At 49.7% G+C, this 115,343-nt stretch carries 117 protein-coding genes, 1 pseudogene and 1 riboswitch (1 of these 119 running past the window's edge); of the genes and pseudogenes, 64 read left to right on the top strand and 54 right to left on the bottom strand.

The window, feature by feature from the left end; all coding sequences use genetic code 11:
- Positions 1-29: 29 nt before the first annotated feature.
- Positions 30-1,298, top strand: a complete 1,269-nt coding sequence (locus FJM67_RS05325; protein ID WP_235889994.1) for a TRAP transporter large permease — start codon at positions 30-32, stop codon at positions 1,296-1,298.
- Positions 1,299-1,452: 154 nt separating this feature from the next.
- Positions 1,453-1,908 (top strand): MarR family winged helix-turn-helix transcriptional regulator, encoded by a 456-nt coding sequence (locus tag FJM67_RS05330; RefSeq protein WP_140587648.1) that lies wholly within the window; start codon positions 1,453-1,455, stop codon positions 1,906-1,908.
- An 89-nt stretch (positions 1,909-1,997) separates the two neighbouring features.
- Here the strand turns inward: FJM67_RS05330 and nusB are convergent, their stop codons facing one another.
- From nusB to nrdR, 6 genes are read right to left on the bottom strand one after another with little or no spacing between them, the layout of a single operon-like run.
- Positions 1,998-2,474, bottom strand: coding sequence for a transcription antitermination factor NusB (nusB, locus tag FJM67_RS05335; protein WP_140587649.1), 477 nt, complete (start codon positions 2,472-2,474; stop codon positions 1,998-2,000).
- A gap of 3 nt (positions 2,475-2,477) precedes the next feature.
- Positions 2,478-2,957, bottom strand: coding sequence for a 6,7-dimethyl-8-ribityllumazine synthase (ribH, locus tag FJM67_RS05340; RefSeq protein WP_140587650.1), 480 nt, complete (start codon positions 2,955-2,957; stop codon positions 2,478-2,480).
- A 15-nt stretch (positions 2,958-2,972) separates the two neighbouring features.
- Positions 2,973-4,112 carry a bifunctional 3,4-dihydroxy-2-butanone-4-phosphate synthase/GTP cyclohydrolase II gene (ribBA, locus tag FJM67_RS05345; protein ID WP_140587651.1) on the bottom strand — a complete coding sequence of 380 codons (1,140 nt, stop codon included), beginning with the start codon at positions 4,110-4,112 and terminating at the stop codon, positions 2,973-2,975.
- Positions 4,113-4,139: 27 nt separating this feature from the next.
- On the bottom strand, positions 4,140-4,808 hold the full coding sequence (locus FJM67_RS05350; protein WP_140587652.1) for a riboflavin synthase: 669 nt from the start codon (positions 4,806-4,808) through the stop codon (positions 4,140-4,142).
- Positions 4,809-4,810: 2 nt separating this feature from the next.
- A complete protein-coding gene (gene ribD / locus FJM67_RS05355; RefSeq protein WP_268888260.1) occupies positions 4,811-5,947 on the bottom strand; it encodes a bifunctional diaminohydroxyphosphoribosylaminopyrimidine deaminase/5-amino-6-(5-phosphoribosylamino)uracil reductase RibD in 1,137 nt (378 codons plus the stop codon).
- Positions 5,948-6,424 (bottom strand): transcriptional regulator NrdR, encoded by a 477-nt coding sequence (nrdR, locus tag FJM67_RS05360; protein WP_140587653.1) that lies wholly within the window; start codon positions 6,422-6,424, stop codon positions 5,948-5,950.
- A gap of 163 nt (positions 6,425-6,587) precedes the next feature.
- Between nrdR and FJM67_RS05365 the strand changes: the two genes are divergently transcribed.
- The 4 genes from FJM67_RS05365 to FJM67_RS05380 all read left to right on the top strand — a co-directional run bounded on the left by FJM67_RS05365 (position 6,588) and on the right by FJM67_RS05380 (position 11,944).
- On the top strand, positions 6,588-7,493 hold the full coding sequence (locus tag FJM67_RS05365) for a DMT family transporter (RefSeq protein WP_140587654.1): 906 nt from the start codon (positions 6,588-6,590) through the stop codon (positions 7,491-7,493).
- A gap of 95 nt (positions 7,494-7,588) precedes the next feature.
- Positions 7,589-9,250: an energy-dependent translational throttle protein EttA gene (gene ettA / locus FJM67_RS05370; RefSeq protein ID WP_140587655.1), complete on the top strand. Its 1,662-nt coding sequence runs from the start codon at positions 7,589-7,591 to the stop codon at positions 9,248-9,250.
- 110 nt (positions 9,251-9,360) lie between these two features.
- Positions 9,361-10,587, top strand: coding sequence for a DUF2868 domain-containing protein (locus FJM67_RS05375; RefSeq protein WP_140587656.1), 1,227 nt, complete (start codon positions 9,361-9,363; stop codon positions 10,585-10,587).
- A 1-nt stretch (position 10,588) separates the two neighbouring features.
- Entirely contained in the window at positions 10,589-11,944 is a 1,356-nt protein-coding gene (locus tag FJM67_RS05380; RefSeq protein ID WP_140587657.1) for a DUF3482 domain-containing protein, read from the top strand.
- On the opposite strand, the gene rlmF is transcribed toward FJM67_RS05380, so the two are convergent.
- Together rlmF and FJM67_RS05390 are read right to left on the bottom strand one after the other, a co-directional pair.
- Entirely contained in the window at positions 11,941-12,945 is a 1,005-nt protein-coding gene (rlmF, locus tag FJM67_RS05385) for a 23S rRNA (adenine(1618)-N(6))-methyltransferase RlmF (protein WP_407943569.1), read from the bottom strand. The two genes, FJM67_RS05380 and rlmF, sit on opposite strands and share 4 nt — an antisense overlap.
- A gap of 45 nt (positions 12,946-12,990) precedes the next feature.
- The gene (locus FJM67_RS05390) at positions 12,991-13,947 is read right to left on the bottom strand and encodes a LysR family transcriptional regulator (protein ID WP_235889989.1); all 957 of its coding nucleotides are present in this window, start codon (positions 13,945-13,947) and stop codon (positions 12,991-12,993) included.
- A gap of 21 nt (positions 13,948-13,968) precedes the next feature.
- Between FJM67_RS05390 and FJM67_RS05395 the strand changes: the two genes are divergently transcribed.
- Both FJM67_RS05395 and FJM67_RS05400 read left to right on the top strand, forming a co-directional pair.
- Positions 13,969-15,018: a DMT family transporter gene (locus FJM67_RS05395; protein ID WP_235889990.1), complete on the top strand. Its 1,050-nt coding sequence runs from the start codon at positions 13,969-13,971 to the stop codon at positions 15,016-15,018.
- A gap of 69 nt (positions 15,019-15,087) precedes the next feature.
- The gene (locus FJM67_RS05400; RefSeq protein WP_140587658.1) at positions 15,088-15,504 is read left to right on the top strand and encodes a CBS domain-containing protein; all 417 of its coding nucleotides are present in this window, start codon (positions 15,088-15,090) and stop codon (positions 15,502-15,504) included.
- Here FJM67_RS05400 and FJM67_RS05405 read toward each other — a convergent pair.
- From FJM67_RS05405 to FJM67_RS05445, 9 genes are read right to left on the bottom strand one after another with little or no spacing between them, the layout of a single operon-like run.
- Positions 15,501-15,845 (bottom strand): DUF6164 family protein, encoded by a 345-nt coding sequence (locus FJM67_RS05405; RefSeq protein WP_140587659.1) that lies wholly within the window; start codon positions 15,843-15,845, stop codon positions 15,501-15,503. The two genes, FJM67_RS05400 and FJM67_RS05405, sit on opposite strands and share 4 nt — an antisense overlap.
- A gap of 51 nt (positions 15,846-15,896) precedes the next feature.
- Entirely contained in the window at positions 15,897-16,424 is a 528-nt protein-coding gene (locus FJM67_RS05410; protein WP_140587660.1) for a DUF3833 domain-containing protein, read from the bottom strand.
- 12 nt (positions 16,425-16,436) lie between these two features.
- Complete coding sequence (locus FJM67_RS05415; protein ID WP_140587661.1) at positions 16,437-17,120, bottom strand: hypothetical protein; 684 nt, start codon at positions 17,118-17,120, stop codon at positions 16,437-16,439.
- 29 nt (positions 17,121-17,149) lie between these two features.
- On the bottom strand, positions 17,150-17,674 hold the full coding sequence (locus FJM67_RS05420; protein ID WP_140587662.1) for a DUF2878 domain-containing protein: 525 nt from the start codon (positions 17,672-17,674) through the stop codon (positions 17,150-17,152).
- A gap of 4 nt (positions 17,675-17,678) precedes the next feature.
- A complete protein-coding gene (locus FJM67_RS05425; protein WP_140587663.1) occupies positions 17,679-18,941 on the bottom strand; it encodes an SAM-dependent methyltransferase in 1,263 nt (420 codons plus the stop codon).
- A gap of 19 nt (positions 18,942-18,960) precedes the next feature.
- Positions 18,961-19,743, bottom strand: coding sequence for a DUF1365 domain-containing protein (locus FJM67_RS05430; RefSeq protein ID WP_140587664.1), 783 nt, complete (start codon positions 19,741-19,743; stop codon positions 18,961-18,963).
- Complete coding sequence (locus FJM67_RS05435) at positions 19,737-20,990, bottom strand: NAD(P)/FAD-dependent oxidoreductase (RefSeq protein WP_140587665.1); 1,254 nt, start codon at positions 20,988-20,990, stop codon at positions 19,737-19,739. Before FJM67_RS05435 ends, FJM67_RS05430 begins: the two co-directional genes overlap by 7 nt.
- Before the next feature lie 33 nt (positions 20,991-21,023).
- The gene (locus FJM67_RS05440) at positions 21,024-21,785 is read right to left on the bottom strand and encodes an SDR family NAD(P)-dependent oxidoreductase (protein ID WP_140587666.1); all 762 of its coding nucleotides are present in this window, start codon (positions 21,783-21,785) and stop codon (positions 21,024-21,026) included.
- The gene (locus FJM67_RS05445) at positions 21,785-22,231 is read right to left on the bottom strand and encodes a nuclear transport factor 2 family protein (RefSeq protein WP_140587667.1); all 447 of its coding nucleotides are present in this window, start codon (positions 22,229-22,231) and stop codon (positions 21,785-21,787) included. The genes FJM67_RS05440 and FJM67_RS05445 overlap by 1 nt, the downstream gene beginning before the upstream one ends.
- Positions 22,232-22,394: 163 nt before the next feature.
- On the opposite strand from FJM67_RS05445, the gene FJM67_RS05450 reads away from it, so the two are divergent.
- The 6 genes from FJM67_RS05450 (at position 22,395) to FJM67_RS05475 (ending at position 25,712) form a co-directional block, all read left to right on the top strand.
- A complete protein-coding gene (locus FJM67_RS05450; protein WP_140587668.1) occupies positions 22,395-22,970 on the top strand; it encodes a sigma-70 family RNA polymerase sigma factor in 576 nt (191 codons plus the stop codon).
- A gap of 5 nt (positions 22,971-22,975) precedes the next feature.
- Positions 22,976-23,680, top strand: coding sequence for a ChrR family anti-sigma-E factor (locus FJM67_RS05455; protein WP_140587669.1), 705 nt, complete (start codon positions 22,976-22,978; stop codon positions 23,678-23,680).
- 77 nt (positions 23,681-23,757) lie between these two features.
- Complete coding sequence (locus FJM67_RS05460) at positions 23,758-23,940, top strand: hypothetical protein (protein ID WP_140587670.1); 183 nt, start codon at positions 23,758-23,760, stop codon at positions 23,938-23,940.
- A gap of 100 nt (positions 23,941-24,040) precedes the next feature.
- Positions 24,041-24,226, top strand: coding sequence for a hypothetical protein (locus FJM67_RS05465; RefSeq protein ID WP_140587671.1), 186 nt, complete (start codon positions 24,041-24,043; stop codon positions 24,224-24,226).
- A 53-nt stretch (positions 24,227-24,279) separates the two neighbouring features.
- On the top strand, positions 24,280-25,314 hold the full coding sequence (locus FJM67_RS05470) for a LacI family DNA-binding transcriptional regulator (protein WP_140587672.1): 1,035 nt from the start codon (positions 24,280-24,282) through the stop codon (positions 25,312-25,314).
- A gap of 92 nt (positions 25,315-25,406) precedes the next feature.
- The gene (locus FJM67_RS05475) at positions 25,407-25,712 is read left to right on the top strand and encodes a thiamine pyrophosphate-dependent enzyme (protein ID WP_140587673.1); all 306 of its coding nucleotides are present in this window, start codon (positions 25,407-25,409) and stop codon (positions 25,710-25,712) included.
- Between the two features lie 177 nt (positions 25,713-25,889).
- Here FJM67_RS05475 and FJM67_RS05480 read toward each other — a convergent pair whose 3' ends face one another.
- Together FJM67_RS05480 and FJM67_RS05485 are read right to left on the bottom strand one after the other, a co-directional pair.
- A complete protein-coding gene (locus tag FJM67_RS05480) occupies positions 25,890-26,168 on the bottom strand; it encodes a type II toxin-antitoxin system RelE/ParE family toxin (protein ID WP_140587674.1) in 279 nt (92 codons plus the stop codon).
- The gene (locus tag FJM67_RS05485) at positions 26,165-26,389 is read right to left on the bottom strand and encodes a ParD-like family protein (RefSeq protein ID WP_140587675.1); all 225 of its coding nucleotides are present in this window, start codon (positions 26,387-26,389) and stop codon (positions 26,165-26,167) included. Before FJM67_RS05485 ends, FJM67_RS05480 begins: the two co-directional genes overlap by 4 nt.
- 205 nt (positions 26,390-26,594) lie before the next feature.
- On the opposite strand from FJM67_RS05485, the gene FJM67_RS05490 reads away from it, so the two are divergent.
- The 4 genes from FJM67_RS05490 to betA all read left to right on the top strand — a co-directional run bounded on the left by FJM67_RS05490 (position 26,595) and on the right by betA (position 32,168).
- Positions 26,595-28,307 (top strand): lysophospholipid acyltransferase family protein, encoded by a 1,713-nt coding sequence (locus FJM67_RS05490; RefSeq protein ID WP_140587855.1) that lies wholly within the window; start codon positions 26,595-26,597, stop codon positions 28,305-28,307.
- A 178-nt stretch (positions 28,308-28,485) separates the two neighbouring features.
- Complete coding sequence (locus FJM67_RS05495; RefSeq protein ID WP_140587676.1) at positions 28,486-28,791, top strand: isoamylase early set domain-containing protein; 306 nt, start codon at positions 28,486-28,488, stop codon at positions 28,789-28,791.
- Between the two features lie 244 nt (positions 28,792-29,035).
- The gene (betB, locus tag FJM67_RS05500) at positions 29,036-30,493 is read left to right on the top strand and encodes a betaine-aldehyde dehydrogenase (RefSeq protein ID WP_140587677.1); all 1,458 of its coding nucleotides are present in this window, start codon (positions 29,036-29,038) and stop codon (positions 30,491-30,493) included.
- Between the two features lie 10 nt (positions 30,494-30,503).
- Entirely contained in the window at positions 30,504-32,168 is a 1,665-nt protein-coding gene (gene betA / locus FJM67_RS05505) for a choline dehydrogenase (RefSeq protein ID WP_140587678.1), read from the top strand.
- Positions 32,169-32,258: 90 nt separating this feature from the next.
- Here betA and FJM67_RS05510 read toward each other — a convergent pair whose 3' ends face one another.
- Positions 32,259-34,124: a putative bifunctional diguanylate cyclase/phosphodiesterase gene (locus FJM67_RS05510; protein WP_140587679.1), complete on the bottom strand. Its 1,866-nt coding sequence runs from the start codon at positions 34,122-34,124 to the stop codon at positions 32,259-32,261.
- A gap of 442 nt (positions 34,125-34,566) precedes the next feature.
- Here FJM67_RS05510 and FJM67_RS05515 point away from each other — a divergent pair, with 442 nt between their 5' ends.
- Complete coding sequence (locus tag FJM67_RS05515; protein ID WP_140587680.1) at positions 34,567-35,145, top strand: DNA-J related domain-containing protein; 579 nt, start codon at positions 34,567-34,569, stop codon at positions 35,143-35,145.
- A gap of 81 nt (positions 35,146-35,226) precedes the next feature.
- Complete coding sequence (gene mltA / locus FJM67_RS05520; protein ID WP_140587681.1) at positions 35,227-36,336, top strand: murein transglycosylase A; 1,110 nt, start codon at positions 35,227-35,229, stop codon at positions 36,334-36,336.
- A gap of 17 nt (positions 36,337-36,353) precedes the next feature.
- On the opposite strand, the gene FJM67_RS05525 is transcribed toward mltA, so the two are convergent.
- Entirely contained in the window at positions 36,354-37,847 is a 1,494-nt protein-coding gene (locus tag FJM67_RS05525; protein WP_140587682.1) for a flavodoxin domain-containing protein, read from the bottom strand.
- 111 nt (positions 37,848-37,958) lie between these two features.
- On the opposite strand from FJM67_RS05525, the gene FJM67_RS05530 reads away from it, so the two are divergent.
- The 11 genes from FJM67_RS05530 to FJM67_RS05580 all read left to right on the top strand — a co-directional run bounded on the left by FJM67_RS05530 (position 37,959) and on the right by FJM67_RS05580 (position 47,079).
- Positions 37,959-38,558, top strand: coding sequence for a PepSY-associated TM helix domain-containing protein (locus FJM67_RS05530; protein ID WP_140587683.1), 600 nt, complete (start codon positions 37,959-37,961; stop codon positions 38,556-38,558).
- An 11-nt stretch (positions 38,559-38,569) separates the two neighbouring features.
- Entirely contained in the window at positions 38,570-39,046 is a 477-nt protein-coding gene (locus FJM67_RS05535) for a DUF2271 domain-containing protein (protein WP_181161436.1), read from the top strand.
- A 22-nt stretch (positions 39,047-39,068) separates the two neighbouring features.
- The gene (locus FJM67_RS05540; protein WP_140587685.1) at positions 39,069-39,878 is read left to right on the top strand and encodes a DUF4198 domain-containing protein; all 810 of its coding nucleotides are present in this window, start codon (positions 39,069-39,071) and stop codon (positions 39,876-39,878) included.
- Complete coding sequence (locus FJM67_RS05545) at positions 39,875-40,183, top strand: transthyretin-like family protein (protein ID WP_140587686.1); 309 nt, start codon at positions 39,875-39,877, stop codon at positions 40,181-40,183. Before FJM67_RS05540 ends, FJM67_RS05545 begins: the two co-directional genes overlap by 4 nt.
- Positions 40,125-40,607 carry a hypothetical protein gene (locus tag FJM67_RS05550; protein ID WP_140587687.1) on the top strand — a complete coding sequence of 161 codons (483 nt, stop codon included), beginning with the start codon at positions 40,125-40,127 and terminating at the stop codon, positions 40,605-40,607. The genes FJM67_RS05545 and FJM67_RS05550 overlap by 59 nt, the downstream gene beginning before the upstream one ends.
- 8 nt (positions 40,608-40,615) lie before the next feature.
- A complete protein-coding gene (locus FJM67_RS05555; protein ID WP_140587688.1) occupies positions 40,616-41,467 on the top strand; it encodes a metal ABC transporter solute-binding protein, Zn/Mn family in 852 nt (283 codons plus the stop codon).
- Positions 41,464-42,165 carry a metal ABC transporter ATP-binding protein gene (locus tag FJM67_RS05560; protein WP_140587689.1) on the top strand — a complete coding sequence of 234 codons (702 nt, stop codon included), beginning with the start codon at positions 41,464-41,466 and terminating at the stop codon, positions 42,163-42,165. Before FJM67_RS05555 ends, FJM67_RS05560 begins: the two co-directional genes overlap by 4 nt.
- Entirely contained in the window at positions 42,155-43,051 is an 897-nt protein-coding gene (locus FJM67_RS05565; protein WP_140587690.1) for a metal ABC transporter permease, read from the top strand. Before FJM67_RS05560 ends, FJM67_RS05565 begins: the two co-directional genes overlap by 11 nt.
- Positions 43,042-43,788, top strand: coding sequence for a hypothetical protein (locus FJM67_RS05570; protein ID WP_140587691.1), 747 nt, complete (start codon positions 43,042-43,044; stop codon positions 43,786-43,788). The genes FJM67_RS05565 and FJM67_RS05570 overlap by 10 nt, the downstream gene beginning before the upstream one ends.
- A 227-nt stretch (positions 43,789-44,015) precedes the next feature.
- Positions 44,016-46,220 carry a TonB-dependent receptor gene (locus tag FJM67_RS05575; RefSeq protein WP_140587692.1) on the top strand — a complete coding sequence of 735 codons (2,205 nt, stop codon included), beginning with the start codon at positions 44,016-44,018 and terminating at the stop codon, positions 46,218-46,220.
- Between the two features lie 175 nt (positions 46,221-46,395).
- Positions 46,396-47,079: a Fe2+-dependent dioxygenase gene (locus tag FJM67_RS05580; RefSeq protein WP_140587693.1), complete on the top strand. Its 684-nt coding sequence runs from the start codon at positions 46,396-46,398 to the stop codon at positions 47,077-47,079.
- Positions 47,080-47,101: 22 nt separating this feature from the next.
- Here FJM67_RS05580 and FJM67_RS05585 read toward each other — a convergent pair whose 3' ends face one another.
- The 4 genes from FJM67_RS05585 to FJM67_RS05600 are packed head-to-tail and all read right to left on the bottom strand — an operon-like array spanning position 47,102 to position 49,386.
- Entirely contained in the window at positions 47,102-47,857 is a 756-nt protein-coding gene (locus FJM67_RS05585; RefSeq protein ID WP_140587694.1) for an energy transducer TonB, read from the bottom strand.
- A 2-nt stretch (positions 47,858-47,859) separates the two neighbouring features.
- Positions 47,860-48,288, bottom strand: coding sequence for an ExbD/TolR family protein (locus FJM67_RS05590; protein ID WP_140587695.1), 429 nt, complete (start codon positions 48,286-48,288; stop codon positions 47,860-47,862).
- Positions 48,285-48,719, bottom strand: a complete 435-nt coding sequence (locus tag FJM67_RS05595; RefSeq protein ID WP_140587696.1) for an ExbD/TolR family protein — start codon at positions 48,717-48,719, stop codon at positions 48,285-48,287. Before FJM67_RS05595 ends, FJM67_RS05590 begins: the two co-directional genes overlap by 4 nt.
- A complete protein-coding gene (locus FJM67_RS05600) occupies positions 48,709-49,386 on the bottom strand; it encodes a MotA/TolQ/ExbB proton channel family protein (protein ID WP_140587697.1) in 678 nt (225 codons plus the stop codon). Before FJM67_RS05600 ends, FJM67_RS05595 begins: the two co-directional genes overlap by 11 nt.
- Positions 49,387-49,534: 148 nt before the next feature.
- On the opposite strand from FJM67_RS05600, the gene FJM67_RS05605 reads away from it, so the two are divergent.
- From FJM67_RS05605 to FJM67_RS05625, 5 genes are all read left to right on the top strand, one after another.
- The gene (locus FJM67_RS05605) at positions 49,535-50,848 is read left to right on the top strand and encodes a DASH family cryptochrome (RefSeq protein WP_140587699.1); all 1,314 of its coding nucleotides are present in this window, start codon (positions 49,535-49,537) and stop codon (positions 50,846-50,848) included.
- On the top strand, positions 50,830-52,371 hold the full coding sequence (locus FJM67_RS05610; RefSeq protein ID WP_235889991.1) for an FAD-binding domain-containing protein: 1,542 nt from the start codon (positions 50,830-50,832) through the stop codon (positions 52,369-52,371). Before FJM67_RS05605 ends, FJM67_RS05610 begins: the two co-directional genes overlap by 19 nt.
- Positions 52,368-53,933 carry a cryptochrome/photolyase family protein gene (locus tag FJM67_RS05615; RefSeq protein WP_140587701.1) on the top strand — a complete coding sequence of 522 codons (1,566 nt, stop codon included), beginning with the start codon at positions 52,368-52,370 and terminating at the stop codon, positions 53,931-53,933. The genes FJM67_RS05610 and FJM67_RS05615 overlap by 4 nt, the downstream gene beginning before the upstream one ends.
- Positions 53,934-54,016: 83 nt before the next feature.
- Entirely contained in the window at positions 54,017-54,295 is a 279-nt protein-coding gene (locus FJM67_RS05620; protein ID WP_140587703.1) for a helix-turn-helix domain-containing protein, read from the top strand.
- 54 nt (positions 54,296-54,349) lie between these two features.
- A complete protein-coding gene (locus FJM67_RS05625) occupies positions 54,350-54,898 on the top strand; it encodes an NlpC/P60 family protein (protein WP_140587704.1) in 549 nt (182 codons plus the stop codon).
- Positions 54,899-54,912: 14 nt separating this feature from the next.
- On the opposite strand, the gene FJM67_RS05630 is transcribed toward FJM67_RS05625, so the two are convergent.
- Genes FJM67_RS05630 through FJM67_RS05640 form a run of 3 tightly spaced genes read right to left on the bottom strand, consistent with a single transcriptional unit; the run spans position 54,913 to position 55,596 of the window.
- Positions 54,913-55,104: a hypothetical protein gene (locus tag FJM67_RS05630; protein ID WP_140587706.1), complete on the bottom strand. Its 192-nt coding sequence runs from the start codon at positions 55,102-55,104 to the stop codon at positions 54,913-54,915.
- Positions 55,094-55,360 carry a Txe/YoeB family addiction module toxin gene (locus FJM67_RS05635; RefSeq protein WP_140587708.1) on the bottom strand — a complete coding sequence of 89 codons (267 nt, stop codon included), beginning with the start codon at positions 55,358-55,360 and terminating at the stop codon, positions 55,094-55,096. The genes FJM67_RS05630 and FJM67_RS05635 overlap by 11 nt, the downstream gene beginning before the upstream one ends.
- Positions 55,357-55,596, bottom strand: coding sequence for a type II toxin-antitoxin system Phd/YefM family antitoxin (locus FJM67_RS05640; protein WP_456237909.1), 240 nt, complete (start codon positions 55,594-55,596; stop codon positions 55,357-55,359). Before FJM67_RS05640 ends, FJM67_RS05635 begins: the two co-directional genes overlap by 4 nt.
- A 175-nt stretch (positions 55,597-55,771) precedes the next feature.
- On the opposite strand from FJM67_RS05640, the gene FJM67_RS05645 reads away from it, so the two are divergent.
- The 8 genes from FJM67_RS05645 (at position 55,772) to thiE (ending at position 61,360) form a co-directional block, all read left to right on the top strand.
- Positions 55,772-56,056 (top strand): type II toxin-antitoxin system RelB/DinJ family antitoxin, encoded by a 285-nt coding sequence (locus FJM67_RS05645; protein WP_140587712.1) that lies wholly within the window; start codon positions 55,772-55,774, stop codon positions 56,054-56,056.
- Positions 56,057-56,099: 43 nt separating this feature from the next.
- A complete protein-coding gene (locus FJM67_RS05650; protein ID WP_235889992.1) occupies positions 56,100-56,312 on the top strand; it encodes a type II toxin-antitoxin system YafQ family toxin in 213 nt (70 codons plus the stop codon).
- A 112-nt stretch (positions 56,313-56,424) separates the two neighbouring features.
- A riboswitch (TPP riboswitch) is annotated at positions 56,425-56,523 on the top strand.
- 81 nt (positions 56,524-56,604) lie between these two features.
- A complete protein-coding gene (thiD, locus tag FJM67_RS05655) occupies positions 56,605-57,414 on the top strand; it encodes a bifunctional hydroxymethylpyrimidine kinase/phosphomethylpyrimidine kinase (RefSeq protein WP_140587715.1) in 810 nt (269 codons plus the stop codon).
- A 3-nt stretch (positions 57,415-57,417) separates the two neighbouring features.
- Positions 57,418-58,164: an ABC transporter ATP-binding protein gene (locus FJM67_RS05660; RefSeq protein WP_140587857.1), complete on the top strand. Its 747-nt coding sequence runs from the start codon at positions 57,418-57,420 to the stop codon at positions 58,162-58,164.
- Entirely contained in the window at positions 58,157-58,942 is a 786-nt protein-coding gene (locus tag FJM67_RS05665) for an ABC transporter permease (protein WP_140587717.1), read from the top strand. Before FJM67_RS05660 ends, FJM67_RS05665 begins: the two co-directional genes overlap by 8 nt.
- A gap of 13 nt (positions 58,943-58,955) precedes the next feature.
- Positions 58,956-59,918, top strand: a complete 963-nt coding sequence (locus FJM67_RS05670; RefSeq protein ID WP_140587719.1) for an ABC transporter substrate-binding protein — start codon at positions 58,956-58,958, stop codon at positions 59,916-59,918.
- Complete coding sequence (thiM, locus tag FJM67_RS05675; RefSeq protein WP_140587721.1) at positions 59,915-60,706, top strand: hydroxyethylthiazole kinase; 792 nt, start codon at positions 59,915-59,917, stop codon at positions 60,704-60,706. The genes FJM67_RS05670 and thiM overlap by 4 nt, the downstream gene beginning before the upstream one ends.
- A gap of 15 nt (positions 60,707-60,721) precedes the next feature.
- A complete protein-coding gene (thiE, locus tag FJM67_RS05680; protein ID WP_140587723.1) occupies positions 60,722-61,360 on the top strand; it encodes a thiamine phosphate synthase in 639 nt (212 codons plus the stop codon).
- Positions 61,361-61,388: 28 nt separating this feature from the next.
- On the opposite strand, the gene FJM67_RS05685 is transcribed toward thiE, so the two are convergent.
- The 3 genes from FJM67_RS05685 to FJM67_RS05695 all read right to left on the bottom strand — a co-directional run bounded on the left by FJM67_RS05685 (position 61,389) and on the right by FJM67_RS05695 (position 64,574).
- A complete protein-coding gene (locus FJM67_RS05685) occupies positions 61,389-62,711 on the bottom strand; it encodes an MATE family efflux transporter (RefSeq protein ID WP_219845903.1) in 1,323 nt (440 codons plus the stop codon).
- 67 nt (positions 62,712-62,778) lie between these two features.
- Positions 62,779-62,934, bottom strand: a complete 156-nt coding sequence (locus FJM67_RS17860) for a DUF2256 domain-containing protein (RefSeq protein ID WP_140587727.1) — start codon at positions 62,932-62,934, stop codon at positions 62,779-62,781.
- 68 nt (positions 62,935-63,002) lie between these two features.
- Positions 63,003-64,574, bottom strand: a complete 1,572-nt coding sequence (locus FJM67_RS05695; RefSeq protein WP_140587729.1) for a cation:proton antiporter family protein — start codon at positions 64,572-64,574, stop codon at positions 63,003-63,005.
- Positions 64,575-64,725: 151 nt separating this feature from the next.
- Here FJM67_RS05695 and FJM67_RS05700 point away from each other — a divergent pair, with 151 nt between their 5' ends.
- The gene (locus tag FJM67_RS05700) at positions 64,726-66,501 is read left to right on the top strand and encodes a Na/Pi cotransporter family protein (RefSeq protein WP_219845905.1); all 1,776 of its coding nucleotides are present in this window, start codon (positions 64,726-64,728) and stop codon (positions 66,499-66,501) included.
- Between the two features lie 147 nt (positions 66,502-66,648).
- Entirely contained in the window at positions 66,649-66,861 is a 213-nt protein-coding gene (locus FJM67_RS05705) for a TA system antitoxin ParD family protein (protein WP_268888261.1), read from the top strand.
- Here the strand turns inward: FJM67_RS05705 and FJM67_RS05710 are convergent.
- The 3 genes from FJM67_RS05710 to FJM67_RS05720 all read right to left on the bottom strand — a co-directional run bounded on the left by FJM67_RS05710 (position 66,836) and on the right by FJM67_RS05720 (position 68,679).
- Complete coding sequence (locus tag FJM67_RS05710) at positions 66,836-67,549, bottom strand: Fic family protein (protein ID WP_181161437.1); 714 nt, start codon at positions 67,547-67,549, stop codon at positions 66,836-66,838. The genes FJM67_RS05705 and FJM67_RS05710 overlap by 26 nt on opposite strands.
- Positions 67,550-67,761: 212 nt before the next feature.
- Complete coding sequence (locus tag FJM67_RS05715) at positions 67,762-67,962, bottom strand: type II toxin-antitoxin system Phd/YefM family antitoxin (protein WP_140587732.1); 201 nt, start codon at positions 67,960-67,962, stop codon at positions 67,762-67,764.
- 312 nt (positions 67,963-68,274) lie between these two features.
- Positions 68,275-68,679 (bottom strand): hypothetical protein, encoded by a 405-nt coding sequence (locus FJM67_RS05720; protein ID WP_140587734.1) that lies wholly within the window; start codon positions 68,677-68,679, stop codon positions 68,275-68,277.
- A 502-nt stretch (positions 68,680-69,181) separates the two neighbouring features.
- Between FJM67_RS05720 and FJM67_RS17890 the strand changes: the two genes are divergently transcribed.
- The gene (locus tag FJM67_RS17890) at positions 69,182-69,436 is read left to right on the top strand and encodes a hypothetical protein (RefSeq protein WP_328591925.1); all 255 of its coding nucleotides are present in this window, start codon (positions 69,182-69,184) and stop codon (positions 69,434-69,436) included.
- Positions 69,437-69,546: 110 nt separating this feature from the next.
- On the opposite strand, the gene FJM67_RS05730 is transcribed toward FJM67_RS17890, so the two are convergent.
- The 5 genes and pseudogenes from FJM67_RS05730 to nhaC form a co-directional block, all read right to left on the bottom strand.
- Positions 69,547-70,200, bottom strand: coding sequence for a heavy metal-binding domain-containing protein (locus FJM67_RS05730; RefSeq protein ID WP_140587735.1), 654 nt, complete (start codon positions 70,198-70,200; stop codon positions 69,547-69,549).
- A 264-nt stretch (positions 70,201-70,464) separates the two neighbouring features.
- Positions 70,465-70,626 (bottom strand): annotated as a pseudogene (locus FJM67_RS17945) (IS3 family transposase); the annotation flags it as partial.
- 226 nt (positions 70,627-70,852) lie between these two features.
- Entirely contained in the window at positions 70,853-71,254 is a 402-nt protein-coding gene (locus FJM67_RS05735) for a hypothetical protein (RefSeq protein ID WP_140587737.1), read from the bottom strand.
- A 468-nt stretch (positions 71,255-71,722) separates the two neighbouring features.
- Positions 71,723-72,655 carry a porin gene (locus FJM67_RS05740; RefSeq protein ID WP_140587739.1) on the bottom strand — a complete coding sequence of 311 codons (933 nt, stop codon included), beginning with the start codon at positions 72,653-72,655 and terminating at the stop codon, positions 71,723-71,725.
- A gap of 521 nt (positions 72,656-73,176) precedes the next feature.
- Positions 73,177-74,664, bottom strand: coding sequence for a Na+/H+ antiporter NhaC (gene nhaC, locus FJM67_RS05745; protein WP_140587741.1), 1,488 nt, complete (start codon positions 74,662-74,664; stop codon positions 73,177-73,179).
- A 556-nt stretch (positions 74,665-75,220) separates the two neighbouring features.
- On the opposite strand from nhaC, the gene FJM67_RS05750 reads away from it, so the two are divergent.
- Genes FJM67_RS05750 through FJM67_RS05760 form a run of 3 tightly spaced genes read left to right on the top strand, consistent with a single transcriptional unit; the run spans position 75,221 to position 79,085 of the window.
- On the top strand, positions 75,221-75,946 hold the full coding sequence (locus tag FJM67_RS05750; protein ID WP_140587742.1) for a response regulator: 726 nt from the start codon (positions 75,221-75,223) through the stop codon (positions 75,944-75,946).
- Positions 75,946-76,743 (top strand): substrate-binding periplasmic protein, encoded by a 798-nt coding sequence (locus FJM67_RS05755; protein ID WP_140587744.1) that lies wholly within the window; start codon positions 75,946-75,948, stop codon positions 76,741-76,743. The genes FJM67_RS05750 and FJM67_RS05755 overlap by 1 nt, the downstream gene beginning before the upstream one ends.
- On the top strand, positions 76,740-79,085 hold the full coding sequence (locus tag FJM67_RS05760; protein ID WP_140587746.1) for an ATP-binding protein: 2,346 nt from the start codon (positions 76,740-76,742) through the stop codon (positions 79,083-79,085). The genes FJM67_RS05755 and FJM67_RS05760 overlap by 4 nt, the downstream gene beginning before the upstream one ends.
- On the opposite strand, the gene FJM67_RS05765 is transcribed toward FJM67_RS05760, so the two are convergent.
- Together FJM67_RS05765 and FJM67_RS05770 are read right to left on the bottom strand one after the other, a co-directional pair.
- The gene (locus FJM67_RS05765) at positions 79,082-80,374 is read right to left on the bottom strand and encodes a GGDEF domain-containing protein (protein ID WP_140587748.1); all 1,293 of its coding nucleotides are present in this window, start codon (positions 80,372-80,374) and stop codon (positions 79,082-79,084) included. The genes FJM67_RS05760 and FJM67_RS05765 overlap by 4 nt on opposite strands.
- A gap of 121 nt (positions 80,375-80,495) precedes the next feature.
- Complete coding sequence (locus tag FJM67_RS05770) at positions 80,496-81,386, bottom strand: LysR family transcriptional regulator (RefSeq protein ID WP_140587750.1); 891 nt, start codon at positions 81,384-81,386, stop codon at positions 80,496-80,498.
- A gap of 108 nt (positions 81,387-81,494) precedes the next feature.
- Between FJM67_RS05770 and FJM67_RS05775 the strand changes: the two genes are divergently transcribed.
- The 6 genes from FJM67_RS05775 (at position 81,495) to FJM67_RS05800 (ending at position 89,054) form a co-directional block, all read left to right on the top strand.
- On the top strand, positions 81,495-83,039 hold the full coding sequence (locus FJM67_RS05775) for an NADH-quinone oxidoreductase subunit L (RefSeq protein WP_140587752.1): 1,545 nt from the start codon (positions 81,495-81,497) through the stop codon (positions 83,037-83,039).
- Positions 83,036-85,465, top strand: a complete 2,430-nt coding sequence (locus FJM67_RS05780; RefSeq protein WP_140587754.1) for a YbcC family protein — start codon at positions 83,036-83,038, stop codon at positions 85,463-85,465. Before FJM67_RS05775 ends, FJM67_RS05780 begins: the two co-directional genes overlap by 4 nt.
- A gap of 98 nt (positions 85,466-85,563) precedes the next feature.
- Entirely contained in the window at positions 85,564-85,953 is a 390-nt protein-coding gene (locus tag FJM67_RS05785) for an MmcQ/YjbR family DNA-binding protein (RefSeq protein ID WP_140587756.1), read from the top strand.
- A gap of 189 nt (positions 85,954-86,142) precedes the next feature.
- The gene (locus FJM67_RS05790) at positions 86,143-88,116 is read left to right on the top strand and encodes a methyl-accepting chemotaxis protein (protein ID WP_140587758.1); all 1,974 of its coding nucleotides are present in this window, start codon (positions 86,143-86,145) and stop codon (positions 88,114-88,116) included.
- 108 nt (positions 88,117-88,224) lie between these two features.
- A complete protein-coding gene (locus FJM67_RS05795; RefSeq protein ID WP_140587761.1) occupies positions 88,225-88,488 on the top strand; it encodes a hypothetical protein in 264 nt (87 codons plus the stop codon).
- Positions 88,485-89,054: a DNA-binding protein gene (locus FJM67_RS05800; RefSeq protein WP_140587763.1), complete on the top strand. Its 570-nt coding sequence runs from the start codon at positions 88,485-88,487 to the stop codon at positions 89,052-89,054. Before FJM67_RS05795 ends, FJM67_RS05800 begins: the two co-directional genes overlap by 4 nt.
- Positions 89,055-89,196: 142 nt before the next feature.
- Here the strand turns inward: FJM67_RS05800 and FJM67_RS05805 are convergent, their stop codons facing one another.
- From FJM67_RS05805 to FJM67_RS05840, 8 genes are all read right to left on the bottom strand, one after another.
- Positions 89,197-90,618, bottom strand: coding sequence for an FAD-dependent oxidoreductase (locus FJM67_RS05805; RefSeq protein ID WP_140587765.1), 1,422 nt, complete (start codon positions 90,616-90,618; stop codon positions 89,197-89,199).
- Positions 90,619-90,709: 91 nt separating this feature from the next.
- On the bottom strand, positions 90,710-95,161 hold the full coding sequence (gltB, locus tag FJM67_RS05810; RefSeq protein ID WP_140587767.1) for a glutamate synthase large subunit: 4,452 nt from the start codon (positions 95,159-95,161) through the stop codon (positions 90,710-90,712).
- A gap of 419 nt (positions 95,162-95,580) precedes the next feature.
- Positions 95,581-97,122 (bottom strand): SPOR domain-containing protein, encoded by a 1,542-nt coding sequence (locus FJM67_RS05815; protein ID WP_140587769.1) that lies wholly within the window; start codon positions 97,120-97,122, stop codon positions 95,581-95,583.
- 29 nt (positions 97,123-97,151) lie between these two features.
- Positions 97,152-98,249, bottom strand: a complete 1,098-nt coding sequence (gene aroB, locus FJM67_RS05820; protein WP_140587771.1) for a 3-dehydroquinate synthase — start codon at positions 98,247-98,249, stop codon at positions 97,152-97,154.
- Positions 98,250-98,252: 3 nt separating this feature from the next.
- A complete protein-coding gene (aroK, locus tag FJM67_RS17730) occupies positions 98,253-98,795 on the bottom strand; it encodes a shikimate kinase AroK (RefSeq protein WP_140587772.1) in 543 nt (180 codons plus the stop codon).
- A gap of 42 nt (positions 98,796-98,837) precedes the next feature.
- On the bottom strand, positions 98,838-100,004 hold the full coding sequence (locus FJM67_RS05830; protein WP_140587774.1) for a type II and III secretion system protein: 1,167 nt from the start codon (positions 100,002-100,004) through the stop codon (positions 98,838-98,840).
- Entirely contained in the window at positions 100,005-100,661 is a 657-nt protein-coding gene (locus FJM67_RS05835; protein WP_140587775.1) for a hypothetical protein, read from the bottom strand.
- Positions 100,630-101,472, bottom strand: coding sequence for a hypothetical protein (locus FJM67_RS05840; RefSeq protein WP_140587777.1), 843 nt, complete (start codon positions 101,470-101,472; stop codon positions 100,630-100,632). Before FJM67_RS05840 ends, FJM67_RS05835 begins: the two co-directional genes overlap by 32 nt.
- A gap of 182 nt (positions 101,473-101,654) precedes the next feature.
- Here FJM67_RS05840 and FJM67_RS05845 point away from each other — a divergent pair, with 182 nt between their 5' ends.
- Together FJM67_RS05845 and FJM67_RS05850 are read left to right on the top strand one after the other, a co-directional pair.
- On the top strand, positions 101,655-104,102 hold the full coding sequence (locus FJM67_RS05845) for a penicillin-binding protein 1A (protein WP_140587779.1): 2,448 nt from the start codon (positions 101,655-101,657) through the stop codon (positions 104,100-104,102).
- Positions 104,103-104,213: 111 nt separating this feature from the next.
- Entirely contained in the window at positions 104,214-105,113 is a 900-nt protein-coding gene (locus FJM67_RS05850; protein ID WP_140587781.1) for a prenyltransferase, read from the top strand.
- Positions 105,114-105,186: 73 nt separating this feature from the next.
- On the opposite strand, the gene FJM67_RS05855 is transcribed toward FJM67_RS05850, so the two are convergent.
- The 3 genes from FJM67_RS05855 to rpmE all read right to left on the bottom strand — a co-directional run bounded on the left by FJM67_RS05855 (position 105,187) and on the right by rpmE (position 107,601).
- Positions 105,187-106,455 carry a malic enzyme-like NAD(P)-binding protein gene (locus FJM67_RS05855; RefSeq protein ID WP_140587783.1) on the bottom strand — a complete coding sequence of 423 codons (1,269 nt, stop codon included), beginning with the start codon at positions 106,453-106,455 and terminating at the stop codon, positions 105,187-105,189.
- Positions 106,456-106,606: 151 nt separating this feature from the next.
- The gene (locus FJM67_RS05860) at positions 106,607-107,377 is read right to left on the bottom strand and encodes a thermonuclease family protein (RefSeq protein ID WP_140587785.1); all 771 of its coding nucleotides are present in this window, start codon (positions 107,375-107,377) and stop codon (positions 106,607-106,609) included.
- 8 nt (positions 107,378-107,385) lie between these two features.
- Positions 107,386-107,601: a 50S ribosomal protein L31 gene (rpmE, locus tag FJM67_RS05865; RefSeq protein WP_140587787.1), complete on the bottom strand. Its 216-nt coding sequence runs from the start codon at positions 107,599-107,601 to the stop codon at positions 107,386-107,388.
- Between the two features lie 274 nt (positions 107,602-107,875).
- Here rpmE and FJM67_RS05870 point away from each other — a divergent pair, with 274 nt between their 5' ends.
- From FJM67_RS05870 to FJM67_RS05895, 6 genes are all read left to right on the top strand, one after another.
- Positions 107,876-110,134, top strand: coding sequence for a primosomal protein N' (locus FJM67_RS05870; protein WP_140587789.1), 2,259 nt, complete (start codon positions 107,876-107,878; stop codon positions 110,132-110,134).
- A 66-nt stretch (positions 110,135-110,200) separates the two neighbouring features.
- The gene (locus FJM67_RS05875; protein ID WP_140587791.1) at positions 110,201-110,824 is read left to right on the top strand and encodes an SPOR domain-containing protein; all 624 of its coding nucleotides are present in this window, start codon (positions 110,201-110,203) and stop codon (positions 110,822-110,824) included.
- 111 nt (positions 110,825-110,935) lie between these two features.
- Positions 110,936-111,487, top strand: coding sequence for an ATP-dependent protease subunit HslV (gene hslV / locus FJM67_RS05880; RefSeq protein ID WP_140587793.1), 552 nt, complete (start codon positions 110,936-110,938; stop codon positions 111,485-111,487).
- A 21-nt stretch (positions 111,488-111,508) separates the two neighbouring features.
- Positions 111,509-112,831, top strand: coding sequence for an HslU--HslV peptidase ATPase subunit (gene hslU / locus FJM67_RS05885; RefSeq protein ID WP_140587795.1), 1,323 nt, complete (start codon positions 111,509-111,511; stop codon positions 112,829-112,831).
- Positions 112,832-112,847: 16 nt separating this feature from the next.
- Entirely contained in the window at positions 112,848-113,225 is a 378-nt protein-coding gene (locus FJM67_RS05890; protein WP_140587797.1) for a gamma-butyrobetaine hydroxylase-like domain-containing protein, read from the top strand.
- 9 nt (positions 113,226-113,234) lie between these two features.
- Positions 113,235-113,849, top strand: coding sequence for a ubiquinone biosynthesis accessory factor UbiJ (locus tag FJM67_RS05895; protein ID WP_140587799.1), 615 nt, complete (start codon positions 113,235-113,237; stop codon positions 113,847-113,849).
- A gap of 6 nt (positions 113,850-113,855) precedes the next feature.
- Here FJM67_RS05895 and FJM67_RS05900 read toward each other — a convergent pair whose 3' ends face one another.
- Both FJM67_RS05900 and FJM67_RS05905 read right to left on the bottom strand, forming a co-directional pair.
- Positions 113,856-114,827, bottom strand: a complete 972-nt coding sequence (locus FJM67_RS05900; protein ID WP_140587801.1) for an asparaginase — start codon at positions 114,825-114,827, stop codon at positions 113,856-113,858.
- A gap of 36 nt (positions 114,828-114,863) precedes the next feature.
- Positions 114,864-115,343: the final stretch of a putative bifunctional diguanylate cyclase/phosphodiesterase gene (locus tag FJM67_RS05905; RefSeq protein ID WP_140587803.1), read on the bottom strand. It continues 2,088 nt past the right edge of the window; the window shows 480 of its 2,568 coding nt (coding positions 2,089-2,568); its start codon lies off the right edge, out of view; it ends in the stop codon at positions 114,864-114,866.

Raw genomic sequence — 115,343 nt, forward strand, 5'->3', positions numbered from 1 at the left:
GGCCGACTCATGCCGAAATCAGTGGCCAGATGATACCGAAATGGGTGGCTGACTCATACCGAAATCGCTGGCTCGATCATCCCGAAATACGCAGCTGCGGCATGCCTGCTCTATTAGAGTATTTAGGTACGTCTCCGGTCGCTAAATTCTCTAGCTACGATTTGTCAGTGGTCCCCTTGTTTTTGCTAATGGGTGAGCTGGCCACCCGCTCAGGGATTACGACCCAGTTATTTCGTACTTGTAACACTTGGGTAGGGCGTCAAAAAGGCGGTATCGCCATGGCTGCTGTCGCGGGCTGCGCCGCGTTTGATGCCATTTGTGGTTCATCCCTAGCAACCGCGTCGACCATGGGTAAAGTGGCTTTACCCGAGATGCGTCGTTTGAATTATGCCGGCAGCTTGGCGGCTGGTTCATTAGCGGCGGGTGGCACCTTAGGTATTTTGATTCCACCTTCGATGGTGCTGATTATCTTTGCAGTATTGACCGAGCAGAACATTTCGAAAATGTTTATTGCCGCCTTTATTCCCGGATTCTTAGCGGCGGCTGGCTACATGTTGACCATCGCTATTTATGTGCGCCTATACCCAGAAGCGGGCCCACGGGGTGAAAAAACTACCTGGGCGCAAAAAATTCGCTCCACTAAGGATGTTTGGCACATCACGACCATCTTCTTGATCGTACTTGGTGGCATTTATATGGGGATTTTCACCCCTACCGAAGCGGCGTCTGTTGGTGTGGTACTCACCGCTATTTTGGCTGTCACTCATGGCAAAATGCGTATGGAAGGATTCATTTCCAGTTTAGTGAAGACTGCAGTGTCTTCGGCGATGATCTTCTTCATCGTACTGGGTGCCGACGTGTTCAGCGTATTTATCGCTCTGTCTAAACTGCCAGATGTTGGGGTGGAGCTGCTCACCAATTCAGGCTTGTCACCCTATACCATTTTGGTGGTGATGCTGATCACCTACCTGATCATGGGCTGTTTCCTAGATAGTTTAGCGATGATTTTGTTAACGATTCCGATCTACTTTCCCATCATTATGGCGATGGATTTCGGTATTCCGGCGGCGGATTTGGGGATTTGGTTTGGCATTATCGCCTTGGTGGTGGTCGAAGTCGGTCTAATTACACCGCCGGTGGGTATGAACATCTTTATCATTAAGTCATTCGACCAGTCTTTACCATTGAAAGAATGCTTTAAAGGAGTCGTTCCCTTCCTGCTTTCAGACTTTGTGCGCGTTGCGTTATTGGTGCTCTTCCCAAGCATCACCTTGGGCTTAGTGCACGCTATCGGTTAATTGCTCAGGCTCCAGCTAGCAATTAAATTTGGGGGGGTAAACTTACCCCCTATTTTTTAACAATTTCATCTAATAACAGTTTTGCAGTTCATCGAAACTCAGGCTTGTATTACAATTACACGCTTTCATAAAAGCCGCGAAGTTAGGATATCTCATGCAAGATGACAATAAGAGTAATGATCAGAGCATTGATTTTGGCGTGCTCAATGAATTCTTAGGTTATCGCCTACGCCGGGCGCAAATGAATTTCTTCTCTAAATTTGCTGAAGTGTGCTCTGATCTGGGCATTTCTCCAGGTCTATTTGCTGTATTAGCGATCGTAGAGCGTAACCCAGGACTCACTCAAACAGCAGTAGCCCAAGTGCTTGGCAATGACCGTTCCGCCATGGTGGCCGCAGTCGATAAACTAGAGCATAAAAATCTACTCGAACGCCGCCCGGCTAAAAATGACCGTCGCTCCTATGCGTTGTTTATGACCGAGCATGGTACAGAGTTTTTCGCTACGTTAGTTGAGCGTGTAACCAGTTACGAGAATGAAATGGCCAAACGCCTAAAAGACGAAGATGAGCGTTTGTGGTTATTGGATGTATTGGAACGACTTGCCAAATAATCTCTAATAAATCTCAGCGATCAATAAAAAAACCAGAGCCTGTTCAAGACTCTGGTTTTTTTATATTTGGCAGATCAAGCGCTTTTGGTTTAGCTATTGCGACGGGCAGCAATCTCTTCACGACGCACACGCTGAGCCAATTTATCCAAAATACCATTTACATATTTATGGCTTTCGGTAGCGCCAAAGGATTTGGCTAGCTCAACGCCTTCGTTGATGGCAACACGGTACGGCACATCAAGACGCTCAACTAACTCGTAAGCACCGATACGCAGTGTCGCAAGCTCAATTGCATCTAACTCTGCTAATGGGCGGTCAAGAAAGGGCTGAAAGTGACCATCAAGCTCCTTCGCTTTACGAGTCACTCCTTGCAACAACTCACGGAAGTAGAGTTTATCGCAAGAAGCCAAGTCTTGTTCGATAGCAAACTGCGCTTCGATTTCATTGACTGGGCCATGATTTAATTGCCACTGGTAGATTGCCTGTAAGGCAAAGCTACGGGAAGCGCTGCGTAATTGGGAGCGCGAAGGTTTTTTCGGCTTGTTCGCTTTATCTTGCTCACTCATCGATTATTGGCCTTCCAACTCACGCAATACGGCAACGGTTTCCAATGCCGAAAGCGCTGCTTCACCACCTTTGTTACCCGCTTTGGTACCAGCACGCTCAATGGCTTGCTCAATCGTATCGACGGTCAACACGCCAAAAGACACAGGAATACCATATTGTAGCGCCAACTGACCAAGGCCTTTGACACATTCACCGGCTACATATTCAAAGTGTGGTGTACCACCGCGAATTACAGCACCGAGAGCGATGATCGCATCGTATTTGCCCTGGTCAGCAACTTTTTTCACTACCACTGGGATCTCAAATGCACCTGGTGCATAAATCACAGTAATGTCTTCTTTTTTGATACCGTGACGGTACAGGGTATCGATCGCACCCTCTTTTAAACTTTCAACAATGTAGCTGTTGAAGCGGCCAACAACGAGGGCGAACTTCGCTCCAGGTGCGGCAAAGTGACCTTCGTAAGTGGTAATCTCGCTCATATCTGCCTCTAACTCTTACAATTCATCGGCACGCACAGGCGCACCTTTGTAGGGAATAAATTCTACGGTTTCTAAATCAAAACCCGTAACCGAAAACTTGCGTGGTGAACTAAGTAGGCGCATTTGGCGCACACCAAGATCACGTAAAATCTGGGAGCCAGTCCCTACCGTTAGGTAAGTACCAGAGCCGCTCTTATCTGCACCTTTTCCTGCCGGTGGATTCAAGCTAACAGAAAAACTTTCTGCCAAATCTGTTGGTTTATCCGCTGAATCAACCAATACCACCACACCACTACCTTGCTTGGCAATGTAGTCTAACGCGCCAAGCATCGACCATTTGGGTTCCCCACCAGCGACCGTAATACCTGCCACATCACGGGCTGGGTCGCGTACGTGTACCCGTACATAAGTCGGCTCTTCAGAGTTAAGCTCGCCCTTCACAAAGGCAAGATGACTAAGGCCTTGTACAGTATCCCGATAGGTAATCAAGTTGAAGTCACCCACTTCGGTGGTCACCGTTTGCTCGCTCTCGCGCTGCACAGTCGTTTCGTTTAGGGTGCGGTAATGGATCAGATCCGCGATTGTACCAATTTTTATGCCGTGTTTCTCGGCAAACTTTTCCAAATCTGGGCGACGGGCCATAGTTCCATCGTCATTGATGATTTCCACAATAACAGAAGCCGCCTCATAGCCTGCCATACGAGCTAAATCACAACCCGCTTCGGTATGACCAGCACGGCTTAACACACCACCAGGACGAGCCATTAATGGGAACACATGTCCTGGTTGCACAATATCTTTCGGCTGAGCATTGGCAGCGACGGCACGCTTAATGGTTAAAGCGCGATCAGCTGCCGAAATACCGGTGGTCACGCCTTCGGCGGCTTCGATAGATAGGGTAAAGTTAGTGCTGTACACCGTACCATTGTTATTTACCATCAGCGGCAAATTCAATTGTTCGCAACGCTGTTGGGTTAGGGTTAAACAGATCAAACCACGGGCGTGAACCGCCATAAAATTCACGATTTCAGGGGTAATGCATTCGGCGGCGACAATCAGGTCGCCTTCATTTTCTCGATCTTCGTCATCCATCAGAATGACCATTTTGCCTTGACGCATATCCGCCAAGATTTCTTCGATGGTATTTAATGCCATTGTCTTACCTATGGGTATTTGTTCTTGTTAACGGCGACGGTCGCCAAAACCTTGTTCAGCTAACCAAGCCTGAGTCAGGGACGATTTGCTCTCGGTCGACGTTGCTACAGGTTGCAGCAGTCGTTCTAAATAACGGGCAATCTGATCCACTTCCACATTCACCTGCTGCCCCACCTGGTAGTGACGCATAATAGTTTGGGCAGCGGTATGGGGGACGATACTGAGTTCAAACTCATCGTCGTCTACCCCAGTAACCGTAAGACTTGTGCCGTCTACCGTGATGGAGCCTTTCAATGCAATATAGCGCATTAATGGGGCAGATACTTTGATCTTATAGCGGATCGAGCGCGCATCGGGCCAAATTGCGGTGATTTCACCCACTGCATCCACATGACCACTGACCAAATGCCCCCCTAAACGAGACTGTGGCGTCAGGGCTTTTTCTAAGTTCACTGCCTGCCCCACTTGCCAATGGCTCAAGGTCGTATGAGCCAAAGTTTCCGCTGACACATCTGCCCAGTAGGCATTGCCTTCCAGCCGGGTCACAGTTAGGCAAACGCCATTGGTAGCGATACTGTCACCTAGATTCACATCGCTCATATCCAATTTTCCGGTACGGACTTTTAGGCTTATGTCGCCGCCTTTACGTTGACTTTGCGCCACCTCACCGACAGCTTCAATAATTCCGGTAAACATAATTAAGCGTCGTCTTCCTCATCATCGTAGTTTGGCACGTAAACCAGCTTCAGATCCGCACCGATTTTGCGTACATCCACTAGGTCAAGGTTGACCGCCTCTGCCATGTTCTCGATCGGCAAGCGTAGTAGCGGGCGGGCTTCTGAACCCAGTAGCTTCGGTGCCATATAGACCACTAGCTCATCCACTAAACCTGCCAGTAAAAAGGCACCTGCAAGTTCCGCTCCGGTTTCTACCAATACCTCGTTAATGCCCTCATCCGCTAACTGTCCCATGGCTTCAACCAAATCTAAACGGCCATCTTCTCCCAGCGGGAGAGGACGTAACGCCACTCCTTTCTGAGTCAGTAGGGCAACATGTTCAGGCTCAGCTTCTTCCTCATCGAAGAACACACAAACTTGGTTGGTTGGGTACAGAATTTTGGCTTCAGGTGGCACCGACAGGGCGGTATCCATAATGACCCGTAGCGGCTGACGAACTTGATCCGGCTTGCACAGCTGATCTTGGGCATCGATACGAACTGTCATGCTCGGGTCATCCATAATGACCGAGCCAATACCGGTGACAATGGCACTGGATTGAGCTCGCAGGCGCTGTACATCTAACCGGGCTTCAGGGCCGGTAATCCATTGGCTCTCTCCTGATTCCATTGCAGTGCGGCCATCTAGGCTCATGGCAAGCTTCACGCGGACAAAGGGCAAGCCCTCTTCCATGCGTTTGATAAATCCAGGATTAAGAGCACGACATTCTGTTTCAAGAACCGGACCAATCACTTCGATGCCTGCATCACGCAGCTTCGCCAGACCACGACCAGCCACTTCTGGGTTGGGGTCTTGCATACCAAACACTACACAGGCAACACCTGCTTTGATTAAGGCATCGGCGCAAGGAGGTGTTTTGCCTTGATGACTACAGGGTTCAAGGGTGACGTAAGCCGTGGACCCTGTCACGTCAGCAGCGGCATTAGCCAAGGCATTGACTTCGGCATGACCTTCCCCGGCGACCTTGTGGAAGCCTGAGCCAATGACTTGACCGTCTTTCACCAGTACACAACCCACCCGCGGATTTGGGTGAGTGGTACGCAAGCCTTGTTTCGCTAAACGAATCGCCTGCGCCATAAATTCAGAGTGATTAGCCACTTAGTTCTCCTGAGGCGGGGTGTTATTGCTGTTTTCTAGACGGTCGATCTCGTCACGAAACTCGCTGATATCTTTGAAGCTGCGGTATACCGACGCAAAACGCACATAGGCCACTTGATCTAAACCTTTGAGTGCTTCCATCACCGCCTCACCAATGACCCGAGAGGGCAATTCCCGTTCCCCAGTAGCTTGCAAGCGTTCTTTGACGTGGGTAATGGCGGTTTCAATGGCTTCAGTGCTAACTGGGCGTTTTTCCAGCGCTTTGAGAATCCCAGAGCGCAGTTTGTCTTCGTCAAAGGCTTCACGGCTACCGTCATTTTTGATCAATTTCGGCATTTGCAGCTCGGCAACTTCAAAGGTAGTAAAACGTTCCTGACAGTGACTACAAGCACGCCGACGACGCACCTGCGCCCCTTCGGAAACCAGACGAGAATCGAGAACTTTGGTATCTTGCGTACCACAAAAAGGACAGCGCATGTTGGTTCCAATAATTGGCAAATTTGCGTACGATAGCAGCCCAACTTGAGGGACTGAAATTGTCCTTGAATGATACCAACCCCTGCCCCTTATGGCTACTAAAGCCCAACAGTAACGCGCTTGGGAATGGCTTTTTCGCCCGCTGCCATGGAGCTTTTCAACGATGCCGTTTGCCGAATTATCTGGTCTAGTCGCTGCGTTGTGCTGGACTATTTCAAGCTTGCTCGCACCCAAGCTGATCGCTCACCTTGGCACACTGCGTTTTAATACCTTACGTATTAGTTTTGCCGCCTTGGCACTATGGTTAATTAGCTACACGGGGAATATTGAGTGGCAGACCTTGACGCCATTCTTACCACTACTGCTGCTGTCTGGGGTCATCGGTATTTTTATTGGGGACAATTGTTTGTTCAGTGCCGTGAACCGTATTGGCCCCCGCCGCGCTGGGGTGTTATTTGCCATGAATGCTCCCTTTTCGATCTTGCTGGCATGGCTGTTTCTGGGGGAAAGCCTTTCTGGCTGGGAACTGCTGTTTTGTGGCGTGGTGCTGATCGGCGTTATCATCGCTATTTTATTTGGGCGCAAAGGTCAAACCCACGAATGGGAAAATACCAAGGGCTCTCTCAGTGTTGCTATCGCCATTGCGCTAACCGCTGCCCTCTGCCAAGCCAGCGGAGCTTTACTCGCCAAACCTGCACTTTTAGCTGGCGTTGATCCGATCTTAGCGTCAGCCATACGAGTAAGCGCAGGAGCACTAGCATTGGTAACCGCTTACCGTTTTTTTAGCGCTTCACAATCTACGGGACAAACCATACGACCGCTCGAAATGCCATTACACTTATGGCTGCGTTTAATGGTCGTCGCCACTGTAGGGATGGTGATCGGCATGAGTGTATTGGTGTGGGGGGTCGGCAACGCCGATGTTGGCTTAGTCACTACCTTGTCTGCCACGGTGCCCGTATTAATCTTGCCGGGACTCTGGCTCACTACAAAACAACGCCCCGCCCTTGGTGCTTGGTTAGGGGCCATTTTGGTGGTTTGCGGCGCTGCGGGGATTATTCTGCATTAGCACTTGTTGTGCTATGCTAAGGCCATATTTTTCGCTTTAGATTAAGTCCTTGATGGCTTGATCGATTCACTCAACTCAGGAACAGACAGAACCTTATGGCACAGTTTGTATACAGTATGAATCGCGTGGGCAAGATCGTTCCGCCAAAACGCGAAATTCTTAAAGACATTTCCCTTTCTTTCTTCCCCGGTGCCAAGATCGGTGTCTTGGGTCTAAACGGCTCAGGTAAATCCAGCCTATTGCGCATCATGGCTGGCGTGGATAAAGAATATAACGGTGAAGCCCGCCCTATGCCGGGTATCAAGATCGGCTACTTGCCCCAAGAGCCAGAGCTAGATAACAGCAAAGACGTGCGCGGTATCGTCGAAGAAGCGGTTGCTGACGTAAAACAAGCCCTTGTGCGCTTGGATGAGGTTTATGCGGCATATGCTGACCCAGATGCGGATTTCGATGCCCTTGCCAAAGAACAAGGTGAGCTAGAAAACCTGATCACTGCTAAAGACGGCCATAATCTCGATCGTGCTTTGGAAGTAGCCGCCGATGCACTACGTCTGCCACCTTGGGATGCCAGTGTCGAACACCTATCTGGTGGTGAGCGTCGCCGTGTTGCCCTATGTCGTTTGTTGCTAGAAAAACCAGATATGATTCTGCTGGACGAACCAACCAACCACTTGGATGCCGAATCCGTCGCTTGGTTGGAACGCTTCCTGAAAGATTACCCCGGTACCGTGGTAGCCATTACTCACGACCGTTACTTCTTGGATAACGCCGCAGGCTGGATTCTTGAACTAGACCGTGGTCACGGCATTCCATACGAAGGTAACTACTCTTCTTGGTTGGAGCAAAAAAATGCCCGCCTAGAGATGGAAGCCAAGCAACAAGCAGCTCACAACAAAGCTATTAAGTCTGAGTTGGAATGGGTACGTCAGAATGCCAAGGGCCGCCAATCTAAGTCTAAAGCTCGTCTAGCACGCTTTGAAGAAATGAACTCCCGTGAGTTCCAAGAGCGTAACGAAACCAACGAGTTGTACATTCCACCTGGCCCACGTTTGGGTAACAAAGTCATCGAGATCGAAAATGTTTCCAAAGGTTTCGATGGCCGCATGTTGGTAGAAGACTTCAACATGGTCGTGCCACCAGGTGCGATCGTGGGTGTTATCGGTGGGAACGGTGCCGGTAAATCAACCCTGTTCAAAATGATTGCCGGCATCGAGCAACCAGATACCGGTACGGTAACAATCGGTGAAACGGTACAACTGGCTTACGTTGATCAGATGCGTGAGCTGGACGGCGAGAAGACCGTATTCGAAGAAATCTCCGATGGTCAGGACATGATCACGGTAAACAACTGGAAAGTACCTTCCCGTGCCTATATTGGCCGTTTCAACTTCAAAGGCTCTGACCAACAGAAGCTAGTAAAACACTTGTCCGGTGGTGAGCGTAACCGTCTTCACCTAGCCAAGTTGTTGAAAGAAGGCGGCAACGTTTTGCTATTGGACGAACCGACCAACGACCTAGACGTGGAAACCTTGCGCGCCCTAGAGGAAGCGCTACTCGCTTTCCCTGGCTCAGCGATTGTGATTTCCCACGACCGTTGGTTCCTTGACCGAGTTGCTACTCACATCCTAGCCTACGAGGGTGATTCGAAAGTCGTATTCTTTGAAGGTAACTACCAAGAATACGAAGTGGATTACAAAGCTCGTACCGGTAAAGATGCGACGCCAACCCGTATTAAGTACAAGAGAATCGACGCTTAATTCGGTTTTGATCGATAACAAACGCCCAGCATTTGCTGGGCGTTTTTGTTTACATCGACAGGGAAAGTCCTGCTATGATGTGTGCGCAATAATCACAAGAGCAAGTTTGCATGCAAGCGGAACAGGAACATCTCAGAGATTATGTCAGCCGTCAGGGGTTAGCGGCTGAGCCCAACCTTTATCAAGAATATCTAGTCCTATGGCAGCGCTTTCGCTATGTGGCTTGGGGGCTGATGGCCGTCGCCATCTTTCTCGGTATCAGTGCGAACTTGGCAGTATTTCGTGCTGGTGACAACCAAGGCAATATTTTTATCTTGCTGTTCCTACTTCTCGCGCCCAACTTCTTCAGTTTGTTGCTATGGCTCTACTCCTTAGCCAAACACCCCAGTCCCATTTATGAGCTCTGCCAATGGGGAGCGAAACTGGCAACGAAAATTCCTTTTATCGAAGTATCGAAAAGCCCTTCTACCCAACAGTGTTTGGTTGGCTACATTTTTCAGAATCCCTACGGACAATGGCTAGCCGCATCCGTCACCCACGGTTTTTGGTTCATTTATCTACTGGTTGGCAGCGTCACTTTTGCGCTCTATCTCAGCTTCAATCAGGTCTCTTTTTATTGGGAAACCACGCTGCTGAATGAGTCACACTTTTTAGCACTAACCCATGCATTAAGCATTATTCCGGGCTGGTTTGGCTTAGCCGAGCCATCTGCTCAGGCGCTTACTCACAGCCAGTTAGGTAGCGAACAAAGCCAAGAAATACGCCTACTGTGGGCCGTCTGGTTGTTGGTTTGCGTGGTGCTGTATGGCGTGCTGCCTCGAGTCTTCTTATGGCTCTTATGTACTGGGTTATATGTCACCACCAAACGGCGCTACCTGCGCTCAAAGACACTTGCGAGCTACCACCAGCAGTGGCATCACCAAGTTCTCGATCCGGATACGGCGCCACCAGCTAATCCAAATCATCCGCCCCAAGGAGCAGAACTCTTACCTCTAACCAGCATTCCCAGCCATGGCGGTTTATTCAGCTTCGAATGGCAAGATGATGTACCAACAGAATTACGCCACTTAGCCTACAGCGCGGTTAACAATCGCGACGAACAACAGACCTGCCTCGATTTTTTAGCTCAAACCAAAGAGCCAGTCATGATGTTGTTGCCTTGTACCACCGCTCCTGATCGCGGAAGCCGCCGGTTTCTGCAACAGGTATCACAACATGACGATATGGTATTTGTGCTAGCCAATCGTCCCTATCAGCTCGCTTGGCAACAGCTACTATGCCAATTGAGTGTTGCACCAGCGCGCTTGTACCGGTTCAGCGAGACTCAGGAGAACTAAGATGCCTATTCGTTTACTGATAGTTGGTCATGCCAACACCGGCAAAACCTCGCTGATTCGAACTTTGTTACGTAGCGCAGACTTTGGTGAAGTGGCCGACTATGCTGGCACTACACGCCATGTTGAAGAGGTTTCCTTGACTATCAATGGTCAAGAATACCTCACTCTCGTGGACACGCCGGGGTTAGAAGATTCCATCGGCCTATGGGATGCCTATCAAGGCAGCAAATGTACAGATTCTGGGCTAACCAAGCTCACGCAATTATTCGACGCCCCGGTATTTGCCGACGAATATAGCCAAGAGCACAAAGTGATTCGCCAGCTATCCCAATGCGATTTGATTTTGTATGTGATAGATGCCCGTCAAGCCCCCTTGGGCAAATACCAAGACGAGCTGAGCTTGTTAGCGCTGGCGAATAAACCCATTGTGCCGATACTGAACTTTAGTCATGGCAGCGACAACAAACTCAATGAGTGGAAGAGTCTACTGGCAACTAGGCACCATCACACAATCATCAAATACGATACGGTGGCGTTTTATTTTGAAGATGAAAAGCGCCTGTATCAGGCACTACAAAGCTTGCTACCCGATGCTTACGAGGAAATACAACGTCTCAGCGAAGAACGTCAACGGCAAGCCGAACAGCGCCAAGAGCTAGGCCTGCAGCAGCTACTAAGACTCTTGATCGACTGCGCCACCTATCGCTTAGTCAGCAACGATTATCCTATTTCCCGAGGTAAACGAGAGTTTTTCCAGCAACATATTCGGGAACGGGAACAAGGTTACCTTAACGCTATTCTGACGCTTTACGATTTCCACCAAGCAGACTTACAGAGCAGCGAGCTAGCGGTTCAAAAAGAACAATGGCAACATGACTTATTTGCCCCGGATACCCTAAAAAAATGGGGCGTCAACAGCGCTACCTATGCCACTACAGGAGCTGCTATTGGAGCAGGCATTGATATCTTATCGGCAGGATTATCGTTGGGCACGGCGACCACCATTGGAGCCTTAGTTGGTGCCGGCTGGCAGACAGGAAAAACTTACAAAGATGCCCTGATGACGCGCCTTACTGGACGCTGTTTGATTCGCATTGACCACCCGACTCTGTTGCTATTGTGTATGCGAGGAGTCGCCGTATTGCGCCATTTCCATCATCGAGGACATGCTAGTCAGACTCCTTACCAACTGCCGCAAGGCTTAGAGCAAGAAACCTTAACGCCACCGTTACAGCAAGAATTGGATCGCCAGCTAAGCAAGATTGGGCAGCATCTAAATTGGTATCAGCAACCGATTGACTATCAACACCCGACAATACGTAAACTAAGGCAAGTACTGGAACAGTTGCTGGCTTAACTCTTCCAGCGCAGCTGACACCAAGCCTGCTGTTCAGCGTTATCAAAAAACGACCAGGCAATAAAGCGGCTGATTTTCTGCCCCTGTGCCATTTCGATGATACGCACCTGTTTCGCACCGACCTGCTGCAAACGCTGTTGCAGCGGCGCTAAATTGTCCTTGCGGGCGACTAGGGACGTGAACCAAAGGCAACGCTGTCCTACTGGCACGCTTTCATCAATCATACGCAACAAAAAGCCCACTTCTCCGCCGTCACACCAAAGTTCTTTTGACTGTCCGCCAAAGTTCAGCGTCACTTCCGCTGTGTCATCCCCTTTCAAGCCTCGCCATTTACGACGATTCTCACTAGCCATGGTGGCTTCGCTGGCGTGAAACGGTGGATTACACAAAGTCAGGTCGAAATAATCGTCGTTTTCCCAAACGCCTTGAAAAATATGGGATTCGTCGGTCTGTTGGCGTAACTGAATGCGTTTTTTCAGACTCGCATTGGCTTGCAAAATGGCGCTTGCTGCACCAATCGCAATAGGGTTTACGTCAGAGCCAACCAAATGCCAACCGTACTCCTTGGTTGCCACAATGGGGTACACACAGTTAGCCCCGGTTCCCACATCCAGCACACGCACTTGTTTACCCCGAGGAATATGACCACCATTGCTATCCGCCAATAAATCAGCCAGATAGTGGATGTAATCCGCTCGCCCTGGAATTGGTGGACACAGATAGCCTTCCGGAATGTCCCAGAAAGTCACACCATAAAAGTGGTTCAATAGGGCCTTATTGAGCGCTTTAACCGCATTAGGGTCAGCAAAATCTATGGTTTGGTTACCGTATTGGTTGGTTTTTACGAAGGGCGCCAACTCTGGGCAGGAATCAGCCAATAGCGGGAAATTATAACGGGCACGATGTGGATTACGCGGGTGTAAACGTAGCTTTTCTTTACCCTTGGCGGTTCGCCCCTTGTGGTTCTTCATCGCTGCTGTGTGACCCGTTTTTTTGACCATGTGCTTTGTGTTATCGCAAAAAGAAACCAGTATACCCGATTTTTTTCACACAGGCTCCGGGTGCGGGATCAGATCCCGCACCACTTGAGCACACAGTTGTCGCAACCAGTCGCCACCCGCATCCGCTGTTAAGGCCTTCGGCCACGCCAAATAATAGTGGGTATCCGCAAAATGAAACGGCAATGGGCGAATCGCTAAGCCAAATTGTTGGGCAAAGCGTTGCGATAACAAACCACTGGTACTCAGTAAGAGTTGTGTACGCCCGACGGTTTCTAAGGCGGCTAAAAAATGTGGCGTCTTAAACGCAAAGCGGCGCTCCCGTGCCCGTTCGCCGAGGGCGTCGTTACTAAATATGCGTGCCCCGCCCCCCATGTTTACCAACACATGGCTGTAGCTTAAGTAATCATCTAAGGTAATTTGCTCTTGCTGTGCCAGTGGGTGATCTTTTGCCATCACACAACAAAATTTCTCCCGACCCAGTAGCATGCGTTCAAAGTGCGGTGGCACCTGAATATATTCAGAACAGAGCACCGCATCGATATTGGCTTCGCTTTGCTGTAACAAGCTAATTTCCCCTACCGTCGCGGTTTCCAATGAGGCTTGGGGGGCTTGCCGATAGAAACGGGATGCGATTTCCGGCACATAGGCTTGGGCTTGATAATGGGTTGTTTGTAGCCGAAAGGTACGATCACTGGTGGCCGGGTGAAATGGCCGAATCGTGTGTAGGCTCGCCATTTGTTCAAGCATGGCCCGCACCGGAGCTTCTAGGGCGATCGCCTTGGCAGTGGGCACCATACCTTTACTGGTACGAATAAATAATGGATCGGCAAAGGCATCACGCAAACGATTCAGTAAACGACTCATGGCAGATTGGGTAATAAACAAACGATCTGCGGCGCGCCCCACATTACACTCTTCCAACAAATACAGCAGCCCTGTGAGGCTTTTTAAGTCCAAATGTTGAATCCCTGTTGGCAGCATAGCATTTCTCGCTTTAGTCATAATGCTTAGGTCTATTATGCATTGGATACTCATTTTGCAAAAGGTCATGATGCCAACGATGGCAAGCAGGGGGTATTTATGGCGACAGCAGCAAGTTTCTTTTGTCTAGGTTTATTTTTTAGCAGCATAACCGTGCTGTTTTGGGGCATGTTACCCATCGCTCTAAAACTATCGGGCGGTTTTTCTGACCCTATTACACTCACTTGGTTACGCTTCACTGTGGCAGGAGCCATCTTGCTGTTATGGCAATGGCAGCGGGGAAAGCTGGGGGAATTTCGTTCCTTGAGTCGCAATCATTGGCTGCGTTTATTTGCTGCGGGCAGCTTTTTGATCGTCAACTATACCTTGTTTGCTTGGAGCCTAGACTTTATGCATCCAGGGAGCGCCCAGTTAAGTTTCCAAACGTCACCTTTATTGCTCGCTTTAGGAAGCCTCATTTTTCTAAAAGAACAAGTCCGTTGGCAGCAGTGGCTGTGCTTTGCAGTACTGGCTGCCGGGATGATCATTTTCTTTCATCCCGTACTGAGGGGCGATCTGCCCGGCGATAGCAGCACCATTGCCCTTGGCTTTGGGATTGTTCAGGTTTCTGCGGCAAGCTGGTGTGTGTATGCCCTTTTGCAAAAATCGCTATATCACCGTTTGTCCTCTGCCAATATTCTATTAGCTATTTACCTGTTTGCACTGGTGGTCATGCTGCCATTTACCCATCCAGCCGAGCTCGTCCTTATGTCTACCACAGATATGCTGATCGCGGGTTTTTGCTGTCTTAATACGGTGATTGCTTACGGTGCATTCGCCCAAGCGATGCGCTACTGGCAGACCGTCCAGGTGAGTGCGGCAGTGGCGCTTACCCCCATCGCTGCCTTTATTCTGACGGAAGTAAGTGTCAGCCTAAGTTGGTGGCCCGAGGTTATTACTTCTTCCCATGCAGATAGTTTGAGTCTGTTCGGCATGGGCTTAGTGGTGAGTGCCGCTATTACGGTACAGCTCCTGAGTGTCCAGTTCGCCAAACAAGCAAACCGCCGAGCGGCAGCGATACAATTGACGGCGGAAACCAAAACGCTGACATAAAGTTGGGACAAGTGGCGAAAAATTGCATAGACTCATGGAAAACACCCAGACGTAATAAGGGGGATTTATATGAGCATAGATGCGCTCACTGTTCGTGATGTCATGTCTTGGGACAAATTTTATGTACATCCAGAGACGTCCATTCACGATTGTGCTCACGCCTTAGCCGAGCACAAATTACCGGGGCTGCCTGTAGCTGACCAACATGGTCGTCTAGTGGGTTTTGTGTCCGAACAAGATTTGCTGCCAGCCTTGCTACAAGCGGTGTATTACGGCCAACGTGCCGGTCGCGTTGATAGTGTCATGCAAAAGAAAACGGCGGCAATCAGCCCAGAGCTGCAAGTCATGCAAGTGGCAAAGATGATGCTAGAGCAAAAGCCTAAGGTTTACCCGGTGGTGGAAGATGATCGCTTAGTAGGCATCATTACCCGCAGCCACATTACCAAGGCGTTGCTGCGTACCCACGAGCACACTTCTCCGGCTTAAAGCCAAAATGGGAACAGGGATAGTCCCAACACCATAGCGATGGCGAGTAAAGTAAAAAGAAACTCTACCGGATTTTCACGGGCATGGGCTAAGGTTCCACGAAGCCAATCTAAACCCGTGATTGGACGAGCCGCCGCAGCTCGCTGTGCTTGATCGGCGGCGATTAGCTCCCGCGCTTTTGCCGCTTGCTCTTTGTCCTTTACCCAAATACCCGCCATAGAGATCTGCCAACGGCCCGCGCTAGTTTCGTAGAACTCGATTTCATGCTCTGCTAACAAGCCACGAATATCATCCGCCTCTTCATCGGGGACGTTTTTTAAACGAAATACTAACTGGGCCACGGGTTACTCCTCTACAGGCGGGCAAGCCTACCAGAGAAATTAAGCGGTTGCCTAGTCAGCCGTTTGTTGAATTACCAAAGTTAGGTAACCCACTTCAAAACCAAACTTGGTAAGAATGGATTCGTTAATCACGGTAGTAGGATTTACGAGATACATTTTATCGTCTACGGCAACTTCCAAGGTATCGCCGTCATAGGGGATTTGCAGCACATAATTCATAAACAACGCATTACCACTGGTGCGTAACTGCCCCGTACCGGTGACATCTCCTGCGGTAGCGGAATACGCATTTGCGCCTTGAGGTGTGAGCGTCCAGGTACGACGTTGGCGCTCGCCGTCATCAAACACAAACCACTCATCTAAGGTACCAGCACCTTGCTCCCAACTACCCACTAGGTCGGCATTGAAGTAGCGAATCACATTGCCACCACGGTCTTTTAGAATGCCATGGGCGGTGAGCTTGCCATTAAAGAACTCAGTCACATCGAACTTTGGTTCATTATTAGCGTATTGATCAATGGAGGGGCTGGAACAAGCCACCAACATCCACGACAGAAAGGCGATCACAAGCAAGCGCATAAGGGGCTCCGATTAATTCTCTTCGTATTGATAAAAAATATCGACGCTTTGGTAAGCGCCATCTTGGTTGGCAATATTGCCCCGGCCGGTAAAACGTAGCAGTCGTGGCGTGTCGTCATAAGCAATGATGATGGGGTCGACGATCATGCGTAGCCACCAAGCTTCGGGCGTAATGGCAAAACAGCGGGCTTGGGCCGGTGTCCGCGCCAAGCAATCTACCGCGCCAACGGAAAAGGGCACCACCGATGCACGGCTTGGTACTAGGTAATCAATCTCTAGAGGTTTACCCTCAGATAGCTGCTGCCAATTGGCTTTCACGTACTGATCAAAGCCGGCGTCAACGATGAGGTTATTGGTGATCGGGAAAGTGGCGTTATCCACTTTGGTATCGCTGCTAGCCTGATAACTTAGCGTCAAAGTAGATCCGTCCACCTTGGTGCGGATCACTTCGCCGCGAAGCTGGTTGATTTGCTCAAAGGCAGGTGCATGGCTGGAATCGCGATAATCCAGCAGTTTGGTTGCGAACAAAGCGCCTTTGGGGTCGTGGTACTCTACCGTGTGGTAAGGGGCATCGTAGGCGTGGGTTTCTGTGTAGATCAACTCCCCCGTTTTTAGATCATAGGCCAAACCAACTACCGCTGCGTTGCTAGCAACACTTAAACTCAATGCAAATACACTAAAGCTAACCTGTTTCACAACATCACCTGTCTATTTTTTGAATGCGGTTACTTTGCTTGCACCAAACTTCGATCGAGCCACTTGGTGGCGAGGTAATTGCCACCCAACAGCACCAGCATCCACACCACCCCAAGTAACAATAACGAAAACCACAATGGCTCGGCTAAATTTGCTCCAGTGAGGCGAGCGCCACCCAAATAGCTTAACGGTGGACCAACAAAAGCAGCCCCCGCTAATAACCAAGGTTGCTGACGTGCCCAGCACAAGGCATGGCTAAATAAGGTACCCACCGCCACCCAAAGACATAACAGCCAGAGGGGTGGTAGCAACCAAATGGAGGATGCCCAGTCGGGACCTAAGCGAATCACGCCCTGTCCGATCAATACACCATCAATAATGAGGCCGGCTAGCAAAAACACACCAATTAAGCGCCATTCCCGTGACGTTTCCATGAAATAACGCCAATGGAGTAATAAATAAAGCCCGGTCGACAGCAGCGCCCAGCCGTTGCCTCCCAATACGGACACCAGCCAAACAACCTGAAATGCCAAAGCGCTGTAGAGGGCTTTCATAGGATTACTCAGGCACAGTAAAGCGGTAACCCGGTTTAGCAAATACCGTTTGTACGGTACTGATGGCGCGTTCTTTAAAGCCCCCTTCGCAGTAGGCTAGGTAAAAATCCCACATGCGGCAGAACACGTCGTCAAACCCCATATCGGTGACACGGTGACGCTGTTCGTGGAAGCGCTGACGCCAGTCGGCTAAGGTCATAGCATAGTGCTCAGTGATATCCTCTAGGGCGACCATTTGCATATCGGTTTTGCGGGCTAAGCGGTCGGATATCACTTGAACGGAAGGCAAACAGCCACCGGGGAAAATATAACGTTGAATAAAATCTACGGAGTTTTTGGCGTAGTCATAACGTTGATCCGCAATGGTAATCGCTTGAATGACCATCAAGCCGCTCGGTTTCAATAAGGACGAGCACTTACTGAAATAGCTGTCGTAAAATTCGTGCCCCACTGCTTCGATCATTTCGATGGAAACCAGCTTGTCGTACTGTCCTTCCATTTCCCGGTAATCTTTTAACAACAGGGTGATTTTGTCCGATAAGCCCTCGTCCGCGACCCGCTGCTTGGCGTATTCATACTGTTCCTGGGAAATCGTCGTGGTAGTGACTTTGCAGCCGTAATTCTTGGCGGCATGAATCGCCATGCCGCCCCAGCCAGTACCGATTTCTACCAAGTGATCAGTTGGTTTCAGTTCTAGCTTCTGACAGATATGATCCAACTTATGTACTGCCGCTTCTTCCAAACTGGTTCGTTGGGTTTGATAGATCGCCGCTGAGTACATCATGGTCGGATCAAGAAACAAGCGGAAGAAATCATTACCCAAATCGTAGTGAGCAGAGATATTTTTCTTAGAGCCAGAACGGCTGTTAGCATTAAATTTATGGAATAGATAGGTCGCCATACGTGACCAAATAGGACGGGCGCTGTCTGCTTCGTTGATCACGTTTAAATTGGCTACCATCAAGCGGATAACAGCCACCAAGTCAGGTGTGCTCCACCACCCTCTCATGTAGGCTTCACCGGCACCAATACTGGCGTTGTTAAAAACGTCTCGGTAGGCACCTTGGTCGTGTATTACGATATGAGCATGATAGGGTGTCAGATCGGGGGATTGACCAAACTCATGGCGCTGATCACCATCCTCTACCACTAAATGACCTATCGTTAATCGACGTAAGAGCGTGTGAACGGCTTTTTTTGCCACCCCGTCGAACCAGGTTTTTCTGCTTTTAATCTGCTTTTGGTTGGCAATACTCGCTGAACTCATGTTCCTTTCCTTTTCAAAGTTAAGGATCGGTGCTGTGGTGTTTCGGGTGATCGTAAATTGGCACGCGCTTCAAAAAGAGTTTAAGTGCTTGCCAATAAATACCCCAAGCTACTTTGGCGGTCATCCACGGGTAGCGGGCAAGTAACGTCGTTAAACTGCCCCCGGTGATCGTTTCCCGTTTTAGAGTCAAAGTAGCGTCAAACACGCAGCTAGATGGATCCGACTGCAATCGATTAATCATATGCACGGCCAACTTTTCCCCCGGAACGGAGCTGCGCCAGTCATATAAATGGTGCATCGGGTTAAAAGGCGACACATGCATCGACTTGTTGATACTGGTACGCTGAGTAGACTGAGTTGGATCACAAGGGAAAACATAAGCAATGCGTTCTGACCAAGGAGTATTGGTCACTTCCAGTAGCATGGCTTGCAACTGTTCTTGGTCATCAAAGCAGTAATAGATCGAAATGGGGTTAATGATGTAACCGAAATAACGGGGATTGGTGAGTAAGCGTACCGGGCCGGATAGTTGCGTGCCCAGCTCACTGTTCACTCGGTTGAGCACGGCTTTTTTTAACGGTAGATTCGGGTCACCAAAATAATCAGCACGCACGAATCGGGCCGGGAAGCCACGTCGCTTAGACCAAAGCGGACTCTTAGCCAACACCTGATCCACTTCATCCAAATCCCAATACAACATGGAAACTTGATAACTGAACTCATGGGTGCGGGGCTGGTAACGGCGATGGCGCACCGTGCCAGTATAAATGGCGCTGTTAAGCGGATTGGATGTCACTACCATTCTACTCCTAAGCCACTTGCTACGCGCACCCCACTCCAACAACCATCTTCATGGAAACCGTTACGCCAATAAGCGCCACAGAACCAGGTATTCGCTACCCCATTAATCTCGTGCCAACGCTCTTGGGCTTTGATGCCTTCCAAGGTGAACGTCGGGTGGGCATATTGATAACGACCAATGATTTTTTTCGGGTCAATCAGGTCTTCTCGGTTTAGGGTAACCACGTAGGTCTTATCCGTATCGTCAAAGCGTTGCAGGATATTCATGTTGTAGCTCAAGGTCGCCGGTTTGGTGCTGTCTTTGCCCAAATGATAGTTCCAGCTCGACCAAGCTAACTTGGCTTTGGGCATTAGTTTGGTATCCGTGTGCAGAATCACATCGTTATTACGATATGGAATCGCCCCAAGGATCTCCTGTTCCTTGGCGGTAGGTTCGCTTAGCAGTGCCAATGCCTCGTCACTGTGGCAGGCAAACACAACCTGGTCAAAAGACTCGCTCGGTTGCCCATCAAAATGCAGTATCACATGGTCATCAAAACGCTCAACTGACGTGATTTTGCTATTAGTGCGTATCTTACTGTGGAAACCCGCCGTCAGAGGCGTGATGTAGGCGGCAGATCCTCCCTTAATAACCCGCCACTGGGGGCGATCATTGACACTGAGTAAACCGTGATTTTTGAAAAAACGCACAAAGAAGATCAACGGAAAATCCAGCATTTCATCCAAGGTTGACGACCAAATGGCGCTGCCCATTGGGATCAAATAGTGGCTGGCAAACATGCGACCATAACCTTTTTGCTTCAGATACTGGCCTAACGTGGTGGCTTCGTCCAAACGACCGCTCTCTAAATCTGCAATCGCTTCTTTGTTGAAGGACAGGATATCCTTCAACATCTTTAGATAAGGAATATTAAACAGGTTCTTACGCTGGGCGAACAGTGAGTTAAGGTTGTTGCCACCGTACTCCAAGCCGGTTTGCTCACAGCTGACGCTGAAGCTCATCTCGGTTGGTAAGGAGTCGATTTTTAGCTCATTCATTAGACGAATGAAATTCGGGTAAGTCCAATCGTTGTAAACGATAAAGCCGGTGTCGATAAAGCGGCGCTTTGCCCCTTCTTGGACTTCCTTGGTGGCGGTGTGTCCGCCGAGGCGCTCAGCCGATTCAAATACACAAATTTCATGTTTACGCTGCAATAAATATGCGGCGGTTAGTCCTGATATGCCGGTTCCGATAATGGCGATCTTCACTGCTTCCTACTCCTTTATGGGGTTGGGTTAACTCTAGTCGTTAATTGGCTTAGTCGCATTAAGGCGCAACCATAATTTTGGCAAACACCTGGCCAAGGTCAGTACCATGGACAAACGTTTAGGAAAGGCGTACTCAAAGGGCCGTTTTTCCAGTGCGCGATAAATACGTTCAGAGGCTTGCTCCGCAGACATAATAAAAGGCATAGAAAAATCGTTTTTCTGGGTCAATGGTGTATCAACAAAACCCGGCAGTACACAGGTGACATCAATACCATATTGGGCAACATCCATGCGCAAAGCAGAGAGAAAATAGCGCACCGCGGCCTTACTCGCCCCATAGCCCTCTGCGCGGGGGAACGGTGCCTGCACCGCTTGTGATCCGATCCCCACTAAATGCCCTCTAGGGGATATTTTTAGTAAAGGCAAACAGACTTCGACGCAATTGACCATACCCAAGTAATTCACTGCGTTGATACGCTCGTGCAATGACCAGTCAGGCTTTTCAATATCTAGATATTCACAATTACCCGCGTTCAGAATCACTCTGTCTAAGTAAGGAGTAAGATCACTGATGGCTTGCTGACAACGACTCAACTGACCTTTGTCGGTCACATCAAGGGGGATGAAATGCAAATGTGGTACGCTGTCTAACAGGGTCTCTAACTCTCCGGCTGAGCGCGCACTAGCTATAACGTGCCAGCCATCCGCAAGGTGGCGTTTGACCAGCGACAAGCCGATGCCGGAACTTGCCCCAGTAATCCATACCCATTGTTGTGGTTGAGTCTCTTGCGTCATTATTGCACCGCCAATCTATTTTTCAGTCCGCGTACGATACGACCAAGGAATGGGATGTGTTCATAAAGCATCTGCCCCATATCGTACACATCCTCGTGGTAAGTAATACGATCGTTAAACTGCACCTGAGACATGCCCCGCACCACATGGGTTTTATTGCCTAGTTTGGGGTGACGGAAGTACATATTCCACTTTATGTAGGCCGTATCCGCACTTACCATTTGGTCTAAAAATTCAAAGCGACCGCTTTCTACATTGGCAGAAATGTCTGCCAAATAAGCATGCAATTCCGCCATGCCGGTAATCTCATGAACCGGATCTTTAAAACGCACGTCGGAGGCGTAAATGTCACCGATGCTATCAAGCGCCGGTTTGCGTACATCTTTGTAGAAGTTTTTAAAACGCTCGATTAATTCAAGCTGTTGTTTTGTAGGGCGATCTGACATAGCTATTTTCTCCATGGCTCGCCAAGTTCTCTCGTATTTGACTATACGCAACAGAAAAGTTTTCAGATCAGTGATCCAGCTCAATCCAACTGGCGTATACTGCTAATGCGGGGCTACCCCACCACACCCTTAGACAATCTTTGGCAACGGCTTGGAGCAGATAATGGAAAGGGTACAAGAAAAACCGGCAGACGAATCCCTGCTAAACGACATGAATGCTGTGGCACAACACCGGGACCAGCAGGCACTGGCGCGCCTGTTCGATCACTACGCTCCGCGTGTGCGTGCATTTTGTTTGGCGGCCCAGCCGGGCGCAAATTTAATGGCTGATGACATTACCCAAGAAGTGATGATTCGCATCTGGAACAAGGCACATACCTACAAACCAGAGTCCGCTTCTTTGACGACTTGGATATTCACCATCGCCAGAAATGCGCGTATTGATTACATGCGTAAAAATGGCCGTTTCCAAACCGATATTGACCCGGAATTTTTTTGGAGTGAACTTGTTGACGAGAACGCTGACCCATTTGCCGATGCCCAACGTAAAAGAGATCAGGACATCATTCGCGAAGGATTAAGCAAGCTTCCCGTCGATCAGCGTCAAGTGCTTTCTAAGGTGTATCTAGAAGGCAAGACCCATAAAGAAGCGTCGGAGGAATTAGACCTTCCTCTTGGCACGATCAAATCACGGGTACGATTGGCTTTGCATAAATTGACGGTTTATATCAAGAGGTAGCGGAAATGCTAAACTACCATCCAAGTGTCGACATGCTCGTGGAATACGCTTCTGGGGCTTTGTCTTTGCCTCACGCCCTGTGCGTTTCCACTCACTTAGACCAGTGCGAACACTGCCGCGCCCACGTGCGCAAGCTAAGCCAACTTGGTGGGCTAATGTTTGAAACTCCACCAGATGAGCCTTCGCGCAAAGGGCTTGATAGCCTCAAGGCAAGCTTGTTTGAGCGTCTCGGGAAAGCAACCAGCGAAGCCACCGCTACCGACATTCAAGTGGCTAGTGTGAAGTCGTCGGATTTCGCCCGTTACCAAGTTCCACGTAGCTTACGCCAGTACATACCGGAAGACTATGACAGCCTGAGCTGGATGCGCCTGTCCCCTTCATTCAAATTAGCTACCCTGTGCCAAGAAACGGAAGGGGCGCAAGTGGCGCTGACACGAATCAAAGCAGGGGCAAGCATGCCCTTGCATACCCACACCGGGGACGAGCTCACGCTTGTATTGGAGGGGGCTTTTTCGGACGAAGACGGGGTCTACCGCAAGGGAGATTTCTTATCTCGTTCTTGCGACGATAAACACCGCCCAATGGTTACCGAAGATGCTGAATGCATTTGCCTAACAGTACTAGATGGCCCAATTGAGTTTACCGGCTGGTTCTCCCGGATGCTGAACCCCATCATGCGCAAGTACCACCCCAGCGGAAATCTACGCTAACTTTTATAACGGGTAATCGGTTCCCTGTTCTGGTATAATTAGAGTTCTTACTAATTATACTAGGCAGGAGCTACCCCATGGCGAAGAAAAAAGCAGCCGATACCAATTCAACCGAAACCTCAGAAACCATCGCCAGACAAATGGAAGAGTTCCTTGCCCGCGGCGGTCAGATTGAACAAGTCGCTCAAGGTGTCAGCGGCGTCAGCCACACCTCTGGATCACGCCATATTACCCTTGGTAACTCTAAGCCGAAGGCGTAGTCTCCACTCTACTTTACAATTCTAGATAGCAAGTAAATCGTCGCGAGCCATTGGGTAGGCTGGTATAGTATTGCCTGTTTCCAATTGCGAGGAATACCCTGTGTTGTCTGAAAAAGATAAAGAATTTTTTCGCCCCATGTGGCGCCGTGTATTAGCCACTGCCCTATGTGGCGGCTGGGCTATTCTAGAGTGGAGTTCCGCTCAGCCACTTTGGGCCGTACTTGCAACAGGTTTTACCCTGTATTGCTTGTGGAATTTCTTCTACAAATTTGACCATGACGCCTAATTTCCTTGGTACGCAGTTCATAATAACAACAAACGATTGGATTGAATCAAACCATGTCACGCCGCCCAACCATTCACGATCTCGCCGCAGCGGCAGGTGTCAGCACCGCCACAGTTGATCGGGTGCTTAACCGCCGCTCAAAAGTTCGCGAAGCCACTGCTCAGCGAGTTCTTATTGCCGCTGAAGACATTGGCTACCATGCTGCCGGATTACTACGTAAACGCGTACAAGAGGCACAACCCGTTAAACACATCACGGTTCTATTGCAACGTAGCAATGATGAATTCTACCGTGCTCTTGGGGAAACTATTGAATTAGCGTGCTCCCGACAAACGAACTTTCAGTTTGAAACCTCTATTGTCTTTATGGAAGAAGTTTCCCCCAATCACATTGTTGATTGTCTTAACCGAGCCGGAAAACAAGCCGATGGTGTGGCTTTAGTTGCGCTAGATGATTTACTCATTAATCAAGAAGTAGAAGCTTTACTTAGCAACAAAGTACCGGTGATTTCACTGCTTTCCCCTCTTTCCTCTGCCAAAATAACGAGTCACATTGGACTTGATGGACGAAAAGTAGGGAGAACAGGAGCATGGGCGATCAATAGACTGACAGCGGGGCGGTCGGGCAAAATCGGTATCATGCTAGGTAGCCACCGATACTTGAATCAAGAGATTGCTGAAATCAGTTTCATAAGCTATTTCCGCGATTTCAAGCATCAGTTTGAGATTCTAGACGCCCGCACAAATTTGGATGATGTAGCCTTGGCAAAACAAGCTACCCTAGAGCTTCTTCATGATTACCCCGATCTAGTCGCAATTTACAGCGCAGGGGGAGGAGTAGATGGAATCATTGATGCATTAAAGGAAACGGGGCGGCACAAAGATATCGTATTAATTTGCAATGAACTCACCACGAAAACTAGAAAAGCGCTAATAGATGGCACAGTAGACCTAGTTTTAGCAACACCAATACAAAAAATAGCTTCCGAATTGGCAGAGACCTTTGCGAAAGCCTTTGATAGTAAACGTTCTAGTTCACTTACCCATATTCGGTTACCTGCTGAAATTTACGTAGCAGAAGGGCTGTAGGCAAACCTCGTAAAAAAAGGCGATCACAAGATCGCCTTTTTTATGTTCACCGTCTGCAAACGCAAGCGTGTGGCGGTGCTGGCTTCAACAATATGTTGGAAGATTGCCTAACGCTAGAAGGTAAACCAGCACCCAAAATTGATTTTACGGCCCACGCCAAAGCTATGGGCGCGCGTGGTGAAACCGTTAAAACTATTCAAGAACTAGAGGCTGCCTTAATTAGAGCTAGGGAATCCGATGTTACTTACATAGTTTCGATTGATACTGATCCAGCAGTCACTGCACCAGGCGGAGCTTGGTGGGATGTTGCAGTCCCAGAAGTGTCAGAACGGGAAGAGGTTCGTATCGCGAGAAAAAACTACGAGTCACATAAGGCTCGCCAGTTTAAAAATCTTTAATTAACAGATTTAGAGATAGCACAAGGTCTCCTCTATCTCTAAATATTAAACCATGTTTCTCTGACCGAGATGCTCCGTCGCTACTGGTAGTCTGTCAGGTAACTCTCGCTGGCTAGCGACATTGTTTGCCCTCCCCCCGGAGGGCTTTTTTTTTTGCTAAACTAAATGACATCTACCTTAGCGCTTGATGTCCCGATAAAAGTTTTCATGAGACCCAATCGCTTCAAGATAAATTAGACGCGGCACTTCCTCGATGGTGTAACCAAGCAAATACAATTGGCCTGCACTGTGGAACTTGTAAACTCGTAAAGAGGCAAGGTCCCCCTTTTTCAATTCACCTAGCTCGGGGGATACACAGATTTCAGCCACTGCTGCGTTCACATCGACAATGACATTCGGTTTGAGCTTTTTATAAACTCGGGCAAATCGCCGTGTTTGAAGAACTTGCCAACTCACTGTTTTGAACCAAGGGTAAACGGTATTGCGTCTTCTTTCGGCTCTGACATCGACATAAGCGATTCAGCAATAAAATCCGCCGGTAAATCGGGATTATCCAACGCAGCTCGACCTACCTTAGCCCAAAATTCAAGCTGGCCTTGGACAGTACGAAATTCAGCTTTTGCGGCTGCTCTCGCTTGATTCACCAGTTCATCGTCTAACCTTACAGATACACTCATACTCTACCTCCAACAACTTACCACAATTGTAGTAAATCGACTTTTAGAATGAAAGTAAACCGTCGCCCCGTCTATCTATTTAAATTCCTATCCATTTCAAAAGCCCAGCCCTGTCATCTGCCCGTTATCAAACCGTCACAGCAGCGTCACACTCACACCATAGGCTACGAAATGAACAATTTTGAGTGTCATTCGGAGCCGTATCGTGCTGCAAGTCGAACAGATTATCGCGGATAAATCCCCGCAGTTTTTTCAGAAAAGTCCTCTTATCACTCGCCCAACAGTGAGTGTGCTGAAACGCTTATTCCATGAAGGTGAAGTGAATCAGTTCTTAGCGCAGCATGGCGATTCTGTGGGCGTGGAGTTTATTGATCGGGTGCTCGATCATTTCAATTTCGGCTATCAGGTTAGTCAAGTTGACCGGCGCAATATTCCCGCCTCTGGGCGAGTGTTGATTATCGCCAATCACCCTCTTGGAGCATTGGATGGGTTAGCGATTCTACGCTTAATTAGTGAAATCCGCTCTGATGTGAAGATCGTCGCTAATGATCTTTTGCTAGGGTTTGATGCCCTCAAAAATTTAGTGCTACCGGTGGATAATATCGGCGGCAAAACCGGCCGTAAGCAGCTCAAGGCCATCATGGATGCACTACATCAAGAGCAGGCCGTGATTATTTTCCCAGCGGGGGAAGTATCGCGCCTGTCACCAAGCGGTGTAAAAGATTTAAAGTGGAACTCAAGCTATTTAAAGATCGCTCAGAAAACCAATAGTCCACTGCTACCGATTCACATTGGTGGCCGTAACTCTATGTTGTTTTACACCAGCTCTTGGGTATACCGTCCACTGTCGTCCCTTCAACTAGCTAACGAAATGTTCCGCCAGCGCAACCGTCGCATTCCGATGCAGGTAGGACAAGCTATCCCGATTCAAGAAATTGCCAAACTGCCGTTGAGCGATAAAGAAAAGAATAAGCTGGTTAAACGCCATTTATACCGGATTGCCAAAGGCAAAAAGCCACTGTTAAAAACAGAGAAAACCATCTCCCATCCACAAGATAGGCAGCGTCTTAAAGCTGAACTCAAGCAGGCGGAGCACCTCGGCACGACGAAGGACAACAAGCAGATTTACTTAGCAGATTACGTGCAAGACTCGGTACTGATGCAGGAAATTGGCCGCTTACGCGAAATCGCCTTCCGTAAGGTAGGGGAAGGTACTGGCGAGCACCGGGATCTGGATAACTATGATCGCTACTACCGCCATTTGGTATTGTGGGACGAAGAAGAACTAGAAGTTGTCGGTGCTTACCGTATTGGTGAAGTGGCACGCTATTACAAAGAAAAATCCAATCAGCCAATTTATAGCGCTGAGCTATTCCGCTATAGCTGTGATATGGAGCCTTACTTTGAACAAGGGATTGAGCTCGGGCGCAGTTTCGTCCAGCCCAAGTACTGGGGTAAACGCAGCCTAGACTACTTGTGGTATGGCATCGGTGCCTACTTACTGAAACACCCTGAAGTACGTTACATGTTTGGCCCTGTAAGTCTCAGTGGCAACTACCCCACCTTAGCCAAAGATATGATCGTACACTTTTACCGAACCTATTTTGCCGACCCAGAGCACTTAGCGCGTTCCTTTACCCCTTACCACATACAGGCGGAGCACCAGAGCCTAATGAGCCAGTTTTTCTCCGGCGAGAATTACGAAGAAGACTTTCGTATATTGAAAGAACAGCTCAGTAATTTGGGTGCATCGGTGCCGACACTTTACAAGCAGTACAGCGAAGTATGCGAAGAAGGCGGGGTACGCTTCTTGGACTTTGGTATCGATGTGGATTTTGGCTATTGTGTTGATGGTCTGGTACTGGTGGATTTAGCAAAACTGACAGACAACAAACGTAAGCGCTATCTCGGCCAATAAATGCACAAAAACTGTCCACAGTAAGCTAACATGGCAAGGATGCGCGTCTAAAGTGAACATTACTGGGGAAAACACGGCTAGTTTTCCCCAGTTTCATTCCCTTGGCGTGGGATTTGCTTTGTTTATCCAAGTATTTGTGGATTTTCCCGTTATTCCTTGAAGGAAAGTGGAGTTGACGATGATCGAAAAGACCTATTTGAAAACCAAACCTGAGTGTAAAGTGAAATTTTCCCTACCCGCCGAGTTGGTAGACAATGCCAAACAAGTGGCCCTAGTAGGTGACTTTAACGATTGGGACGCGGCGGCTAACCCGATGCGCAAACAAAAATCCGGTGTGTTTGCCTCTACCATCAATCTACCGAAAGATAGTGAATTTCAATTTCGCTATGTACTGGATGGTGAAACTTGGCTAAACGATGATCAAGCGGATGACTACGTAGTAAGCCCAGTCAGTCACGACCAAAACAGCGTCATTCGTCTCTAACTGAGTACGTCACTCACGTTGCTGCGCTACCTCCGTTGATATCTCAACGGAGGCTTTCTTGTGGCTGTATAGCGCCACCCACAATAGACTAATAACGACATCTTCTTATCCAATTTTCCATGTAGATGTTTATTTTTTCTGCAACGCCCCTTGGAAAAATGGTTACTCCCTGTCAGAATAGTTTTTATTAAACGCTCATTTAATAAAAAGCGTACCGACTTCTACTGACTACATGAGGTGAGTTATGCCCGTACATCAGCAATATATTCATGGCCGCTACCTAGCATCGACTAGCAATGAGACCTTCGACACTATCAACCCTGCCACTGGCGAATTACTGGCCACGATCGAAATGGCAGGAGTCAGCGAAGTCGAACAAGCCGTTGCCAGCGCGAAAGCTGGACAAAAAGTCTGGGCGGCCATGTCTGGCGTGGAGCGTGGTCGCATCCTCAAACGGGCTGCGGATCTACTGCGGGAGCGCAATGACGAATTAGCCATGCTGGAAGTGTTGGATACCGGCAAGCCACTACAGGAAGCGAACTGTGTCGATATTCAAACTGGTGCAGACGTGATCGAGTATTACGCAGGTCTGGCGGACAAGATTCAAGGCGACTTCCAAGACTTAAGTGCAGACAACTTTTTCTACAGCCGTCGGGAGCCACTTGGCGTCTGCGCCGGTATCGGCGCTTGGAACTACCCTATCCAGATTGCTTGTTGGAAATCTGGCCCAGCCTTAGCGGCGGGCAATGCGATGATTTTCAAACCCTCAGAGGAAACGCCACTCACCGCACTCAAGCTCGCAGAAATCTTCACCGAAGCCGGTCTGCCGGATGGCGTTTTTAACGTGGTACAGGGTGATGGCCGTGTTGGTCAGATGCTTACCGCCCATCCAGACATCGCCAAAGTGAGTTTCACTGGGGAAGTCGGAACCGGCAAAAAAGTGATGGCCGCGTCTGCTTCGACTTTGAAAGAGGTCACTATGGAACTGGGGGGCAAATCCCCTCTTATCATTTTCCCTGATATGCCAGTAGACCAAGCCGTCTCCGGGGCTATGTTGGCCAACTTTTATACCCAAGGGGAAGTTTGTACCAATGGCACTCGCGTGTTTGTTCATGAAGATATGCTGGAAGCCTTCTGTGCCGAGCTGAAAACACGCACCGAAGCCATAAAGATCGGTGACCCGACACAACTAGACACCCAAATGGGCGCCTTGATTTCCAAAGGCCATATGGAAAAAGTATTGGGCTACATCGACGCGGCGAAAGCTGCTGGCGCCACCTTATTAACCGGCGGTGAACGTTACACGGAAAATGGCTGTGAAAATGGCGCTTTTGTACGCCCTACCGTGTTCATTAATTGCACCGATGATATGCCCCAAGTGAGAGAAGAAATCTTTGGCCCAGTGATGTCGGTACTCAGTTTTAAGGATGAAGACGAAGTCATCACCCGCGCCAATGACACCCACTACGGCCTAGCGGCGGGTGTATTTACCAAAGATATCAGCCGTGCTCACCGTGTTATCAAACGCTTAGAGGCTGGTATTTGCTGGATCAATGCATGGGGCAACTCCCCAGCGGAAATGCCAGTCGGTGGTTACAAAGAATCCGGTTTAGGCCGTGAAAACGGCATTGAAACCTTGCGCCAATACACTCAGGTGAAAAGTACCTTTGTGTCATTAGTGGATATCCCAAGTCCATACTAAGGAGCGAGTCATGCAAGAGCATTACGATTACATTATTGTGGGAGCTGGCTCAGCTGGCTGTGTGTTGGCAGATCGCCTTACCGAAAGTGGTGAACACACAGTATTACTGGTGGAAAAAGGCGGTTCCGATAGCAGTATTTTCATCCAAATGCCGACGGCCTTATCCTACCCTATGAACACGGAAAAGTACGCTTGGCAATTCCATACGGATAAGGAAGGAGGCCTTGATGGCCGGGAGATGCACTGTCCGCGGGGTAAAGTGCTCGGTGGTTCTTCCTCCATTAACGGTATGGTCTATGTACGCGGTCACGCCTGTGATTTCGACGAATGGGAAGAACAAGGCGCCAAAGGCTGGAATTACCAAAACTGTGTGCCCTACTTTAAACGAGCAGAAAGTTGGTCAGGCGGCGCCGATGATTACCGTGGTGGAGACGGCCCCCTCGCTACCAATAACGGCAACGACATGCGCTTAAACCCCCTATATCAGGCCTTTATTGATGCGGGGGAACAGGCAGGCTACGGCAAGACGGACGACTACAACGGTTACCGTCAAGAAGGCTTTGGCCCCATGCACATGACGGTCAAAAACGGGGTACGTGCGTCAACATCGAATGTGTATTTGAAACGCGCCCTAAAACGTAGCAACCTCACTTTGCGAACCCGTGTTCACAGCCGCAAAGTGATTTTGCAAGATCAACGTGCCGTGGGTTTAGAGTATGAGCACAATGGTGATATCTGTGTTGCTCACGCCAACAAAGAAGTGATCTTGAGTGCTGGCTCAATTGGCTCACCAGTTCTGTTACAACTTTCCGGCATTGGACCTCGAGAAGTGTTAGAAAAAGCCGGTGTAGAGGTGAAGCAAGAACTTCCAGGGGTGGGTGAAAATCTGCAGGATCACTTGGAAGTATACTTCCAATACTGGTGTAAACAGCCGGTGACACTCAACAGCAAGCTTGGTTTGATTAGCAAAGGCTTGATCGGTACGCGCTGGATTCTATTTAAAGATGGTCTTGGTGCTACTAACCACTTTGAATCTTGTGGCTTTATACGTTCCCGTGCTGGACTCAAGTGGCCCAATATTCAATACCACTTTTTACCTGCTGCCATGCGCTACGATGGTCAAGCTGCGGTGGATGGTCATGGTTTTCAGGTACACGTTGGCCCCAATAAACCCGAAAGCCGCGGTAAAGTTTGGATCGAGTCCAGTGATCCTCATGCCAAGCCACGCATCTTGTTTAACTACTTGTCTACTGAGCAAGACGTACAGGATTGGCGCGATACCATTCGCCTCACCCGAGAGATTTTACAGCAACCGGCATTGACCCCATTCCGTGGAGAAGAGATTCAACCGGGGGCATCGGTACAGTCGGACGAAGAAATCGATCGTTGGGTGCGGGAAAATGTGGAAAGTGCTTATCACCCATCTTGTAGCTGTAAGATGGGGGCCGATGACGACCCAATGGCAGTGCTTGATGAAGAGTGTCAGGTACGCGGCGTACAAGGTTTACGCGTCGTGGACTCGTCCATTTTCCCAACCATCACCAATGGCAATCTAAACGCTCCGACCATCATGGTGGCAGAGCGCGCGGCGGATATGATTCTACGCAAGGCCTTACTACCAGCAGCGAATGTGCCCGTGTGGATTCACCCTAACTACCGCCACCAGCAACGCTAACCAATCAGTAATAAAGATCTCCACCCTAACACCATCAAGAATTGCTTTACACTTGATGGTGTTTTTTTCTGTTCCAGAAGTGTCATTTAGCTAGCTACCAAACTGACGGGGTGGCGAGTTGTATTCATTCCAAAGGGTTTCAAACGCCGGTGCAGTGACCGCCTTACTATACAAGAAACCTTGACCAATACTCGCGCCCATGGCTTTCAATAAACGTTCCTGCATCTGCGTTTCAATCCCTTCCGCGATGGGCTCAGCATTGACGGTACGACATAAGCGTAGCGCCATCTCAACTACCGCCTTACAGGTTGGATCTTCATGCGCCTTAGACACAAAGGAACGGTCAATCTTGATCTCATCGACCGCTAATTTGGCGATATAAGACAACGAACTCATGCCCGTGCCGAAGTCATCGAGGGACAAACGCAACCCCATTTGCTTAAAGTTCACCATCGCCGCGGCAATCTTATCCGTCTGTACATGGGTGAGGTTTTCGGTAATCTCCAAGGTCAAATCTTGAGGCCGCACTTGATAAGCCCGCAGATAACGCTGGATATAAGCGGCCAAATCCTGATCTACAAAGTTACTGGGAGATAAGTTGATGGACAAACGCATATGGAGATTAATGCGGTTCCACTTGGCAAGCTGAATAATCCCTTCACGCAGTACATAGCGTGCCAGCTGAGATACCATCTCGCTCTGCTCCACCATATCGATAAAGGTGTTGGGGTATAAAATCCCCCGTTCCGGGTGGTGCCAGCGAATTAGCACTTCGGCACCGATAATACGCTGAGTGTTTAAATCTAATTGTGGCTGATAATAGAGCTGTATTTGCTGCTTTTGCAGTGCTTGGGAAAATTCCGCCCGTAACGCTGCCCGCTGTTGCATGGGGCCGTCCAGTGTTGCGCTTGCCATTTCCCAACCATTACGAGCGACTTTGGCAGCGCGCATGGCCTGATCCGCTTGCAGGAGTAACGTATCTTTATCTTTTGCATGGGCCGGGTAAAGTGCTACCCCAACACTGATGCTCGCATAGGCGGAATGATCCGCTAAGGTGATTACGGTTTTGGCACAGGCCACCAAACGACGGGCCAATTGCTTCGCCAAGCTATCAATCTGATCGCCGCTAATCCACACTAAAAATTCGTCACCACCGAGTCGCCCAACGGTCGCGCCATCGGGGAGCTGAGTGCAAATTAAGCCACTCACTTCACGCAGCATCAAGTCACCGACGGTGTGGCCGTAGGTGTCATTCACTTCTTTGAAGTTATCGATATCAATAAGAAACAGGGCTCCCTCTTCCGTGCTGTTTGAAGATTGCCAAAACGTTATGTCTTCTCTTACTCGCTCAGTGATGGCAAAGCGATTTAACACGCCGGTCAGCCCATCTTGGGTAGCTAACCGGTAGAGGAAATTTTCCTGCTCTTCATTACGTTGGCGAATCTTCTGGGCCAAATACAGTGACAAGCTGACCACCAAAGCGAGCACCAACAATGAGACAGGAATCACCACTAACAAGGCATCCACCGACAACATGGTATGTTGTGGCTGATGCATCAACACTTGGTAACGATGACCGTTGTAACTGACCTGATGGAGTAGTTGCCCCGCTTGGGGTTGGAACAGCTGTTTCCAATCGAAGTTAGCCGGGACTTCAGATAAGCTGGAAGAATAAAGATAATCGCCAACTTGCAACGCTATAATCTCTGGCGCTGCCTGCTGGAGATAGGTATTCGCGATGGATTTAGCCCCAGTGTCTGTTTGTCCGAGAACAACTTGAAGCGTATCAAAATGCTGTTGCAAAAAAGCTTGGTCATGCTCGAGATTCACTCGATACAAAGTCGATAGATACAGAAAAATATAGATCGCCGAAACCAGTGTGGCGACAGCAAAGCTGGTAAAGAAAATACGCATGCCGAGGGTACGACTTTGCCCAAGGCGCAATAATTTGTCCATGACTGCCCACTATTATTGTTATAGACGACGAAAACCATGTTGGAGCGGCAGATACTGTACTGGAAAAACCACCACAATGTAAAACTAGAGTTCTCCTTAAGATTAAGTAACTTTTAAGAGACCCAAAGATAACAGAAAATAATGCGTTTCCCGTTTTCCAACCAAAAACTCAAAGTCATTCTGTGAAGCCTAGCCCACAGAGACAGTAGCGGTAGCAATATGTTGTAGATAAATGTGCACAAACACCTCCCCCCTGTAACCCTGTTTATTTTTTAACCAAATGACGTAACTTTCCTTTAAGAAATGTAAACAAGGGGGCGTATATCAATAAATCCGTATACCACGCCTTTGACGCTCGGTTCCTCCCTAAACTAGACTGATCGGACAGTTTAATTAATAACCTGCAAAACACCTGCCCAAGGCTCGTGGAAAGGAGTGCACCATGAGAAACCCGCTGATCCCCGCTATTTTGGCGCTGCTGCGTGAGTACCCTGGCGGCATTTCCGAATTTGATCTGCTCAAACAACTCAAGACCCAACATCCTGAGCTAAAACGTTTGGCTGAGGATTTTAATCTCGCCCTGTTCCGGCAACACTTTTTGATTATGAATGGGCTCTACCAGTTGCAAGCCAGTCTGTGGCAGGAAGAACAGCTCGGGCTGACAATTTCAGCGTCCCATATACAGCTAGTACAACGGGCTGATCTGGAGTTACATAACAGTACCGAACTCAATGATAGTGTGGATGCTAAGCTGGCAGCCTATTATTTGGATTGGGAAGAGTACGTTAAAACCGATGAAGAAGAAGTTGAACGGCTGCTAGACAGCTTTTTCAAAGGCATCGTCAACGCAGACGCCCGTAAGGAAGCGCTAGCCCTATTGGGCATTGAAGATAAAGCCCCTTCCAAAGACGAGATCAAACGCCGGTATCGCAAGTTAGCCCATGATGCCCACCCCGACCGTGGCGGCGATAAAGAGACCTTTATTTCCCTGCGCCAAGCCTACGAGTGCTTGATTCACTAGGGAACCTCCGGCTCAGCTGTTACTCTAAGGCACTTAGCTGCCTTAAAGCGTTTTGTGTCTCCTCTATTGGAAACGAGTAATATGCCGACATTGCCACTTGTTGTGATTTTCGCCGCTCTGACCCTCAGTGCCTGTAGCCAGCGAGAAATTCATCCTTCCAATGATTTCCCCAATAACGGTCGCGATGAACAAGCTCAAAAACGCGATAGTTTATATCTGCAAGAACGATTACCACCAGCGCTACCTTATCCCGAGCCCGAGTTTTTCACCGGCATAGAACAAAACCAACGTTATCTAGCGCGTATTACGCCAGCAGAGTATGTGTTCGAACAACTGCAAGTCACCACCGCGGATCTTCAAGTGGTCAACAAAGAAGTTGCCACCTGGTTACAACACCCAACTTATTCTCCCAAGCTGCGTGCCCATCAGCTAGCGGGGCAAGACCAACGGGGTAATGTGCAAATTACCGGTTATTACGTTCCCATCTTGCCGGTACGCCATCAAGCGGACGCGGAATATAAGTACCCCCTTTATAAACGCCCGCCCAAAACGGCGGGTGAGCCCTTGCCCACTCGGGAGCAAATTGATTTTGAAGGAGCCCTGGATGGCATGGGCTTGGAACTCGCTTACACCAATAGCCTGATCGACAACTTCTTTTTACATGTACAAGGCTCCGGCGTGGTGGAATACGAAGATGGTCAACAACGGCTGCTCTCTTGGGGAGGCGTCAATGGCCATGGTTATCGCAGCATCGGGAAAGAATTAATTGAACGGGGGGAGATCGCCCCGGAAGATATGTCCGCTCAAGCCATTAAAGATTGGCTCGCAGCAAATCCCCAGCGACACCGGGAAATTATGTCGACCAACCCAAGTTATCTGTTTTTTAGCGAAGGCCCCAACCAGCCCGTCGGAGCGGCTAATGTGGCGTTAACGCCGGGTTACTCGGTGGCCGTTGATCCCAGCGTGATTCCTTTGGGCAGCGTACTATTAGGGGAACTGCCCCGCCTCAATGGGCAGGGCGAATTAGTCGGCCACGAGTGGCGACTCTTATTAGCCCAAGATAAAGGCGGAGCGATAAAAGGGCCCGGCCATATCGACTGGTATCAGGGTATCGGCGAAGAAGCCCATTTCCACGCCAGCCAGTTAAAACACTACGGTCGTGTCTGGTTACTATTGCCGGATCAGCGTTAAATGACAGAGCCGAGCTGCTAATACAAATCTGTGTGCAGGCGCTGAGCCATTTGTTCCGGGGACAGCCATTGTTCAAGCTCCGCTAACACGCTTTCGCCAAATCCTCGTTTACTGCCACACACATAAATATGGGCCCCAAGCTCTACTACCCAGCGCTGTAGCTCTGCCTGCTGCAATAGCATCTTGTCCTGCACATACATCCCCTCGTCTTTCGACCACGCATATTCCACCTGAGTCAGCACACCGGCCGCCTGTAAGCTCCATAGTTCTTCAGCAAAATAATGATCATGCTGTTGGTGCTGCTCACCAAACAGCAACCAATTGGGCGTTTGGCTATGCCAGCGTTGCTTCTGGCGCAGGAAACCCAACAGCGGAGCTAAACCCGTTCCGGCACCAATCAGAATCAATGGCACATCGCCCGTTAAGTGAAAATGCTCGTGTCGGCGCAACTCTGCCATCACCGAGTCACCGACCGCTAACTGGGATAAATAGTGGGAGCACACGCCCGGTGTGCCATTCTCACGCCAGTGTTCGCGCACCAGCAAGTCCACCTGCCCAGATTCACAGGAAGCAATGGAATACAGTCGTTCATGGTGGTGCGCTTGTTTTTCATTACCCACACCATCGGTATCGGTTAGTGGGCGAATAGCAATCACATCCCCAACTTGATAGTCAGCCCCAGCTCGATACAAGCGGATATGATGGGCCCGACGAGAAACTTTGTCTGGATTTAAACAACGATTTTCCATCACCGTAAAAGGCACAAAGGTATCCTCTAAAGGAGATACCGATCGCCCCAATCTATGACTAATACCCTGCCACCACGACTCTACCGTGGGCAAATGCATACGATCCACTTCCACCACAGGAGTGTCTGCCAAGGGGCGCCAACCAAGGCGTTGGAAAGCCGCTGCTAAACGGTGTCCAAAGGCACAAAAGCTGGCATAGCTGCGATCTCCGAGAGCTAATACACTCAACTGCTGACCATTGGCGGTCTGTTGCCAATTCATGATATCTCGCTCGAAGGCCCGAGCACTGTCCGGCGCCTCCCCTTCACCGTAGGTACTGACCACCAAAATAACTTTTTCATATCGATGTACCAAGGCGGCATTCAGCTCTGACAGGCAATGAAAATCCGCATGTTGTGCCAAACTCTGATGAAAGCGTTGTGCCAAAGAACGGGCCGCTCCGGTTTGACTAGCATAGGCAATGAGGGTGTTTTTCGGCATCGACTCGGCACCAGAAGCAGGCATCCACTTTTTCACCAACCACAATGCCAGACAAACCAAGCTAGTGAAGCCTATTAGCAAGAGCAGATTGTCGGCAAACCACACCATCCGCACCGAGGTATAAACACCGGCCATGACACCCTCTGCCAAGAATTCATTCGCCGGCTGTCTCAAGGGCAGTCCTGTCGGCCAAATAGAAAAGCTCACTGTTAGGGCAATCTCCATCAGGACGAGCGCTCCAGCCAAAGACATGCACACAGACAGCAACTTGTTTACTGACATAGGAACGAACTCCAAATTAGCAAATATTAACGAGAATGATTTGCATTATATTGATATCGGCAAACAAAATCATTAGCATATGATAATCAATTTTATTTAAGACTCATTTTTATGTCTCTCAACTCTGTCACTCGCTGGATGCGTTGGCTGCACATTTATACCGCCGCCCCAGTACTGGCGTTGATGTTGTTGTTTGCCGTTACTGGGTTGCTGCTCAATCACAACGATTGGTCTCTTGGTACAACGGAACAACACCAACATGAATTCGAATTACCCCAAGAATTGCTAGAGCAGAACTGGGGTGAAGGTAGTACCGAAACGGCCTTAGCCCTATTGCTATGGCTAGAAAAAAACCATGGCATACGTGGCGTTGATATTGAGATCGAATGGGAGCCTGCAGAGGAATTGGTAATAGTGACACTGGAAGGGCCCCACGGAGCTTATTCGGTAGAAGCTTACCCCTCTGAAGGGATAGTGGAAGTATTTCAACGTCAGCTACCCGTGTTGGAAATGCTGAACAACCTACACCGCGGCAAGCACGTCACCGGCTTATGGCGTTTGCTCGCCGATATCTCGGCCATTTTTATGGTGCTGTTCTGTCTGTCCGGTTTTTGGTTGGTACTGATTAATCGAGCCCAGCGAGTGCCTGCATCTGGCTGGATCTCACTGGGATTAGCCCTGATGGCGATGGCCATTTATTTAATGCATTAAAGGAGAGCTTTGTGCGTAAATTTGTTACACAACTAGGTTTCGCTGCGGCCTTAGGTACAGCAACCCTTGCTAATGCCGCCACTATTGACGTGGCCTTTGAAATTCCCGCACTGGCGGCAGAACGCTACGCCAACCCTTATGTGGCCATTTGGGCTGAGGAAGGTAGAGAGGCCAAACCCCTACTACTCTGGCACTTGAACAAGAAAGAAGACAAGTGGTTACCCGATATCAAACGCTGGTGGCGCAAAATCGGTCGCTATGATGCCCATGTAGACAGTCTAACCGGTGCCACCCGTGGCCCGGGCAACTACCAAGAAACCTTAGACATCGGCGCGGCACAAACCTTCACCCTTTACCTTGAAGTGGTGCGGGAAAATGGTGGTCGCTCCCTAGTCGATACCAAAATAGATCTCACTCAAAAGCAAAACACTTACACCATTCCTGCTGCGGATGAAATCGGCCAAGTCACCATCACCGTCAATCGCTAACCTCTAAACAAGGACAATCACGATGTTTAAGCAAGCTCTAATCGTTGGTTCATTAATGTTCTCTGGCGTCTCACTGGCTCATAACGTGCTGGTATTCCCTGAGTTTTTTAACGTCAACAACCCGAAAGCCGTAGCCATTGATGCTACTGCCACACATGGCCTATTCCGTATCGAGAAACCCGTTTCTGCCGATGCCATCAGCGTATATGGCCCAGATGGTAAATCCGTGCGCGATATCGGCACCGTTATCAAAGGCTTAACTCGTACGTCATTCGAACTACCGATTACCGAAGAAGGAACCTATAAGGTGGTATATGGCTCTGGGGAAGCGGGCTATATGACTTCCTACACCATAGGTGCTCGTGACACCAACAAACGTCTACGGGGTGTGAACAAGACCCAGGCTCAGTCCCAAGTGCCAGCCGACGCCAAGAATGTCCAAACGATCCGTATGGCCCGTACCTCAGTTGCCTTCATTACTAATAAGCTACCAACTGACACCGTGTTCAAACCCGCTGGCAAGGGTCTAGAGCTAGTCCCTATTACTCACCCTGCCGATTACATCAATGGAGAAGAAATCGCCCTGAAAGTGGTGATGGATGGCAAGCCGCTAAAGGGCGCTGAAATCAAATTTGAAGCGGAAGCCAGTCAGTATCGTGCCAGCGAAGAGCCGACGGTGATCACTACCGATGACAAGGGTGAAGCCAGTATTACCTTGGAAGAAGCCGGTCGCTATATCGCTACCGTTAGCTTCAATGGTCAGAGCACCGACCCAGAAGCCGATATGGATATGTTCTCTGTGTTTTACCCATTTGAGGTGATTTACGAATGATTAAAGCAACCACGTTTGGAGTTGTCACTGCTTTGGCTTTGCTTTCCGGCAAAGCCTTAGCCCATTACCCCACCTTAGACTGCTATCAAGAGACTGGAAAACTGCACTGTGTTGCAGGCTTTAGCGATGGTTCCCCAGCCTACGATGAAACGGTGGAAGTACGCAGCTACTACGATGATGTACTCCATAGCATCACTACCGATGCTAATGGCGAGTTCCAGATCCCTATGCCAGAGGGTGAGTTCTATGTCATTTTCGACCCAGGTCATGAATCCCCAGCCGAGTTTGACTATGCCGAGCTCTAATATTGAAGTAGTCATCCCCGATGATGGCCGACAAGAGACACGCTACTTCGCTTTTATCAGTATTGCTGTAGTTGTGGTGGCTGGAATGTTGCTGTGGCTTAACCATAGCGGTGCACAAACCAAACTAAGTGAGCTACCAAACCAACTGAGCAACAGTGCCACCCAAATCAGTAATGCTATTGCAGAGCTCAATATGCTCGATGAAGCTGGGCTGCTTACCTACCCACTCTCGGCAGAATTGCTGCCTTTGCCGGTAATCCCTGGCGCTAGCCTGCATGAGTTCAGCCAAACCTGTTATGTCATTGAGCAAGCTGGCTATCTGTTCGCCATCGAAAAAGAAACCGCGTGGCAAGCCCATTGGGCCAAAAGTGACCTGATCGCAGACTGTCACGCCAACCTTAATTGGCACGAGCTAAATCATTAGGAGTTGTTATGAAATACTTGGTTGCCCTATGCCTCATTCTGGCAAGCCATTCGGCGCTGGCGCATCTACAGGTTGGCATCACACTGCATCCGTACTACTCGTATGTCGCCAATATTGTGGGCGATCGGGCCGACGTATTACCCCTCATAGACAGTGGCTTTAACCCACATAATTACCAGCTCAGTCCAGCGGATATCGAGCGTTTAAATAGCTTAGATGCCTTGGTCGTTAATGGCATCGGCCATGACTTATTTGCCACCAATACAGTGGAGCGCTTACAGCCGAAACACCTGACCGTTATCTGGGCTAATCAGGATGTTCCTTTGATCGGCCATGATGAAAAAGTGAACGCTCACTCTTTTGTATCAATAGATGCGGCCATTCGTCAGGTCTACACCATTGCCAAAGCACTCGGTGAACTGGATGCCGAAAACAAAACTTACTTCCTACGCAATGCCATGGACTATGCGCGCACGCTGCGAGCGTTGAAAACACCGGTGCAACAGGCGTTGCTCAATCAAGACCTAAGTAATATTCGCATTGCCAGTACCCACGGAGCCTATGCCTATCTACTGCAGGAGTTTGGTCTGACTGTCTCGGCCATTATCGAACCTGCTCACGGGGTTTCCCCTACCGCCAGCCAGCTGGAAGATACCATTCAAACCATTCGCCAACAGAATATTGATGTGCTCTTTACCGAGCTGAATATGGAAAACCACTATGTGGATCTGATCGAACAGGAAACGGGCATCAAGATCTACTACTTCAGTCATATGACCCATGGGGAATACAGCGCCGATCAAGTAGAGCGAGAAATGAGTCACAACCTACGCAAACTGGCGGAGGCATTACAACCATGAGCCTCGGTCCCGCTATCGCATTACAGGATGTCAGTGTGACCGTGAAAGGTAACACGCTGCTAACACCGTTCTCGCTATCCTTATCCGCAGGCCAATGGCATGGTATCGCCGGCCCCAATGGTGGCGGGAAAAGCACCCTGCTGAAAGCATTAGCTGGGTTGCTCAATCACCAAGGTCGGATTGAACGCCATTGGCAACCAGATGACGCCAAGCAGATTGGCTACATGCCCCAGCTAGTGCCTTTCGACGCCACACTACACGTGACAGCGCTCGACTTTCTGCGAATGAACAGTAAAAAACGCCCTGTCTGGCAGCGTTATAAAACTGACTCAAAACTCGAGACAGCCATCGATAAAGTCGGCGTGGCAAATCTTCTCCCTAAACGTCTCGGCACCTTGTCAACGGGGGAACGTCAACGCATCTTACTCACCGCTGCACTGCTACATACCCCTAGCCTATTACTGTTAGATGAGCCTATTGCCGGGGTAGATCGCAAGGGGAGGGAGCACATCATCACGTTACTGAGCGAATTTCGCCAGCAAGGAGGCACGATTTTGATGGTGGAACACGACTGGCAGGTTATTCAGCAATACTGCGATAGCGTCAGTTGGATTGATGGTGGCCTGATAGAACACGGAGCACCCCAGATGTTTAGCCAAATGCAAGCTATGCCAATGGGGTTACGTCATGCTAGCTAGTATCCATCACTTTTTTAATAGCGGCGTCGAGCTAGGGGTACTGCCGACGATGTTTAGTTACGGCTTCGTCGTCAATGCCTTCTTGGCTTGCCTGATGATTGGCCCGCTACTGGGGGCGCTTGGCACTTTGGTGGTAGTCAAACGCTTGGCATTTTTATCAGAAGCCGTGGGGCACAGCGCCTTGACTGGGGTATCCATTGGCATTCTACTGGGGGAGCCGGTTACCGAACCTTGGATAAGTCTGTTTGCTTTCTCGGTGCTGTTCGCTTTAGCGTTACAGTGGGTAAAAGGACGCACCACAGTGCCTTACGATGCCCTTATTGGGGTGTTTTTGGCCTTTGCCCTAGCGATGGGTGCCGCTTTGCTGATGTTTGTCGCCAAGAAGATCAATGCCCACCTAGTGGAACAGGTTTTATTCGGCTCCATTTTGACCGCCTCGGGCATGGATCTGGTGATTTTGTCGGTGATCTCTGTCGGTGTGCTCTGGCTGGCTTGGCGTTACAGTAACCAAGCCTACCTAAACGCCCTTAGTCCAGATATTGCTCACACCAGCCGAATTTCAGTAAAACTCCACGACTATGCCTTTGTGCTACTGATCGCTTTAGTCACCGTCGCCGCCGTGAAAATCATCGGTGCGATTCTCGTCGGAGCACTGTTGCTGATCCCAGCGGCTAGCGCACGCCTGATGGCCCATGACTTACGCTCTATGGTGCAATATTCCATGGTCATCGCCACCAGCAGCGCGCTCATTGGCGTGCTCTTACCAATGCATATGAAATGGTCCATCGGCACCGGCCCCGCCATTATTTTGGTGGCCTGCTTGTGGTTCGTTTTCTCCCTATCTGTCTTTTCTCTACGTAAAGGAGCAACGACTCAATGCGCTTGATCGTTTTTCTCTGTCTCTGTTTAGCGACACCCGTATTTGCCAAAACAGTTGCCACCGTTAGCCCGATTGCCCATAGCATGAGCCAAGCACTGCTGGCTGATACGGATATTAAAGTAGACTATCTACCACCTACTAGGCTGCCACTCAATCGTGTTGCCAGTTGGCTAGATAAAAACCGTACCGAGCCAGTGGACAGTTACGATGCTTACGTCACCATGCGCTCCCTGCGCCCTGAATTGGATTTTTATCCGACTCTGCGGGTGAGCAATATACGCATCGTACCGATCGATATGGCAGTCGCGCTCATTCCCGGTGGGGAGCAAGTTGCCCGCCAAGATAACGCCGACTACTTTTGGCTCAACCCTAGCAATGCTCTGATGATGCTAGGTATCCTAAAACGTGATTTTATCGCCCTTTGGCCGGAACAAAAACAGCGTATCGAAGACAACTACCGCCACACGGCGGATGGACTGCGCCAACTGCTATTAAGTTTGGACGAGCAACTGCTACAGCGTGGATATGAAGGCATCGTCCTTACCCAAGAAGAACTTAGCCCCCTGAGCCAGAGCCTAATGCTGCCAACTTTAGCCCCCGCTGAAGCGGAGCTATTTCACGCTATTGTCATTACTAATCGCCCTAGCGACCAAGCTAACCAATGGGCTGTTGACGACTTTAGCCGCTTCCAGACGACACCATTTTTGCAACGCTGGCGCAGCAATATCGACCAATTACCTTAATCTCTTCCTACCCCTAAGCCTACCTCAATCTATCACTAGGTAGGCTTCTTAAACTGCTCAAATCTTCTGTCCTGCGTTTTTCTCCATCTTTGCAAAAACAACCAAATAAAATCCATTCTCATATTGAAATGAGAACTGTTACTGTTTAATATCTCCCACGCTTTTCTATTTCTTTACACAACCTTTAACAAAAACAAGCAATCTTTTCACGAGGATGACGTATAACGATGAACACCCAGACACTCCCATCAAAGCGTTTTTTCACACCAACTCCAGTAGCCATTGCCGTGAGTTCCGCTATGGCCCTATTCGTAGCGCAGGCTCAGGCAGAGACGGTCAATCTTGACCAGATCGATGTTGTAGACCAAGTCGAGCAAGAGCAGTCCTACAAAGTAGAGAAAGCGGCTAGCGTGAAATACACCCAGCCACTGGTGGACACGCCGAAGACCATCAACATTGTCAACGAGCAAGTTCTGCAAGACCAAGGCGTCACGTCCCTAGAGGATGCGCTACGCAACGTTTCTGGTGTATCAACCTTTGGTGCTGGCGAAGGTGGCGGAGGTAATGTGACAACCGCAGATGCGATAACTATTCGCGGTTTTGATGCCAATGGCAGTATTTATTCTGATGGTATTCGTGATGTGGCTGGTTACAGTCGTGACACCTTTAACACCGAGCAAATCGAAGTCGCGAAAGGCTCAAACGGCACAGTAACTGGTAAAGGTTCAGCTGGTGGGTCAGTCAACTTAGTGACGAAGGCCGCCAATCTGAATGGCGATAAAAACAGCCTGCAAGCGTCTTATGACCAAGGCGATACCACGCGCCTATCCGGTGATTTCAATAAAGTGCTGGATGAAAAAAGTGCTGTGCGTTTGAACATCATGGGACAGACTGGAGGTGACTTCTGGGACAACGGTGAAGAAAACTACCAAACACTTGCTGTCGCTCCTTCTTACTTCACCTTACTGGGGGATGACACCGACCTAACCGTAAACCTCATGCATATGCAGCAGGACAATACGCCAGTACTCGGTATGCCGTTTGATAACGATGCAGGAGAGCCAATCGATGAAGCCTACTGGGACAACTTCTACGGCTTGGATAACGTCGATCGCTCGCAATTAGAAGCAACGACTTTAACGGCCATCATCAACCATGGATTAAGCGATAGTTGGGCGCTGCGTAACCAAACCCGTTTTGGTCAAACCACCATCGAGTCCGTGCAAAGTCGCCCGCTCTTAAAAGATGCTTCGACCGTCCAGTACTACCGTTCCTCTACCAGCACCGGTCCATCTTTTAAAACCGACTTTTCTGAAAACACCATGATGGTGAACCAGTTAGATTTTATTGGCGAACTAAAAACCGGCTCAGTACGCCATGACCTCGTGGTCGGGACGGAAATCTACCAAGAGAATCAAAAAACCTACGGAGCAAACTTAACGGGCTTTAGTAGCACCTTAGCGGATTTGGAAACCAGTCTCGCTAACCCGTCGTTGCAGCACAGTGGCCGCGTCACCAAAGGCGATCTAACCAAAGATGCCACCGCAACGGGGATCGCCGCTTACTTGAACAACACCGCGACGCTGAATGATCAATGGCAATTGGCGGCGGGCATTCGCGCCGAAAAATACAAACTGGAAGCGGATCAAACCGTTGGCCGTGGCACCAGCGCCACCATGGTCACAGGCAGCAGCAAAGCCGACCTATTGAGCTGGCACACCGCGGTGAATTTCAAGCCCACACAAAACGGCAGCATCTATGCGTCCTTGGCAAATTCACAGGAGCCTAACGGTGCAAACCTATCCCTTTCCGGTCGTAGTGCAGACCAAGTGAAAGAGTACGCTAACCTTGATCCCATCGAAGCCGTGACCGCCGAGATTGGCACGAAATGGGAGCTTTTTGACCAAAAGCTGTTACTAGGTCTTGCCGTTTACCAAACCAAGAAGGATGTCTACGACACTGTTGATGGCGCATTGGCGACCTCCGGCGAGGAAGAAAACACCGGCGTAGAATTGAGCGTCACTGGGCAAATTACCGCGGAAGTGGCCATCACTGCGTCCTACACCAGCCAAGATGCGAAGGTTGTGGAAAATACCAGTAACCCTGAACGTGAAGGCAATGGCTTAACCGCCGCACCAGATGAATCTGCTAGCGTCTGGGTGACATATGCAGGTGAAAAACTCACACTGGGAGCCGGTGCAGAATACACTTCTGGGGAAGAATACTGGCGCCAAGGTGCCGTAGCCTTTACTACTGGCGAGGTGACCTTGTTTAACGCCATGGCAGGCTACCAATTCACTGACCAGCTGAGCGCGCAAATCAACGTCAGCAACCTAACCGACGAGCGTTATGTGTCTGATTACAGTGCATGGGGCCACTTCAAACCCGGCAACCCACGTAATGTGAAAGCGACGGTGAAATACGACTTCTAACCGTTAATAGAGCATTCGTTTCACTCAAAAACTAACGCCCATTGACCCCCTTTTCGGTGGGCATTCGCAGCCAACAACTTAATCTTGTTGGCTGCTTTTTGTCTTGTATTTGCGACCATTTAAATGAAAGAGACGGCGCAATCCATTCAGCGTCAGGCATAACCAGGAGAACCACGTGTTATTACATCTTAAGCAAATTTTCACCCCTGAGCAGGTACGAGATATCCGCCAAGCACTCACCCAGGCGGACTGGATCGATGGCAAACTCACCTCTGGCAATGCTGCGCAAAAGCAAAAGACCAATCTACAAGTCGATCAACAATCCCCTATCGCCCGACAACTTGGCGACCTCATTCTACAAACCCTAGGTCAACGGCAAGACTTTATCGGCGCAGCGCTGCCCGCCAAGATTTTCCCCCCCATGTTCAACTGCTACAACGAGGGGGCGGAATTTGGCTACCACATTGACAATGCCATTCGCCAAGTCCCCAACACGCCAGTGAAAGTGCGTACCGATTTGTCCATGACCTTATTTCTAAGCGACCCAAGTGAATACGATGGCGGCGAACTGGTGATCCAAGATACCTTTGGTACTCAAACGGTGAAACTACCGGCCGGGGACATGGTACTTTACCCATCGACCAGCCTACACAAAGTCACCCCTGTTACCCGTGGCAGCCGTATCAGCTCGTTCTTTTGGCTACAAAGCTTGGTGCGCGACAACGAACAACGTCGCACCCTCTACCAGCTAGATCAAAGCATCCAAGCCCTACGCCAAGACCTAGAAGACGACGAACGCATTCAAAACCTAATCGGCGTGTACCACAACCTACTGCGTCAATGGAGCCAAACAAACTAAAGGAGATAAAAGAAAGGGGGGTCTAATCCAAGCGAAACGCCACCGGCAGGGTGATATCCATGGGGTTCGCCCCCATTTCTAGGGAAAAGGCTGGCAACGGCTGGGCGCGCTCGACCATATCTAACGCCGCTTTGTCTAAACGCTTATGGCCGGAGCCCTTTAAGATACGAATATCCGTAGCTTTACCACTCGGGTGAGCTTTAAAACCGACGGTGACAATCCCCTCTTCATGACGACGGCGAGACTGGCGCGGATATTCTTTGTGCTGTGCTAGCTTGGCCGCTAATTTGGAGTAATAAGTTGCCTTGGCTCCTTCAGCACCGCCAGAAGTGGCTGCCTGCGCTACGCCGGTCGTCGCTTTCTGTTGCGCTTGGGAAGGCGGCTGCACTGGAGCCTTTGGTGCCGGTGGTGTTATCACTGGCTTCGGCACAGGTGTTGGCTCCGGTTTAGGTTCGGGCTTAGGCTCTGGTTTAGGCTCAGGCTTAGGTTGAACTATCTCGCTTTCCTGTTTGACTGGCTCTGGCTCTGGCTCTGGCTCTGGCTCTGGCTCTGGCTCAACAATCTCTTCGACTTCTGTCTCGGGTTCAAGCACCTCCGCTTGTGCTATCGTCGTTTCTTGGGCAGCGCCCATATCTCCCATCATGCCTAGGTCAAATTCAATTCCCTGTAACCCCGGTGCTTGGCTGCCATCCTTGACATTGTAAAACGCCAAGTAAAATGCCCCAGCATGCAGGGAAAAAGCCAAACCGCCGGCAATAATCCAATAACGCTTTTGCATAGTTAGTTGCGACTCAGTTGGGTGGCGACGCTGACTTTGGTCAGGCCAGATTGACGAATTTGAGTGAACACCGGACTGAGCTGATCGATGCTCAGGTCCCCGTCGGCTTTGACTTGAACCCAAAAGCTTTGCTTATCTGGCGCGGCTTCAAAGAGAGCATTTAAACGGGGAGCGATATCCGTCAAAGTGATGGCTTCATCCCCAAGATAAAAGCGACCATCTAAACCCACTAAGATAAGAGCGTTGGGCTCCGTTTGCGCACGGGTTTCGTTGATGGACTCCGGGGGCGTGATCTTGATAGGGTCGGACTTTTGAATTTGACCCGCCACCATAAAGAAGATCAACATCAGGAATACCACATTGATCAGTGGAATCACCCCATCATCGGTTTGGGCATCCCGCTGGGCGATAAACTTTTGGTCGATATTCATGGATTATGCGCCGCTCCGTGTTCTTTAAAGGCATTGGCAATGGACACGGTTTTTGCCCCTTGTAGTTTCAACTGATCGGCCAGGGTTAGCAGGCTTTGCAGATTTACCCCAGCTTCGGCATCCAAAATAAACAGGGCTTCACTGTTTTGTTGAATCAGATCGCGGAAGAACTCGCCATCCTGTAGACCAATTCGCTGCTGATCCAACCAAACAAAGCCATCGTTTTGTTTCAGTACAAAGGTGAACTTGACCTGCTCAACGGGGGGTGTGGCTTGGTCTGTGCTCGGGGCAGATAAGGGCGTATCGACCACGCGCCATGCCACAAAGCTTGAAGTCAGCATAAAAAACAGCAACAGGATAAACACCACATCAATCAATGGCGTCAGACTGATCGCTGTTTTCTTGCGCTTGGCTTCAAGATTAAGCGGCATGGAGTACCTCACGACGGGCCGCAACCGCTGCTAAACGTTCCCCCTCTTGGGAAGTAAATACCTGGGTGACAGCATCGTTCATAATGTGAGCGACCCGCTCCACCTTACGCTCTAACCAAGCATGTAACGCTACCACTGGGATCGCTACCGCAATACCCACAGCCGTGGTCAGTAACGCTTGCCAGATCCCCCCCGATAATACCGATGGGTCGACTTGGGCACCGGCACCTTCCATTTGTTGGAATGCGGTGATCATACCCAATACGGTACCCAACAGGCCAAGTAGCGGTGCTAAGGAAGCAATCACTTCCATGGGGCGTAGGAAAGAACGTAACTCGTGGAGGATGTTCAGCGCCCGACGCTCAGCTTCTTCACGCACACACTGGCAATCCCGAGAGGCTTGTTTCAAAGAGGTCATGGTATACGCCACTACACTTTCTACCGGACGCTTGTCCGACAGCATCTTTATGGCCGTTTCTGCATCCCGTTGCCGCCAAGCCTCTAGAGCCAAATTGACTACTTTGCGGCTTTCCGCCCGCAACAAGGTTAACTGCCATAACTTCACGATGACGATGGTCAAAGCAATAAATGAAAAACCCATCAGAATCCAAACCACCGGCCCGCCGATGATTAGGAACTCTCGAATTTGTGACAGTGTTGTATCCATGGTTTAACCCTCAAGAATAGATTCAAATAAATGATATCCATTCTCACCTTTGTTTACAACAAATTGACAGATTAATTCCAATTACGAAAAGCAAACTAAAACATCGATTGTTACGTAACTAAGTCAATTGCAATCGGGGAGATGAAACATGAAAACAGGGCTACTTTGGTTTGGGCAGGATTTGCGTGTGTCTGATCACACCTTGCTAGCACAAGCGGCGGCGGAGATGGATTACCTAATCTGTGTCTATTGCTTTGAGCCGGAACGCCAATGCCCGAGCCGCTATGCTACCCAAGGCCCCGGCAACCAACGCACTGCCTTTCTGATGGATGCCTTGCAGGATCTGGAAGTCGCTCTCGGTAAACGGGGTCAGACCCTCTATGTGAGCGAGCAGTCGGCTTACGTGGCATTGAACCATCTGTTTGATATTTTGCCGATTTCCCATCTCTACCGAAACTTTCACCCCGGTATTGACGAGCGCCGCACCCTAGACAAGCTGCAACAGGCCTACCCAGATGTACGTTTGCGTTTGGGCTATGATTTGTCTTTGTTCCGTCGCGAGCAGCTGCCCTTTGATGTGTCAGAATTGCCGCTGACGTTTTCATCCTTTCGACGTAAAGTCGAAGATCTCGCGGTCAATCATCCGTTGCCAGCTCCCGAAACCTTGCCCGCCCCCTTAGAAGTGCATTCGTTACTGGTCAAACCTTGGGATGCCTACCCACAGCAATGTCAGCCTCCCTTTGAAGGGGGCGAGCGGGCAGCACTTACCCATATGAGTGATTATTTTGCGACGAATTTGCCGTCTTATTACAAAGAGGTGCGCAATGCGCTAGACGGCTGGGAGAACTCCACCAAATTTTCCCCATGGCTCGCCCACGGCAACCTATCACCTCGACAAATCACGGCCTGCTTAGATGCCTACGAGCGGGACCATGGCGCCAATGACTCGACCTATTGGATCTATTTCGAATTACTCTGGCGAGAATATTTCCATTGGTATGCCGCCCGTTTTGGTGTTGCTTTGTTCCGCCGTACCGGTATCACTGGTAAAGGGGAACTCGGCAGTTACTATCCAGAACGCTTCCGCAAATGGTGCGAAGGCAATACCCCTTACCCGATCGTCAATGCTTGTATGAAACAGTTGAACGAAACCGGCTTTATGAGCAATCGCGGTCGTCAGCTTGTGGCCAGTTGCCTGATTTACGAGCTTGGTATCGACTGGCGCTACGGGGCGGCCTATTTCGAGCAAAAGCTGGTCGACTATGATGTGGGCTCCAACTGGGGCAACTGGCAGTACATCGCTGGAGTGGGGGCTGATCCCCGTGGTGGGCGTCATTTCAATTTGGAAAAGCAAACCCAAATGTACGACCCAGAACAGCGCTTTATCCGCAAATGGCGCGGGGAAGTATTTGATCGGCAACTGGACTCGGTGGATGCGGCCGATTGGCCGATTTCTCCCTAAACAACGCCGCCACAATGCAAGATCGCCCTATTCTCGTCTGGCTGAAACGAGATCTGCGTCTAACGGATCACGAGCCGCTTCTATATGCAGCAAGCACTGGCAAGCCAGTGTTATTGCTGTATCTATTTGAGCCTATGTTGCTGGATGACCCCCACTATGATGAGCGCCACTGGCGCTTTGTGTGGCAGTCGTTAACGGATTTAAATCGACAGCTTACCGGCGTAGGGGCGGCGGTTCATATCCGACAGGGAGAGGCACTAGAAACGTTAGAAAAACTCTATCAAGATATTCGGTTTGATAGTATCACTAGCACCGAAGAGATTGGCCTGAACAACACCTTCGCTCGGGATAAGGCCGTCGCGGCGTGGTGTACGGATCACCAGATAGATTGGCGGGAGTTTCCCTGTGGTGCCGTCATTCGCGCCCTTTCCCATCGAGAGGATTGGGATAAACGCTGGCAAAAGACCATGCGTACTCCTATCACCCCGATTCCGCTTGATCAAATACCATGGTTGTCCATCGGACAACCTGAACTTCATCTCCCCGAGGCCTGGCAAACGCCACAAAAAGGCATGCAAACCGGCGGCCCAACCTTGGCTTGGCAGACTCTTCACAGCTTTTACGACGGTCGCGGGCAAGACTATTACCGCTCCATTTCAAGCCCATTAACCAGCCGCTCTGCGTGTACGCGGCTTTCCCCCTATCTGACTTGGGGAAATATCAGCCTACGGGAAGTGTATCAGGATCTCCTCAGCCGTTGGCAGACGCCCGGCTGGCGTCGCACCCTAGTGGCACTTAGCTCGCGCCTACATTGGCATTGCCACTTTATGCAGAAGTTTGAAAGCGAGTGCGAGATGGAGTTTCGCCCCGTCAACCGCGCCTATGAAGCCTTTCCCTACCGACAGGATGATAGAGTAGACGCAGACCTTCTAGCTTGGATGCAAGGGGAAACCGGCGTACCCATGATTGATGCCTGCATGCGTGCCCTGTATCACACCGGCTATATTAACTTTCGTATGCGCGCCATGCTGGTGAGCTTTTTAACCCATCATTTGAACATCGATTGGCGTCTTGGGGTGCATCATCTGGCGCGTTTGTTTCTCGACTTTGAACCGGGCATCCACTACCCCCAATTTCAAATGCAAGCCGGCATCACCGGTGCCAACACCATTCGTATTTACAACCCGGTGAAACAAGCAGAAGACCAAGACCCGGAAGGCACTTTTATTCGCCGCTGGGTGCCAGAGCTAAAAGAAGTGCCAGCTCCGTTAATCCATACCCCGTGGGATATGTCCCCCATGGAGGAAGGTCTGTATCAGTGTGAACTCGGGAAAGACTACCCAAGACCCATTGTGGATTTGAAACTGGCCGCAAAAGAAGCCCGGGATCGGCTCTGGGGCTTTCGTAAAAACGAGCAAGTGCAGCAGGAAAAATACCGCATCCTCGCCACCCATGTGCGCCCACCTAACGCCCGAGAAAAAGCCCGTCGTGCCGCCAAACGTAAGGAATCTGAATCCCCATGACAGACGATTTGCCTCGCTACCACACTCTGCGCCTTATCCTCGGTGACCAGCTCAATGCTCGACACTCTTGGTTCCAACAAAAAGATTCCGGCGTATTGTACCTGATCGCAGAACTGCACCAAGAAACCGGCTATGTGGTGCACCATATTCAAAAGCTGTGCGCCTTCTTCGCTGCCATGGAACACTTTGCCATAGCACTTCGCCAAGCGGGTTTTCAAGTGCTGCACCTCACCTTGGACGACACACAGCAAGATGTCGACCTACCTGCATTGTTAACCCGACTGGCGCAGCAATATGACGTTGATCGGATCGAGTACCAGCGCCCCGATGAATATCGTCTGGCCCAGCAAATAGCCGACTTTTCTGTACAGAGTGCAGTTCCAGTATTCATGGTTGAATCCGAGCATTTTCTACTCCCGTTCGACGACATTCCTCGCTATTTCAAACCGAAAACCGCTGTACGCATGGAGCACTTTTACCGCAAAATGCGCCAGCGCTTTCAGGTTTTGATGAATGCCGACAATGAGCCAGAAGGGGGAAAATGGAACTACGATGCCGCCAACCGCAACAAGCTCAAACCAGCGGATTTAGCCGCGATACCGGCGCCACTGTGCTTTGCGAATGATGTGAGCCATATCCTTGCAAGGCTTAAACGTCACAAGGTCAAAAGCCTTGGCAAAGCGGAAGAAGACCTGCTTTGGCCAGTGACACGCAAGCAAAGTAAAGACTTACTAACGTATTTTTGTGAACAGTTACTTCCACTCTTTGGCACCTTTCAGGATGCCATGACCGCTAAGTCAGAGCATAAATGGAGCTTATACCACTCCCGGTTATCCTTTGCCCTAAATGCCAAAATCCTCCACCCCATGCAGGTGATTCAAGCCGCGGTCAATTCCTATCGGGACAACCCCAACATCGACATCGCCCAAGTGGAAGGCTTTGTGCGTCAGATTCTTGGTTGGCGGGAATACGTGCGCGGTATGTACTGGGTCAATATGCCGGATTATCTGGCACAAAACGCTCTCGACGCACAGCGGGATTTACCGGACTATTTTTGGACCGGTGCAACCAAGATGAACTGCCTGCGCCACGCCATCGGCCAGTCTCTCGACACCGCCTACGCCCACCATATTCAACGCCTAATGGTCACCGGCAATTTCTGCTTGCTGACCGAAATCGAACCGCAACAAGTGGACGCTTGGTATCTCGGCATCTACGTGGACGCCCTAGAATGGGTGGAACTGCCCAATACCCGCGGCATGAGCCAATTCGCCGACGGCGGCTGGATCGCCTCCAAACCCTACGCAGCAAGCGGCGGCTACATGCAAAAAATGAGCGACTACTGCACCGGCTGCCATTACCAAGTCAAAGAAAAAACCGGCCCCCGCGCCTGCCCACTCAACAGCCTCTACTGGCACTTTATGGTCAAACACCGGGATCGCCTCGCCCGCAACCCCCGCATCGGCATGATCTACGGAAACTGGGACAAACAAAACGAAGAACAAAAACGGCTGGTGCTGGAGCGAGCAGAGTGGTGTTTAGAGAATTTGGGGGAGTTGTAAGTTAGAGACGATTACATCGTTTTCCTAATAATGGACAAAAGATGCCTTGAAAGTTATCTTTTATGATAACTAGAGGTGCTAATATGAGTCTGAAAAATCTGAAACAACGTGCTTTACAAGATCCAGCCGTTCAACAGGAATACGATAAGCTGGCAGGCGAGTTTCGCCTCATAGATCAACTATTGATGATGAGAACGCAAGCCGGATTGACACAAGAGCAAGTCGCCGAGCGCATGCAGACTCAGAAAAGCAACATCAGTCGCTTAGAAAAGGGAAACGCCAACCCAAGCTGGTCAACCCTTTTAAAGTACGCACATGCCTGTGGGTTTGAGTTAACGCTTTCTTCACACAAAGTGAATTGACCTCAGAATCAACCGGTTAAGAGAGAAATTTCAAACTTGATTAGGACTAACACAATGCCTAAATGGATTCTTGGGGGTTTCATTATCTTTTCCCTTACCGGCTGTGGCAGCGACTCAGATGAGCCTCAAGGAATGTCATTCGACGGCTTTACGACGACTGAACTCACCGACGCAGAAAAGTCAGCCGTTATTGCCCAAGTCGAAACAGTGATTGGTAAACCTTACCTCTGGGGAGGTCAGTCTGAATCCGAAGGCTTTGATTGTTCTGGCTTATTAGTCTGGGCGTACAACAAAGCCAAATTACTCGGCTGGAAGTGGCAAGACCGCTTGGTTGAGGACGTTACGGCACAAACCATGTACGAATATAACTCGGTGCATGTTTTTACGATTACAGAGCTAGAGCGTGGCGACTGGATTTTCTTTGATACCGACAAGAATGGGGTCAAGGAACACATGAGCATCTTTTCTCATATTGATGACCAAAGTCGTGTTTGGGTATGGGATGCCTACTCCGTTGCCAATGCCGTCTCATTTCGCCCAGTTGAAAACTTCTACAGTAAAAAACCAACCTTCGCTAAGCCAATGAGAGTGGAAAAGCGTTAGGCGTGGATCAGCCATCAGACATCAAACGCCTCATCCAGCGTAATTTCCCCATTTTGGCTCAAGCTGTGCTCCGATAAGTAAATCAACTTTAGTAGCGCCAAGGGCATCTGTTGTTCGCCGTTGGCTCTTACATGTTGCACTGTATTCACTTCCTTATTAGAACGACACTCATCGAATTTCATATCACTAGGTTTATCAATCTTCATAATGACTCCAAAGTCGGAGAACTTTTACGACCTGCTCAGTATCTAGCACCTGATAGACGATGCGGTGCTGAATATTGATTCGGCGTGAGCAGGCTCCCGTTAGGTCGCCAACAAGGTTTTCAAAAGGCGGGGGCTTGCGGTAGGGGTCTTCTGCTAGCAAATCTAGCAATTTCTGAGCTTTGGCTTTGAGCCCGCTAGATGCCAGTTTTTTGGCGTCTTTCTGAGCTTGCTTGGTATAAACCAACTTCCATGTCACCAGTCCAACTCCTCTTCACATTCTTCGATTGGGGTATCCATCCCCTCGCGAATAGACTCCCGCATGCCCGGCACAGAGAGTAGATATAGCGTTTCTTGAATGGCCGCCCAATCTTCCTCGGACACCAATACAGCGTTGTTCCTTTTCCCCAAAATAGAAATGGGATGATGAGTTTCTGCCGCCTCGTCAATGAGGCGATAAAGGTTGCTGCGGGCCTCTGTTGCGGTAATCCCCATAATGACGCACCTCTTTGATCAATTTTCCACCAAATTTTACGCCACTAATAACGTACGTCAATACGCACGTTTTAGTACTTCCAAATTGTGCGCTCTACATCATTCATTCAACTATTGCTTATTTTGCGATCAGAACATACACTTTTGTAATACAATGTTGTACAAAGGTGGTCATATGAGATCAGAAATGCTCAGTGCTCGTATTGATGCTGATACAAAAGCGGCGTTTACCAGTGTCTGTGATCAAGTCGGTTTAAGCCCTTCACAAGCCATCAAGTTATTTGCAAAAGCGGTGATTAATCACGGAGGATTGCCGTTTGAAGTAAAGGTTGTGAAACCGAATAAAACGACGGCAGCAGCGATACAAGAATTAGTCGATGGAAATGGCAGTAAAGCCGAGTCAGTCAGCGCTTTGCTACATGAGCTTACGGATGGCAAAACGGACAATGTATCATCTTGAATACTCAACCCGATTCAAAAAAGATTTTAAGAAAGTAGACAAGATGGCTATCCCCGATATCCTAGAAGTTGGGAATGTCATCTCTCAATTACAAAGAGGGGATGCCTTAGCGCCACACAATATTGATCATGCGCTAACTGGAAATTGGTTGGGCTTTAGGGACTGCCATATTAAGCCAGACTTGGTCTTAATTTATCGCATCCATAAGGAATCACTGCAGCTAGCCCGAATCGGCAGCCACAGTGAGATTTTTTGAACTTTGTAGGAAATAGCACCGTGTCCAAATGGATTTTATTGCCTACTCCATATCCAACGGCAGGAGATAATCTACGCCCTACCACTCCTATAAGCCTTATGATACCATCTTCGCCACATAGTCGGGGGGCAGTGATGCTGAGATCGCGCAAGCGAGACCCGTTGAACCTGATGCAGTTAACACTGACGTAGGGAACTATGGAGCACGCTAGGCGCGAACTCTGTCCACATTGGCGAGTTACGTCCCTGCTCTTGGTGTGTCTCCCTGTTTCCCTATGTCTTGGGGAAACATTATGCCAACTACACCTATCATTTTAAGCATTGCCGGTTCCGATAGCGGCGGCGGTGCGGGTATTCAAGCGGATATCAAAGCCATTTCTGCCACCGGTGGGTACGCTTGTACGGTAATCACCGCCACCACCGCGCAAAACACGCTCGGCGTTACGGACGTTCACCCTATTCCCATCGCCCATATTGAGGCTCAGTTGGATGCGGTTTTTTTCGATCTGGACATTCAAGCAGTAAAGATTGGGATGCTGGCGGACAGTGCCATTATTCAGGTGGTCGCCGAGAAACTGCGCCACTATGCACCGCGCCACGTCGTACTCGATCCGGTCATGGTCGCCACCAGTGGGGATTTGCTGTTACAGCAAGAAGCCATTGCCACATTAAAAGAGGCACTGCTGCCCCTCGCGACCGTGATCACGCCAAACTTGCCGGAAGCCGCCACGCTGTTAGATTGCACCACTCCCCATTCCTATCAGGAAATTGAAGCGCTGATCCCAGAACTGCAACAGCTAGCCACTCCAGCAGTATTGCTAAAAGGTGGGCATTTACAGGACCAAGCAGACAGTACGGATTGGCTAGTTCGCGCCAGCGGGGTGCAAACCTTTTTGGCGCCGCGGATCAATACCCACAATACCCACGGCACCGGCTGCACCTTGTCGGCAGCGATTGCCTCTTATCTTGGGCAAGGAAACGACCTAGAGACAGCAATTACGCTGGCAAAACAGTACCTTACCGGAGCCCTCGTCGCGGCGGATCAACTCCACATTGGCAAAGGTCACGGCCCTGTCCATCACTTTTACCAACAAAAAGGGTAAGTGATGGTTTCTGGCTTCGGTATCCATATTCGGGTTGATCAACTGCGCTACCCGCCCGCAGCTCCCGTGTTAGCCGACTTGGATTTGCCATTGGCGGCGGGGCAATGGACCTGTCTGCTCGGGCGGAGCGGCTGTGGTAAAACGTCGATTTTGCGGCATCTGGCGGGGTTACTCGACAACGCCGAGTGGCAAGGAGCGCTACGCACGCATCCGACTCACCGCTTAGCGGGCAATATTGCCTATATGGCGCAACAGGATCTGCTGCTGCCTTGGCTATCCGTGCTGGACAATGTTTGCCTCACCCAACGTCTACAGGGACAACCTTTGCATCAAGCTATCCGAGAGCAAGCCATGCATCTGCTTGAACAAGTTGGACTTGCTGACAAAGCTACTAGTTGTCCTCATGCCTTGTCTGGCGGCATGCGACAACGGGTGGCGCTGGCGCGTACTTTGATGCAAGACCGCCCCGTTGTCTTAATGGATGAGCCGTTTTCTGCCCTAGACGCGGTGACACGTCACAAACTACAAGGGTTAGCATTTGCTTTACTGCAGGGAAAAACGGTCTTGCTGGTGACCCATGATCCCCAAGAAGCGGTGCGCTTAGGACATCATATTTTTATTATGGAAGGTCGGCCAGCTACGGCGCGCCCGTTACTGGATCTAACGGGCACACCACCAAGAGAGATAAATGCCGCCAGCGCACAAGCCCAACGTCATATCCTTGAACGATTAGGAGGTGACCATGCTTGAGCTACTTACCCGCGCTTCCCAGACGCGCCCCCTGCGGGCGAAAGCGCTAGTACGTATCTTGGTCACCCTATTAATATTGTTGGCTGTATGGCAAGCGGTGATCGAGATTTGGGCACTGCCGACATTTATTCTGCCTCCACCCCTAGCGGTGTTAGATGTGCTAATCCAGCGCTGGCACGTGCTGGCAAAACACGCTTGGGTCACGGCGCAAGAAGTCTTGCTTGGCTTAGTATTCGGTGTGGCAGCAGGGCTGTTCTTCGCTCTGTTGATGCTGTTGTTCCGGCCAGTTAAACGCTGGCTGTTGCCCATCCTGATAGCAAGCCAAGCCATTCCCGTGTTCGCCATCGCGCCGATTCTGATGCTATGGCTGGATTATGGGATTGCCTCAAAAGTAGCCATGGCCGCCATTATTATTTTCTTTCCTGTCACCACTTGCTGCTTCGATGGCTTGCGCAGTACTCCCCAAGGCTATCTCGACCTCGCTCGAACCTTAAATGCAAGTCGTTGGCGTACCCTTTGGCATATTCAACTCCCGGCGGCCCTACCGGCATTAGGTTCTGGCCTGCGCGTCGCAGTGGTGATTGCCCCCATTGGGGCGGTCGTCGGTGAGTGGGTTGGTTCTAGTGCAGGGCTGGGCTATCTGATGCTACAAGCCAATGCCCGCATGATGATCGCTGACATGTTCGCCGCCCTGTTCATTCTGTCTCTGTTTTCGGTCGCGCTGTATTTCAGCGTGGATTGGTTATTAAAACGTTGCCTACCATGGCACTCTCAATAAGGATATCGACCCTATGACGATACGTTACCGCATCGGTGCAACCGCACTTATCGGACTCTCGGCTAGCTCGGCTCTGTTTGCCGCCGAACAGGAACTCAGCCTGATGTTGGATTGGTTTGTGAACCCCAACCACGGCCCCATCATCATTGCCCAAGAAAAGGGCTATTTCGCTGAACAAGGCCTCGAAGTGACGATTCAGGAGCCCGCTGACCCCACCATGCCTCCCAAATTGGTAGCGGCAGGCAAAATAGATTTAGCGATCTCCTATCAGCCAAACTTAACCATCGATGTGGCCGCAGGTTTACCACTAATCCGCTCAGCGACATTGATTGCAACACCACTCAATACCTTGATGGTGATGGATGAGAGCAAGATCACCTCGCCGGCGGATTTGCAAGGTAAGAAAATCGGTATCGCAGTAGCGGGCACGGAAGAAGCCACCGTCGGCACCATGCTTAGGCATCATGGTGTGGCTTGGGAAGACGTAGAAATTATCAATGTGGGCTGGTCATTATCGGCGTCGTTAGCCTCTGGCAAGGTGGACGCTATTTGGGGCGGCTTGCGCAATTTCGAAACCAACCAATTGAAGCTAGAGAACTACGAAGCCACCGCCTTTTTCCCAGAGGAACACGGTGTGCCGGCTTACGATGAATTGGTGTTTGTGGCCCACCGGGACAATCACGACCGCGCTGCCTTGCAAGCCTTCAATAGCGCCTTAGAACAAGCCACGACTTACATCATTAATCACCCAGACGCTGCTTGGGAGGAGTTCATTGCCTACTCCCCAGACACTCTCGACAACGAACTCAATGCCCTCGCCTGGCAGGATACGCTGACGCGCTTCGCTTTGCGTCCGGCGGCGATTGATCTGGCCCGTTATGATCAATACGCCGAGTTTATGTTTCACCACGGCATTATCGACACTCTGCCTAAAGCGGTAGATTACGTCCCCAACCTGAATCAGGAGACCCCATGAACCTAGCAACCATCTGTAGTGCCCTCCAAACCCTACGGGAGCAAAAACCACTGGTGGTGAATCTGACCAACTATGTGGTAATGAACAACTCCGCTAATGCCTTACTGGCAGTCGGTGCTTCCCCCATTATGGCTCACTCCCGGGCCGAGATGCAGGAGATGATGAGCTTTGCCGGTGCGCTGGTTATCAATATCGGTACCTTAGATGAGGTCTGGATCGAGCGTATGGCGTGGGCCATCGAATGTGCGAATCGAGCTGGCAAGGTCGTCGTGCTCGATCCGGTTGGTTGCGGTGCAACGACGCTGCGTACTGACACCGCGCGCCGCTTTGCATCCTTAGCCGAGCGTTTGATCGTGCGTGGCAATGCATCTGAAATTATTGCTTTGGCGGGTGCCGCTTCCCAAAGTAAAGGGGTGGATGCGCTAGACACCAGCGATGCAGCCTTAACCGCCGCGAAACAACTGGTGGAACAATATCAGGCCCAAGTGGTCATTTCCGGTGCCACTGACTACGTAGTCGGTATCGACGCAACCTATGCTTTGCACAACGGTCACCCAATGATGACCCAAGTAACTGGTACAGGATGCTCCTTAAGCGCCATTACGGGTGCGTTTGCCGCTATCGGCGAAACCAGCGGTGCTGCTGCCGCTGCGATCATGGGCGTTGCCGGTGAGCTGGCGGCAGAAAACGTAACGGGGCCCGGAAGCCTTCAGGTCGCGTTGCTTGATGCCTTGTATCAACTGGATGAAGCGACCCTCACCTCACGACTTAAACTGACCACGTTGTAAGCATAGGAAAATACCATGTCACCCTACGAACTCTACCTTGTTACCGATGATAATCAGGACCTAGATACCTTGATAAACGTCGTCACTCAAGCGGTTGCCGGTGGGGTGACCATGGTGCAATTACGGGAAAAGCACCATAACGTGCGCGACTTTCTCTACCGGGCGTTGGCGATTCAGCCGATTTTACGGGCCAATAACGTGCCCCTTATTATCAATGATCGAGTGGATGTCGCCCTCGCTGTTGATGCTGACGGGGTACATCTGGGACAAAGTGATATGCCGGTAGCGTATGCCCGCCGCTTACTTGGCCCAGACAAATTGCTGGGGTTGTCGATCGAGAGTTGGGCGCAGCTAGAACAAGCGAAACACTTGCCTATCGATTACATCGGGCTTAGCGCCATTTACCCTACTGCCACAAAAACCGATACCCAATACCACTGGGGATTAGAAGGACTGAATGCTGCCTTGGCAGACTACGACAAACCTATCGTTGCCATTGGCGGAATCCGCCCCGACAACCTGGCCGCCGTAGCCGCTACTGGCGTACACGGCATCGCGCTGGTTTCCGCGATCTGCCATGCGCCAGACCCACAGCAAGCGACTCGGGCAATTATCAGCATAATTCAACAAAGTCGAGCTTGTATGTCACCTTAATGACGTGACAACTGAGTGTCGAAATACATCACACACCGCCCCGTTTCACCAAAGCCATAGTACGCTGGTACATCCACCAAGCATTGGCTCCAGACAGCACATTGGCGATAAAAGCGCCGATAAAAATACCCGTCAGGCCGAGCAGTTCACCACCGAGCCAGAGGCATGGCAGGAAGAAAGCAAACAGGCGTAGAGCAGAGATGGTCAGCCCTCGGTAGGCTTTACCTAGGGCGTTAGCGACCGACACCATCAGCATACAAATCCCAAGTGGGCCAAGACTCAATGGCACCCAAAGTAGATGTAGGGTCACGATATCCACCACATCTTGTTCTGACGACAATAAGCTGGCGATAGGCGTTGCCAAAAGGAAAGTGATCAGCGCCATGGCAGTTTGGAAGACAAGCACATAGACCACCGCTATTTTGACCAGCGCCTGAATTTCATCGAATTGCTTTGCTCCAAATAACCGCCCCACCATAGGCGGCAGAGACATAGTCAGCGCCAGCACGGTGACGATAACAAAAAACTCAAAGCGGGAGCCAACCGCCCATGCCGCGACGGCAGCCGTACCAAACCCGGCGATCAGTTTGGTCGCCAACATAGATGAAATCGGCGGCAGCAGCTGGCTCACCATCGCAGGCCCCATAATATGCCCAAGCTCCGCGAGGGACTTAGGCACGGAAATACTGGCAAAGTCGAAGCTCACCCAATGGTTTTGCCAAACCTTGTGTGCCACCAACACCAATGCCAGTAGAAATGACAAAATCGTCGCCACGGCCGCTCCGACGATGCCCATATCCAGGGTAAAAATAAAGATGGGATCAAGCACCATATTGGCAACACTGGTTACTATCATCATCACACCGGGTAACATGGTGTTGCCATTAGAGCGGGAAATGCTATAGAAAAAATAAGTCATCGCCCCGACCCAAGCACTAACCAACCACCAGGGCCAATAAAGCTCGATAATCGGCATCACGCTGCCCGCGCCACCCATCAGTGCCAAAAGCGGCTCCCGCAGTAGCCAGATCAACAGACACAGCACTAGGACACCCACTGCACCAACGAGCAATACCAAGCCAGCCAGTTGCTTTCCATACTGCTCTTGGTTGGCACCCAACGCTTTAGAAATCAGGGAAGTGGTGGCAATGCCTAAACCCACTTGCAGACCGATCACGATCATTTGCATCGGCAAAGTAAAACCTTGGGCAGCCAGCGGCAGCACCCCTAGCTGACCGATAAAGGCACTGTCCACTAACTGAAAACTCATGAGTGACAAAATGCCAAACAGCATGGGTAAGGTCATGGAAAATAATTGTTTCGCTAGGGTGGATACCGGAGTCGAGGACATAGCATTCATAAAATGGATTAATAAGGGCGCTTAGTGTAGCGGAAAAAGGGAACGAGTTTATGAAAAGCTAGGAAGTTTCTGTTTTCGTTCTACTGCGACGACAACGCTCGGAACAATATTTCACGTCATCCCAGCAGGCTTGCCATTTCTTGCGCCAAACAAAAGGTCGCTGGCATACAGGGCACAGTTTGCTAGGTAAATGTTGCTTTTTGATGTTTTTCACGAGTATCCCCCTAAGTGTGGGGGATACGTACTGACGGGCAATTTGGATGCCCGTCAGTGACAGCGTGCTTAAGCAGGGTGGCGGATCAGTGACAAACTTTCTTCAGCGAAGCCAGTACCCGCCTCAGTGTAGAAGTTAAAGACATTATCAATGCCAGCAGCAACCATTTCATCCCGCTCATCTTGGTAACGGGCAATGGCTGCTACTTGCCCGCTATAACCCGCTTTACGAAGTTGCTCGACGATATTGATGCAGTCCCCTGCTGAAGGCAACGCCAAGAGCACCAGCTTGATATGAGTGGTATCTAGATGCTCCCAAAGGTCTGCATCTTCACCATCCCCAAAGAAGACATTCGCACCTTTTTCACGCATTTTTTGCACCCCAAATTGGTCAGCGTCCATTCCCGCCACCTTCTCCCCGACCATACGGTGCAAGGACTCGAATGCGCCGCGGCCAACTCGACCAAGCCCAACCACCAGCACTTCCATGCCTTTAGGCTGTACATAGGTATCCGCTGCCAACGGCACTGGGTGCTCATAATGACGAATAGTATCTTTGTATTTGGCGTAGTACTTGTGTGCTTGGCGGTAAAGAATACTGGTAATCACAAACGAGAAAGATACCGCCAATGCCAGTATCACCAACCACTCATTGGCGAGCCACTGATTATCCACCGCTAGCGCCACCACGATCAGGCCAAACTCGGAATAGTTCGACAATGCCAACGCCCCAAGGAAGGCTGTACGACCACGCAAACGTAGCCATACGAACAACAGGAAGAAGAGCACAAATTTCGCCAAGATGATGGCCGTTAGAATCAAGCTCTGCCCAATCATTTCCCAAGTCGGCAAGGCCGAGAAACCAATGGACAAGAAGAAGCCGATCAAGAATAAGTCTTTGAAATTCATCAAGGATTTATTCAGTTCCGCCCCTTTACGATGGGTGGAAAGCAATATCCCCATAATCAGGGCACCCAAGTCCCCTTTTACACCAACTAAGTAGAACAGCTCATAGCCACCCAAGGCTAAGAACAATCCGGTAAGTGGCAATAGCTCCCCGTGCCCGGATTTTTCTAATAAACGACATAGCAGTGGCCGCGCAGGGATCAAAGCAAACAGCGCCAGCGCCCAGATGGAAGGCACGGCTCCGGTGGCGAGCACCAAGAACACCACCGCCACAATGTCTTGCATAACCAAGATACCTAACGACAACTGACCATGGCGGGTTTTCAGTTCACCGGTTTCTTCCAGCAATTTGACGATACAAACGGTACTAGAAAAGCTCAAAGCGAAGCCAACCAAGGCGGCGGTACGCACATCCAGCACATCAAAGTAACTCAGCCCCAAGGTCGCCAGCAGCATAGCAAGCCCAGCGAACAGAATGACCCAGATGCCCATATGACTTAGGGTAGAGGCCCAGATTTCTCGTTTTAACAAATCCTTTACGTGGAGTTTTAAGCCGATCGAGAACAGCATGAGCGTAATGCCGAGATCAGCCAAATGGGTCAAGATAGCAGCGGGCTTAATGCCCATAAAATTCAGTAAAAAACCGGCTCCCAAAAAGCCGATCAAAGGTGGCAAATTCACTAGTCGGACGGCTAGCCCACAAATAAACGCAAACAACACCCAGATAAATTCCATGGGAAATTTCAACTCCGCAATATCGCTTTTAAAACCAATGGCTATAATGAAACCATAGTTACCTGCTGGAATGGAGTAGCCACTTGTAAATTTTTGCTCATAAACCTACCTAAACCGCATCATTACCAACATTCGACACGGTACACACATCATGCCAACTTGGTTTTCTCCTCCACTTGGGGGTGTTTTCGTTGTTCTCGCACTACTTTCCCCTGCCCTTTGGGCCGCTGACACCAGCGCAGATATCCCCTATACCTCTATGCTTTTGGGATTGTTTGGCGGCTTAGCCATCTTCCTCTACGGCATGGAAAAAATGTCCGACGCGCTGAAACAAGCCGCCGGCGCCAATATGAAAAACTGGCTAGCGCGTCTCACCACCAACCGCTTTTCCGGTGTGTTAACAGGTGCTGGCGTGACCGCCGTGATTCAATCCTCTTCCGTGACCACGGTGCTCGTGGTTGGATTCACCTCGGCTGGTCTAATGACACTCAACCAAGCGGTGGGCGTGATTATGGGAGCCAATATCGGCACCACGGTTACGGCACAAATTATCGCCTTCAAAGTGACGAAAGCCGCCCTCGCTATGGTCGCGATTGGCTTTATGATGTTCTTCACCTCTAAAAAGGAAAAAGTGCAGCAATACGGCTACATGGTGTTTGGCTTGGGCATGATCTTCCTGGGCATGAATATGATGAGCGATGCCATGGCACCGCTGCGCACCTTTGCGCCATTTATCGACTTAATGACCCATATGGACAATGTGCTGTTGGCAATATTGGTCGCTGCGGTCTTTACAGCGTTGGTACAGTCCTCTTCAGCCACCACAGGGATTGTTATCGTGCTAGCAAGTCAGGGGTTTATTCCACTGGAAACCGGTATCGCCTTAGCCATGGGAGCCAATATCGGCACCTGTGTGACCGCCATTTTGGCCTCCGCTGGCAAAGGCCGGGAAGCACTACAAGCATCGACGGTACACGTACTATTTAACGTGATTGGGGTATTGATTTGGCTACCTTTGATTGGTCTCTTAGCGGATATCAGCATACAACTTTCGCCCCTACACCCAGAGCTTGCTGGGACAGAACGCTTAGCAGCGGAAATCCCCCGGCAGATAGCCAATGCCAATACCCTATTTAACCTACTGAATACCTTAATTATGCTGCCCTTTGTGGGTGCTTTTGTCTGGCTGGTACGGAAATGGTTTCCCCACAAAAGTGCCACCGAGAGCACCGCGCAAGTACAAACAAAATTTATTGATCCCGCTTTTTTAGCGACGCCTGATATCGCCCTAAACCAAGCCCAATTAGAGATCAGCCGTGTGGGTCGTCGCGTGTCGACCATGTTGGCTCTGGTTCCCACGCTGGCTCCTACTGGAGATGCCAATGACCAGCGCCAGCAGCTTGGCGACGTGCGCCACCAATTGGAACAAGTCGAAAACGAAGTGGATCAGCTACACAGCGCCATCTTGTCCTACTTGGGCAAGCTACGCCGGGAACCCCTTTCCGCACAACACAGCGCGAGACAAATCGCCTTAGTCGGCATGACCGATCATTTGGAAAACATCGCCGATTTGATTGTGCATTCCCTACTGCCTATCGTCAGCCGTGCGGTAAAAGACCAACTGGAAGTCAGCGACGCCATGCGCACTACCCTAGATGCGCTACAGAAAACCGTCAACGACGCCCTACTCAACTGCGTCAATGGCATCCGCCGACAAGATCACAGCCTGACACAACAGGCACTAGAGGTGCGTCGAGAATTAAACGGCTTAGTCAATCAGGTACTGGCCCACCAAGCAGAACGCTTGGCTGACGACAGCCCCAATCGCCTCAGCGTGTTTCACCATGAAATGGAATGGGTCGGTGCGTTCAAACACATCTACACCATGACCCGTCGGGTGGCGAAAATGCAGTTAACGTCTAGTTGATAAAACATACACAAGGCTTCGAGATCGACGTCCCTGACGTTTTAGCAACGGCAGAAGTGCGACAATCGATTCAAATTACCACTATTGTAGCAATTCGCTACACTTCCTATATCACACTGAGGAGATTTTGTTACGTCTACTGCAAGTATTCGACTTGACCAAGATTTAGTTGATAAAGCTGCTATCATGGCTAAAGCCCTAAACCGCACCACCCCAAAACAAATTGAGCATTGGGCTAAAATCGGTGAAATGATGGAAGATAATCCCGATTTGCCCTATGAATTCGTAAAACAAGCAATCATCGCTAAAGCCGGAAAACTTGAGGAATACGACTTTAGCCGATTTTCAGATCTAGCTTGAAATTACGAATTATCTTTTCATCCAAACAGCTTCGTAAAAACTTATTCATTTGCGCCATATCATTAGAAGAGTAGAAATCGAGCATGAGCGTATTAAACTCTTGCTGACGTTTGGCTTGCACATTAATGATAGGAAAACCATTGGCCAACAAAATACCATTCATCATGAACCGACCGGTACGCCTATTAACATCCCAAAAAAATTGAGCGCGTGCCATTTGTAAAAATGCAGTAATTGCTTGATCGTAAACATCAGATTCACTATTAACCTGACTCTCAATTTCAAGCCATTTATCGTCCAACTCATCTGGAGCAGGAGGCTCATACTCTGAACCCGTAATGGAAACGTAACCAGAGCGAAACTTACCCCACTCTAACGCTTCTTCTTTACCTGCTATATTGTGAATTTTTAAAGCGGTTTCTTTATTAAATTGAAATTCACCTTGATCAACTAAGCCAAAAATAAACTCCCATGCTCGAGCTTGGTTAATTGCCATATTTTGATCACTAATTCGATGACCACCTACGGTGATCCCATCTAGAATGGTTTGCACCTCAGGTAAAGTCATTGCAACACCCTCTAGGTTAACAGCATCATAAACCAAAGCTGGCACATCTCTTTTTGCAAGTTGTTTGGCCAAGGGGATATTGGGTTTCATATTCCAAATATTATCTGTTAATGCTGTCATAGTGATCTTCTTTAATATAAGTAAAACTCGGCTAAGTATACATTTACTGATGAATATGGTAGCAGACGTCGGCTAACGTCCGCCTAAGGGGCTGGCAACCCATCACCATTAAACTCAATCACAACCGCCTTAACCACCGCGGCTAAATGGGACTGGAAACGCCACGCATTGACATTCCCTTTGTGGTGTTTGTAAGCCATGATGGTAAACGATCACTCATCAATCAGATCTCTTTGGGTAACTTTTCCCGCTTTGAACTGGGCAATTGAACGGTTTAGATGCTCAGCGTTCGCTGGAGAGCGAAGCAAGTGTACGATTTCCATTAGACTATTGTAATAATCCAACGACATAACCACGGCATCCAAGACTGCTTTTAAACTATTCCTAGCTTCGGTAAAAGAAACGATCCTCATAGCCCCTATATGTACTTATTACGGAACAAGTATAGTATTCACAGTTTAAATTGTACGGCTAAAGGAACGTGTTCACTAGAAGGTAGCTAGCGCAAAAAAACAGCCGTACCAAACCCTAAAGATATGAACAATATCACTGGCAATTAAACAACGGACGGTGTAATCACCAATGAATGATACGAATAAGCCATTTCTGAGAAAAGTTACTGTATCTTTCTTTTTGAAATAGAGTGAATTTATTTATCCACAAGCATTGAATGGCTGAATTATTAGCATATTTCTTAGCTTGTTTGATATATTCAAAAAAGAAAGTTATTTCTTTATCCGAATTTCAAACTTAAAATCAGCTGGCAATTTCAAAGTGGTTTGCCTATTCATAACAATCACATACTCATAGACATCAGAAATATCTCCACCTTTAAAGAAAATTCCTCCATCATTTAAAGTTGGTCCCAAAACATCACCTATAATTAATTTACTGGGACTCTGGAAATACACCCCGTTATCATCTTCGAAGACTGGTGTGTAGATACCCGCTGGAAGCGTATTCATTACAAGTCCAGGCTGAAAAGAGTATGGAGCTGCCACGACAATAACAATATCCTTAACTAGGTGACCACCGAGAGCCCTATCATCCGATAACGGCTTTACTGTACTGCACCCAATCAATGCTCCAATAAATGGAACAATGAGAGCTAACAATATTCTAGAAACCACATTCCCCTCCTGTTTAATTTAGCTAACAATTAAGTATTATACAGCAGCGTAGCTGCGGCTATAACCCACTGTTGAACGGCTGCATTGTCTATATAGAGGATGTGCTTCTTCATGATAGGACTTCCCTGTATATAACTCGCTAAAGACCAAAGATTGTCTAGCATGTTCCGTTTCTGATCGCTGCTATGTTGGTTTTTTATTGGCTCTTTTGTAGCGCGATTTGACCCGCGAGGCAAGCGATTCCCTCAGACCTTATGACCTGATCTGTTTTTATACTCTGATCTCACCGTGTGCTAACGCTAACTGCCATTGTCCCATGGCAGCATGACGCGAAGCCATTCCGTCACCTTACTATCAGAGACATCGCCAAGAATCTCTTGGTAATACATGTAGTAAAAAGTGCCTTACTAGCCCTTGTGGCGTGTATTAAAAGAGACTGTTTATTAGATTGGTAATCTCGATATTGAAGGTCCATATAGGCGCGGATGCAAAACGAGGTCTAGTGCACATCTTCACTACGAATCCTACTAATGAGCATGATCTAAACCAACTGCCAGAGCTCCTTTATGGTAATGAATCCTTTGTATCGGCTGACTTTGGCTGCCGTGACGTTGAAAAGCGCTCAGAAACCAAGGAACGGAAAGTCGATTGGTTAGTGGCTGAGATGCCTAGCAAGATATGCGCTTGGAAATTTGCTACGAGTAGACCAGATGATTCGGTCTGCCCAAAGTTAGTCCGTCTAAATGATGGATTCTGACCGATCAAAGAGGCGAAATACCTAGAAAACAGCACCTAATCGGGACTTTTGAAGGTGTGCCGGAAAGCGAACAAGTCAGCGCACGACTATCTGACTTGTTCTTAGTTTTCCTAGTCATCACCGTAATAAGCGTCTAATATCGAGCCCACTGATTTAATTTCATCAACCAGCTTAGACAGCCTCTCAAGCTGACTCTTCTTGCCTTCACCCAATACATCGAGATCGTGTAGTTTTACTGCGGTACCAGACATACAGACCATCAGCATCCCCCTGTTGCCACCAACTTCTGCATAATCTATGTCAGCTGCAACAACAGCATTACCACCCAGAGATAGTGTTTTAGCTCTTATCTGATCTAGGCATAAATTCTCACCTTGAACTAATTTACTATTAGTTCGACCAGATTGACTTCCAAAGAAGTCGGTAAAACCTGATGTAAACTCAGTTATAACCCCTGTTCCAGTAGTAGACTGTCCAGTCACAATTCCAATTGAGTCATATTCCCATTTGTAAGGGTGGTGACTAGTGAGCACAGGGATATTAGATATTAAGTTTTTAATTTCCTCGTTGAGCTCCTTAGATTTGTGCCTGACCGCTTCGCTTGCTTCTAGAAGAAGATCTTCGCTACAAGACTTGCAGTAACCATCTACTGATGTCTTATTGTGATAATTAATAAGCTTAGTTTGAGCCTCGGAAATCAATTGATTGTTGGAAAAGAGAGTGCTCTTTATCTCAGAGCCACAGTGTGGGCATAGTGTTTTCATAAGTCTGTCCTTTTAAATTCATCTAGCTCTATCTTAAAAGTTATGAAATCGCTATAAGCCTCATTTATACTAGGCAAACTTGCTCTTCCATGAGGTAATAGTGACTGAAGTATCAGTATTGGTTTCGACTATTGAAACATAATCGGAATGTAGCAGATATGTCAATTCAAATGCTACAAAAAGTACTGTTTGGCTTTTTATTTTTGTATATTCAAAGCCATTGTGCGGCAGGCTATTATTCGTTCTTGACTGATTTAAATTGATCAAGATAAGACACTCATATCGAGTGGATCGGTTAAAATATTCAATATAAGCATTTTGCATCGGTTTACTTGATCGAATTAATAATATTCTATTCTTAGCTTCCCAGTTCACAAGGTGACTAGAGATAAATTCCGGACCATTATCACACCGTATTGCTAGTGGCTAGCCTCAAAACTCTAAGATCTGCTTCAGTGAACATCTCAATCTAGCACTCGGTAAAGACAGACCAAAAGGAGCAGGAATATCTTTCCCGCCCCATCCAAAGAATCAAAGTCGAAGCCCATTAAGACCTCAACTCTTTACATCACCGTCAATAAAAAGCAAAGCTTGAAACGAGCAACGATATTTATTACCAGAACAAATACTGTTATCAGGAAATACTTTAAAACTATAAAGAAACAAGGAATTGCTGAATTTGTAGTGCTCGCTGTGACGCATAACGATAACCGGAAATAACTTTTTTAAGATCTTGTTCTGAGCTTATAGGCATGTGGTACGACTGGATACACACGCCCTCCGCGAAATTACCCAGGCGAATTGACATACCCATTTTACCGACTGTCGAGAAGTCGCCGCCCTTAGGTATAGATTCCTGCAATTTCTTATAATCTTCCCAATTGTCAATAAAGGCAGAAATGTATCGCTCAACAGATTCACCGGGGACAGAAACGAATGTTCCATTGTATCTTGAGTCAGGGCCAGAGAAGTAGTACGAGATCTCCCAAGATTCTTTGTTTACCTTCAGTTTTCCTCCGCATGGTAGTGGTTCCTCATATATCCCTACACTCATTATTTATCTCCATCGATACTTGTTTGATGCCTAACAATTAAGGGGGATACAGCAGCGTAGCTGCGGCTGTAACCCAGTATTGAACGGCCGCGTTCTCTATATAGGGGATTTGCTTTTTTCATGATGGGACATCCCTGTTAAATAATTCGCTTACTACCAAAGTCTATTTGGACTATGCCGCTTCAAATCGTCTTTGATCGCCGCTATGTTGATTCTTTATTTGCTCTTTTGTAGCGCGATTTGACCCGCGAGGCAAGCGCTTCCCTCAGGACTTTTGACCTGTAAGAATAAGGCATTGCTCGACGCAAAATAAAAAAGGCACCTAAGTAGCTTAGGTGCCAAGGGAAAAGTTCCAATGGGTGACGTACCGCGAAGGTGAGACCGATGGAACCTTGAATGATCGTGTTTACAGTAAGGCTCCCGCTGGGAGCCTTAGAATAACCACGCTCTGGGCGTGTTTGTTTTGGTTTAGAAGCTTAGTGCGGTACCGATAGCAGTAACGGTGTCTTCGTTGTCCTTGGTCGCTGCTTGCTGGCCGTATTCTGCGTATACGTACATGTTAGAGGCTACGTTGTAAGACACACCCACTAGGTAGTTGTCGTAGCTGTCTTGGTTTGCAGCTTCTGGGTCGATGGTTTGGTAAGAACCGTAGACATCACCTAGACCGTAAGCAAAGCGTGCACCTACACCCATGCGGCTATCCACATCGGACTGTTGTTCGTATTTTGCGTTAACAGAAAGTGCTGGGCTCACTTGGTAAGCTACACCTAAACCGTAGGTTTCGTTACCGTTTACGGTAGTACCTTGGTCATCGTAACCAGCAGACACGGTCAATGCGTCAACAGAGTACTTAGCGACTAGAGTTAGCGCTGTGCCGTCTTTAACGGTAGCTGTGTTACCTTGCGTTTCAGTTTCTGCTTTGCCTTTCACTTGCACAGATGCTTGTAGTTCTAGGCCGTTAAAAGATGGGGAGAAGTAAGCTAGGGTGTCGCCCTCTGCGGTAGTGGCAGAACCAGCAATGCCTACGTATTCACCTTGGTCTAGGCCATCTTGTACAGCGTCAGAGTAGATGCTGTCGAAGGTACCTAGCTGTACTTTACCGAAACCGCCTTTTACACCAACAAAGGCTTGGTCTAGGCCGATTGATACATCGCTGTTGTTTTCATCAGCGTCAGCTTCAAGCTCGTATTTGAAGAATGCTGTAGTGCCTTCGGTCACCATGGTTTCGCCAGTCAAACCGATTGTCGAACCATTGTCGCCTAGCTGTGCGCCGTTTTCGTCGGAATCGCTGTAGGCGTACTGCAGGTTACCGTATACGTCTACAGAAGAGTCTGCGGCAAAGGCAGAAACAGAAGAAATGGCTGCGCCAGATACGGCAATCGCTACAAGTGTCTTTTTCATTTTTGGACTTCCTTCTTACACATGATGGGCAGTGGTGGTTACCGACCAGCCCGTTTGGATACGTCGGGAGTCATCTTCAAACATGGCAAAGCAAGCCGCAATAGCTGACAAATGGGTTACATTATCTATCCCAAAGTCATCCGCGATTAGTACAATTGATCAAGAAAGCATGCGAAATAGCATGATCAAAACGTCACCAAAATAAAAATAAGGCAATATTTTTCAAGTACTTAATATAACGTCGATTATTTTTCATTCATTCACTATTGCTAAATTAAGCACAAAAAGTCTTACGAAAAGCGCATATTTCTTGCTTACTCATACAGTTTCTAAACAGTGACATATCCGCTCAGTTATACCCTTCATAAATGCCGAGAAACTCTGATGAAGAAACACACAACGGTTCGTCATACCGAAAGGAGATTGTGCAACACAAAAAAAGGCCCCCTATCTTTTCAGACAGGGGGCCAAAGACCGATTTCACGCTGTTAGGGCAGCGCTAATCTAGTGGAGATTTAGGGTTATTTCACACCGCTAGCGTAATCCGCTACGGCTTCACCCTGACGGGACCAATCTGCTTGCTCCTCGGCGGTCGCCTTCGGAGAGAACACGCCTAGCTGGGCGTAGATCAGACCTAGAACCGGAGACACCCAACATGCAAAGGCTAATGGAATGTACAGTAGGTTCTCGAAGTTACCGTCACCGATGCTTAGACCAAGGGCACCGATTACAAAGGCACCACCTGCGTTCCATGGAATCAAAGGAGACACCAAAGTACCGCCTTCTTCGATAGCACGGGACAGGTTCAAAGTAGAGTACTTCATGCCACGGTAAACTGGCGCATACATACGACCTGGTAGGGCGATGGAGAGGTAAGGGTCGCCGGCCACTAGGTTCGTTGCTACCGAGGTTAACGTGGCAGAAGTTTGGACGCCGCGGAACGAGCTTACTTTCGCCATAATGGCGCGAATGATAGCTTCAAGGCAGCCGGTTTTTTCCAATGCGCCACCAAAACCTAGGGCGATCAGAATCAAAGAGATAGTCCACATCATAGATTGCACACCGCCACGGTTAAGCAAGCTATTGATAGCAGATGAACTGGTTTCGATAGAGTAACCGCTGTTGGCGTAGGTCAATACGTCGTGTAGACCTGCACCTTGGGTGAAGACCGCAACTAAGGCACCGGTGATCACACCAGCGAACAAGGAAGGGATCGGTGGCATACGCTTCACTGCCAACACGATGACGACTAATGCAGGAAGCAACAACCAAGCGGAGATCTCGAAGTTGTTTTGCAATGAAGTAGTGATGGCATTGATACGATCAAATGACGCTTCATCGCTACCCATCAAGGTGAAGCCAGCTACCAAGTAGATAACAAAGGCGATCAACATGGCAGGAATAGTGGTTGGCATCATGTTCTTGATGTGGGAGAACAAGTCAGTACCAGTTACTGCAGGGGCTAGGTTAGTAGTGTCAGATAGCGGAGAAACTTTATCACCAAAGAACGCACCAGACACAACGGCACCGGCAGTCCAGTACATTGGGATATCAAAACCAGCGCCGATACCCATTAGTGCTAGACCAACCGTACCTACGGTACCCCAAGAAGTACCCAGTGACAGAGAAACCACCGAACACAACAACATGGCAGCGGCCAAGAAGATCTGTGGCGACAAAATCGTCAGACCGTAGTAGATCAGGGTTGGTACGGTACCGGATGCGATCCAAACACCAACGATCATACCCACTAGGATCAATACCGATACGGACGGCATGGAAACGTGGATAACATGGAAAATACCCTCTTCGATATCTTTCCAACGCATACCTAGCTTAATACCCACCAATGCGGTGATTGCTAAGCCAATTGCTAATGGGATGTGCGGCGTGAAGTCGCCGAAGTAGAAAATTTGTACGCCCAAGAGGGCCAAAGTGAGAACAACTGGGATCAGTGCCAGCCCGAGGCTTGGCGTTTCCCATGTCGGAGTCGATTTAGTGCTAGCCATAGTATATTCCTATAATGCTGCTCGATTATTGTGATTGTCTTTATTTTGAGCATGTCACCTTGGACTTCACCGAGGCAAAGTGACATACAAATTGTGCATAACCTCAGTACCCTAAGTTGTAACAACATTGATTGAGTAATTCTCAAACAGGTCGTAAATCTTTGTATGAACAATGTGAACATGACAGGGGACGTAATAAAGCGGGTCAATAAGCCGAAAAACGCACTGAAAAGGGACACAAGTCGCAAAAGCTGACCGTGCAACTAAGATGTAAATAGCCTATTGGCATGAGGCAATGGCAGAGTTGGCGCTTTTTTGCCTCACATTGTGACAAGTCTTGTGATTAACATGGGTAAGAACAGGCTGAAATATAAACCACCTATTTATAAAGCGTTTTCCTGTTAACGATTTGTTTACATTTACCGCAAACCAGCAAGATGCTTATCTTTTTACCGCTGAATTGTTATAGTTTGATGATGAAAAGGTTAGCTGCTGGCTTGCCATTTGAAGTAGATAACAACAAACACGACCTTCTTTCCTTTTGCAGTGCGCCACTATGTTAACGTCAGACATCAACATTCTGGTGGTCGATGACTCCATCGTCACCCGAGAAACGCTGGAAAGCTACTTTGCCGAGGAAGGCTACAGTGTATGCGGCGCGGAAACCGCCGAGCAAGCCGAGCAGAAACTTCAAGAACAGGAGTTCGATCTGGTGCTGCTGGATATTCGTTTACCGGGTAAAGATGGCTTAACTCTGACCCGTGAACTACGCACCCGCTCTGAAGTCGGCATCATCCTAGTGACTGGTAAGCAGGATGAGATTGATCGCATCATTGGCCTTGAATGTGGCGCCGACGAGTATGTGTGTAAACCCTTTAACCCCCGTGAAATCCTAGCCCGGGGTAAAAACCTCATTCGTCGCGTGCGTAAACAACGGGAACTTGCCAAACCGAGCGAGGAAAGCAGCTTGCGCGATGTTGGCACATGGCAGTTGGATACGTCCCGCCGGGTGTTAATCAAAGCCGACCGCTCCACTTCCCAGCTTACCGAAGGTGAGTTCCAACTCCTGTTGGCCCTATTGGAAAACGAGGGGAGCGCCCTTACCCGCGACCAGTTGATGGATCGCATTAAAAACCGCACTTGGAATGCCACCGACCGCACCATTGATGTGTTGATCGGGCGTATTCGCCGCAAATTGAGCGAAGACCCAAATTGCCCGTCTCTGATTATCACAGTTCACGGTGTGGGCTACCTATTTAGTCAAGGAAGCGAAGCGGTCTAATGAAACGCTGGCTGAGCCTCGTTGCCCTAGCCTGCTGGCTGCCTGTGGCCCAAGCCGTACCACTGGAACAACTCACCGTGCGTATTTGCGGTACACCGGCTTACCCTCCGGTGTCGTGGGTCGACCGGTCAGGGCGTGTCACTGGGCTCAATGCGCAAGTGATTAAGGCCCTGTTAGAGCCCCTAGGCGTTACAGTCGATGATCAGCAAAATAGCAATTGGCGGCGCTGTCTAAAAGAAGTGGAGCTGGGCAATGTGGATGTTATTTCCGGATTCAAAACAGAGCCGCGGCAACAATTTTTAAACTATTTATCCACCCCGATTATTAACGAGGACATCTATCTCTATTACCCGATAGATAAGCCGATCCATTTTCAATCTTGGCAGGATTTAGCCGGATTACGTGTCGGCATACTCATGGGGGATAGCTTTGGCGATGAAGCCGATGAAGCCTTGCGCCACTACCCCAACTTGGAATTTGTCTCGAAACAAGATCAGAATATTCTCAAATTAGTGGATGCTCGGTTAGATGCGGTGCCCATGGGCAAGCTATCTGGGCAGCTCGATATTCGCCGCCTCGGTGTGGAGGGCAAACTCGGCTACACCGCCACCGATGTGAGCGACTATTGGTATGTGGCGATTTCTAAGCACTCACCGCTAATGGAACATTTCGCCGAGTTAGATCAGCGCCTAGGTGGACTGCTGGCCGACCCAACCTATACGGCCAGACTCTTACAGCAACAGCAGCAACTTTATTTAGAAAGCCTTGGGCTAGCTCAGCAACAGGATGAACCATGATTTCATTATCCCCACGGCATTGGTTTACCAGCTTGATCCGTTACAAACAGTCCCGCCCGCTGGCCTATCGCATTTTTATTAAACTGCTGTCCCTAAGCTTGGTGTTGGCTTTTCTCTCTACCAGCATTCAGGTGTACAACGAATACCGTCGGGAACGTCTCGCTATGCAGCAGCAAACCGACTACATCACCTCTTCCCACATTGAAGGGATTCGTAAAGGCTTATGGGATCTAGATAGCGAGCAACTGCTGTTGCAACTCAAAGGCATCATGAACTTTTCCAACGTGAATGCGGTGACCTTGCATTCCCAAGATTGGCCTGAGGATATCGTCGTCGGTACACCGCCTTCCCGTTTGGATGAGGACTATGGCACCACCTTTGATATTTATTATATCGATCAAAACGGCAACACCACTGACCGCCTATTAGGGGAGCTAACGGTCTACCATGATATGGCGGCGATTCAGTCGAAGCTGTTGCGCTCTGCTTTCGAAATCGCCTTGTTTCAAAGCCTATTGGTATTGATTAACGGGCTGGTATTGCTGCTTATTGTGCACTTTATGATTACCCGCCATTTGGAATACATGGCTCGCTACACCCGCTCCATCGGTGCAGGGAATCTTACCCAAAAGCTGGTATTGCCCTTCAAGGGTAAGCGAAAAGAGGAAGATGAGATCGATGCGGTGGTCAACGCCATGAATGATATGCGCGCTGCTATCTTGGAAGACATCAAACAAAAAGACCAAATCGAAGCGGAACTGCGCTACCACCGGGATCAACTGCAAGAACAGGTGCGGCGGCGCACCCAACGCTTGCAAGATGCGAAGGAAAGCGCTGAGCAAGCCAACCATGCGAAAAGTCAGTTTTTAGCTACCATGAGCCACGAAATCAAAACCCCGTTGAATGGTATTCTCGGGATGGTGGAACTGCTCCAGCGTGAGCCTCTGGCGCAACATAACCTCAATAAACTGGCAGCGATTTACCAATCCGGCGAAGCCCTATTAGAAATTCTCAACGGCCTGCTGGATTATGCTCGCCTAGAGGAAGGGCGTTACAACCCCGAGATGACGTCATTCCACGTTGGGGAACTGGTCAACTCGACGGTATTGTTATTTTCCGCCCAAGCCCAAGAGCGCCACACCGAGCTCAAAGTAACCATTAGCCCAGATATCCCGCTCCAATGTACCGGTGGCGCTGGGGCGATCCGCCAAATCTTATCCAATTTGGTATCCAATGCGATCAAGTTCACCCAAAGTGGCACAGTGACCATCAATGTGCAGCCCTCCAATGAGAATGCGGAGCTCGCGGAAGGTCTGTTATTCGAGGTGGAGGATACCGGTATCGGTATTCCCGACGCTTACTTGCATCGTATCTTCGAGCGCTTCAGCCAAGCCGATGACAGCATTACCCGACGCTTTGGCGGCACCGGCTTAGGGCTTGCGATTACAGCCCAACTGGTACATGTGCTGGGGGGTGAAATCGGTGTGGAAAGCGAAGAAGGACATGGCAGCGTCTTTTGGTTTTTCGTCCCGATTCGCGCCCACAGTGATAGCCCAACTACCGTCCTACCCACACCGGCAGCGAATGTGGCTCTTGCCCCTATGTCGGTACTACTGGTGGAAGATACACCGATCAACCAAGCCGTCACTACCGAGCTATTGGAGCTAGATGGTCATAGAGTCACCCTCGCGCCAGACGGTCAGACAGCCCTTGATATCGCCACCCAACAGCCCTTTGATTTGATCTTGATGGATATCCATTTGCCCACGTTAAGTGGCTTGGAAGTGGCGCGACAATTACGCAACAGTACGTGCCCCAATACCACCACGCCTATTGTCGCCCTGACCGCCAATGTACAGCCGGATAATGTAAAACGCTGTCACGATGTTGGTATCCGTGTGGTGATCCCTAAACCGTTCAAACAGGATGTGCTCTATCAAGTCATGGCACAGCAACTGAGCGAAGCGCCAACGGTGAGCCCACAGTTTGAAAGCGCTAACGATGACCTCTTAAACGATAGCCTGCTACAGGCCCATATCACCGCCCTTGGGCCGCAACGACTACAACATTTATGGCAGCGTTTTACGGATGCCCTAGACGAGGGACTGCAAGACTTGGCCGATGCCTATCAACATGAAGATGGTTACGAGGTGGCGGATATTGCCCATCGACTCGCAGGGGATGCGGATGCCATAGGTGCACAGGGATTGGCAAACTTACTAAGGGAAATCGAACAACAGCCTAAGCAAGGGAACCAGCAAAGTGCTGAGGAACTGGCTCGCCTACAGGAGTGCTATGGGCAGACTAAACAACGTTGGGAATCGGCATATAACCCATCTTAGCAAGCAAAGCAGGTACCGCATTTGCCCCCGTGTTTTACTTGGTACATGGCTTTGTCGGCAGCCCGGATAATATCTTCCAAGTTATCACCATGCTCATGGTAAAACGCCACACCAATGCTGGCACTGACTTTGGCTAAGCTGCCTCGATCATCTAGCAGTACTGGTTCGCAAATACGGCTCAGGATATGCTCCCCCATTTGCTGTACTGCGGCCTTGTCGGCAAGCTCACTACACCAAATCAAAAACTCGTCACCCCCTAGGCGCACAACGCCACCGATCTCTTTGACGCTGTCATGCAGCCTAGCACCAATGGTCGTCAGTACCAGATTGCCGGCTTCGTGACCTTGCTGATCATTGACGGCTTTGAATCCATCTAAATCGATATATAACACGGCGAAAGGCTGTTCCCCTCGACTGGCTTGGCGCATCAGTTCCTTTTCTTTGTCCATTAGGTAATGCAACGACGGCACGCCAGTGACTGCATCATAATGGGCTAATTTACGCAGTTTATCTTGCGCCGCGCGGGCACTGTCTAGGGCTTCATGCAGCGGGGTGACATCGTATTCGGACATCAGCAAGAGGAAATCACCCGATAACGGGTGGCGGGTAATGCGCACATCTAGCGTATGTTTCCGCACCCCTTTGGCGGTATTCACACGGCAGGTCCACAGGCCTCCTTGCTGGGCATTTGCTTGGGCCAACACTTGACGGCCTTCTTCTTGGTCAACAAATCGGCTGACAAAAAAGTTGCTGTCGGCTGCTAAATCACCCCGGTGGATGTGCTTGTAGGTTTCGGTGGCGGCGGGGTTTTCCACAATCGGGTTGCCAGATCGGTCAAAGCTTGTCACCAGCATATTGGTATAGCGCATGGCTTCTACCATCAGCAGGTTTTCTGGCGTTTCCCCGAGGTTCACTTCCTCGTTGATGAAGGCAATGATGCCCCGATGTTTTTCCGGGCCAAGCAACACCGCCCGATGGCGCATGTAGAGGGTTTTCGGTTTACCATTCGGGTAAGTCGTCCAAGGGTCGATGGTTAAACCAGTCTGGGCGGCTAACTCAAAGGTTTGGGCGGTACGATCTTTTGCCCCTTGGGTATCACCGGATAAATCCTTGTTAATCAGCTCGTCCACATGATCGAGACCCCAGAACTTGACGGCGGCACTGTTGCCCCACCACCAACCGTGCTTATCGAGGTCAAAAAACCACACCACATCCGGTATAAGCTCATACAGTGCCACTTCTTCGTGGCTACGAATATGAATCAGGTGAGAATAATCCCCGCTGGACATGTGAACCCCCCCATCTCCAGCGACGACTGACGAACTGGAATCATAAAATTCAATTATAAAGAAGCAATGGCTTCACTCTACTAAACCTTAACCGATAGGCCAAGGTTTACCTTCAGTTACATTATGAACTTAATGGCATTTGTTTGAGTAAGGTCAGCATTATTTCCGGCATGAATTTGCGTGGTAAGCTGATGGCATAAAAGTGCTCAAAAGCTTGGGGCAGCTGCTGATAAACCGCGAGGCGACCACTCTCGATCTCGTCTTTTACTACCACCGGAGGCAGTACGGCCAAGTAACCGCTGTCCCGCGCCAATAATCGCATCATCGCCATATCATCCACTTCCGCTTTAATCGTGGCCCGATACTGATGACTAGCGCAGAAACTTTCAAAAACTGAACGTATGCCCATATTGCGTGCGGGCAAAATCCATTTCTGCTGTTCGTAGCCATGGGGAAAGGCATCTGGCAACTTTTCTTGGCTCGGACCTACGATGGCGATGGACTGACGCGCCAACAGCTGATTTTGCCAAAGAGTACCTTGAACATCGTTGGTGACCGGGTGGTTAGTGAGCGCCACATCCAAATCATGGTTATTGATGCCTTCCAGCAGATCCGTCAGCGGTCTGGCATAGAGGGAGAAGCTCACTTCCTCGTTGCGCAATAGGGGTTCCACAAAGGCTTCAATAAAGTTCCGCGAAAGGTGGGTTTCAACCCCGATTCGCACATGCTGATGGCGCTCTAGTGGGTCGCTGGCAAGAAAGCGTTGCAGCTCTTCGCCGGTCGAAAAAATCTCCTGAGCATACTGAAATACTTGGTTTCCCAAGTCACTGAGTACTAACTTACGGCCTTCGCGATCGAACAGGGGCTGGCCGATTTGCCCTTCCAGCTGCTTAATTTGGGCCGACAAGGCCGATTGGGATAGGTGCAACTTTTGCGCCGCTTGAGTTAAGTGGCCAATACTGGCGACCCGCCAAAAGTAGTACAGGTGATGGTAGTTAATCCGATTCGGCATGGCTTTTGATCCATAAAACAGAACGAATCATTAAAATATATGTATTTTTATTAACTTTCATCCCCTTTCATACTTATCCCATTGTGAATTATTCATTGGTAGGCAAGTATGACCTTCGCGTTTCTGTTACCCCTATTGTTTGTTGGAGCTGGTGTCGCCAGCTCACATCCCCGCTGGCGTTGGCAAGCCCAAGTCTTGGCTGCTCATGTCTCCCTAATCGGCTTGCTATTGGCCCCAATCGTCATCTTCACCACCTTTTGGCTAGCCGCGACGCCACTGACCTTACAAACGGGCCTCAGCGCTATTATGCAGCTGCTGGTGGTGGTGATGGCTTGGGTTCTGATTCGCTTTTCCCGTCACTACATGGGCACTGAAGAGCGGCAAGATCATTATTATCGCTGGTTGTTATTCACCCTAGGCGCCGTCTTAGTCACCGTATCGAGCTCCCATTTACTGATAATTTGGGGGGGCTGGGTCGGCATTAGCATGGGACTTCATGCGCTGCTGACCTTCTACCCAGAACGTTACCGAGCGGTGTTAGCTGCGCACAAAAAGTTCCTGCTGGCGCGCATGGCAGAGGTTTTGCTGTTGGTAGCATTCTGGTTATTGAGTGAGGTGTATCAAAGCTGGGACCTAGCTACCATTCTCGCCAGAGTGGACAGCCAACTAGTTTGGCAAGAACAGGCCGCCGCCCTATTGATCGCGCTGGTCGCACTGATGAAATGTGCCCAGTTACCGGTGCATGGTTGGCTGATGCAAGTGGTGGAAGCACCGACACCGGTGAGCGCCTTATTGCACGCGGGCATTATTAACCTTGGCGGTTATCTGGTACTGATCTTCTATCCATTACTGCAACACAGCACGCCAGCACTTTGGTTGTTGTTGATCGTCGCGGGTCTGACTACCGTGATCAGCGCCTTGATTATGACGACCCGAGTTAGCGTGAAAGTCCGTCTAGCTTGGTCAACCAGTGCTCAAATGGGGCTTATGTTAGTGGAATGTGCCCTTGGGTTATACGAGCTTGCCGTGTTGCACTTGCTCACCCACTCGCTCTACAAGGCCTACGCCTTCTTGCAATCATCCAGTGCCGTACAAGAACATTTACTGCTGCAGGCGGCGCCAGATGACACCCCTAAACCTTGGCATTGGCTAGTGGCAGGTGTACTCGGCACTATGCTCACCATCGCGGCGATCTTGCTTAGCGCCTATCAAGGGCCTATCGCACCTTGGTTATTACTCGCTTTTGCATTAAGCCTGTACTTGGCTCAGGCCTTAACCACGCCACAACCGGCCCATTGGTGGCAGCTCTTGGGTATGGGAATACTGATTGGTGTCGGTTACAGCCTCGGTAAACTCGCCTTTGGTGAGCTACTAGGCAGCGAAACCTTGCTCAGGCAAGCGGCACTAAGTGGCGCAGATGTTTGGGTGATCTCCTTGTTCGTTACTCTTTTTGTCTTGGCACTGGCACTACGCTATCGGGCTCACCGCCCCTGGGTACAACGCCTATCCATCGCCCTGTTCGCGGGTTTCTACCTAGATGAATGGTTTACCAAAATCACCCTACGTTTGTGGCCGGTTACCTTACCCGGAAGAACCCAAAGCCACACCCGAGCCCAAGCTTTTCAGTCGCCTTATAAGGGGGAAAAACTATGAGCGAGCCGACCTATTCACCACTTGGCAGCGAGTATCAGCAAGCTATAGACGCAGCGACCCGCCGTATTGCACCAAACTGGCCATTAGATCGTCTGATTGCGGTGAATCCCCTGTGGCAATATGTGGATATGCCCTTTGAACAGGCCACTGCGGAAGTTGCAGCACTCGGTGGAGCCAGCAGTTACTTGCCCCTCACGGAATATCAACGCTGGTATCAAGAGGGCAAAATCACCCCCGATAAGGTGCTACAAGCGGCCCAGGAGTATCACCTCCATTTGCCGCTCGCGAGTCTCGAAAGCCGTTTATTCAGTCCTAGAGCCATGCCCGCTCCATGGCGTAACTTAGCCGCTTGGGCCGATGTGGATCGCCCCCGGGATAGAATGCCCTGGCACGATGAAGTCACCCATCAGATCAGCCAGTTTTGCGCCGCCCATTATCAACATCAGCGGCCAATGCTAGGACGTGCTTACCGATCTCAAGCACCTAACCTTTACCAACATTGGTTGCAGGTCGCTCGCTCTGATAAAGGGCTGAGTATTATTTTAGATGAGCCAGGTTTAAGCGATCTGTTCTCATTGCTACCACAGCAGCAAGAAGCACTCTTTTCCTTGGTCATCGAAGCTTTGGAACTCACGCCGGAGCAACTGAGCTATTACGGTCAGTCCCTATTGTTGGACATTAACGGTTGGGCCTCTTACCTCTCTTATCTGCGCTTTGAAGCAACTAAGCAAGGACAACAACAGGATGATCTCGTTGCCCTATTGGCGATAAAACTGGCTTGGGAATGGGTGATTTGGCAGCATTACGCCCGTCATCATGGGGCAGAATTTGGCACCTTGAAGCAAGGTTTTTTCCAGCAAAAACAAGGCATTGCTTATCTACTGAGCCGCCACGATGATGATTTGCTACATGCACGTATCTGGGCGCGGGCGTTAGAGCTATCGGAGCAAGCTAGACTGCAGCAACAGTTAACCGGTGCGGAGCCTGCTCGCCAGCACCAAAGTGAGTTGCAGGCCATTTTTTGTATTGATGTGCGCTCGGAAGTCTATCGGCGCGCCCTAGAAAGCCAAAGTCCCCATATTGAAACCTATGGTTTTGCTGGCTTTTTTGGTTTGCCCATCGAATACGAGCAGGCTGGCACCCAGCTGCGTCGCCCACAGTTACCGGGGCTCCTCGCACCTGCTATTAAAGTCGTCGCTACCCAGTATGACAATTCCACCCTACGCCGTGATAATCAGCAAGCCAGCTTAAAACGTTGGGGCAATACCGCGACAGCCACATTTAGCATGGTGGAGTCCATGGGCTGGTGGTATGCCTTCAAGCTGTTCAAACAAAGCCTTGGCTTAACCGCCAACCAACCACCCGCTTTGGACGGCCCTTGGCAACTCAGTCAAGAAGGCAAAGTCTTGTCTAGTGCGGATCAAGCCCAGTTAGCTAAAGGCATCCTTGAAACCATGGGCATCACCAACTTTGCTCCCACGGTGCTCTTGGTCGGCCACGGCAGCCATAGCTGCAACAACCTGCAAAATGCCGCCCTTGAGTGCGGTGCCTGCGGGGGACAAACTGGGGAGGTAAACGTCAAGGTATTGGCTCAGTTACTGAATGACAGCGAAGTGCGCCAACATTTAGCGCAATTGGGGTGCTATATCCCGACTGGAACGCGTTTTGTGCCTGCTCTGCATCATACGATTACGGATGAAATTCGCTGCTTTCAAGCGCTCCAACATGAGACCATTGCACTGTGGCTAAAACAGGCAACGGACTTGGCCCAGCGCGAACGTTGCCAACGGGGCATTCCGGAATTGGCGGGATTACCGGCTGCCGAGCGCCGTCATGCCCTACAACAACGCGCCCAAGACTGGTCTCAAATACGGCCAGAGTGGGGCTTAGCCAATAACCAAGCGTTTGTCATCGCACCCCGGCGTATGAGCCGCAATATGAACTTCGATGGTCGAGCCTTTCTCCACGATTATCAGTGGGAGCAGGATACCGACTTCGCGATTTTAGAGCGGCTGATGACCGCACCCATGCTGGTTACCCATTGGATCAACGCCCAGTATTATTTTTCCACTACCGATAACCACAAGTTTGGTAGCGGCAATAAGGTACTGCACAATGCCGTCGGCGGGCATATTGGCTTGTTTGAAGGCAACGGTGGAGACTTGCGCATCGGCTTAGCACAACAGTCGCTCCATGATGGACGACAATGGATGCACACACCGGTGAGATTGTCGGTATACATACGCGCGCCAGAACACGCAATTGCGGATATCGTGGCGCGGCACCCCATTTTGCAACAGCTAGTACACCACCGCTGGCTCTATGTGTTTTGCTGGCAAGGGGCTTCTTTGTCACAACTGACCGAAGCGGGCTGGGAAACCCAGCAATCTTCTGAAAGTACCGCATCTGTGGCACAAGCCAGTTAGGTATAAGTCACCATTATCCTGTTAAAAACCGACCAAGTTATGCACAATAGGCGAGCGTTTCACGACTTTGTGCATAACTTCACTTTAAGGACAGCAACATGCAGGCACTCATCGACTACCTACGCAATAAACCCGAAGCCGAAGAAACCTATCCATTTGGCCCTGAGCCCCGGGTTTATAAAGTACAAAACAAAATGTTTGCCCTGCTTACCCGCCACGACGGCAAAGACCTACTCAATCTTAAATGCCCACCAGACCATGCCATTGAACTGCGCGATATTTTCCCTGCGGTGATCCCCGCTTGGCATATGAACAAAAAGCATTGGAATTCGGTGATATTGGACGGCAGCCTCCCAGCGGGTGAAATCGAACGCCTGATTGACCTGTCCTACGCTATTGTGGTGCAGGGCATGACCCAAAAAGTTCGTGCCGGACTGGAAGCTCGCCACGGCAGCACGGTGATTTACCAAGGTCTACTGCCAAACTAGCCTAAGCGAGAAAAGACGAAGCGTCGTTTTTAGTTCGTTTTTCCCTCTATTCGTCGTTTTATCTGCGCAAATAGACCCGCCATCACACCAGCTTATCTCTACAATGGGGTAAGGCATAATTATTGCTGCATTTTTGCACTGGCTATCACCCCTTCGCAAAGACGTTGCGGACGCTATTGGAGAGTATTTATGACGTTATCGGTAGTTCAACGCATCCTGCTTGGATTTGTATTGTTATTGGTGCTTATTTTCGTTGTCGCAGGCTCTGGTATTTGGGGCTTTAATAACGTCCAGCAGCGGATCGATGTGGTCACGGGGGATGCGGTACGCATTGCCGACCAGAGCAATGCCCTGGCGGACAATTTGGCCAAAGCCAGTAGCTCTATTTTGCAGTACTTGTTAGCAAAAAATGATGCCGCCCTTGATTCGGCGCTAGATAGTTTCAACAGCGACAAAGATGAATTTGCCCAGCAAGCCGAAGCCTTAGAGCAAAGTGTCGCCGACCAGCCGGATATTCTGGCGAGCATTGCCACTATCACCACCAGTGCAGAGGCGTTTTTTAGCCTAGCCGATCAAGCCGCTACCGATCATGCCCGTAATATCGAACTACTGCAAAGCTTACCGGAACGCAAATTAGATCTAAAAGACGCAGTGATGTTTGCCATCGAAGACCTGACCATGTTGGCGGAATTTGCTGATAGTGAGGAGCAAGCCTTTGCCGCAAAACTAGCGACCACGCAGATGGAAATTGTACAGCAGCTGATTGGTGACTATTTTGACTCCACTACCCTTGCAGCGTTGAGCAAAATTCAAGGGGAGCTCAACCGTGCACTACCACCGGTGCTGCAAGTCTTGAATAAACTGAATGATGAGGATATTGCCGCCTCCATCCGTTCCATCGAACAGAGTATTCGTAGCGATGACGGGGTGGTAACAGCGTTCTATGAATACAACCAACTGGTAATCGATTCCGAGCAAGTGGCGGTTTCCGTGTCCGAGCAGCTGGTGGCGATGCAAGCGCAACAGTACCAACTCTTGGAGCAAGTCACAGAATTGCGTGATGCCGCGAAAGCCAGCGCTCTTAATGCATCGGATAACGCCAAACGCATCTCGATGATTGTGGTCGCCATCTCTGTTGTGGTGGCGGCACTTGTGGCTTACACCGTAAGCAAAAGCATTCGTACACCGCTCGCGCAAATCCTATCGGTGCTATACAAAATCGCCGAAGGGGATTTTACCCAACGGGTGAAAGTCTCCAGCAAAGATGAGTTCGGGCGCTTGGCAGCCAGCGTTAACACCCTAGTGGAAAAGCTCGCGGCGGTTATTCGTGATATTAACGCGGCGTCTAACGATGTGGTGCAGTCTGCCCATGAAATGGAACAAAGCACTACCCGTACTCAAGCGGCAATGGCCGCGCAAAGCAGCAAAACCAATGATGCTGCCAATGCCATGAGCGCCATGACTAGCGCCGTACAGGAAGTGGCCCATCACGCAGAAGTCACCTTAGACAAGGTTCATCAAGTGGATCAACGCACCCAAGATAGCGTGAATCGGATGCAGGCAAACATTCAGCAAGTGGGTGAATTAGTGCAACAGCTGGAACAATCGGCTGCGGTGGTAAATAAGGTGAACGATCATTCCCAAAGCATTGGCTCTATCTTGCAAGTGATTGAAGAAATTGCCGAGCAAACCAACCTACTTGCCCTCAACGCCGCCATCGAAGCCGCCCGCGCCGGTGAACAAGGCCGTGGCTTTGCCGTTGTGGCAGACGAGGTTCGCACTCTGGCCAACCGTACCCAATCTTCGACCGAGGAGATCCAAGCGGTGATTCAAGCATTACAAGATGGTGTGCGTAGCACCGTCACAACCATGGAACAAAGCCGTGAACGCGCCCGCCGGAGTATGGATGAAGCCGAGCAAGTAGGCGCAACGCTAACCAGCTTGCATAGCTTGATGAATGAAATCCGTGCCCTAAGCCGTGATATCACCACCAGTGCCGAGCAACAAACCCATATGGCACACGAGATCAACAACAGTATCCATAACATCTCTACCAGCGCCCAAGGCACCATGGCCGAAGCCGAGCAAACCCAAGCCAACTGCGTCAAAATGAACCAAGTTGCCGAGCGTCAGCAACAGCTCGTGGCTCAGTTTCAGGTTTAGGTGATAGCCACCGTGTTAGAATACTTTGCAATATAACCCCTAAGATTAGGGTTGTCATTTGACAACCCTAATCTTCCTATCTAAACTTCATTTAATCAAGGATGATAAATGAACAGGAAAAAGCACCCTATCAAAGAAATTGAAGGCGCTATCCAGTATGCCGAAGCGCAAGGCTGGCGCTATAAAAAGTCTGGTAACAGCGCCCATGCATGGGGGCAGTTGCTCTGTCCACACAATAGCGATCTGTGCCGCTGTGGTGAATTTTGCGCTTTCAGTATCTGGAGTACGCCAAGGAATCCGATCACCCACGCCAAACACATCAAGCGTAATGTCGACAAATGCATCTTCCTAGTTAACGAGGCAGACTCATGAATAGTTATGAATTCACCTTAGTTTTTACTCTACCAGCAGCTCAAAGTAATCCTGAGGCATATCTCGATGCGCTTTTCGAAGCCGGCTGTGACGATGCGATGATTGGCACAGGAGTAGCAGGACGCATCGCTTTGGAGTTTGAACGGGCGGGGGAGAATGCACTCAACACCCTATTGTCGGCTATCCATGATGTTAAAAATGCAATCCCGAACGCTAACCTTGCGGAATGCCGCCCAGACTTAATCGGAGTAACTGGTATCGCGGCGATTTTCAAGCTCTCTAGACAGGCGGTTCTAAAAGCCATAAAAAATAATCCCTCATTCCCCGCTCCGGTTCATTCTGGAAGCTCTGATATTTGGCATCTATATCAAGTGGTCGACTGGGCACAAAAACATGGCAAGCTTGCCTCTCGACTCGATGATGTTGCTATTGTCAGCGAACTATCCGCAGCCACTTATCAATTGAATTTAGCTCGGGAGCTTTACTCCTTGGGGGGCGTCATCGCACCAGCCGCATTGCAAGCATTCCAATTAGGCAGTGCTAACCAAGTTCTAGGGACACGCTAAGCAGCCAGTGGAACTGCTCGACTTTGAACAATTGGGGTAGGAAGATCAGCTACGGGTTAACTTGTTGAAAGCAAGATAAAAAAAGCCCCTCACAAGGAGGGGCAAAATGCTAATTCACCACGATAGGTGAGTACGTGCGAGCTTACACGTCTAGGAAATCGAGAATACCTTCCGCGGCTTTGCGGCCTTCGTCAATCGCGGTTACAACAAGGTCAGAGCCACGTACCATGTCGCCACCGGCGAAGATTTTCTCGTTGGTTGTTTGGAACATAAATTTGCCATTGCTTGGCGCCACCACACGGCCGCGGCTATCGGTTTCGATGCCGAATTTTTCGAACCATGGTGCTGGGCTTGGCTGGAAGCCGAACGCTACGATAACGGCGTCCGCCGGAATGATCTGCTCGCTACCTTCGATCACTTCCGCGCTACGACGGCCATTGGCGTCCGGCTCACCCATTTGTGTTTCCACAACTTTAATACCTTCTACTTTACCGTCACCAACGATCTCTACTGGCTGGCGGTTAAATAGGAATTGCACTCCCTCTTCACGGGCGTTTTTCACCTCACGGCGAGAACCTGGCATGTTTTCTTCGTCACGACGGTAAGCACAAGTCACGCTTTTCGCCCCTTGACGGATAGAAGTACGGTTACAGTCCATGGCCGTGTCACCACCACCAAGTACCACCACTTGCTTGCCTTTCATACTGAGGTAGTCTTCTTCACTTTCCTCGAAGCCTAGGCAGTGGTTGACGTTAGAGATTAAGAAATCCAACGCATCGTAAACACCCGGTAGATCTTCACCTGGGAAGCCACCTTTCATGTACTTGTAAGTACCCATGCCAAGGAATACCGCATCGTATTCTTCGAGGATGTGTTCAAACGGCACGTCTTCACCAACTGTGGTACCCAAAACGAACTCAACGCCCATTTCTTCGAATACTTCACGACGGCGTGACATAACGGATTTTTCCAGTTTGAACTCTGGGATACCGAAAGTCAGCAGGCCACCGATTTCTGGGTTTTTATCAAATACCACTGGTTTCACACCGTTACGAACGAGGATGTCGGCACAAGCTAGACCCGCAGGCCCCGCACCAACGATGGCAACGGTTTTGTTCACTGGCACGACTTTCGACATATCTGGACGCCAGCCTAGAGCAAACGCCGTGTCGGTGATGTATTTTTCAACGGAACCGATGGTCACGGCACCGAAACCGCCTTCACCTAGAGTACAAGAGCCTTCACACAAACGATCTTGTGGACATACGCGACCACACACTTCTGGAAGTGAGTTGGTCTGGTGGCTAAGTTCCGCCGCCTCGATGATGTTGCCTTCACTAACCAGTTGTAGCCAGTTAGGAATATAGTTGTGAACTGGGCATTTCCATTCACAGTAAGGGTTGCCACACGCCAAGCAACGGTGAGCCTGGTGTTTGGCTTGGGTTTCTTCAAACGGTTTGTAGATTTCTACAAACTGGGATTTACGCGTCAGTAGTGGTTTTTTCTTAGGATCTTTACGATCCACTTCCACAAATTGAAATACGTTGTTCAAGCGCTCAGACATAAGCTGCTATCTCCTGTGGCCGCAGTAACTGCGGCACTTTCTCTAAATGGGTCAAACGTTGTTAGGGTCGATAATCTAATCGTGTTTGTTATTACTCTGGACGCTGACGCGTGTTCGCCAGTAGGTTACCGAGGTTGGCGGCCTTCGGTTTCACTAGCCAGAACTTGCCGATGTAATCGTAGAAGTTATCCAGGATTTCATGGCCCCATTCACTATCAGTTTCACGTACATATTCTTCGATGACAGAGCGTAGGTGCGAACGGTATTCTTCCGTTAACTCTGAGCCTACACGCTGAATTTCTACTAGCTCGTGGTTGTACTTATCTACGAAGGTACGATCTAGGTCGAGTACGTAAGCAAAACCACCGGTCATACCAGCACCGAAGTTGTAGCCAGTATTCCCAAGTACTGTGATCACACCACCGGTCATGTATTCACAACAGTGGTCTCCGGCTCCTTCGATAACCGCATGGGCACCGGAGTTACGCACTGCGAAACGCTCACCTGCTGTACCTGCGGCGAATAGTTGACCACCCGTTGCACCGTATAAACAGGTGTTACCGATAATCGCCGTTTCTTGAGACTCAAACACAGAACCGCGTGGTGGACGTACCACCAGTTTACCGCCGGTCATGCCTTTACCCACGTAATCGTTCGCATCCCCTTCCAGGTACATATTCAGACCACCAGCGTTCCACACACCGAAGGATTGGCCGGCTGTCCCCGTCAATTTTAGCGTGATTGGCGCATCTACCATCCCTTGGTTGCCGTAACGTTTCGCGATTTCGCCAGATAAACGGGCACCGATAGAACGGTCACAGTTGGTCACATGGAATTCGAACTCGCCGCCTTCTTTCTCTTCTACTGCAGGGCGCACGGTTTGCCACATTTTCTCCGCTAGTAAGCCTTTGTCATGTGGTGGGTTTTGCTTCACCTGACAGAATTGTGGCTTGTCCGCTGGGATGGCATCGTTCAATAGGATTGGCGATAGATCCAAGTTCGCTTGTTTGCTGGTTTCACCCGGCAATAGGGTCAATAGGTCAGTTCGGCCGATCAGGTCTTCTAACTTAGCCACACCCAATTTCGCCATCCAGCGACGGGTATCTTCTGCCATAAAGCGGAAGAAGTTTTTGATCATTTCTACCGTGCCGATGAAGTGCTCTTCACGCAACTTGTCGTCTTGTGTGGCAACACCGGTGGCACAGTTATTCAAGTGACAGATACGTAGGAACTTACAGCCCATTGCCACCATTGGCGTGGTACCAAAGCCGAAGCTTTCCGCACCAAGGATTGCCGCTTTTACCACGTCTAGACCGGTTTTCAGACCACCATCGGTTTGTAGGCGAATCTTGCCACGTAGGTCGTTGGCACGTAGTGCTTGTTGCGCTTCAGCAAGGCCTAGCTCCCAAGGGGAACCGGCATGGCGGATAGAGGTAATTGGCGATGCCGCTGTACCACCGTCGTAGCCAGAAATAGTGATCAAGTCAGCGTAGGCTTTCGCCACACCCGCAGCGATCGTACCCACACCCGGCTCAGACACCAGTTTCACCGATACCAAAGCATCTGGGTTTACTTGTTTTAGGTCGAAGATAAGCTGAGCCAAATCCTCAATCGAATAGATATCGTGGTGTGGCGGTGGTGAAATCAGAGTCACACCCGGCACTGAGTAACGTAGACGAGCGATTAGACCGTTTACTTTACCACCTGGTAGCTGACCGCCTTCACCTGGCTTGGCACCTTGGGCAACCTTGATCTGTAGCACTTCCGCGTTGACTAGGTATTCTGGTGTCACACCAAAACGGCCCGATGCGATCTGCTTGATCTTAGAGCGACGCTCGGTGCCGTGGCGGGCAGGATCTTCACCGCCCTCACCGGAGTTAGAACGGCAGCCTAATTCGTTCATGGCTTGCGCTAGGGCTTCGTGTGCTTCTGGTGACAAGGCACCAAGAGACATACCCGCAGAGTCGAAGCGCGGTAGGATCTCTTCGACACTTTGCACTTGCTCCAACGGAATCTCTTTCGCTTTTTCAGAGAAGCCAAACAGGTCACGCAACATAGAAGCAGGACGCGTATTTACCAAGTGAGCGTATTCTTGGAAATCCTCAAATTTACCACTGGTAACGGATTTCTGTAGGTTACGAACCACATCTGGGTTGAACGCGTGGTATTCGCTACCGTGTACGTATTTGAGGTAGCCACCTTGAGTGATCGGCTTACGAGCTTTCCAAGCGTTGCTGGCAACTGCTGCTTGTTCACGTTGGAAGTCCTCGAAAGTCGCACCTTGGATGCGGCTTGGTACGCCTTTGAAACATAGGTCAACAACTTTGCTGCTTAAGCCAACCGCCTCGAACAACTGGGCGCCACGGTAAGAAGCAATGGTGGAAATACCCATCTTCGACATGATTTTCATCAGGCCTTTGTTGATACCTTTGCGATATTTGGTGTGGCAAGCAATTGGGTCGCCAAGCACTTCACCTTTATCGACCATGTCGTTGATCAAACGGTAAGACAAGTACGGGTAAACCGCGGTAGCACCGAAGCCGAGTAACACCGCAAACTGGTGCGGGTCACGGGCAAAGCCGGTGTCAGCGATAATGTTCGAATCACAACGCAAGCCGCTCTCTACCAAGTGGTGGTGTACCGCACCGACGGCCATTGGCGCAGGGATTGGCAACAAGCCTTTTTCAATAGCGCGGTCGGTCAGTACAACGATCACGGCACCATTACGAACCACTTCTTCCGCACTCAACTGTAGGTTGCGGATCGCTTGTTCTAGGGTCACTTCTTCTGGATTGTAGTTGGTGCTTAGACGCACCAAACGGAAGCGGTGATCTTCTAGGGCTAACAGACGGCTGTATTTGCGTGGCGACAGAATCGGCGACGACAAAATGATACGGTTAGCGTGCTTCGGTGTTTCTTCAAATAGATTGCGCTCGGCACCGATACAGGTTTCCAACGACATCACCACGGACTCACGTAGCGGATCGATAGGTGGGTTGGTTACCTGAGCAAATTTTTGTCGGAAGTAATCGGACACTGGACGAGTCTGGCTTGACATGACCGCCATTGGGGTGTCGTCACCCATTGAACCAACCGCTTCGTGACCGCTTTCTGCCAATGGACGGAAGATCTGGTCGCGTTCTTCGAACGATACCTGGAACATTTTTTGGTAGGTCAGCATTTCGTCCGGCGTAAACGGCACAAACTCCATGGAGTGTTCGACCAATAACGCTTCGATACGAATGGCTTCTTGCTTCAACCATTTCTTGTACGGATGCGCAGACTTGAGACGGTTATCAATATCGCTGGTGTGAAGCACTTCACCGTTTTGCGTATCTACTACCAACATTTGGCCGGGACCAACACGACCTTTAGATACCACGTCTTCTGGCTTGTACGAGTAGGTACCGATTTCAGACGCTAGGGTAATGAAACCATTTTTGGTGATTACCCAACGGGCTGGACGCAAACCATTACGGTCAAGCATACAAGTAGCGTAACGGCCATCGGTCAATACCAAGCCTGCTGGGCCATCCCATGGTTCCATGTGCATGGAGTTGTAGTCGTAGAAAGCACGCAGATCTGCATCCATGTTTTCTACGTTTTGCCATGCTGGTGGAATAATCAAACGTGCCGCACGGAAGATATCCATACCGCCAGTCACTAACACTTCCAGCATGTTATCCATGGAAGATGAATCCGAACCGGTTAAGTTCACCACTGGCTGTAGTTCAGACATTTCAGGAATCAGAGGCGAGCGTAATTTATTGCCTCGTGCGATAGCCCAGTTACGGTTACCTTCGATGGTGTTAATTTCACCATTGTGGGCCAACATTCGGAACGGCTGAGCGAGTGGCCATTTCGGTAAGGTGTTAGTAGAGAAACGCTGGTGGAAAACACAGATTGCGGTTTTCAGTTTGTCGTTGCCAAGATCTGGGTAAAACGTTGGCAAATCTTCTGGCATCATCAAGCCTTTGTAAGACAACACTTTGTCCGACAAAGAACATACGTAGAAGTTTTCGTATTGCGCTAGGGCGATTTCTGTCTTACGACGAGCCACGAACAAACGGGTACCGAACGTACGTGCGTCCATCCGGTTACTATCCACAAATACTTGCTCGATACGAGGCAAGCAATCTAGGGCAATACGCCCCAAACAGGCTGAATCGACTGGCACTTCACGCCAGCCCACCACTTTCAGACCTTGCACTTCTAGCTCATTGGTCAAGGTATCACGTTGCTGCTGAGCTAACGCTTCATCTTGATCCAAGAAAACCATGCCGATACCGTAAAGATCGGACAAAACATGGTTAAATAACTTGATTGACTCATCCCGCAAAAATGCGTCGGGCTTTTGAATCAATAGACCACAGCCGTCACCGGTCTTTCCGTCGGCTGCGATACCACCACGGTGCGTCATACATGTCAAAGACTCGATCGCGGTTTTTAGAAGGTCATGACTGGCGGTACCTTCCATATGGGCAATTAAGCCGAAACCACAGTTGTCTTTGAACTCGCCAGGACGATAAAGGCCTGCATTCATACACCAACTCCCACAACAGTAAATACGAAAAATATTAAGAGGTAACTCAGTGCGATTCGCCTGAACCCGCCCTGAAAACTAGAGGACAGCGGCAAGGTTGGTTAACTTTTATCCAAAGAATCGCATAATTGGTGAGCCATACTACTCTGGGAAAGTCGGCGGCTCAAATGACGCACATGGGCAAATCGGCATTTTTGAGTTTTTTTGATTCGCTTTTTGAGGAAAAAACCTCATAACCATAGAATTATCTATGGTGGCTTTTTTTCCGAGCAGAAAATTCCTCTGCGGATGGTCAGATTTCAGAAGAAAATGGCTTTTTTATCTGAATTCTCTTTTTTTTATCAAAATTCTCGCCGCAAATAGGCAAAAATATGACGAAAGAACAAAAAATAGCCGATGGAAAGGGAATAATTCGAAGCTTACTGAGCTTTGCGGATATCGTCCTGAATACCACGAACACTACGCGCCCAAGGGTTCAAGGCTCTTAAATCCGCTGGGAGTTGCTCTACCGCAGCGATGGCTTCGCTACGATTGCGGTAGGTGCCATAGACCACGACGAACCATTCACGGTTGTTATGTCGCGCTTTGAAATAACTAAATGCGTCAATACTACCCTGTTCACGAATAAAATCTTCAACTGTGCCAATGTTATAAGTACCCAATAGCTGCAAGGTATAACGGTTGGGGTTCTCTTTTAACCAAGCATCGGTTTTATTGAAACGGGCCATGGCTGAAGGGGCAGGTTCAGGCGTCACTGGAGTGGGTGTAGCAACTACGGCAGGCGCAGTCGGTGCCGGAGTCGTTACAACTGGCGCCGTACGCACTGGGGCGGGTTGAATCACTGGGGCAGTTACCGCAACAGGCTCGGTAGGAGTCGGTGTCGAGGGTTGCGCCGCACCGGTTGGAATTGGAGGTAATGCAAGCTGACCTTGCTGCCCAATCTGACGTTGCATGGCTTCGATACGCGCCAGTGTTTCGGAACTGGCTTGACGAGGTGCTTTGGCAATGGGAGCCACACTGGTACTTGGTGCGGGAGCTTCTGGGGTTGGCTCATAGAAGATCACCGCCAGCAAAATCCCCATCATAATGGTAGACATTAAAGCAAGGTGAACGGTCGGAAAGCCGCTAGTCAAACCGCCAAGCCAGCGGGTTTTCTCCCCTTTGGTTGCACCCTCTTTGTCTTTGTTGCCCACGCCCAGTAGCGATGCGGCAACGGCATTGATGGCCCCTGGCAAACCACCAGATGATTGATGGATCTTTTTAATCTGACGCTCATTAAATGGCAGATTAATACCACCACCAATGGCTCGCACCCGATGTAATAAATAGGCCCGTGTCTGTTCGAACGAGAATGGAGCAAGCTCCAGCTGATGACTCAGCTGTTCATAGCGACTACGCTGGTAATTATCCAAATTACGATTGAGTGGGTGCTCCGAAAACAGCGCCACATGGGGTACCGCTTGGCTCTCCGTCGCGAGGGACATCAAATCCATCAACATACTGACGGCATCGGTATTCAGCTCTTGCGCGTTGTCGATCAGAATAATGGCTTTTTGCCCACGACCCTCGACTTCGCTAGCGTAGGCTAATAACGGGGAAAAGGATGTCACATTGGCATCAGACAGGGTGATTTTACCGGCAAAGGCGGCATAAATGCTTTGCAGTAGCTGCCCTGCGGTCATCAACATGGTGGCTTGCAGTCGCACGACGATCGCACTTTCGTCTTGTAACCGAGCAAATTCCTGCAAAAAGCGGGTTTTACCGCTGCCTTGGGGACCAATCACCACCGAAAGCAAATTACTGTAGCGACTCAGGTGTTCAAGCAGAGCCAGCTGTTGATTTCGTTCATCAGAGGCGAAATAGTCCCCTTCCACGTTCTGGGCGAACGGGTTACGCAGCATCACCTTGGGCGGCTGTTCGAGGGCTTCCTCTAAATTGAACTGAAAATCTGGCTCCGCCATGCTCTCGCCTTGCTCCCGCCTTGCTCCCGCTAGCCTTGCTGAGCTGCCTCGATGGCATCATCAAGACAGGCATTAAATTCATCCACATTAATATCAGACGTGACAATAGCTTCACCAAGGGCCTGTAGCAACACCAAGCGTAATGAGCCATCTAACACCTTCTTATCCCGCAGCATATGGGCCATAAAACTGTCTTTGGTCATTTTAGCTGGTGGTAGTACCGGCAGGTCAGCACGCTGGATAATGGCGACAGCCCTTGACACATCGGCTTCTTCTAAGTTGCCCATGCGCCAAGATAAATCCACCGCCAATACCATACCAGCGGCAACAGCTTCACCATGTAACCACTCGCCATAGCCCATTTCGGTTTCGATGGCGTGCCCGAAGGTGTGTCCAAGGTTTAAAATCGCGCGTACACCGCCTTCCCGCTCATCCATAGCCACCACTTTGGCCTTGGCTTCACAGGAACGATAAATAGCTTCTGTGATCAAGCTAGTATCCAGCGCCATCAACTCGGTCATGTGTTGTTCTAGCCAAGCTAAAAACTCGGCGTCACAGATTAAGCCGTATTTGATCACTTCCGCCATACCGGCAGACAACTCCCGGGGCGGCAATGTCGCCAACGAGTCCGTGTCAATGATTACCGCTTGAGGCTGATAAAACGCCCCAATCATGTTTTTACCCAAAGGATGATTGACACCAGTTTTGCCGCCAACCGATGAATCCACTTGGGACAGCAAGGTAGTCGGCACTTGGATAAAGTTCACACCACGTTGATAGGTCGCAGCGGCAAATCCCGCCATATCACCGATGACACCACCACCCAAGGCAATAATGGTTGTGGTGCGGTTGTGATTAGCGGCCAGTAGTGAACTCATGATTTGCCCATAAGTGTCGAGGGTCTTGTGCTTCTCTCCATCTGGCAAAACACAAGTGGCAACTTGATAATCATCCCCCAACAGAGTAACCAATGCATCGAGGTATAATGGCGCGACCGTATCATTGGTCACTATCATGACCTGCTTACCATGAATCGCGGCATCAAATAGGGCTTTTTGCTGGCGAATACCGCTCCCTATGTAAATAGGGTAACTACGATCACCTAAATCAACTGTCAGAGTTCGCATGGGTTAGCTCTTTTCCAATAAGTGTTTGTTGATAGCATCGAGTACTTTCTTGGCCACATTCTTGGGGTGGCGCGAGTCCGTTTCGACAATGACAGAAGCGACTTGTCGGTACAAGGGATCACGGGTGTCAAACAGGCGTTGCAAAGTTTCCCTCGGGTTGCCAGTTTGCAATAAAGGACGATGGTTACTTTTGGCGGTACGCTGCAACTGCTGCGCTACAGAGGCATAGAGATACACAACCAAAGGTTGCTCCCCTAGGATCTGGCGATTTTCCTCACGCATCACAATACCACCACCAGTAGCGAGTACGATTGGCGTTTGCGCGTGTTCCTCCAACATCCCTTGCAAGGCTTGGGTTTCCCGTTTTCGGAAGCCGTCTTCGCCTTCTTTCTCAAAGATCCACGGAATATCCGCTCCGGCGTTTTCTTCAATAACCCGGTCAGAGTCATAAAACTCACGTTCTAACGACTGTGACAACAAGCGACCTATGGTGGTTTTACCTGCTCCCATTGGGCCCACTAGAATGATGTTTGGGGCGTTTGTCATTGTTCTTACTACTGTTCTTAAAAGCGGATTGCGACATTGCGCTTAGTTTACCGTCTTTTGTAGCAGTTTTGGCGTAATAAATACAACTAGTTCCACCTTTTCTTCATGGCGTTGTTGGTAACGGAACCAACGTCCGAGAAATGGCAGATCCCCTAAAAGCGGCACTTTGCTTTCGCTCGTTAGACTCTCCTCCCGGTAAATGCCCCCAAGCACTAGGGTTGCGCCGTCGGCTACATGAACTTGGGTGCTCAGGTGATTCGTCTCGATACTCGGTACGCCGTTGACCAACTCCCCTACCGCGTCTTGGTGGATATTCAAATCCAGCAATAGCGTATCGCCATCTTTAACATAAGGCGTTACTTCCAACGTCAGACCCGCCTGACGGAACTCAACCGCCGTACGATCCTCCTGCCTCACTTGATAAGGCACTTCGGTGCCAGACTCAATGCGCGCCGCTTGCCCTTCTGAAGTGACAATTTTGGGACGTGAAATCACCTCACCTTCACCATTATTCTCTAACCAATCCAAGGCAAGGGTAAGCTCACGACCATCTACGGTCGCCAAGGCCTCTAAGTTAAAAGGACTGCCGATACCGGCAAAATCGCTGTCCAAACGCACACCTCGACCTTTGTCATCCACTCCCTCTAACCACCAGCGGGCACCTTGTTGTTGATTTTGACTATGACGCACCTGTGCGATTTGGGCGGCGATTTCAATCTGCTTCACCGGGCTATCAAGCCACTGGATCAGTTCGGGCAAGCGGGAGTCAGCGGCGCAGTCTCTTAACCAAATCCCATTGGTTCGCTCGTCCACCACCATCGCCAAATCGGGCTGAAATTGTTGTAGCAAGGCGCCAACCGCCTTTACTTTGGCATGTTTAAACAGCCAGACACGCTCTTGGCAGGCGGACATCTGCTCTTCATGGTGCGGCATGACGGCAGGTTTGGGACGTAAAACGGCAATGTCATCCTGCCATAACAACAGCAAATCCAACTGCAAAGCCACAGCAGTTAGCATTTGCTGGTAATTAACATTGCGCAGTACCAAAGTTAAGTTCGCGTCGATACTTTCATCGATGATCACACTCCGCCCCAATTCAGCGGCGATGGGAGGCAAGACTTCCCGCAGCGGTTGGTTGCGGGCAAACAAATCCAGCGCTCCAAGGTGTGGGGCTAGGGTCAGTAAACAGCATAAAAATAGACAGCGCATTTAATCCTCCATGATAAGGGCCTGTTGTCGTCCGTGGGGAGCACGCAGCACCACCCGATCCAGCCCTATTTGCTCAACCGTCCAACCTTGTGCGGCTAACCAATCTTGTTCCTTTACCCAAATTTCCCCCGTGGGTGTCCACAGCAACGCTTTGGCTTGTTGTGTTTGCAGCGTTGCAAGCAAGCGCAGCCCACCAAGGGTGGATGGTGTGACCACTCCCGATACCGGCAACCAATTCTGAAAGGGACGATTGGTTTTAGGAGCCAGCACAGCAAACCTATGCTGCCCCCACCAAAGCCCTTGCTGGCGACGCCAATGTAATTGCTCGGGTTGGAGATGTATGTGCTGTTGCAGCTCCTCCAGTTGGTTTTGCCAAATATCAATGGGAGCACTGCCGGTTAGCTCTAGCCACTGTTTATCTGGATCAAGATGGTAGCTAATCGGCTGCTGCTCCTGGTTCATCAGCTGCAACAAAGCTTCATGCTGCGCCTGGTTACGCTGGGCTAGATAGTGCTGCTGGCGGGTCATGGCCTGCTGTTCGCTACGGTTTGTCAAACCGGTATCCAGCAGCCATAACCAAACGATCACTTGCAACGCCAGCAACCCCAGCCACAACCGGCGCGGTTCAGGGCTTGGCGATTTCCATTGCCACTTCATAGTACTTTTCCTTAAGCTCATTCAGGCTCACGCTAAGGTCTGGCTGTTCGACTTGCTGCAACCACGTATTCAGCGATTCCAAGGTCGAAGCTAACTTGAGTTCCGCTTGACCGTTACCTGCGTCGATAAGCAACTCATCTAGGCGTATGTTCTTTGGTAAACCAGCACTAATGGCCAACAAATCACTGGTTTTTCTATCTGCAGTCTGATCCGCTTGCCAATATTGGGGAGCAGATGGTGGCACTGTAGCAATGGGCTCTAGCCAGAGCAGCCCGGCACCACCTAGCAAATTCATACATAGGGTCAGCCCAAGCCCCGCCAAATGGCAAACTTGGCGCCGCTGCCGTAGACGATCGGCCGGACGATAACAACCGAATTGAGCGCGACTGTATCTGCCAGTAACCCCCTCACAGTGCAACTTTACCCCTCGATCTCGCCATTTGGTGAGGCTTAGGTACTCCTTTTCATTTAGGGCGTATACCCGAATATACTGTTGCGCAACATCCACTGCGTAGGCGAAGTAGACTTGCTCTACTTCGGTTTGCACCAGCTGGCTAGCATGACTAGCAGCCAAGAGAGGATAAAGGGCAACCGGCAGTGTGGCATCCAGCGGATAACTATCGCCGTGGCACCAATCTGGCGGAATATGCAGGGTCAATCTAGGAAAAGGCGGATCAAACTGGCTGAGGGCGGTAAGCGCTGTTAGCTTTCCCGCAACACTGGCGTCGTCTGGTGCGTAATGAGGTGCTGACACAACAGGCAGCCATTGCTCACCACGCCAGCAAAAGTGTTTGGAACGATTTAGTAACATAGTCTTCTCCCTGACAATGTAGATAGGCGCAAGTGTTAATATCTTGCGTCCATACCTCTTACATCCATAAAAGAGGCAATTGCAAAGATAGCATGAATTATAATCAGGGCAAGCGCCCATCTGTCATAGATTCGGGTATAATGACGACCTACTAATCATCAGCGAAACAATCACGGGGTAGCATGATCAGGGCGATCAAAATTCTGTTTATTCTTGGCGTTATCGGCGCTCTGGCCGCCGCCGGAATCACTTACGGTATTTATCTGAACGTGAAAGACCGTATCCCCACCGTCGCCGAGCTGAAAGATACCAAGCTACAAATTCCCTTACGCATCTACACCCGCGACAGCAAGCTCATCGGCGAGTTCGGTGAACAGCGCCGGACGCCGGTTAGCTACGACGAAATTCCAGCTAATTTAGAAAATGCTATTCTCGCCGCTGAAGATACCAACTTCTACCATCACCCTGGGGTAGATATCATGGGACTTGGACGTGCTGCCTTCCAATTAGTCTCTAGCGGTGAAATCCAAGGGGGTGGTTCGACCATCACCATGCAGGTAGCCCGGAACTACTTCCTATCGTTTGAGCAGACTTTTACCCGAAAATTTACCGAAATCTTTATTTCCCTGAAGATGGAGCAGGAGCTAACCAAGCACGAAATCCTGGAGCTCTATGTTAACAAGATCTACCTTGGCAAACGGGCTTATGGTTTCGAAGCCGCTGCTCAGGTTTATTACGGCAAATCATTGCAAGAACTGGACTTGGCCCAGTTGGCCATGATCGCAGGCTTGCCTAAAGCACCATCCCGCTTTAACCCAATCGTCAATCCTTCCCGCGCCCTGATCCGCCGCAATTGGATTTTGCAGCGTATGCTCTCCCTCGGCATGATCAATAAAGAGGACTATCAAACCGCCGTTGAAGCTCCGATTACCGCTCAGAACCATGGCATTAGTCCCGATGTGGAAGCAAGCTATGTGGCGGAAATGGTAAGGGCTGAACTCTATGACAAGTTCGGCGATGACCTCTATAACGATGGTCTCGTGGTCTACACCACCATCAATTCCGAACGCCAACTGGAAGCCAATCAGGCGGTCTACGATGGCGTCTTAGCCTATGATGAGAGACACGGTTACCGCGGTACGCTAGAAACCCGGCCTGATTTGGTGTCAGCATCCACTGAAGAGCAAACCAAAGCCCTGAAAGCCCATAGCAATATTGTTGACTGGACCATGGCCTTGGTTCTCGCCACAACGGAAACCGATGCCACCGTTCGCCTAGAGGACGGCAGTACCGTAACCCTACCTTGGCCAGCAATGAGCTGGGCACGTCCTTACATTGACGCGGATCGTCAGGGGGCGGCACCCAAAGTCGTGGCGGATGTATTGGTTCCCGGAGATGTGATTCAACTGCGACCTGACTCTCAAACCAACTGGCGTCTCGCGCAAACACCAGCGGTACAAAGCGCCCTAATTTCCCTCGATAGCAAGGACGGTGCGATTGAATCCTTGGTGGGTGGTTTCAACTTTTTTGCCAATAAATTCAATCGGGTAACTCAGTCCAAGCGTCAACCAGGGTCGAACTTCAAACCCTTCATTTATACCAGTGCGTTAAACCAAGGTTACACTGCGGCGAGCATCATCAATGATGCTCCTGTGGTATTCGAAGATAATAATCTCGCCGCCGCTTGGCGTCCCACCAATGATGGCGGCAAGTTTTATGGCCCTACGCGCCTGCGTCAGGCCCTATTCCGTTCCCAAAACGTGGTATCGGTACGTTTATTAGACGAAATGGGAATCCGCCCGACGCTAGAATTCCTGAAGCGCTTTGGTTTCGACCCAGCTGAGTTACCGCACAACTTATCCCTATCACTCGGTAGCGCAAATCTTTCTCCATTACAAATAGCAGCAGGCTATACAGTGTTTTCCAATGGCGGCTTTAGGGTGCAGCCGTACTTGATTGACCGAGTCGAAGATAGCGAAGGCAATATTCTATTCCAAGCGGAACCTATAACCGTATGTGATCCTTGTACCTTGTTGGAACTAGATCAGCTAGGCGATGTACAAATGGGCCTATTTGATACGCCACAGGGCTTCAAGACGCTACCGGTGGCACAACGAGTGATTGATGCCGATATTGCTTACATCATTTATGACATGATGCGCGACGTGATTCGTTATGGTACTGGCCGCCGCGCTTTGGTGCTGAAACGAGATGATATCGCCGGCAAGACAGGTACCACCAATGATGGCCGAGATGCTTGGTTCTCAGGCTTTAACGGCGATATTGTCACCTCCGTATGGACTGGCTTTGACGATAGCTCCCCGCTTGGGCGTGGCGAGTGGGGTGGTTCAGCCTCCTTGCCAACTTGGATCAGCTACATGCGCGATGCGTTAGCCGACCAAGAGCCTGCTTATATTGCCAAGCCATCCTCATTGGTGACCGTTCGTATTGACCCTAAAACTGGGGAACGCGCTTTACCGGGACAAAAAGATGCCATTTTCGAAGTGTTCCGTCCTGCTAATGTGCCTGCACAACGAGTTCTGAATGTGCCCATCACGACCGGAACAAGTGCTACAGATCTAAAACAGGAAGAAGCCAAAGCAGAAACCGCCCTAGAGAACCTATTCTAGGGTGGTTATCGCCAACACCATGATCTAGCTCTAAACCATAATAAATTCTGATAGCGATAAGCTTTAATCACTGCTAGCGTTAATATTTGTTAACGCCTTAGAGTTTTATCCATGAAGCACACTCAGACTTTATTATCGTCCGCTCGCGTACCTTTCTTACTATTGGCTCCGCTGCCAGTTTTGCTCGGAGTATGCGCAGCCTGGTATACCGGCAATGATGTATCCGGCTGGCATATTTTCCTTGCGGTAATTGCGGCGTTGGCGGCGCACATTAGTGTAAATGCCTATAACGAATACGAAGATTTCACCACTGGGCTGGATGCACAAACCCAACGCACCCCGTTCAGTGGTGGCAGTGGCGGCCTAATCGACAACCCAGCCGGGGCCCGCAGCGTATTATTAATGGGGCGTATTACCTTACTACTTTGTGTGCTAATCGGACTGTATTTCGTCTTCTTGCGGGGCTGGTCGTTACTGCTGTTGGGCCTATTGGGAATAGGCTTGATTCTAGCTTACACGCCAGTATTAAACGGCCACCCACTATTATGTTGGTTATCGCCGGGGCTTGGGTTTGGTCTAGTGATGGTGCTAGGAACGGAATTAGCACTCGCTGGGGAAATCAGTAAAACTGGATTGATCCTTGCTTTGGTTATGACCTTAATTGGCAATAACCTTCTACTACTAAACCAACTGCCCGACATTGAAGCCGACCGTAAAATCGGTCGTCGCCATATCCCTATTGTTTATGGCAAAAAAGCCGCCCTCGAATTTTACTTTGCCTGCGTGCTTGCTATGGGCGTCGCGGTGATTTTTGCTGCCATCAGTCATTACTTGCCACTTTCAAGCTTACTAGCACTGCTGCCCCTATCATTGGGTTGGTTGGTGTTCAAGAAAATGCAACCCCAGCTTGATCAAGCACCATCCAACTGGATTCCTGAGTTGGGTAAAAATGTTGCCATGACTTTGCTCACCCCACTGGTATTAGGTCTGACAGTGCTTTTTGCAGCCTAGCTTTGCCAAATCTAGGCATAAAAAAACGGAGGCTTGTGACCTCCGTTTTTTATTCAGCTAAACCTGGGTTAGGTTAAACGCCGAAACGGTCCAGATTTTCTAGTGGGTAGAAGTCTGGGTAAGGTAGTTGCGCCACACCGGAGTCTACTGCAGCTTTTGCAACAGCAGCAGAAACCACAGTTAGCAAACGAGAATCCATTGGTTTTGGTAGAATGTATTCTTTACCAAATTCAAATGCCACACCGCCGTAGGCTTTCACAACTTCTGCTGGTACTGGCTCTTTCGCCAAGTCTTTTAGCGCTGTTACGGCAGCGATCTTCATTTCTTCGTTGATCTTAGATGCACGTACATCCAAAGCACCGCGGAAGATGAACGGGAAACCTAGCACGTTGTTTACTTGGTTCGGGTAGTCAGAACGTCCTGTCGCCATGATCAAATCACTACGCGCAGCCAATGCCACTTCTGGATTGATTTCTGGGTCTGGGTTTGAACACGCAAACACTACTGGGTTTGGAGCCATTTTCATCAATTGCTCAACAGACAGTAGATCTGGGCCAGAAACACCAATGAACACGTCAGCACCGTCGATTGCATCGTCCAAATTACGAGCGTCGGTTTCGTTGGCAAACATGGCTTTGAATTGGTTGAGGTCATCACGACCAGAGTGGATTACACCCTTACGGTCAAGTACGAAGATATTTTCCCGTTTCGCGCCACAAGCAATGATCAGCTTCATACAAGCCGTTGCCGCTGCGCCAGCACCTAAACAAACGATTTTCGCATCTTCAATGGCTTTGCCTTGCAGCTCAAGCGCATTCAACAGGCCAGCTGCGGTTACGATTGCAGTACCGTGTTGGTCATCATGGAATACCGGAATTGAACAACGTTCGATCAGTTGACGCTCGATTTCAAAACACTCTGGGGCTTTGATATCTTCTAGGTTGATACCGCCGTAGGTGTTAGCAATACGTGCCACCGTATCGATAAAGGCTTGTGGGCTCTCAGACTCAACTTCTACGTCTACTGAGTTCACCCCAGCAAAGCGCTTGAACAATACGCCTTTACCTTCCATAACGGGTTTGGACGCCAATGGGCCGATGTTACCAAGGCCAAGCACCGCTGTACCATCAGAAATAACCGCAACTAGGTTACCTTTACCAGTATAACGGTATGCTGCTTCAGGGTCCTTAGCAATTTCACGGCAAGGCTCAGCCACACCAGGGCTGTAGGCCAGAGACAAATCACGGGAAGTTGCCGTTGGCTTAGTGATGGTAACGCTCAATTTGCCTGGTACAGGTTTTTCATGGTACTCAAGGGCGGCTTGTTTTAGATCTTCTGCCATTTTGTTTTCCGTCTATTTTTGGTGTTATTTATGTAATATTGCAGCTATGGGGTAGTCACCTGTCGATGCTGCCCCTTATCGTTTTAGTATTGCCAGCATAGTCGATTGACTGCTGGCTTAAAAGCCAAAACGGCGGATATAAATACCAAGGTCAATCTTCTGCCCGATTCAGATCCAGCGGATGTCTGACAGTCAGAACCCAAGATTTATAACGTCGGTTTTGGTTTTTGCGTTGGTACTGCCAGCCACGGGCTTCAACCAGTTGGTTGGCTAGCAGATACACATCTTGCTCGCGCCAGAGATTCTGGGCGTAGGGCGGTATGTTGATTACTAGATCCTGATCGGTTTCTAGCCACCAGCCGCCGCGATTGTGGGTAATAGAAGTCACGGTATGTCGCGCGACCACGAAGCCAGCTTGTGGCTGCCATTGTGGTGGTCGTTGCCATAACCCAACGCGTTTTTCTCTAGCTAGTGCTTCACTGCGAACAAAGCAGTCTTGGTAAGCTAGGTTGGGAGGTATGGCAATACGATAACCAAGTCCATCAGATAGTAACTGACTGGCAACCGAATTACGATCTTTCGTAAATAAATAATACAGCTTGCGGCCATAACGATCTTCGTCATCAAAGGCGGCTTGCCAGTAGACGCCATCCTGAACTAATTGGCGCAGACGCTTGGTAGCTGCTACTGCAAACGCTTGATGATTACCCTGTTCGTGATCCAACTCTGGAGTATTCACTCCCACTAACCGCACCTTACGGCCATCGGTTAGCTCCAATGTATCACCATCGACCACTTTACGCACAGCCGAAAAAGTCAGATCACCTTCTGCCTGACACAAGGCAGCCAGTGCAGCAGCACTAAACAGATATAAAAAAAGCGCCAAGATGACTTGACGCTTTTTTAGAAAACTCAACTTCATACCACCAATTACTTAGTAGAACGACGAGCTCCGAAACGCTTGTTGAAGCGGTCAACACGACCACCAGTATCAACCATTTTTTGCTGACCAGTGTAGAAAGGGTGGCACTGAGAGCAAACGTCGACGTGAAGGTCTTGGCCTAGAGTAGAGTTTAGGCTAAGAGTGTTACCACAAGTACAAGTTGCAGTAACGGCAGTGTAATTTGGGTGGATATCTTTTTTCATCGTTTTTACCTTAAGGATTGGTGTGCCGCCACTTGATCTCGCGCTCAAAAGCGTCGTTGCCAAGCACCGCACGATTCGTTGTACGTAATTCGTACAGTGGTACCAAGAGCGCGGTATTTTAGGCTGCAAGCCCCCTTTGAGCAACCCTTTTCCACAATTTTATGGCTGATAATGGCGCTTTTTTAGCCACATGCTCGCCCGGTAAAAAGATGGCAAAAACCGTGGGCTCGCGTACACTTATAGCAACAACCTCAGCCAGAGCCGGTTTTACTTTATGAATCAAGAAGTTGCTCAAGCACATAGCGAACCTTTGCTGACTTCAGAGCGCTACGCCCGTGTCGCTTTGAATGTGCCTTTGGCGTCTTTGTTTGATTATCAAATTCCCAAGGCGCTGGCCTATCGCCATCGGCTTGAACCCGGCATGCGGGTTAAGGTTCCATTCGGCCCGCGCCATATGGTGGGAGTCATTGTCGAACTGTCTGAGACAACGGAACTCGCGCCGGAGCAACTTAAAGCCTTGCAAGGCTTGCTTGACCATACCCCTGTGATCGAAAAGAAGATGCTCGATCTGTGTAGCTGGGCGGCCCGTTACTACCACCATCCCATCGGTGAAGTAGTCTTTCATGCGTTACCCACCCTATTACGCAAAGGCGATCATGCCGAATTTCGTCAGGAAACTTGGTGGTTTGTTACCGAGGCGGGTAAGCAGTTTGATTTGCAAAAGCTCAAAAACGCTAAGCGTCAATTCGCTTTCCTAGACGCCGCTAGACAACATGAATCCCACGGTTTGAGTCCACACCTTTGTTCGCTACTGGATTTACAAACCAATGCCGGAAAAGCCTTAGCGGAGAAGGGATTGGTACGTTTTGAGGAGCGGGAATTCCGACGCGCCCAAGAAACCCATGCCCATCAAAAGCAAGTGCCGCCAACATTAAACCCAGAGCAGGAACAAGCCACCCAACGTCTGCTGAAAATGTGTGGGCAATTTGGCTGCGCTTTACTTGATGGCATCACCGGTAGTGGCAAGACCGAGGTATTTCTGCGCCTGATGGATCAACTTTTGCGGGACGATAAGCAAATTCTGGTGATGGTGCCGGAAATTGGGTTAACCCCCCAGACGTTGCGCCGGTTTGAATCTCGCTTAGAAACGGACATCGTTCTGATGCACTCGAATATGAGTGATCGGGAACGTCTGGACGCTTGGTTGCTAGCGGAACGAGGTGACGCCAAGGTGATTATCGGCACCCGTTCAGCGGTCTTTGTCCCCACCCAAAAACTCGGCTTGATCATTATTGATGAAGAACATGATGCTTCCTACAAACAGCAAGATGGCTTTCGTTATCATGGTCGTGATCTAGCCATTAAACGGGCACAGGCAGAAAATATCCCGGTGCTGCTGGCCTCTGCCACGCCGTCCTATGAATCCCTGCACAATGCGGCGAGTAAGAAGTTTGCGTGGTTGAAACTGCGTCAACGCGCGGGGCAAGCCATCTTACCAACCATGGAACGGGTCGATCTTCGTGGACAAAGTTTGCTAAAAGGCTTTTCCCCCCAAACATTGGAGGCCATGCGTCAGTGTTTGCAGCGTAAAGAGCAAGTCTTGGTATTTCTCAATCGCCGTGGCTATGCGCCGACCTTGATGTGCCATCAATGTGGTTGGATCGCCAGTTGCGACCATTGCGATGCCAATTTAACCGTCCATAAAAAAGCCAACAAGCTCCACTGTCACCATTGCGATAGCCACCAAGCCATGCTGCATCAGTGCCCCGAATGCCACAGCCATGAGCTCTTTACCGTCGGCGAAGGAACCGAGCAAATTGAAGGCATCCTGAACGAAGTGTTTAAGGAAACGCCTGTACTGCGTATCGATCGAGACAGCACCCAACGCAAATCGGCGTTAACCCAGATCACCCAAAAGATTCACGAACACGACCAAGCCATACTGGTCGGCACCCAAATGCTGGCCAAAGGCCACCATTTCCCCAACGTCACCTTAGTGGTCATCATGGATGCCGACGGTGGTTTATTTTCGGCAGATTTTCGCGCCATGGAACGCACCGCCCAGCTCATTATCCAAGTGGCAGGCCGTGCCGGACGTGCCAGCAAGCCAGGACGGGTACTGTTGCAAACCTATCACCCGGAGCATGCGGCGATTCAATGTTTATGTGAACAAGGCTACGAACCTTTTGCCCTCGGTGGTTTAAAGGAACGTCAGCAGCTAATGTTACCGCCCTTCTTTCATCAAGCTATCATCCGTGCCGAAGCCAAAGATGAATATGCCGCGATGCAAGCATTAAACGAATTGCGGGATTGGCTATCACTCAGCACCACCGCACCGATTGCTATGCTTGGTCCCTATGCCGCTATCATGGTTCGCAAGGCAGGTCAGCATCGCGCCTTGCTTTCCCTAAAAGCCGCACAAAGAGCAAATTTGCATGAAGCTCTGGCATTCGCTAGCCAATGGCTTGAGCTGCAAGCCAAAAATCATAAAATTCGTTTTGCTATTGATGTGGATCCGCTGGAAACCTACTAAGGTACTACTGCATAATGGCAAGCATTCTGTTCTAACCTAACTTTCATCAGCAAGGCTAACTACCACATGGCACAAAAACGCGGCGCTTCCCCGAAAAGTCGAAGCACCAACAGCAGGAAAGCACAAGCAGCTCCAAAACGAGCTGTAGCGTGGTGGCTATGGCTATTGGTCCCAGCGATGGTGGGGGCTTTTGTTTATTTTCTGGCGCAATTAGCGAATCTGTCAGCGACAAACGAGCCAGCAGCTCCCGTGACAAAACCTGCTCCGGTTGCGCCTAAACCTGCGCCTGCGCCACAACCTAAACCGGAACCTGCCAAGCCCAAACCGGCAGATACGCCACCCTCTAAGGAAAAGGATCAGTTTGAGTTTTACCAGATCTTGCAAGATAGCGAAGTCGATACTAGTCATGTGGATGCCTACCAGTCCACCCCCCGTGGCGAGCAAGACTTCTACTATATGATTCAGGCTGCGTCGTTCCGTTCTTCTGCAGACGCCGATCGCTTACGCGCACAGCTTATTCTGGCTGGATTAGACGCCAATATCCGCCAGACTACCGGCGACGACGGCCGCCCTTGGTATCGGGTGGTGGTTGGGCCATTTAACTCCCGCTCAGAAAAGAACCGCGCCCAGGACAAACTGGTGGCGATGGATATCCAATCCTACACTTACACCGTGAAAAAAGAGCAATAGCCCTCCCGCTACGGATCTTGGTCAGTAATTTGCCATGACCAAGATCCGTCGCCCAGTTGAAATATCTTCCCCAGCCCCCACCTAGCTAGCAAGACAGATTGGAGAAGAACCATGACTACAATACTCACCGTACGCAAAGACAATCAGGTTGTCGTTGGTGGCGACGGCCAAGTTTCCCTCGGCAATACGGTTATGAAGGGCAACGCCCGTAAAGTTCGCCGTCTTTACCGTGGCGAAGTCATCGCTGGCTTTGCTGGTGGCACCGCCGATGCCTTTACCCTATTTGAGCGTTTTGAAGGCCAGCTAGAAAAGCACCAAGGTCATCTAGTGCGTGCTGCAGTTGATCTCGCCAAAGATTGGCGCTCTGATAAGGCATTACGACGTCTTGAAGCTATGTTGATTGTGGCGAATAAAGACAGCACCTTGATCATCACTGGTACGGGTGACGTTGTGGAACCACAACACGGTGCGTTAGCAATTGGTTCTGGTGGTAACTTTGCCGAAGCAGCGGCCCGCGCCCTATTGGAAAACACCGACCTTAGCGCCCGTGATATTGTTGAAAAGAGCCTTAATATTGCCGCTGATATTTGTGTCTTCACAAACCACAGCTTGACGATTGAAACCATCAATATCGACCCTAAGCTTGAAGACCAAACCTGCTAACGAATTCATAGAGATAACACCATGAGCAATCTAACCCCTCGCGAAACCGTTAACGCCCTCGACCAGCATATTGTCGGTCAGCAAGAAGCTAAACGGGCGGTAGCCATCGCCCTACGTAACCGCTGGCGTCGTATGCAACTACCCGAGGAAATGCGCGCTGAGATTTCGCCTAAAAACATTCTGATGATCGGCCCCACCGGCGTCGGTAAAACGGAAATTGCCCGCCGCTTAGCCAAGCTCGCCAATGCGCCATTCATCAAGGTAGAAGCAACGAAATTTACCGAAGTGGGTTATGTTGGTCGTGATGTAGACTCGATCATCCGCGATCTAGTCGAAAGTGCCATCAAGATGTTCCGCGAACAAGCTACCGAAGCAATGAAACACAAGGCCGAAGATGCAGCGGAAGAACGTATTTTGGATGCGCTACTGCCCCCTGCCCGTGGTTTTGAAGAAGACTCTGCAAGTAACAGCACGCGCCAAGTCTTCCGCAAAAAGTTACGTGAAGGCCAGTTAGACGATAAAGAAATCGACATCGAAGTAGCGGATGCACCCATTGGCGTCGAGATCATGACGCCCCCTGGCATGGAAGAGATGACCAGCCAACTGCAAAGTCTGTTTTCTAATATGGGCTCTGAGCGCAAGAAAAAACGTAAGCTCAAAGTCAAAGAAGCGCTACGCCAACTGCGTGAAGAAGAGGCCGCCAAACTGGTTAACCAAGATGAGATCAAAGCCCGTGCTGTTCAGGCAGTGGAACAAAACGGCATCGTCTTTTTGGATGAGATCGACAAAGTAGCGAAAAGCAGCGAACGCTCTAGCGGCGACGTTTCCCGCGAAGGGGTACAGCGTGACCTACTGCCGCTTATCGAAGGCTGCACAGTGAACACCAAATACGGCATGATCAAAACAGACCATATTCTGTTTATCGCATCGGGTGCGTTCCACTTGTCTAAGCCGTCGGATCTGATTCCAGAACTGCAAGGCCGTTTGCCGATTCGGGTGGAGTTGAACGCGTTAACCGTGGACGATTTCAAGCGCATTTTGGTTGAGCCAAGCGCTTCTCTGATCAAGCAATACGCTGCGCTCGCGCAAACTGAAAATGTGGCCTTAAACTTTACCGATGAAGGCATTACCCGCATCGCCGAGATCGCTTACCAAGTGAACGAGCGTACGGAAAACATTGGTGCTCGTCGTTTGCATACGGTGTTAGAACGTTTGCTGGAGGAAGTTTCTTACTCTGCCAGTGACATGCCGGAAGGCCAGCAAGTGGATATCACCGCGGCCTATGTAGATGAGCAGCTCGGTGAGATTGCTCAAAACGAAGATCTTAGCCAATACATCCTGTAAGTGAGGACAATGCGCCATGGCGACCCCTACTAAAATTCATTATCACAAGCAGTCCCGTGAGTTGGAAATCGGGTTTGCCGATGGCGCTAATTACCGCCTAGGGGCGGAGTTTTTACGGGTTCATTCTCCTTCTGCGGAAGTGCGTGGACACGGTATGCAAATCCCCATCCTACAGGTAGGTAAACGTAACGTCGGTATTATGAATATCGAGCCTGCCGGTAACTATGCTTTAAAAATCAGCTTTGATGACGGTCATGATACCGGCCTCTACACTTGGGACTACCTTTACAATATTGGCAAAAACCATGATGAGTTATGGCAGATGTATCTCGATCGACTTGCCAAAGAAGGCAAGAGCCGCGACACTTCCGTCATTCAAATTCATCAGGTTTAGGATTTATCCATGTCTTCCCTTTCTCACGCGGCCATGGCCAGCATCGAAAAAGCCGTAAATTTTGCTCTGGCAAAAGATGCACCGTCTCAACGTCAGCTCAGCAAGCTAGCTGGGCAACAGCTGTATTTGGAAGTAGAAGACTTCAATTTGATCCTGCAAATCCATGTATTGGAAGAAGGTGTCCTGCTCACCTTGCTCGATAGCATGGACGGCATCGAACTTGATCCCAAACTAGACACCATGGTGAAAGGGCCAAGCAGTGCCTACCGTAAGCTACTGGAAGGCGACGGCTTCTTTGATGGTGATTTGCGTATCCAAGGCAACGCCCAAGCACTCATGACCTTACACAAGGTGATGGAAAGCTTTGAATTTGATTGGGAAGCCATCCTCGCTGACAAAATCGGTGATACCGCTGCGGCAGCACTGGCTCGCCTATTACGAGCTAAATGGAGCTTTGCCAAAGAAACCAGCACCGCCGCTCGCCTGCACCTAGTTTCCTACCTACAAAGCAACAGCGGCTTACTACCCAGCAAAGTCGAATACGATGCCTTTGTGGATGATTTAGAGCGCTTCAACCGCCAGCTAGATCGAGTTGAAGCGCGTTTGAGAAAGTTGGGCAACTAACCTTCGTTACCATTCCGCCCTGATATCTTGGGCGCTCCACCCGGCTCCAAGCATTAGGGTTAATCTGGCAAAGGCGGCCTCGTAGGTCATGTCTTTGCCGGAGATGACACCGGCTTTGATCAGCTCAGCCCCCGCCGCATAGGTGGTGGAGTTGACCGCACCGTTTTGACATTGGGTAATGTTGATCATCACCACCCCACGTCCAATGGCGCTTTTGATCAGGTCGACTAGGGCTTGGTTTTGGTCGGGGATATTGCCCGCACCATAGCTCAGTAAAATAGCACCTTTGACTTGCTCCCCGAGTAATCCCTGCCAATGGCTCGCCGTCACTCCAGGGAATACCGGCAATAGGGTTACCACGTCATTACGAATATGCCCTGGTATGGCTACCGGCAAACGTGCCTTGGGCGCTGGCAAATGGGTCTGCTGCCACAAGCCATTGTCTAACAGCTCTGCCCGTACCGGTTCGTTGACGGACATAAACGCCCGCCAGTCATTGGTATGGCATTTATGGGCCCGATCACCACTAATAAGTAGCCGATCAAAGAATAAATGAACGCCTGCAAAAGGATGGGTAGCGGCTTTTATCGCCCCCAGCAGATTCGACTGGGCATCAGACGGGGTTTGGCTAAATGGAATCTGTGAACCTGTGACCACAATCGGCTTGTGATGATGATTAAACCAAGTATGCAAGGCCGCTGCCGTATAGGCCATGGTATCCGTGCCATGCAAAATCACAAAACCCGTATAATGGTGCCAACTTTGCTCCAAAATGCGGGCAATGGCACACCAGTCACTTGGGGCAGCGTTAGAGGAATCAATCAGGTGTTCGCAACACAGCACATCGAATTGCTGGGCAGGGAGCTCGCGCGCCAACAGGGTTTGTAAAAAAGGTACTAGCTCGCGACTCGGCGCTAAACCTTGCTCGGTCGGCATCATCCCAATGGTGCCACCGGTGTATAGAATCAGTAATGACATAACAAGCTTTCCTAATGCAGCGTTTTAGCATACTGCTTACAGGGTAGCTTGCAAAGCTCGCTGTGATAACTTTTCTGCAAACTCTTCGGCAGTCATTGGCTTACCAAAGAAGTAACCTTGGATCGCATCACAGTCTTGTTTAGCGAGAAACTCGGTTTGTTGCTGGGTTTCTACCCCTTCGGCAACCACCTTCATTCCCAATCCTTTGGCCATGGCAATGGTTGCTGACACGATACATTCATCCGAATCACTAATACCGATGCCATCCACGAAAGAGCGGTCAACTTTCAAATAGTGGGCATCCAACTCTTTCAAATAACTAAGGGAACAATAGCCGGTGCCAAAATCGTCGATAGCAATGGTGATGTTCGATTCCCGTAGCCGCGCCAAGTTGTGCGCCAAAATACTGGAGTTCACCATTAACGCCGTTTCGGTAAACTCCACCGCCACGCAATGGGTTGGCAGCTCTAACTCAGCCATCATTTCCAATAGGTCATCGGCGACAAAGGAACTGGA

Source organism: Maribrevibacterium harenarium (assembly GCF_006385675.1).
GTDB lineage: Bacteria > Pseudomonadota > Gammaproteobacteria > Pseudomonadales > Marinomonadaceae > Marinomonas > Marinomonas harenarium.

Coding starts and splice junctions, on each gene's coding strand:
- FJM67_RS05325 (WP_235889994.1), top strand. CDS start 30: ATGATACCGAAATGGGTGGCTGACTCATACCGAAATCGCTGGCTCGAT.
- FJM67_RS05330 (WP_140587648.1), top strand. CDS start 1,453: ATGCAAGATGACAATAAGAGTAATGATCAGAGCATTGATTTTGGCGTG.
- nusB (WP_140587649.1), bottom strand. CDS start 2,474: ATGAGTGAGCAAGATAAAGCGAACAAGCCGAAAAAACCTTCGCGCTCC.
- ribH (WP_140587650.1), bottom strand. CDS start 2,957: ATGAGCGAGATTACCACTTACGAAGGTCACTTTGCCGCACCTGGAGCG.
- ribBA (WP_140587651.1), bottom strand. CDS start 4,112: ATGGCATTAAATACCATCGAAGAAATCTTGGCGGATATGCGTCAAGGC.
- FJM67_RS05350 (WP_140587652.1), bottom strand. CDS start 4,808: ATGTTTACCGGAATTATTGAAGCTGTCGGTGAGGTGGCGCAAAGTCAA.
- nrdR (WP_140587653.1), bottom strand. CDS start 6,424: ATGCGCTGTCCTTTTTGTGGTACGCAAGATACCAAAGTTCTCGATTCT.
- FJM67_RS05365 (WP_140587654.1), top strand. CDS start 6,588: ATGCCGTTTGCCGAATTATCTGGTCTAGTCGCTGCGTTGTGCTGGACT.
- ettA (WP_140587655.1), top strand. CDS start 7,589: ATGGCACAGTTTGTATACAGTATGAATCGCGTGGGCAAGATCGTTCCG.
- FJM67_RS05375 (WP_140587656.1), top strand. CDS start 9,361: ATGCAAGCGGAACAGGAACATCTCAGAGATTATGTCAGCCGTCAGGGG.
- FJM67_RS05380 (WP_140587657.1), top strand. CDS start 10,589: ATGCCTATTCGTTTACTGATAGTTGGTCATGCCAACACCGGCAAAACC.
- rlmF (WP_407943569.1), bottom strand. CDS start 12,945: ATGGTCAAAAAAACGGGTCACACAGCAGCGATGAAGAACCACAAGGGG.
- FJM67_RS05390 (WP_235889989.1), bottom strand. CDS start 13,947: ATGACTAAAGCGAGAAATGCTATGCTGCCAACAGGGATTCAACATTTG.
- FJM67_RS05400 (WP_140587658.1), top strand. CDS start 15,088: ATGAGCATAGATGCGCTCACTGTTCGTGATGTCATGTCTTGGGACAAA.
- FJM67_RS05410 (WP_140587660.1), bottom strand. CDS start 16,424: ATGCGCTTGCTTGTGATCGCCTTTCTGTCGTGGATGTTGGTGGCTTGT.
- FJM67_RS05420 (WP_140587662.1), bottom strand. CDS start 17,674: ATGAAAGCCCTCTACAGCGCTTTGGCATTTCAGGTTGTTTGGCTGGTG.
- FJM67_RS05425 (WP_140587663.1), bottom strand. CDS start 18,941: ATGAGTTCAGCGAGTATTGCCAACCAAAAGCAGATTAAAAGCAGAAAA.
- FJM67_RS05430 (WP_140587664.1), bottom strand. CDS start 19,743: ATGGTAGTGACATCCAATCCGCTTAACAGCGCCATTTATACTGGCACG.
- FJM67_RS05440 (WP_140587666.1), bottom strand. CDS start 21,785: ATGACGCAAGAGACTCAACCACAACAATGGGTATGGATTACTGGGGCA.
- FJM67_RS05445 (WP_140587667.1), bottom strand. CDS start 22,231: ATGTCAGATCGCCCTACAAAACAACAGCTTGAATTAATCGAGCGTTTT.
- FJM67_RS05450 (WP_140587668.1), top strand. CDS start 22,395: ATGGAAAGGGTACAAGAAAAACCGGCAGACGAATCCCTGCTAAACGAC.
- FJM67_RS05455 (WP_140587669.1), top strand. CDS start 22,976: ATGCTAAACTACCATCCAAGTGTCGACATGCTCGTGGAATACGCTTCT.
- FJM67_RS05460 (WP_140587670.1), top strand. CDS start 23,758: ATGGCGAAGAAAAAAGCAGCCGATACCAATTCAACCGAAACCTCAGAA.
- FJM67_RS05470 (WP_140587672.1), top strand. CDS start 24,280: ATGTCACGCCGCCCAACCATTCACGATCTCGCCGCAGCGGCAGGTGTC.
- FJM67_RS05475 (WP_140587673.1), top strand. CDS start 25,407: ATGTTGGAAGATTGCCTAACGCTAGAAGGTAAACCAGCACCCAAAATT.
- FJM67_RS05485 (WP_140587675.1), bottom strand. CDS start 26,389: ATGAGTGTATCTGTAAGGTTAGACGATGAACTGGTGAATCAAGCGAGA.
- FJM67_RS05495 (WP_140587676.1), top strand. CDS start 28,486: ATGATCGAAAAGACCTATTTGAAAACCAAACCTGAGTGTAAAGTGAAA.
- betB (WP_140587677.1), top strand. CDS start 29,036: ATGCCCGTACATCAGCAATATATTCATGGCCGCTACCTAGCATCGACT.
- betA (WP_140587678.1), top strand. CDS start 30,504: ATGCAAGAGCATTACGATTACATTATTGTGGGAGCTGGCTCAGCTGGC.
- FJM67_RS05510 (WP_140587679.1), bottom strand. CDS start 34,124: ATGGACAAATTATTGCGCCTTGGGCAAAGTCGTACCCTCGGCATGCGT.
- FJM67_RS05515 (WP_140587680.1), top strand. CDS start 34,567: ATGAGAAACCCGCTGATCCCCGCTATTTTGGCGCTGCTGCGTGAGTAC.
- mltA (WP_140587681.1), top strand. CDS start 35,227: ATGCCGACATTGCCACTTGTTGTGATTTTCGCCGCTCTGACCCTCAGT.
- FJM67_RS05525 (WP_140587682.1), bottom strand. CDS start 37,847: ATGTCAGTAAACAAGTTGCTGTCTGTGTGCATGTCTTTGGCTGGAGCG.
- FJM67_RS05530 (WP_140587683.1), top strand. CDS start 37,959: ATGTCTCTCAACTCTGTCACTCGCTGGATGCGTTGGCTGCACATTTAT.
- FJM67_RS05540 (WP_140587685.1), top strand. CDS start 39,069: ATGTTTAAGCAAGCTCTAATCGTTGGTTCATTAATGTTCTCTGGCGTC.
- FJM67_RS05545 (WP_140587686.1), top strand. CDS start 39,875: ATGATTAAAGCAACCACGTTTGGAGTTGTCACTGCTTTGGCTTTGCTT.
- FJM67_RS05550 (WP_140587687.1), top strand. CDS start 40,125: ATGTCATTTTCGACCCAGGTCATGAATCCCCAGCCGAGTTTGACTATG.
- FJM67_RS05555 (WP_140587688.1), top strand. CDS start 40,616: ATGAAATACTTGGTTGCCCTATGCCTCATTCTGGCAAGCCATTCGGCG.
- FJM67_RS05560 (WP_140587689.1), top strand. CDS start 41,464: ATGAGCCTCGGTCCCGCTATCGCATTACAGGATGTCAGTGTGACCGTG.
- FJM67_RS05565 (WP_140587690.1), top strand. CDS start 42,155: ATGCTAGCTAGTATCCATCACTTTTTTAATAGCGGCGTCGAGCTAGGG.
- FJM67_RS05570 (WP_140587691.1), top strand. CDS start 43,042: ATGCGCTTGATCGTTTTTCTCTGTCTCTGTTTAGCGACACCCGTATTT.
- FJM67_RS05575 (WP_140587692.1), top strand. CDS start 44,016: ATGAACACCCAGACACTCCCATCAAAGCGTTTTTTCACACCAACTCCA.
- FJM67_RS05585 (WP_140587694.1), bottom strand. CDS start 47,857: ATGCAAAAGCGTTATTGGATTATTGCCGGCGGTTTGGCTTTTTCCCTG.
- FJM67_RS05590 (WP_140587695.1), bottom strand. CDS start 48,288: ATGAATATCGACCAAAAGTTTATCGCCCAGCGGGATGCCCAAACCGAT.
- FJM67_RS05595 (WP_140587696.1), bottom strand. CDS start 48,719: ATGCCGCTTAATCTTGAAGCCAAGCGCAAGAAAACAGCGATCAGTCTG.
- FJM67_RS05600 (WP_140587697.1), bottom strand. CDS start 49,386: ATGGATACAACACTGTCACAAATTCGAGAGTTCCTAATCATCGGCGGG.
- FJM67_RS05605 (WP_140587699.1), top strand. CDS start 49,535: ATGAAAACAGGGCTACTTTGGTTTGGGCAGGATTTGCGTGTGTCTGAT.
- FJM67_RS05615 (WP_140587701.1), top strand. CDS start 52,368: ATGACAGACGATTTGCCTCGCTACCACACTCTGCGCCTTATCCTCGGT.
- FJM67_RS05620 (WP_140587703.1), top strand. CDS start 54,017: ATGAGTCTGAAAAATCTGAAACAACGTGCTTTACAAGATCCAGCCGTT.
- FJM67_RS05625 (WP_140587704.1), top strand. CDS start 54,350: ATGCCTAAATGGATTCTTGGGGGTTTCATTATCTTTTCCCTTACCGGC.
- FJM67_RS05630 (WP_140587706.1), bottom strand. CDS start 55,104: ATGAAGATTGATAAACCTAGTGATATGAAATTCGATGAGTGTCGTTCT.
- FJM67_RS05640 (WP_456237909.1), bottom strand. CDS start 55,596: ATGGGGATTACCGCAACAGAGGCCCGCAGCAACCTTTATCGCCTCATT.
- FJM67_RS05645 (WP_140587712.1), top strand. CDS start 55,772: ATGAGATCAGAAATGCTCAGTGCTCGTATTGATGCTGATACAAAAGCG.
- FJM67_RS05650 (WP_235889992.1), top strand. CDS start 56,100: ATGGCTATCCCCGATATCCTAGAAGTTGGGAATGTCATCTCTCAATTA.
- thiD (WP_140587715.1), top strand. CDS start 56,605: ATGCCAACTACACCTATCATTTTAAGCATTGCCGGTTCCGATAGCGGC.
- FJM67_RS05660 (WP_140587857.1), top strand. CDS start 57,418: ATGGTTTCTGGCTTCGGTATCCATATTCGGGTTGATCAACTGCGCTAC.
- FJM67_RS05665 (WP_140587717.1), top strand. CDS start 58,157: ATGCTTGAGCTACTTACCCGCGCTTCCCAGACGCGCCCCCTGCGGGCG.
- FJM67_RS05670 (WP_140587719.1), top strand. CDS start 58,956: ATGACGATACGTTACCGCATCGGTGCAACCGCACTTATCGGACTCTCG.
- thiM (WP_140587721.1), top strand. CDS start 59,915: ATGAACCTAGCAACCATCTGTAGTGCCCTCCAAACCCTACGGGAGCAA.
- thiE (WP_140587723.1), top strand. CDS start 60,722: ATGTCACCCTACGAACTCTACCTTGTTACCGATGATAATCAGGACCTA.
- FJM67_RS05685 (WP_219845903.1), bottom strand. CDS start 62,711: ATGTCCTCGACTCCGGTATCCACCCTAGCGAAACAATTATTTTCCATG.
- FJM67_RS05695 (WP_140587729.1), bottom strand. CDS start 64,574: ATGGAATTTATCTGGGTGTTGTTTGCGTTTATTTGTGGGCTAGCCGTC.
- FJM67_RS05700 (WP_219845905.1), top strand. CDS start 64,726: ATGCCAACTTGGTTTTCTCCTCCACTTGGGGGTGTTTTCGTTGTTCTC.
- FJM67_RS05710 (WP_181161437.1), bottom strand. CDS start 67,549: ATGACAGCATTAACAGATAATATTTGGAATATGAAACCCAATATCCCC.
- FJM67_RS05715 (WP_140587732.1), bottom strand. CDS start 67,962: ATGAGGATCGTTTCTTTTACCGAAGCTAGGAATAGTTTAAAAGCAGTC.
- FJM67_RS05730 (WP_140587735.1), bottom strand. CDS start 70,200: ATGAAAACACTATGCCCACACTGTGGCTCTGAGATAAAGAGCACTCTC.
- FJM67_RS05735 (WP_140587737.1), bottom strand. CDS start 71,254: ATGAGTGTAGGGATATATGAGGAACCACTACCATGCGGAGGAAAACTG.
- FJM67_RS05740 (WP_140587739.1), bottom strand. CDS start 72,655: ATGAAAAAGACACTTGTAGCGATTGCCGTATCTGGCGCAGCCATTTCT.
- nhaC (WP_140587741.1), bottom strand. CDS start 74,664: ATGGCTAGCACTAAATCGACTCCGACATGGGAAACGCCAAGCCTCGGG.
- FJM67_RS05750 (WP_140587742.1), top strand. CDS start 75,221: ATGTTAACGTCAGACATCAACATTCTGGTGGTCGATGACTCCATCGTC.
- FJM67_RS05755 (WP_140587744.1), top strand. CDS start 75,946: ATGAAACGCTGGCTGAGCCTCGTTGCCCTAGCCTGCTGGCTGCCTGTG.
- FJM67_RS05760 (WP_140587746.1), top strand. CDS start 76,740: ATGATTTCATTATCCCCACGGCATTGGTTTACCAGCTTGATCCGTTAC.
- FJM67_RS05765 (WP_140587748.1), bottom strand. CDS start 80,374: ATGTCCAGCGGGGATTATTCTCACCTGATTCATATTCGTAGCCACGAA.
- FJM67_RS05770 (WP_140587750.1), bottom strand. CDS start 81,386: ATGCCGAATCGGATTAACTACCATCACCTGTACTACTTTTGGCGGGTC.
- FJM67_RS05775 (WP_140587752.1), top strand. CDS start 81,495: ATGACCTTCGCGTTTCTGTTACCCCTATTGTTTGTTGGAGCTGGTGTC.
- FJM67_RS05780 (WP_140587754.1), top strand. CDS start 83,036: ATGAGCGAGCCGACCTATTCACCACTTGGCAGCGAGTATCAGCAAGCT.
- FJM67_RS05785 (WP_140587756.1), top strand. CDS start 85,564: ATGCAGGCACTCATCGACTACCTACGCAATAAACCCGAAGCCGAAGAA.
- FJM67_RS05790 (WP_140587758.1), top strand. CDS start 86,143: ATGACGTTATCGGTAGTTCAACGCATCCTGCTTGGATTTGTATTGTTA.
- FJM67_RS05795 (WP_140587761.1), top strand. CDS start 88,225: ATGAACAGGAAAAAGCACCCTATCAAAGAAATTGAAGGCGCTATCCAG.
- FJM67_RS05800 (WP_140587763.1), top strand. CDS start 88,485: ATGAATAGTTATGAATTCACCTTAGTTTTTACTCTACCAGCAGCTCAA.
- FJM67_RS05805 (WP_140587765.1), bottom strand. CDS start 90,618: ATGTCTGAGCGCTTGAACAACGTATTTCAATTTGTGGAAGTGGATCGT.
- gltB (WP_140587767.1), bottom strand. CDS start 95,161: ATGAATGCAGGCCTTTATCGTCCTGGCGAGTTCAAAGACAACTGTGGT.
- FJM67_RS05815 (WP_140587769.1), bottom strand. CDS start 97,122: ATGGCGGAGCCAGATTTTCAGTTCAATTTAGAGGAAGCCCTCGAACAG.
- aroB (WP_140587771.1), bottom strand. CDS start 98,249: ATGCGAACTCTGACAGTTGATTTAGGTGATCGTAGTTACCCTATTTAC.
- aroK (WP_140587772.1), bottom strand. CDS start 98,795: ATGACAAACGCCCCAAACATCATTCTAGTGGGCCCAATGGGAGCAGGT.
- FJM67_RS05830 (WP_140587774.1), bottom strand. CDS start 100,004: ATGCGCTGTCTATTTTTATGCTGTTTACTGACCCTAGCCCCACACCTT.
- FJM67_RS05835 (WP_140587775.1), bottom strand. CDS start 100,661: ATGAAGTGGCAATGGAAATCGCCAAGCCCTGAACCGCGCCGGTTGTGG.
- FJM67_RS05840 (WP_140587777.1), bottom strand. CDS start 101,472: ATGTTACTAAATCGTTCCAAACACTTTTGCTGGCGTGGTGAGCAATGG.
- FJM67_RS05845 (WP_140587779.1), top strand. CDS start 101,655: ATGATCAGGGCGATCAAAATTCTGTTTATTCTTGGCGTTATCGGCGCT.
- FJM67_RS05850 (WP_140587781.1), top strand. CDS start 104,214: ATGAAGCACACTCAGACTTTATTATCGTCCGCTCGCGTACCTTTCTTA.
- FJM67_RS05855 (WP_140587783.1), bottom strand. CDS start 106,455: ATGGCAGAAGATCTAAAACAAGCCGCCCTTGAGTACCATGAAAAACCT.
- FJM67_RS05860 (WP_140587785.1), bottom strand. CDS start 107,377: ATGAAGTTGAGTTTTCTAAAAAAGCGTCAAGTCATCTTGGCGCTTTTT.
- rpmE (WP_140587787.1), bottom strand. CDS start 107,601: ATGAAAAAAGATATCCACCCAAATTACACTGCCGTTACTGCAACTTGT.
- FJM67_RS05870 (WP_140587789.1), top strand. CDS start 107,876: ATGAATCAAGAAGTTGCTCAAGCACATAGCGAACCTTTGCTGACTTCA.
- FJM67_RS05875 (WP_140587791.1), top strand. CDS start 110,201: ATGGCACAAAAACGCGGCGCTTCCCCGAAAAGTCGAAGCACCAACAGC.
- hslV (WP_140587793.1), top strand. CDS start 110,936: ATGACTACAATACTCACCGTACGCAAAGACAATCAGGTTGTCGTTGGT.
- hslU (WP_140587795.1), top strand. CDS start 111,509: ATGAGCAATCTAACCCCTCGCGAAACCGTTAACGCCCTCGACCAGCAT.
- FJM67_RS05890 (WP_140587797.1), top strand. CDS start 112,848: ATGGCGACCCCTACTAAAATTCATTATCACAAGCAGTCCCGTGAGTTG.
- FJM67_RS05895 (WP_140587799.1), top strand. CDS start 113,235: ATGTCTTCCCTTTCTCACGCGGCCATGGCCAGCATCGAAAAAGCCGTA.
- FJM67_RS05900 (WP_140587801.1), bottom strand. CDS start 114,827: ATGTCATTACTGATTCTATACACCGGTGGCACCATTGGGATGATGCCG.